The organism is Marinobacter sp. EhC06 (genome assembly GCF_001650915.1).
Classification (GTDB): Bacteria; Pseudomonadota; Gammaproteobacteria; order Pseudomonadales; family Oleiphilaceae; genus Marinobacter.
Genome location: NZ_LXYO01000023.1, coordinates 402,542 through 517,884 on the forward strand (window position 1 = coordinate 402,542; position 115,343 = coordinate 517,884).

Annotated in this window: 103 protein-coding genes and 1 tRNA gene (2 of these 104 running past the window's edge); 54 read left to right on the top strand and 50 right to left on the bottom strand. The window is 58.9% G+C overall.

Annotated elements, in window-relative coordinates:
• A protein-coding gene (locus tag A8B84_RS11830; RefSeq protein WP_064229377.1) for a hypothetical protein crosses the window boundary here: on the top strand, positions 1–930 show its 3' portion. It extends 141 nt beyond the left edge of the window; the window shows 930 of its 1,071 coding nt (coding positions 142–1,071); its start codon lies off the left edge, out of view; it ends in the stop codon at positions 928–930.
• Here A8B84_RS11830 and A8B84_RS11835 read toward each other — a convergent pair.
• A complete protein-coding gene (locus A8B84_RS11835) occupies positions 927–1,178 on the bottom strand; it encodes a hypothetical protein (RefSeq protein WP_064229378.1) in 252 nt (83 codons plus the stop codon). The genes A8B84_RS11830 and A8B84_RS11835 overlap by 4 nt on opposite strands.
• Before the next feature lie 196 nt (positions 1,179–1,374).
• On the opposite strand from A8B84_RS11835, the gene A8B84_RS11840 reads away from it, so the two are divergent.
• The gene (locus A8B84_RS11840) at positions 1,375–1,719 is read left to right on the top strand and encodes a hypothetical protein (protein ID WP_008176786.1); all 345 of its coding nucleotides are present in this window, start codon (positions 1,375–1,377) and stop codon (positions 1,717–1,719) included.
• A gap of 10 nt (positions 1,720–1,729) precedes the next feature.
• Here the strand turns inward: A8B84_RS11840 and A8B84_RS11845 are convergent, their stop codons facing one another.
• Complete coding sequence (locus tag A8B84_RS11845) at positions 1,730–3,016, bottom strand: serine hydrolase domain-containing protein (protein WP_064229379.1); 1,287 nt, start codon at positions 3,014–3,016, stop codon at positions 1,730–1,732.
• Between the two features lie 126 nt (positions 3,017–3,142).
• A complete protein-coding gene (locus A8B84_RS11850) occupies positions 3,143–4,330 on the bottom strand; it encodes a sensor domain-containing diguanylate cyclase (RefSeq protein WP_227512805.1) in 1,188 nt (395 codons plus the stop codon).
• 215 nt (positions 4,331–4,545) lie between these two features.
• On the opposite strand from A8B84_RS11850, the gene ybaK reads away from it, so the two are divergent.
• Together ybaK and A8B84_RS11860 are read left to right on the top strand one after the other, a co-directional pair.
• Positions 4,546–5,016, top strand: coding sequence for a Cys-tRNA(Pro) deacylase (gene ybaK / locus A8B84_RS11855; RefSeq protein WP_064229381.1), 471 nt, complete (start codon positions 4,546–4,548; stop codon positions 5,014–5,016).
• A gap of 3 nt (positions 5,017–5,019) precedes the next feature.
• Positions 5,020–6,213, top strand: a complete 1,194-nt coding sequence (locus tag A8B84_RS11860) for a cation:proton antiporter (RefSeq protein ID WP_064229382.1) — start codon at positions 5,020–5,022, stop codon at positions 6,211–6,213.
• 97 nt (positions 6,214–6,310) lie between these two features.
• Here the strand turns inward: A8B84_RS11860 and A8B84_RS11865 are convergent, their stop codons facing one another.
• The 9 genes from A8B84_RS11865 to A8B84_RS11905 form a co-directional block, all read right to left on the bottom strand.
• On the bottom strand, positions 6,311–8,554 hold the full coding sequence (locus A8B84_RS11865) for an NADP-dependent isocitrate dehydrogenase (RefSeq protein WP_064229383.1): 2,244 nt from the start codon (positions 8,552–8,554) through the stop codon (positions 6,311–6,313).
• 493 nt (positions 8,555–9,047) lie between these two features.
• A complete protein-coding gene (locus A8B84_RS11870; RefSeq protein ID WP_064229384.1) occupies positions 9,048–11,036 on the bottom strand; it encodes an acetoacetate--CoA ligase in 1,989 nt (662 codons plus the stop codon).
• A 16-nt stretch (positions 11,037–11,052) separates the two neighbouring features.
• Entirely contained in the window at positions 11,053–11,832 is a 780-nt protein-coding gene (locus tag A8B84_RS11875; protein ID WP_064229385.1) for a 3-hydroxybutyrate dehydrogenase, read from the bottom strand.
• Positions 11,833–11,845: 13 nt separating this feature from the next.
• Positions 11,846–13,210 carry a TRAP transporter large permease gene (locus A8B84_RS11880; RefSeq protein WP_064229386.1) on the bottom strand — a complete coding sequence of 455 codons (1,365 nt, stop codon included), beginning with the start codon at positions 13,208–13,210 and terminating at the stop codon, positions 11,846–11,848.
• Complete coding sequence (locus A8B84_RS11885) at positions 13,210–13,848, bottom strand: TRAP transporter small permease subunit (RefSeq protein WP_064229387.1); 639 nt, start codon at positions 13,846–13,848, stop codon at positions 13,210–13,212. The genes A8B84_RS11880 and A8B84_RS11885 overlap by 1 nt, the downstream gene beginning before the upstream one ends.
• A gap of 116 nt (positions 13,849–13,964) precedes the next feature.
• On the bottom strand, positions 13,965–15,017 hold the full coding sequence (locus tag A8B84_RS11890; protein ID WP_064229388.1) for a TRAP transporter substrate-binding protein: 1,053 nt from the start codon (positions 15,015–15,017) through the stop codon (positions 13,965–13,967).
• A 323-nt stretch (positions 15,018–15,340) separates the two neighbouring features.
• On the bottom strand, positions 15,341–16,753 hold the full coding sequence (locus A8B84_RS11895; RefSeq protein ID WP_064230076.1) for a sigma-54 interaction domain-containing protein: 1,413 nt from the start codon (positions 16,751–16,753) through the stop codon (positions 15,341–15,343).
• Between the two features lie 142 nt (positions 16,754–16,895).
• Entirely contained in the window at positions 16,896–19,004 is a 2,109-nt protein-coding gene (locus A8B84_RS11900) for a 3-hydroxybutyrate oligomer hydrolase family protein (RefSeq protein ID WP_064230077.1), read from the bottom strand.
• Positions 19,005–19,277: 273 nt separating this feature from the next.
• Positions 19,278–20,351 (bottom strand): GlxA family transcriptional regulator, encoded by a 1,074-nt coding sequence (locus tag A8B84_RS11905; RefSeq protein WP_082905152.1) that lies wholly within the window; start codon positions 20,349–20,351, stop codon positions 19,278–19,280.
• A gap of 133 nt (positions 20,352–20,484) precedes the next feature.
• Here A8B84_RS11905 and A8B84_RS11910 point away from each other — a divergent pair, with 133 nt between their 5' ends.
• The 3 genes from A8B84_RS11910 (at position 20,485) to A8B84_RS11920 (ending at position 23,334) form a co-directional block, all read left to right on the top strand.
• On the top strand, positions 20,485–21,582 hold the full coding sequence (locus tag A8B84_RS11910) for a class I SAM-dependent methyltransferase (protein WP_064229389.1): 1,098 nt from the start codon (positions 20,485–20,487) through the stop codon (positions 21,580–21,582).
• On the top strand, positions 21,579–22,340 hold the full coding sequence (locus tag A8B84_RS11915; protein ID WP_064229390.1) for a methyltransferase family protein: 762 nt from the start codon (positions 21,579–21,581) through the stop codon (positions 22,338–22,340). The genes A8B84_RS11910 and A8B84_RS11915 overlap by 4 nt, the downstream gene beginning before the upstream one ends.
• Before the next feature lie 76 nt (positions 22,341–22,416).
• A complete protein-coding gene (locus A8B84_RS11920; protein ID WP_064229391.1) occupies positions 22,417–23,334 on the top strand; it encodes an alpha/beta hydrolase in 918 nt (305 codons plus the stop codon).
• Between the two features lie 11 nt (positions 23,335–23,345).
• Here A8B84_RS11920 and A8B84_RS11925 read toward each other — a convergent pair whose 3' ends face one another.
• Positions 23,346–23,708, bottom strand: coding sequence for a DUF6164 family protein (locus A8B84_RS11925; protein ID WP_064229392.1), 363 nt, complete (start codon positions 23,706–23,708; stop codon positions 23,346–23,348).
• A gap of 96 nt (positions 23,709–23,804) precedes the next feature.
• On the opposite strand from A8B84_RS11925, the gene A8B84_RS11930 reads away from it, so the two are divergent.
• The 4 genes from A8B84_RS11930 to A8B84_RS11945 are packed head-to-tail and all read left to right on the top strand — an operon-like array spanning position 23,805 to position 28,302.
• Entirely contained in the window at positions 23,805–25,214 is a 1,410-nt protein-coding gene (locus tag A8B84_RS11930) for a DUF2868 domain-containing protein (protein WP_064229393.1), read from the top strand.
• Positions 25,211–26,641 carry a GTPase/DUF3482 domain-containing protein gene (locus tag A8B84_RS11935; RefSeq protein ID WP_064229394.1) on the top strand — a complete coding sequence of 477 codons (1,431 nt, stop codon included), beginning with the start codon at positions 25,211–25,213 and terminating at the stop codon, positions 26,639–26,641. The genes A8B84_RS11930 and A8B84_RS11935 overlap by 4 nt, the downstream gene beginning before the upstream one ends.
• 50 nt (positions 26,642–26,691) lie before the next feature.
• Complete coding sequence (locus tag A8B84_RS11940; protein WP_064229395.1) at positions 26,692–27,087, top strand: ectoine synthase; 396 nt, start codon at positions 26,692–26,694, stop codon at positions 27,085–27,087.
• Positions 27,088–27,099: 12 nt separating this feature from the next.
• Positions 27,100–28,302 carry a CynX/NimT family MFS transporter gene (locus A8B84_RS11945; protein ID WP_064230079.1) on the top strand — a complete coding sequence of 401 codons (1,203 nt, stop codon included), beginning with the start codon at positions 27,100–27,102 and terminating at the stop codon, positions 28,300–28,302.
• A 171-nt stretch (positions 28,303–28,473) separates the two neighbouring features.
• Here the strand turns inward: A8B84_RS11945 and A8B84_RS11950 are convergent, their stop codons facing one another.
• A complete protein-coding gene (locus A8B84_RS11950) occupies positions 28,474–29,649 on the bottom strand; it encodes a type III PLP-dependent enzyme (RefSeq protein ID WP_064229396.1) in 1,176 nt (391 codons plus the stop codon).
• Between the two features lie 225 nt (positions 29,650–29,874).
• Here A8B84_RS11950 and A8B84_RS11955 point away from each other — a divergent pair, with 225 nt between their 5' ends.
• Entirely contained in the window at positions 29,875–30,087 is a 213-nt protein-coding gene (locus tag A8B84_RS11955; protein WP_064229397.1) for a YjfB family protein, read from the top strand.
• Positions 30,088–30,090: 3 nt separating this feature from the next.
• Here the strand turns inward: A8B84_RS11955 and A8B84_RS11960 are convergent, their stop codons facing one another.
• Positions 30,091–30,909 carry an alpha-L-glutamate ligase gene (locus A8B84_RS11960; RefSeq protein ID WP_064229398.1) on the bottom strand — a complete coding sequence of 273 codons (819 nt, stop codon included), beginning with the start codon at positions 30,907–30,909 and terminating at the stop codon, positions 30,091–30,093.
• Positions 30,910–31,052: 143 nt separating this feature from the next.
• On the opposite strand from A8B84_RS11960, the gene A8B84_RS11965 reads away from it, so the two are divergent.
• Entirely contained in the window at positions 31,053–31,907 is an 855-nt protein-coding gene (locus A8B84_RS11965; protein WP_064229399.1) for a translation initiation factor eIF-2B, read from the top strand.
• Here the strand turns inward: A8B84_RS11965 and hrpB are convergent.
• The 6 genes from hrpB to A8B84_RS11995 all read right to left on the bottom strand — a co-directional run bounded on the left by hrpB (position 31,861) and on the right by A8B84_RS11995 (position 38,611).
• Positions 31,861–34,341 carry an ATP-dependent helicase HrpB gene (gene hrpB, locus A8B84_RS11970; RefSeq protein WP_064229400.1) on the bottom strand — a complete coding sequence of 827 codons (2,481 nt, stop codon included), beginning with the start codon at positions 34,339–34,341 and terminating at the stop codon, positions 31,861–31,863. The genes A8B84_RS11965 and hrpB overlap by 47 nt on opposite strands.
• 22 nt (positions 34,342–34,363) lie before the next feature.
• The gene (locus A8B84_RS11975; protein WP_064229401.1) at positions 34,364–35,035 is read right to left on the bottom strand and encodes an SCO family protein; all 672 of its coding nucleotides are present in this window, start codon (positions 35,033–35,035) and stop codon (positions 34,364–34,366) included.
• Positions 35,036–35,183: 148 nt separating this feature from the next.
• Positions 35,184–36,104, bottom strand: coding sequence for a heme o synthase (gene cyoE, locus A8B84_RS11980; RefSeq protein WP_064229402.1), 921 nt, complete (start codon positions 36,102–36,104; stop codon positions 35,184–35,186).
• On the bottom strand, positions 36,101–37,162 hold the full coding sequence (locus A8B84_RS11985; RefSeq protein ID WP_064230080.1) for a COX15/CtaA family protein: 1,062 nt from the start codon (positions 37,160–37,162) through the stop codon (positions 36,101–36,103). Before A8B84_RS11985 ends, cyoE begins: the two co-directional genes overlap by 4 nt.
• A 64-nt stretch (positions 37,163–37,226) precedes the next feature.
• The gene (locus A8B84_RS11990) at positions 37,227–37,865 is read right to left on the bottom strand and encodes a hypothetical protein (protein ID WP_064229403.1); all 639 of its coding nucleotides are present in this window, start codon (positions 37,863–37,865) and stop codon (positions 37,227–37,229) included.
• 11 nt (positions 37,866–37,876) lie between these two features.
• Positions 37,877–38,611 (bottom strand): SURF1 family protein, encoded by a 735-nt coding sequence (locus tag A8B84_RS11995; protein WP_227512809.1) that lies wholly within the window; start codon positions 38,609–38,611, stop codon positions 37,877–37,879.
• An 80-nt stretch (positions 38,612–38,691) separates the two neighbouring features.
• Here A8B84_RS11995 and A8B84_RS12000 point away from each other — a divergent pair, with 80 nt between their 5' ends.
• Positions 38,692–38,895, top strand: a complete 204-nt coding sequence (locus A8B84_RS12000) for a twin transmembrane helix small protein (protein ID WP_064229404.1) — start codon at positions 38,692–38,694, stop codon at positions 38,893–38,895.
• A 10-nt stretch (positions 38,896–38,905) separates the two neighbouring features.
• Here the strand turns inward: A8B84_RS12000 and A8B84_RS12005 are convergent, their stop codons facing one another.
• The 4 genes from A8B84_RS12005 to coxB are packed head-to-tail and all read right to left on the bottom strand — an operon-like array spanning position 38,906 to position 43,193.
• Positions 38,906–39,793, bottom strand: coding sequence for a cytochrome c oxidase subunit 3 (locus A8B84_RS12005; RefSeq protein ID WP_064229405.1), 888 nt, complete (start codon positions 39,791–39,793; stop codon positions 38,906–38,908).
• A 16-nt stretch (positions 39,794–39,809) separates the two neighbouring features.
• Complete coding sequence (locus A8B84_RS12010) at positions 39,810–40,412, bottom strand: cytochrome c oxidase assembly protein (protein ID WP_064229406.1); 603 nt, start codon at positions 40,410–40,412, stop codon at positions 39,810–39,812.
• Between the two features lie 15 nt (positions 40,413–40,427).
• On the bottom strand, positions 40,428–42,011 hold the full coding sequence (gene ctaD / locus A8B84_RS12015; RefSeq protein ID WP_064229407.1) for a cytochrome c oxidase subunit I: 1,584 nt from the start codon (positions 42,009–42,011) through the stop codon (positions 40,428–40,430).
• A gap of 57 nt (positions 42,012–42,068) precedes the next feature.
• Positions 42,069–43,193, bottom strand: a complete 1,125-nt coding sequence (gene coxB / locus A8B84_RS12020) for a cytochrome c oxidase subunit II (protein WP_064229408.1) — start codon at positions 43,191–43,193, stop codon at positions 42,069–42,071.
• A gap of 203 nt (positions 43,194–43,396) precedes the next feature.
• Here coxB and A8B84_RS12025 point away from each other — a divergent pair, with 203 nt between their 5' ends.
• The 7 genes from A8B84_RS12025 to A8B84_RS12055 all read left to right on the top strand — a co-directional run bounded on the left by A8B84_RS12025 (position 43,397) and on the right by A8B84_RS12055 (position 50,346).
• Positions 43,397–44,725, top strand: a complete 1,329-nt coding sequence (locus tag A8B84_RS12025) for an MATE family efflux transporter (protein WP_064229409.1) — start codon at positions 43,397–43,399, stop codon at positions 44,723–44,725.
• A gap of 207 nt (positions 44,726–44,932) precedes the next feature.
• Positions 44,933–45,583 carry a hypothetical protein gene (locus A8B84_RS12030; RefSeq protein ID WP_064229410.1) on the top strand — a complete coding sequence of 217 codons (651 nt, stop codon included), beginning with the start codon at positions 44,933–44,935 and terminating at the stop codon, positions 45,581–45,583.
• 16 nt (positions 45,584–45,599) lie between these two features.
• Positions 45,600–46,265 carry a methylamine utilization protein gene (locus A8B84_RS12035; protein WP_064229411.1) on the top strand — a complete coding sequence of 222 codons (666 nt, stop codon included), beginning with the start codon at positions 45,600–45,602 and terminating at the stop codon, positions 46,263–46,265.
• On the top strand, positions 46,265–48,619 hold the full coding sequence (locus A8B84_RS12040; protein ID WP_064229412.1) for a putative bifunctional diguanylate cyclase/phosphodiesterase: 2,355 nt from the start codon (positions 46,265–46,267) through the stop codon (positions 48,617–48,619). Before A8B84_RS12035 ends, A8B84_RS12040 begins: the two co-directional genes overlap by 1 nt.
• Entirely contained in the window at positions 48,616–49,491 is an 876-nt protein-coding gene (locus A8B84_RS12045; RefSeq protein ID WP_064229413.1) for a DUF3034 family protein, read from the top strand. Before A8B84_RS12040 ends, A8B84_RS12045 begins: the two co-directional genes overlap by 4 nt.
• A gap of 2 nt (positions 49,492–49,493) precedes the next feature.
• Complete coding sequence (locus A8B84_RS12050; RefSeq protein ID WP_082905153.1) at positions 49,494–49,943, top strand: group I truncated hemoglobin; 450 nt, start codon at positions 49,494–49,496, stop codon at positions 49,941–49,943.
• A gap of 16 nt (positions 49,944–49,959) precedes the next feature.
• Positions 49,960–50,346, top strand: coding sequence for a DoxX family protein (locus A8B84_RS12055; RefSeq protein ID WP_064229414.1), 387 nt, complete (start codon positions 49,960–49,962; stop codon positions 50,344–50,346).
• A 6-nt stretch (positions 50,347–50,352) separates the two neighbouring features.
• Here A8B84_RS12055 and A8B84_RS12060 read toward each other — a convergent pair whose 3' ends face one another.
• Positions 50,353–52,149, bottom strand: coding sequence for a diguanylate cyclase (locus A8B84_RS12060; protein WP_227512811.1), 1,797 nt, complete (start codon positions 52,147–52,149; stop codon positions 50,353–50,355).
• 158 nt (positions 52,150–52,307) lie between these two features.
• Between A8B84_RS12060 and A8B84_RS12065 the strand changes: the two genes are divergently transcribed.
• The gene (locus A8B84_RS12065; RefSeq protein ID WP_064229415.1) at positions 52,308–52,538 is read left to right on the top strand and encodes a DUF1653 domain-containing protein; all 231 of its coding nucleotides are present in this window, start codon (positions 52,308–52,310) and stop codon (positions 52,536–52,538) included.
• Between the two features lie 116 nt (positions 52,539–52,654).
• Positions 52,655–53,977 carry a Na+/H+ antiporter family protein gene (locus A8B84_RS12070; protein WP_064229416.1) on the top strand — a complete coding sequence of 441 codons (1,323 nt, stop codon included), beginning with the start codon at positions 52,655–52,657 and terminating at the stop codon, positions 53,975–53,977.
• Positions 53,978–54,296: 319 nt separating this feature from the next.
• Here the strand turns inward: A8B84_RS12070 and A8B84_RS12075 are convergent, their stop codons facing one another.
• Together A8B84_RS12075 and prlC are read right to left on the bottom strand one after the other, a co-directional pair.
• Complete coding sequence (locus A8B84_RS12075; protein ID WP_064229417.1) at positions 54,297–54,554, bottom strand: YheV family putative zinc ribbon protein; 258 nt, start codon at positions 54,552–54,554, stop codon at positions 54,297–54,299.
• A gap of 173 nt (positions 54,555–54,727) precedes the next feature.
• Complete coding sequence (gene prlC / locus A8B84_RS12080) at positions 54,728–56,773, bottom strand: oligopeptidase A (protein WP_064229418.1); 2,046 nt, start codon at positions 56,771–56,773, stop codon at positions 54,728–54,730.
• Positions 56,774–56,996: 223 nt separating this feature from the next.
• Between prlC and A8B84_RS12085 the strand changes: the two genes are divergently transcribed.
• The 5 genes from A8B84_RS12085 (at position 56,997) to A8B84_RS12105 (ending at position 62,138) form a co-directional block, all read left to right on the top strand.
• Complete coding sequence (locus tag A8B84_RS12085; protein WP_064229419.1) at positions 56,997–57,533, top strand: gamma carbonic anhydrase family protein; 537 nt, start codon at positions 56,997–56,999, stop codon at positions 57,531–57,533.
• Between the two features lie 66 nt (positions 57,534–57,599).
• Positions 57,600–57,845, top strand: a complete 246-nt coding sequence (locus A8B84_RS12090) for a hypothetical protein (RefSeq protein ID WP_064229420.1) — start codon at positions 57,600–57,602, stop codon at positions 57,843–57,845.
• Positions 57,838–59,949 (top strand): glucans biosynthesis glucosyltransferase MdoH, encoded by a 2,112-nt coding sequence (mdoH, locus tag A8B84_RS12095; RefSeq protein WP_082905154.1) that lies wholly within the window; start codon positions 57,838–57,840, stop codon positions 59,947–59,949. Before A8B84_RS12090 ends, mdoH begins: the two co-directional genes overlap by 8 nt.
• Complete coding sequence (locus A8B84_RS12100; RefSeq protein WP_064230083.1) at positions 59,928–61,496, top strand: hypothetical protein; 1,569 nt, start codon at positions 59,928–59,930, stop codon at positions 61,494–61,496. The genes mdoH and A8B84_RS12100 overlap by 22 nt, the downstream gene beginning before the upstream one ends.
• 186 nt (positions 61,497–61,682) lie before the next feature.
• A complete protein-coding gene (locus tag A8B84_RS12105; RefSeq protein ID WP_064229421.1) occupies positions 61,683–62,138 on the top strand; it encodes an Hsp20/alpha crystallin family protein in 456 nt (151 codons plus the stop codon).
• Between the two features lie 38 nt (positions 62,139–62,176).
• On the opposite strand, the gene A8B84_RS12110 is transcribed toward A8B84_RS12105, so the two are convergent.
• The 8 genes from A8B84_RS12110 to A8B84_RS12145 all read right to left on the bottom strand — a co-directional run bounded on the left by A8B84_RS12110 (position 62,177) and on the right by A8B84_RS12145 (position 68,875).
• Positions 62,177–62,494, bottom strand: a complete 318-nt coding sequence (locus A8B84_RS12110; protein ID WP_064229422.1) for a PA4642 family protein — start codon at positions 62,492–62,494, stop codon at positions 62,177–62,179.
• Between the two features lie 113 nt (positions 62,495–62,607).
• Positions 62,608–63,441, bottom strand: a complete 834-nt coding sequence (locus A8B84_RS12115; protein WP_064229423.1) for a flagellar motor protein MotB — start codon at positions 63,439–63,441, stop codon at positions 62,608–62,610.
• Between the two features lie 4 nt (positions 63,442–63,445).
• Complete coding sequence (locus tag A8B84_RS12120) at positions 63,446–64,219, bottom strand: motility protein A (protein ID WP_064229424.1); 774 nt, start codon at positions 64,217–64,219, stop codon at positions 63,446–63,448.
• Between the two features lie 55 nt (positions 64,220–64,274).
• Positions 64,275–65,102 (bottom strand): shikimate dehydrogenase, encoded by an 828-nt coding sequence (aroE, locus tag A8B84_RS12125; protein WP_064229425.1) that lies wholly within the window; start codon positions 65,100–65,102, stop codon positions 64,275–64,277.
• The gene (gene hemF, locus A8B84_RS12130) at positions 65,095–66,021 is read right to left on the bottom strand and encodes an oxygen-dependent coproporphyrinogen oxidase (RefSeq protein ID WP_064229426.1); all 927 of its coding nucleotides are present in this window, start codon (positions 66,019–66,021) and stop codon (positions 65,095–65,097) included. The genes aroE and hemF overlap by 8 nt, the downstream gene beginning before the upstream one ends.
• Before the next feature lie 8 nt (positions 66,022–66,029).
• Positions 66,030–66,602, bottom strand: a complete 573-nt coding sequence (locus A8B84_RS12135) for an L-threonylcarbamoyladenylate synthase (RefSeq protein WP_064229427.1) — start codon at positions 66,600–66,602, stop codon at positions 66,030–66,032.
• A gap of 42 nt (positions 66,603–66,644) precedes the next feature.
• Positions 66,645–67,835 (bottom strand): DNA-processing protein DprA, encoded by a 1,191-nt coding sequence (dprA, locus tag A8B84_RS12140; RefSeq protein WP_201257891.1) that lies wholly within the window; start codon positions 67,833–67,835, stop codon positions 66,645–66,647.
• A gap of 23 nt (positions 67,836–67,858) precedes the next feature.
• Positions 67,859–68,875 carry a LysM peptidoglycan-binding domain-containing protein gene (locus A8B84_RS12145; RefSeq protein ID WP_064229428.1) on the bottom strand — a complete coding sequence of 339 codons (1,017 nt, stop codon included), beginning with the start codon at positions 68,873–68,875 and terminating at the stop codon, positions 67,859–67,861.
• A 417-nt stretch (positions 68,876–69,292) separates the two neighbouring features.
• Between A8B84_RS12145 and def the strand changes: the two genes are divergently transcribed.
• The 10 genes from def to A8B84_RS12195 all read left to right on the top strand — a co-directional run bounded on the left by def (position 69,293) and on the right by A8B84_RS12195 (position 78,796).
• Positions 69,293–69,796: a peptide deformylase gene (gene def, locus A8B84_RS12150; RefSeq protein WP_064229429.1), complete on the top strand. Its 504-nt coding sequence runs from the start codon at positions 69,293–69,295 to the stop codon at positions 69,794–69,796.
• A 94-nt stretch (positions 69,797–69,890) separates the two neighbouring features.
• Positions 69,891–70,826: a methionyl-tRNA formyltransferase gene (gene fmt, locus A8B84_RS12155; protein ID WP_064229430.1), complete on the top strand. Its 936-nt coding sequence runs from the start codon at positions 69,891–69,893 to the stop codon at positions 70,824–70,826.
• A 1-nt stretch (position 70,827) separates the two neighbouring features.
• Complete coding sequence (gene rsmB, locus A8B84_RS12160) at positions 70,828–72,129, top strand: 16S rRNA (cytosine(967)-C(5))-methyltransferase RsmB (protein ID WP_064229431.1); 1,302 nt, start codon at positions 70,828–70,830, stop codon at positions 72,127–72,129.
• Positions 72,126–73,529 carry a Trk system potassium transporter TrkA gene (gene trkA, locus A8B84_RS12165; protein WP_064229432.1) on the top strand — a complete coding sequence of 468 codons (1,404 nt, stop codon included), beginning with the start codon at positions 72,126–72,128 and terminating at the stop codon, positions 73,527–73,529. The genes rsmB and trkA overlap by 4 nt, the downstream gene beginning before the upstream one ends.
• A 105-nt stretch (positions 73,530–73,634) precedes the next feature.
• On the top strand, positions 73,635–74,660 hold the full coding sequence (glyQ, locus tag A8B84_RS12170; RefSeq protein WP_064229433.1) for a glycine--tRNA ligase subunit alpha: 1,026 nt from the start codon (positions 73,635–73,637) through the stop codon (positions 74,658–74,660).
• A 2-nt stretch (positions 74,661–74,662) separates the two neighbouring features.
• Positions 74,663–76,744 (top strand): glycine--tRNA ligase subunit beta, encoded by a 2,082-nt coding sequence (glyS, locus tag A8B84_RS12175; RefSeq protein ID WP_064229434.1) that lies wholly within the window; start codon positions 74,663–74,665, stop codon positions 76,742–76,744.
• A 28-nt stretch (positions 76,745–76,772) separates the two neighbouring features.
• A complete protein-coding gene (gene gmhB, locus A8B84_RS12180) occupies positions 76,773–77,330 on the top strand; it encodes a D-glycero-beta-D-manno-heptose 1,7-bisphosphate 7-phosphatase (RefSeq protein ID WP_064229435.1) in 558 nt (185 codons plus the stop codon).
• A gap of 35 nt (positions 77,331–77,365) precedes the next feature.
• Positions 77,366–77,442: transfer RNA gene (locus tag A8B84_RS12185), tRNA-Pro, on the top strand.
• Between the two features lie 272 nt (positions 77,443–77,714).
• Positions 77,715–78,398, top strand: a complete 684-nt coding sequence (locus tag A8B84_RS12190; RefSeq protein WP_161947155.1) for a DUF433 domain-containing protein — start codon at positions 77,715–77,717, stop codon at positions 78,396–78,398.
• A complete protein-coding gene (locus A8B84_RS12195) occupies positions 78,395–78,796 on the top strand; it encodes a hypothetical protein (RefSeq protein ID WP_064229436.1) in 402 nt (133 codons plus the stop codon). Before A8B84_RS12190 ends, A8B84_RS12195 begins: the two co-directional genes overlap by 4 nt.
• 47 nt (positions 78,797–78,843) lie before the next feature.
• Here the strand turns inward: A8B84_RS12195 and A8B84_RS12200 are convergent, their stop codons facing one another.
• The 3 genes from A8B84_RS12200 to A8B84_RS12210 all read right to left on the bottom strand — a co-directional run bounded on the left by A8B84_RS12200 (position 78,844) and on the right by A8B84_RS12210 (position 83,641).
• Positions 78,844–80,376 (bottom strand): phospholipase D family protein, encoded by a 1,533-nt coding sequence (locus A8B84_RS12200; protein ID WP_064230087.1) that lies wholly within the window; start codon positions 80,374–80,376, stop codon positions 78,844–78,846.
• An 80-nt stretch (positions 80,377–80,456) separates the two neighbouring features.
• Positions 80,457–81,323, bottom strand: a complete 867-nt coding sequence (locus A8B84_RS12205) for a phosphate/phosphite/phosphonate ABC transporter substrate-binding protein (protein WP_064229437.1) — start codon at positions 81,321–81,323, stop codon at positions 80,457–80,459.
• Positions 81,323–83,641, bottom strand: a complete 2,319-nt coding sequence (locus tag A8B84_RS12210) for a putative bifunctional diguanylate cyclase/phosphodiesterase (protein WP_064229438.1) — start codon at positions 83,639–83,641, stop codon at positions 81,323–81,325. Before A8B84_RS12210 ends, A8B84_RS12205 begins: the two co-directional genes overlap by 1 nt.
• Positions 83,642–83,946: 305 nt before the next feature.
• Between A8B84_RS12210 and A8B84_RS12215 the strand changes: the two genes are divergently transcribed.
• From A8B84_RS12215 to A8B84_RS12230, 4 genes are all read left to right on the top strand, one after another.
• Positions 83,947–84,573, top strand: coding sequence for a peroxiredoxin (locus A8B84_RS12215; RefSeq protein WP_064229439.1), 627 nt, complete (start codon positions 83,947–83,949; stop codon positions 84,571–84,573).
• A gap of 169 nt (positions 84,574–84,742) precedes the next feature.
• The gene (locus A8B84_RS12220) at positions 84,743–85,288 is read left to right on the top strand and encodes a rhodanese-like domain-containing protein (RefSeq protein ID WP_227512812.1); all 546 of its coding nucleotides are present in this window, start codon (positions 84,743–84,745) and stop codon (positions 85,286–85,288) included.
• Between the two features lie 94 nt (positions 85,289–85,382).
• A complete protein-coding gene (locus A8B84_RS12225; protein ID WP_064230089.1) occupies positions 85,383–87,002 on the top strand; it encodes a tetrathionate reductase family octaheme c-type cytochrome in 1,620 nt (539 codons plus the stop codon).
• Positions 86,999–87,601, top strand: coding sequence for a cytochrome b/b6 domain-containing protein (locus A8B84_RS12230; protein ID WP_064229440.1), 603 nt, complete (start codon positions 86,999–87,001; stop codon positions 87,599–87,601). The genes A8B84_RS12225 and A8B84_RS12230 overlap by 4 nt, the downstream gene beginning before the upstream one ends.
• Positions 87,602–87,649: 48 nt before the next feature.
• Here the strand turns inward: A8B84_RS12230 and A8B84_RS12235 are convergent, their stop codons facing one another.
• A complete protein-coding gene (locus A8B84_RS12235) occupies positions 87,650–88,093 on the bottom strand; it encodes a hypothetical protein (RefSeq protein ID WP_064229441.1) in 444 nt (147 codons plus the stop codon).
• A gap of 166 nt (positions 88,094–88,259) precedes the next feature.
• Entirely contained in the window at positions 88,260–89,168 is a 909-nt protein-coding gene (locus A8B84_RS12240; RefSeq protein WP_064229442.1) for an MBL fold metallo-hydrolase, read from the bottom strand.
• 280 nt (positions 89,169–89,448) lie between these two features.
• On the opposite strand from A8B84_RS12240, the gene A8B84_RS12245 reads away from it, so the two are divergent.
• The 4 genes from A8B84_RS12245 (at position 89,449) to A8B84_RS12260 (ending at position 94,970) form a co-directional block, all read left to right on the top strand.
• Positions 89,449–90,717 (top strand): FAD/NAD(P)-binding oxidoreductase, encoded by a 1,269-nt coding sequence (locus A8B84_RS12245; RefSeq protein ID WP_064229443.1) that lies wholly within the window; start codon positions 89,449–89,451, stop codon positions 90,715–90,717.
• Positions 90,718–90,848: 131 nt separating this feature from the next.
• Complete coding sequence (locus A8B84_RS12250; protein ID WP_064229444.1) at positions 90,849–93,224, top strand: EAL domain-containing protein; 2,376 nt, start codon at positions 90,849–90,851, stop codon at positions 93,222–93,224.
• A gap of 24 nt (positions 93,225–93,248) precedes the next feature.
• Positions 93,249–94,538: a sensor domain-containing diguanylate cyclase gene (locus tag A8B84_RS12255; RefSeq protein ID WP_064229445.1), complete on the top strand. Its 1,290-nt coding sequence runs from the start codon at positions 93,249–93,251 to the stop codon at positions 94,536–94,538.
• Positions 94,539–94,598: 60 nt separating this feature from the next.
• Positions 94,599–94,970 carry a VOC family protein gene (locus A8B84_RS12260; protein WP_064229446.1) on the top strand — a complete coding sequence of 124 codons (372 nt, stop codon included), beginning with the start codon at positions 94,599–94,601 and terminating at the stop codon, positions 94,968–94,970.
• 41 nt (positions 94,971–95,011) lie between these two features.
• On the opposite strand, the gene A8B84_RS12265 is transcribed toward A8B84_RS12260, so the two are convergent.
• The 3 genes from A8B84_RS12265 to ptsP are packed head-to-tail and all read right to left on the bottom strand — an operon-like array spanning position 95,012 to position 100,568.
• Positions 95,012–96,775 carry a PTS fructose-like transporter subunit IIB gene (locus A8B84_RS12265; RefSeq protein WP_064229447.1) on the bottom strand — a complete coding sequence of 588 codons (1,764 nt, stop codon included), beginning with the start codon at positions 96,773–96,775 and terminating at the stop codon, positions 95,012–95,014.
• Positions 96,772–97,737: a 1-phosphofructokinase gene (gene pfkB / locus A8B84_RS12270; protein ID WP_064229448.1), complete on the bottom strand. Its 966-nt coding sequence runs from the start codon at positions 97,735–97,737 to the stop codon at positions 96,772–96,774. Before pfkB ends, A8B84_RS12265 begins: the two co-directional genes overlap by 4 nt.
• Positions 97,737–100,568, bottom strand: a complete 2,832-nt coding sequence (gene ptsP / locus A8B84_RS12275) for a phosphoenolpyruvate--protein phosphotransferase (protein WP_064229449.1) — start codon at positions 100,566–100,568, stop codon at positions 97,737–97,739. Before ptsP ends, pfkB begins: the two co-directional genes overlap by 1 nt.
• 152 nt (positions 100,569–100,720) lie before the next feature.
• Here ptsP and cra point away from each other — a divergent pair, with 152 nt between their 5' ends.
• On the top strand, positions 100,721–101,755 hold the full coding sequence (gene cra / locus A8B84_RS12280) for a catabolite repressor/activator (RefSeq protein ID WP_064230091.1): 1,035 nt from the start codon (positions 100,721–100,723) through the stop codon (positions 101,753–101,755).
• Here the strand turns inward: cra and A8B84_RS12285 are convergent.
• Genes A8B84_RS12285 through A8B84_RS12295 form a run of 3 tightly spaced genes read right to left on the bottom strand, consistent with a single transcriptional unit; the run spans position 101,676 to position 106,577 of the window.
• Entirely contained in the window at positions 101,676–103,973 is a 2,298-nt protein-coding gene (locus tag A8B84_RS12285; protein WP_138103169.1) for an ATP-dependent DNA helicase, read from the bottom strand. The genes cra and A8B84_RS12285 overlap by 80 nt on opposite strands.
• Positions 103,970–105,679, bottom strand: a complete 1,710-nt coding sequence (locus A8B84_RS12290; protein ID WP_064229450.1) for a VRR-NUC domain-containing protein — start codon at positions 105,677–105,679, stop codon at positions 103,970–103,972. Before A8B84_RS12290 ends, A8B84_RS12285 begins: the two co-directional genes overlap by 4 nt.
• A gap of 28 nt (positions 105,680–105,707) precedes the next feature.
• The gene (locus tag A8B84_RS12295; RefSeq protein WP_064229451.1) at positions 105,708–106,577 is read right to left on the bottom strand and encodes a polysaccharide deacetylase family protein; all 870 of its coding nucleotides are present in this window, start codon (positions 106,575–106,577) and stop codon (positions 105,708–105,710) included.
• A gap of 326 nt (positions 106,578–106,903) precedes the next feature.
• Between A8B84_RS12295 and A8B84_RS12300 the strand changes: the two genes are divergently transcribed.
• The 5 genes from A8B84_RS12300 (at position 106,904) to folM (ending at position 111,615) form a co-directional block, all read left to right on the top strand.
• Positions 106,904–107,890, top strand: coding sequence for a TRAP transporter substrate-binding protein (locus A8B84_RS12300; protein WP_064229452.1), 987 nt, complete (start codon positions 106,904–106,906; stop codon positions 107,888–107,890).
• A gap of 58 nt (positions 107,891–107,948) precedes the next feature.
• A complete protein-coding gene (locus A8B84_RS12305; RefSeq protein WP_064229453.1) occupies positions 107,949–108,440 on the top strand; it encodes a TRAP transporter small permease in 492 nt (163 codons plus the stop codon).
• Between the two features lies 1 nt (position 108,441).
• On the top strand, positions 108,442–109,722 hold the full coding sequence (locus tag A8B84_RS12310; RefSeq protein WP_064229454.1) for a TRAP transporter large permease: 1,281 nt from the start codon (positions 108,442–108,444) through the stop codon (positions 109,720–109,722).
• 247 nt (positions 109,723–109,969) lie between these two features.
• A complete protein-coding gene (locus A8B84_RS12315) occupies positions 109,970–110,896 on the top strand; it encodes a LysR family transcriptional regulator (RefSeq protein WP_064229455.1) in 927 nt (308 codons plus the stop codon).
• Positions 110,897–110,907: 11 nt separating this feature from the next.
• Positions 110,908–111,615, top strand: a complete 708-nt coding sequence (gene folM / locus A8B84_RS12320; protein WP_064229456.1) for a dihydromonapterin reductase — start codon at positions 110,908–110,910, stop codon at positions 111,613–111,615.
• Between the two features lie 5 nt (positions 111,616–111,620).
• Here folM and A8B84_RS12325 read toward each other — a convergent pair whose 3' ends face one another.
• Together A8B84_RS12325 and A8B84_RS12330 are read right to left on the bottom strand one after the other, a co-directional pair.
• Positions 111,621–112,061 carry a DUF4864 domain-containing protein gene (locus A8B84_RS12325; protein WP_064229457.1) on the bottom strand — a complete coding sequence of 147 codons (441 nt, stop codon included), beginning with the start codon at positions 112,059–112,061 and terminating at the stop codon, positions 111,621–111,623.
• 83 nt (positions 112,062–112,144) lie between these two features.
• Positions 112,145–112,576 (bottom strand): hypothetical protein, encoded by a 432-nt coding sequence (locus A8B84_RS12330; RefSeq protein WP_064229458.1) that lies wholly within the window; start codon positions 112,574–112,576, stop codon positions 112,145–112,147.
• Between the two features lie 77 nt (positions 112,577–112,653).
• Here A8B84_RS12330 and A8B84_RS12335 point away from each other — a divergent pair, with 77 nt between their 5' ends.
• The gene (locus A8B84_RS12335; protein WP_064229459.1) at positions 112,654–112,944 is read left to right on the top strand and encodes a DUF6482 family protein; all 291 of its coding nucleotides are present in this window, start codon (positions 112,654–112,656) and stop codon (positions 112,942–112,944) included.
• Between the two features lie 57 nt (positions 112,945–113,001).
• Here A8B84_RS12335 and A8B84_RS12340 read toward each other — a convergent pair whose 3' ends face one another.
• Positions 113,002–113,787: an SDR family NAD(P)-dependent oxidoreductase gene (locus A8B84_RS12340; protein WP_064229460.1), complete on the bottom strand. Its 786-nt coding sequence runs from the start codon at positions 113,785–113,787 to the stop codon at positions 113,002–113,004.
• A 155-nt stretch (positions 113,788–113,942) separates the two neighbouring features.
• Here A8B84_RS12340 and recC point away from each other — a divergent pair, with 155 nt between their 5' ends.
• Positions 113,943–115,343: the 5' end (the start) of an exodeoxyribonuclease V subunit gamma gene (gene recC, locus A8B84_RS12345; RefSeq protein WP_064229461.1), read on the top strand. It continues 2,241 nt past the right edge of the window; only the first 1,401 of its 3,642 coding nucleotides appear in the window; its start codon is at positions 113,943–113,945; the stop codon falls past the right edge of the window.

The window sequence follows — 115,343 nt, forward strand, 5'->3', positions numbered from 1 at the left end:
ACTGAGGTGGCCCCGGACAACCTTAGTCACACTCGTTTCTGGGATTTTTACCGTGGCATCCAGCCCGCAGCAGACGATGCCGACGACCTGGAAACCACCGGGGAAATACGCAGTCACATCGAGATTTTCACCCGGGCGACGCCAACGGACGCGGGCACCAGTTATGACAGCGTGCGCAACCCGCTGGACCTGATGAATCAGGTGCTGGCATCCGGTGAAGTCACCAATTTCCAGGAGGGTAAACGATACATCAGCCAGCGCATTGCCGATGGCGTCGCGGGCACCTACAACACTCGGGGCAATGGCGCCCAGATCCGGTTCACAGACCAGTCGGCGGTGATTGCCGATCTGCCGCTGAACGACCAGCTCTGGATCTACCCCACCCTGGACTGGCGTTACCTGCCGGATGGCCCGGAAGGGGCGGATCTCGAGAACAAGGTGTATCGCACCATCCAGTACGTCAGCCGCAGCGTGGAGGAAGAAGACCAGGCGGCCCAGCCGGAACTTGTCAGCGTGCTGGCAGGCAGCCGGTTTGACGCCAACAGCTTCATGACGCTGGGCTACAGCCCCACCGAGTTCGCCACCGCCGACTACCTGAGCCGGAACCATGGCAGCATTGAACTGCGCCAGGATTTCATTGACGAAAACACCGATACGCTGTTTATCAAGAATCAGGAATCCGAAGTCATCAAGCTCGACCGCTATCCGGGGTACACTCGGGAAGACAACCATCCCGACTGCCTCAGAATCGAGCTGGATTACAACATGGAACGGGTCAGGATTTTTGCCTCAGACGGCGAGCCGGCCCGCATTGACGACCCTGACTCAACGAACGAGCAGGACACCATTGCCAATCCGGCCAATTGCACCTATCAGGAAGACGCGGACGCTGTAACCACTTGGGGAACGGTGGCTATCGCCGAGCGCTAGCTGGCGCCTCCGTCCCTGAGATCCCAGTTTTGCAGGAAACCTTTTTTGCGGTCGATCATCCGCTCATAGGTGGAGATCATGATGGCCGCGTGGGGCGCTTTGACCAGACGGAGGGTTTCGATACGGCGTTCGAGCCGCTCAACTTCCGAGCGCACCTGCTGATGCACGTGATTGCGAACGCTGTCGTGATGGTCCAGCTTGACCTCGCGGGAGGCTGACTGGTGGCTGGGGGGTGTGGGCTTGTCCATTCGGCTTCTCGTCCATTGAGTCGTGATAGATCCTTTTCCCATCACGCAAGTCTGCACAACTGTCCGACAAAGTGCAATTAAAATGAATAGAGTTTCATTTTTATTTTCAGCCTTGCCGGTCCTTCTGCCATTCACACGATGGAAGCCCTGCTATAGTTCCCTGTAGATACAACATTGCCCACCGACAGGAGCTCCCATGACCCAGACGTCCGTGGCGGATACCCTCCGCGAATATCTGTCGCTGCTGGAACTGCTGGATGATGCCTACTGGGAAGCCAGCAGCATTCACCACAAGGACATGCTGTACGACATCATCAGCATCTTCAGCCAGGAAGTGGCCGAGATTAACAAGCTCAGTATTCAGGACCACCATTACCCCTACGAAGTGATCACCGAGGGCATTCGGCGGGTGGTCCCGAAACTGGAGCGACTCGATGAAAACCGCGAAGACGTGATCCAGCGCACTCAGACACTGACCGATTTCCGCGACATCCTGTCATCAGTGCTTGGCATCCTGGAAGCCCAGCTCCGGACCCTCTGAAGAAGACGCCTCAAGCGGCGATCAGCGGTCGCCGGTGCTCCGGTATCAGCGGGAAGCGGTTGCCCACGGTATACACGAACTTCGCCAGCGCTGGCAGATGATGGCCGACAATCGGGATGCCCGTGTTAAGCAGACTGACCGAAATATCACGGGCAGCGTCTGCCCAGCACAGCTTGTTGATCAGACCCACGTGGCCAAAGGCAAACCGGCTGTTCTGGCCCCAGAGACCCACCGGGTTGCCACCCAGCATCATGCCGGCACTGAAGCGCATGGGTATCATCATGGTGCGGTCTATCTGCAGGGAGCCGAACTGCTGAATAGCACGGCGGATGGTGATCTCACTGCAGATTCGCCGGCCGTTCCAGAGCCCGCCGTTCAGCATCATCTGGAAGAACCGACTCATTTCCTCTGCGGTCCCGCAAAGGTTTCCCGCCGGGATCACCGCCTCCTGGAACCGTGGATCATTGGTAACCCGTTCAACGGTCCGGATATCCCCTCCCAGAGCACGGTTGACGACCCAGGAAACCGGGAAACGGGGGGTTGGCCCGGTGGCGTAGTTGCAGGCCAGATCATTCAGATGCTCCGGGGCGATACCATAGGTAAACCATTTCATACCCATGGGCCGACGAAGGTGCTTGTCGAGATAATTCTCAATGGTATCGCCGGTCACGCGTTCCAGAACCCGCTGGAGCACAAAGCCGCCGGTGATCGCATGATACGCCACCTTGGCGCCATCGACCTCCACCGGCCGGGCGGCGCAGAGCAGGCGCCAGATTTCGTCGTTGTCCCAAAGTACATCAATCGGCGTTTCCCGCGGAATGGCAGGAATGCCACCCCGGTGGGAGAGAATCTGGTGAACGGTAATGGTGCGTTTGCCGTTAACCCCGAACTCCGGACAGTAGTAGGACACGGGATCCATCAGGTTCACCAAGCCCTGCTCTGCCAGCATGTGCATCAGCAGGGCTGTAACCGCCTTGGAAGCAGAGAAGTAGCAAATCGGGGTATCGGTGGTCATCGGGACTTTAACCGCATCCCTCGGGTCATGGGGGCCATTGCCACTGGCGTGGCCAATGGCCCGGTGCAGCACCTGCTCGCCCTTATGCCGAATGGAGATCTGGATACCCGGATGCACACCAGTCCGGTACAGACTCTGGACGCTGCGCCACAGAGCATCAACCGTCTCCTGACTTACGCCAGCAGCAGCCGGATTTTCACCAGCGGCATCCCTGAAAGTGACGGTTTCGAGATCCTCGGGAATCTGGCTGCTATGAAGGGCACGGCGAGCAAGTCGGTTCATCAGTTCAAACCTTTTTCAGTACGATTGTTGTTTTTCTATTTTCAATAGAACCACCCCGTTGCACATTGGCCGGGCCGCAATCAGGCTGACGTCACCGCCTCCACCTGGCCCGGAACACGGGTCTCTTTACTGATTATGGACCTGGTCGTGCAGGTGCGCCATGGCAACACAGTTTCGCCCGCGCTCCTTGGCCAGATACATGGCCTTGTCGGCCGCAGCACAAAGTGTGGAGGCCGTCTGCCCGTGATCGGGATAGACCGCAACGCCGACACTGATGGTCAGGGGCACCGTCTGGTCATTCCCGAGCGGCTGTGGCTCTTCGGCCACTTTGCGTCGGAGCCGCTCCGCCGTCTCCTGAGCTTCTTCAAGATCCATTTCCGGCAGAACGATAACGAACTCCTCGCCGCCAAACCGACCAATGGAGTCGACGCTGCGCACGCTGCCCAGCAGCAGGCGACTGATGGACCGGAGAACCGAATCGCCGGCGGCATGGCCGAATGTGTCGTTGATATCCTTGAAATGGTCGAAATCAACCCAGAGCACGGCCATGGGCCTCTGATACCGTCTGGCCCGCTCCAGCTCCTCCTCGAGAACCCTGGACATTTCCCGGCGGTTGAACAGGCCGGTCAACGGATCCCGGGTGGCCATTTCCTCCAGCTCGTTTTCAAGGGTCTTGCGATCGGAAATGTCCAGCACGATGCCTTCGAGCACAACCGTACCATCTTCTTCCTCAACACCGCGGCCACGCTCCCACACCCAGATCCGGCTGCCATCCTGTCGGGTAAGGCCGTATTCCAGTGAAAAGGACTCGTCCTTGTCCAGAGCCGCCTGCACCTCCCCCAGGATCCGCTCGTTGTCCTCGTCATCCATCAGGCTGGCGTAACTGGTAACCCGGTTATTGATGAGGTCTTCAGGCTCATAGCCGGTGAGACGGGCACACCCCTGGGAAACGAACAGCATGGTCCAATGCGGATCATAACGGCACCGATACGCCATACCGGGTAGGTTATCCATCAGGACCTGTAGTTGGCGCTCTCGCTTGCGCAGGGCCTGGCGCTGATTGTGCTGCAGGGTGAGCAGGGCCCGATCCTTGGTGAGCTGGCGCAGGAGCGCCACGAACAGCACGAGGCCCGTGGTCAGCACAAACAGGAAACCCTTCCAGGTCTGAACCAGGGAAAAGGTCTGAGGGTCGGGGAACCATGCCTCGGCGGCGGTATCGGAAAACGCAATCCATGCAAAGCCGGCAATCAGATAGACCAGCGCTGCCCAGCCAGCCCGCCGCAGGGGTGTCCGGTTATCATTCAATCTTTTCATTCCTTGAGAGTCTGGCCGCTGAGGCACCATGAACACACAGCCATGGGGGTTTGGACATTCATAATGTACGAAAAATAGTCATAACAGGACGTTAAGTCGAGTGACAAATGTCATGCTCCGTAAAATCGTTCGCTACCCACCGAACCCGGGCAGTTGTTGCAGTGCCGCTTAGCTGCTTTAATTCCCGATCTCTGTCCCCCATTCAGGAGCCGAGCATGACGCCTGGCATAAACGCGGCGCGCAAGGCCGCAGTGCCCCATACCATTCATGAATATGAACACGATCCGGCAAGCGAGAGCTATGGCACCGAGGCCGCAGAGAAAACCGGCGTGGCCCCTGCCCGGGTGTTCAAGACCCTGGTGGTGGCCATCGATGGTAAGGAGCTGGTCGTGGGCATCGTGCCGGTGACAGGGATGCTCAATATGAAACTGATTGCCCGGGCGGCCCGCGGAAAGAAAGCCACCATGGCTGACAAACAGGCGGTCGAGCGCACAACCGGCTATGTTCTGGGTGGTGTAAGCCCCCTGGGACAAAAGAAAAAGCTGAAAACCTTTATCGACGACTCGGCCCTGGGCTTTGATACCATTTTTGTGAGCGCCGGGCGCCGCGGCCTGGAAATTGAGCTTGCACCGCGGGATCTGGCAACACTGGTAAACGGCGGTTTTTTCCCACTCCATCAGGAGTAAGCCTTGAACCACGCAACGGACCTGCTATTGATCGGCGGCACCCTGCTGCTGGCCTTGGCCGCACACGGTATCGGCCAACGCATACATGTGCCCAGGGTCACCCTGTTGCTCTTGCTAGGCGCGCTTGCCGGGCCGGAACTTCTGGATCTTCTGCCAACCGGCGCCGACGCCCACTTCGGATTCATTACCCAACTAACCCTGGCCATGGTCGGCTTCCTGCTGGGTGAGCGCATGGCGGTGAAGAACCTGGCGGAAGGGCGGGAGGCGGTGATCGTGAGCCTTGCCGTCTCCCTTGTAACGGCGGCCTTTGTTGCCGTCGCAGTCTGGCTGGTTACCCGGAACCTTCCTGCTGCGCTGCTCCTGGGCTCCATCGCAACGGCAACAGCACCGGCAGCAACACTGGATACGTTGAAAGAAGCGGGTGCCAACGGCCCGCTGACTCGGCTGGTATTCCAGGTCGTCGCCATCGACGACGCCTGGGGCGCCATTCTGTTCAGTATCTGCCTGGTCGGCGCCCAATTACTGCTGGGCAATGGCGGTACCGGGCTTTCAACCCTCGTGATCGGATTTACGGATGTCGGAGGGGCGGTTCTGCTGGGCATTGTCCTGGGCCTGCCCATGGCCTGGCTCACGGGCCGACTGCGGCCCGGCGAGCCCATGCTGCTGGAATCTGCCGGTTTTGTCTTCGTGGCCGCCGGCATCGCATCGTTTCTTGGCCTCTCCTATCTGCTGACCTGCATGACACTGGGCATCGTAGTTGCCAACCGGGCAAGGCATCATGTGCGCCCATTCCGCTCAATAGAAGGCATTTCCGAGCCGTTCCTGGCCCTGTTCTTTTTCATGGCCGGCTACCAGCTTGAATGGGCCATGCTGCCAGCCCTCGGCGCGCTGGGCCTGGCCTATGTTGCCGCACGGATTGCAGGCAGGTTGGCGGGCGGACGGTTCGGCGGCTATCTGGCCGGTTCCACACAACATACCCGGAAACGGATCGGCGCCTGCCTGATGCCCCAGGCCGGCGTTGCCCTTGGCCTGGCACTGCTGGCGACCGAACGGCTGCCGGAGCTGACGTATATTCTGCCCCTGGTTATTGGCGCAACGGTGATTTTTGAACTGGTGGGGCCGCCGCTCACCCTGATTCAGCTCAGACGAGCCGGCGAAACCGGCAAAGGCTATCAGGACGAACCGGACGAGGACTGATTGCCCTGGACGGACACAAAAAAACCGGAGAACCCGCCAGGGCTGTCCGGTTTTTTGATTGCATCCGGGCGTGCTCCCGGATGCTTTAGCGCTGAACTTACTTCACGGATGCACGAGCATCCTCAAGGATCCTGTTCAGCGTGGCACTGGGCTGCATAACTTCGCAGACCTTCTCCATCGGCGGGTGGTAGTAGCCACCAATATCCGCCGGGTGGCCCTGAACCACAGTCATCTCCTCCAGGATCTTGTCCTTGTTCTCTTCCAGCTGAGAGGACAGCTTGGTGAAGAACTCCTTCAGTTCCTTGTCGCTGTCCTGGTTGGCCAGCTCCTCTGCCCAGTAACGGGCAAGGTGGAAGTGAGAGCCACGGTTGTCCAGCTCACCGGTAACCCGGGACGGAGACTGGTTGTTTTCCAGCAGACGCTCGGTAGCCTTGTCCAGGGTCTGACCCAGCAGGCGCGCGCGCTCGTTGTTCTGCTTCTCGCCCAGCTCGTCCAGGGAGACCGCTGTGGCCAGGAATTCACCCAGGGAATCCCAGCGCAGGTGGTTTTCCTGGATCAGCTGCTGCACGTGCTTTGGCGCGGAACCGCCGGCACCGGTCTCGTACAGACCACCGCCGTTGAGCAGCGGAACGATGGACAGCATCTTGGCGCTGGTACCCAGTTCCAGAATCGGGAACAGGTCAGTGAGGTAGTCACGCAGAACGTTACCGGTGACAGAAATGGTATCCAGACCGCGAATCAGGCGCTCCATGGTCCAGCGGATGGCGCGAACCGGAGACATGATGCGGATATCCAGACCTTCAGTGTCGTGATCCTTCAGATAGGTGTTCACCTTCTTGATCAGCTGGGCATCGTGGGCACGCTCGTCGTCCAGCCAGAACACCGCCGGCATGCCAGTGGCACGGGCACGGTTGACCGCCAGCTTGACCCAGTCGCGGATCGGCAGGTCCTTGGTCTGGCAGGCGCGCCAGATGTCACCTGTCTCGACATTGTGCTCGGTCAGCACGGTGCCGTCGTCGGCAACGATGCGAACAACACCGTCTTCCTTGATCTCAAAGGTCTTGTCGTGGGAGCCGTACTCTTCGGCTTTCTGCGCCATCAGACCAACGTTCGGCACGGTACCCATGGTGGTGGGATCGAAGGCACCGTGGGTCTTACAGAAGTTGATCACTTCCTGGTAGATGGTGGCGTAGGTGGACTCGGGCATAACCGCCTTGGTGTCCTTCAGCTTGTTGTCCCGGGCCCACATCTTGCCGGAGTTACGAATCATGGCCGGCATGGAGGCGTCCACGATGACGTCACTGGGCACGTGCAGGTTGGTGATGCCCTTGACCGAGTCCACCATGGCGATTTCCGGACGGTGCTCGTAACAGGCGTGCAGGTCTTCCTGGATCTGCTCCTGCTTGGATTCCGGCAGCTGCTTGATCTTCTCGACCACGCTGGACAGGCCGTTGTTCGGGTTCACGCCGATCTCGTCGAACAGCTCACCGTACTTGTCGAACAGGTCCTTGTAGAAAACCTTCACCGCGTGACCGAACACGATCGGGTGGGAGATTTTCATCATGGTGGCTTTCACGTGCAGCGAGAACATAACGCCGGTGTTCTCGCAATCAGCAATGGCGTCCTCGAAGAACTTCACCAGGGCCTTCTTGCTCATGAACATGCCGTCCAGCACTTCGCCTTCCTGCAGGGGCAGGTCGGATTTCAGAACGGTCTGCTTACCCTGCTTGTTCTCGAACACGATGTTGGCTTTCGTGGCCTTGTCCAGCGTTACGGACTGCTCACTGGAGTAGAAATCACCACCGCGCATGTGGGCCACGTGGGTACGGGATGCCGGGCTCCACTCACCCATGGTGTGCGGGTATTTGCGGGCAAAGGCTTTTACCGCTGCCGGCGCGCGACGGTCAGAGTTGCCTTCACGGAGCACCGGGTTAACAGCACTACCCAGAACCTTGGCATAGCGGGACTGAATTTCTTTCTCTTCGTCGTTTTCAGGGTGTTCCTTGTATTCCGGAACGTTGTAGCCCTGCTCATTCAGCTCTTTGATAGCCGCCCGCAGCTGCGGAATGGACGCTGAAATGTTTGGCAATTTGATGATGTTGGCGTCCGGATCCTTGGTGTATTCACCCAGTTCGGCCAGAGCATCCGGAACCCGCTGATCTTCTTCCAGATAATCCGGAAAGTTCGCCAGAATACGCGCCGCGAGGGAGATGTCGCTGGTTTCGAATTCAATTCCAGCCGGCTTGGCGTAGGTTTCCAGGATGGGAAGAAGTGACCGTGTCGCGAGGGCTGGCGCCTCGTCGGTCAGTGTGTAGACAATCTTGGCTTTGGATGATGTCATTTTCGTCCTCAGGCTAATGGGTGGGTTCAGGACGGTCATGGCGGGGTCAGGCGTCTTTTGAACGTCCGACCTGAGCAATGACTGATTAGGAACTTTTGATAGACCTACTAAGATACCAGTTTTTCGTTAATTTTGGTTACGATCTTAGTATAAGAACGGACTAAAAATGCCTGATCTTCGGTTACAAGACGATGAAATGGCGGGAATTTACGAAACTTTCTAACATCGACTGGGAGTGGACGCAGGGCGGGTGGAGCCTCCCAAAACACGCTCCTTGCGGCACATCCATGTGGCGCTTGGGCTCCGCCATCCCTGGCTCCGCACAGTTTTGGGAGGCTCCACCCGCCCCGCTATTCAAGCTTTTCAGTTGGGTTCCGCAAGCCGAATCTGGCCAGCCTTCTATGACTGATTGTCAACAAAACGAGCCTCAACCTGACAGTAGGTCGGATTAGCCAACGGCGTAATCCGACAACCACCCTCAGATTTCAGACCTTCAATCGGGCAACAACCCAACCTCGGCCAACCGCTCCCGAATATGATCCAACGCCTCAGGATTCCCCAGAGCATCCCGGTTGTCGGCCTTTTTAGAGCCGTTGATCAACCGGGCCACCGCCAGTTCCACCTTCTTGCCGCTGCGGGTGTACGGGATGTCGTTCACCTGCACGATGTGCTTGGGCACGTGGCGCGGGCTGGCGCCTTCGCGGATTCGGATTTTGAGCTGTTTCAGCAGGTCGTCGGTGATTTCCTGGCCATCGGCCGGGACCACCAGCAGAACCACTTCCACGTCGCCGTCGATCTGGCGTCCCACCACCAGGCTGTCTTTGACCTCGGCCACGGTTTCTACCTGGCGGTAGATTTCCGCGGTACCGATTCGAACGCCGCCCGGGTTCAGGGTGGCGTCGGAGCGGCCGTAGATGATGGCGCCGCCATGCTCGGTGAATTCAATGAAATCGCCGTGGGCCCAAACGCCGGGGAAGGTATTGAAATAGGCATCGCGGTAGCGCTCGCCGTCCGGGTCCTGCCAGAAGCTGACCGGCATGGATGGTAACGGCTGGCGGCAGACCAGTTCCCCGCGGCCTTCGCTGACCGGCTGGCCGTCGTCGCCGTAGGCAACAGCATCAACACCCAGAAAACGGCACTGGATTTCGCCGCGACGAACAGGCAACAGCGGCGTTGAGCCTACGAAGCAACCGCAAATGTCGGTTCCACCGGCAATGGAACCGAGCAGGGCGCCGGGGGCACCGTCGCTGTAGACCCAGTCGTAATCTTCCGGCAGCAGCGGTGAGCCGGTGGAGAACACCACCCTCAGTTTGCTCTGGTCCAAATTTTTCGCGGGCTGGAGTTCGCCTTTCCGGCAGCCGGCGATGAATCTCGCGCTGGTGCCGAAGTGGGTGACTTTCTCTTCCGCCACGGTGTCCCAGAGGAAGTTCAGGCTCGGATAGCCCGGGGAGCCGTCAACGGTGATCACGGCTGCGCCGGTCATCAGGGCGGAAGCCTGCCAGTTCCACATCATCCAACCGCAGGTGGTGAAGTACAGGAACCGGTCTTCGGGGCCAACGTCGCCGTGCAGCATCAGTTCCTTGGCGTGGTTGACCAGCAGGCCGGCGTTGCCGTGAACGATGCACTTGGGTTTGCCCGTGGTACCGGAGGAATACAGGATATAGACCGGGTGGTCCGGGGGCAGCGGCGTGAAGGAAGGCGCATTGCCTTGGCCATAGGCCAGTACGTCTTCCCAGGTGGTAACCAGGTCTCCGGCAATCGGTGGCTCGTCCGGCAATTGCTGAACACTGACAACCGATTTGAGAGTGGGTAGCCCTGCAATCAGCTCTGCAAAGTCCTGCTGGCGGGCGAATACCTTGCCGCCATAGCCGTAACCATTCACCACGATCAGTGCTGAAGGTTCAATCTGGCCAAAGCGGTCGAGAATGGCCCCGATGCCGAAATCCGGGGAGGCGGAACTCCAGATGGCACCCATGCTTGTCGCTGCCAGCATACCAACCAAAGCTTCGTAGCCATTGGTAACAACGCCAGCCACACGATCGCCCTGTTGAATACCCTTGTCACGCAGGAAGGCTTCCAGGGCGCCCGCGTCCGCTTTGAGTTGTGCGTAGGTGCGGCGCAGCACCGGGCGCGTTTCGCAGTATGCTACGACCGCTTCCCGATCAGCGTGTTCGCCATCCGCCAGCCTAAGCAGGTTGGCGGCAAAGTTCAATTTCATGCCCGGGAACCATTCGGCGCCCGGCATTTCACGCTTGCCCAGTACTTTCTCGGCCGGGGTATCGCAGACCAGGCCGCAGTAGTCCCAGACTTTCTGCCAGAAAGTTTCCAGCTCATCAATGGACCACTGGTGCAAGGCGTGGTAATCGGCAAAGGGAACGAAGCCCTGCTGCTCCAGCCAGGCCTTGAACTGGCCCATGCGGGAACTGGCCAGGGTGTCTTCCGACGGAGACCAGACTACCGGTGATTGTTCTTCATTGCTCATCCATATCTCCTGAATGTTACTGCATATGCCAGCCGTGACTGACCACGATGGACTGGCCAGTCAAAGCCGCAGAGGGGAATGCAGCCAGATGAACCGCCAACTCTGCCACGTCTTCCAGGGTGGTGAATTCGCCGTCCACAGTGTTCTTGAGCATAACTTTGCTGATCACTTCCTCTTCGGAAATGCCCAGCTCCTTGGCCTGCTCCGGAATCTGCTTGTCCACCAGAGGGGTGCGCACAAACCCGGGGCAGATGATATTGCTCCGCACCCCATGTTCCGCACCCTCTTTCGCCACCGCCCTGCACAATCCCAGCATGCCGTGTTTGGCAGCCACATACGGGGCTTTCAGGGGAGAGGCCTCCAGAGAGTGCACCGACCCCATGTAGAGCATGGTGCCCCCGCCACTCTCGTACATGTGTTTGAGTGCCGCGCGAGTAACCAGGAATGCGCCATCGAGATGCACATTCATGACTTTGCTCCAATCGGAATAAGCAAGCTTGTGCACCGGGTCGATATGCTGGATGCCGGCGTTCGCGATGGCGATATCCAGACCGCCCCACTGTTTAACCACATAGTTAACGTTTACGTCAACTGCATATTCGTCAGTAACATCCATTTCAAGAGCGATTGCGGTACCGCCGGCCTGTTCGATGGCAGCTACGGTATCCTGTGCCGCCTCGAGCGTGAGATCAGCCACAGCGACCTTGGCTCCCTCGCGGCCATAGGCCTCGGCAATGGCCCGGCCGATGCCGCGACCGGCACCTGTAATCAAGGCAATCCGGTTTTCCAGACGCATTGTTATTGTCTCCTTAGTCGTAAGCCACACTCGGCAGCCAGGTCGCGATCTCCGGAACCACGAACACAATGGCCAGAGCTACCAGCTGGATAATGATGAACGGTATAACGCCACGATAAATATCGGTGACCTTGATCTCCGGCGGGGCGACACCCTTGATGTAGAAGAGCGCGAATCCGACCGGCGGTGTCAGGAATGATGTCTGCAGGCACATGGCAAAAAGGATGGTGAACCACACCAGATCAAAACCAAGCTGCTGCACCACCGGCGCCACCAGCGGCAGGATGATCAAGGTGATCTCGACCCAGTCCAGGAAGAAGCCCAGCAGGAAAACACCCAACAGGATGGTGAGAACCACGCCGTAGGGTCCGAAAGGCAGACCCAACAGGGCGTCTTCAATTACCTGATCGCCACCCAGACCGCGCAGAACGACAGAGAACGCGGTTGCGCCCAGGAAGATGGCAAAGATGAACGCAGCGGTTCGGGTGGTCTGCTGCATGGAAGAGTTGAGCACTTTCAGATTCAGTCGACCAGACATCAGGGCCAACAGCAGAGCGCCCAGCGCACCGACACCGGATGCTTCCGTTGGCGTTGCAATGCCAGCGAAGATAGAACCGAGAACGCCCAGGATCAGCGCGGCCGTTGGCACAACGGCTTTCGCCACTTCCCAGACGATACCCCAGGTCACTTTCTCGGTGCCCGCCGGTACCGGCGCAATGTGGGGTTGGAGCATGGGGCGAATGATGGCGTATGCCACGTACATGGCACCCAGCATGAGGCCGGGGAAGAAGGCGCCCATGAACAGATCGCCGACGGATGCCTCAGGAACGGCCAGCCGGTCCGCCATCAGCACCAGCATGATGGACGGGGGGATCAGGATACCCAGGGTCCCGGTGGCACAGGCAGTACCCACCGCAAATCCCTTGTCGTACTTGTTCTCCATCATTACCGGCAGGGACAACATGCCGAGGAGCACCACGGAAGCACCGATGATACCGGTGGTCGCGGCCAACAGAACGCCGATCACGATTACGGTAACCGCATAGCCGCCACGAACGGCGCCAAACAGTTTGACCATGCTGTTCATCAGCCGCTCGGCAACGCCGGACTGGTCAAGCATGATGCCCATGAAGATAAACATGGGCAGGGCCACAAGGGTTTCACTGCTTACCACCTTCCAGATTCGTTCGGGGACGAGCCCCATGGAGGAGGAGTAGTCGAACCACAGGTTGGCACCAAAATTCTCAACGGCGACGACACCGACAACGGTCCAGATAACCGCGGTGCCGCCCAGTACCCACGCAACCGGATAGCCGGTCATCAGCAGTGCCCCGAAGGTGAGGAACATGCCGATTACAAAAAGGGTTTCAAGCTCCATCAGGACGCATCCTCTTTCTTGTTCTCACCGGATTCGACCCGGACTGGCTTCGGAAAGCCGAAAAGCAGGGCAGTAACTTTCAGCAGACGGGACAGGGCAGCGATAATCAGCAGCACAAAAGACAGCGCCAGAACGCCCTTGAGGATCCAGCGGTAAGGAAGGCCCGCCGGTGCCTGGCTGGTCTCTCCCTGCTCCCAGGAACTCACGGCGTAGGGAATCATCTCGTAGACAGCCAATCCCAGAAACGGCAACAACAGGAACACCAGGCCAAACAGTTCAATCCAGGCCTGGCCCTTGAGCGACAGGCGCTCATGGATGACATCCACCCTGACGTGATCATCAGTTACCAGGGTATAGCCCAGCCCCAACAACCAACCGGCGCCGGCGAGGTGCCACTGGACTTCTTCCAGAGTGACCGACCCCATACCAAAGGCATAGCGACCGACCACGGCGTAAATGATCACTCCGGTGACCACGAACCAGAGCCAGGACGCACTCTTGCCTATTGCAGAGATCACACCGTCCAAAACCTCGCTCAGTCGGGTGGTTGGAAACTCGGTGTGATGATGAATAAATTGACCGGCGTCCGACGCCGATGCATGTACATCGGGCGGTGAGCCTTTATCAGACACTGTCATACAACAGTTCCTCGTTCAGAAAGCCTGCCGTGAAACAAGGATGGCCCCGCAGGGCCATCCAGACTAAATCGATGAGCACCGGAATTGCGTCCGGTGCTCAGGGTCAGCCCCGAACCTTACAGGTCCGCCGGAACATAGGCGCGGGTATCCCACACCTTGTAGGATTCCATGAACTCCTGCTGGCTTTCGTAAACACGCTTGAAGTCAGCATCCTTGGACGCTTCTTCTTCAAGTACTTCCTGTGTTACTTCTTTCAGCTTCAGCAGAACGTCGCGGGGGATCTGGTCGGCCTGAACGCCCTTATCCTGGAACTCAGCCAGAACCTTGCCGTTCTTGTACTCGCCTTCGGCCAAACCACGGGTGGTTGCCGCAGTACAGGAAGCCTCAACCAGCGCCTTCTGTGCCTCGGTGGCACGTGCCCACTCGTCCTTGTTGATCAGCATGTACTGGGCTGTGAACTGCTGGTGCCAGCCCGGGAACAGGTTGTACTTGACGACCTGGTTAAAGCCAAGGATCTGATCGATAGCTGGCATGGAGAATTCGGTGGCATCGATGGTGCCCTTCTCCAGTGCCTGGTAAAGCTCGCCGCCAGGCATCATGGTGACAGAGGCGCCCAGTTTTTCGAGAACCTTGCCGCCGAGGCCGGCGAAGCGGATCTTCAGGCCTTTGTAGTCTTCCAGAGTTTCGATGGGCTCGGAATACCAACCTGCTGTTTCAGGCCCAATGATGCCGCACAGCTGTGCGTGAACGTTGAAGCCTTTATTGGCATAGGTTTCCTGCAGCATTTCATGACCGCCACCGAAGTAATACCAGCCGATGTAGGCAGGTGGCTTCATGCCGAAGGGAACAGCTGCAAACAGAGGAATCGCAGGCACCTTGCCCTGATCGTAGCCGATCCAGGTGTAACCAGCAGAAACCTTGCCGTCTGAGACGGACTGCAGGATATCGAACGGCGGAACCAGCTTGCCGGGCTCATAGACACGGACCTGGATGCTGCCATCGGAAGCGGTGGTGAGGTTATCTGCAACCCAGGCAGCGGGAGAACCGAGGCCCGGAAGGTTGGTAGCGAAGGCTACGGGCATTTTCCAGCGCAGATCGTCAGCAAACGCAGAGCCCGTGGTGAGAGCGATCGCACCGGCCACACCGGTGAGAGCCTTGAGAAGTTTCATTGGCAAGTCTCCTAACATTGTTATTGTATCTGGCCTGGCGCGGATAGCCGGGGCCTGATCTGAGTATAGTCAGAGAATGCAGGAACAGACGGACAGGGTTAATCTTGGGGTCCAACAGTTTGCGTCAGTCTTGTTCTCTGCATTGTTCTGACGTCCTGCGTCCCGGAGATTGCAGGCACTGTGCCAGATTACTTTTTATCTTTTATTTCAATAGATTGGAGAGAATGGAAGAAGACTGGGCACACTTAAATGTCCGATAATCAGGACATATTAAGACCTCAGTCGTAGGTAATTGTACGGACAACAGGACATGCGTCCGGGTTTCAGGACAGTCTGGCCAGTTTTTCGTAGAGAACAGACCTTGAGATGCCCAGCAGCTTAGCCGCGCGGGTGCGATTGCCCCGGCTGGCAACGAGGGCTTCCTCAATGGCATGGGCTTCGGCTTCTGCCAGAGTCTGCGACAGCGGCCGGACCGGTTGAGGGGTCAGGGAAGACACCGGGCGGTTACCATTGCGCGGCAATACCTTGAAAATAGCGTCTGCATCGAGCAGGCCTCCTTCCTCCCCCATGGTCAGGGCTCGCTCAAGTACGTTCCGAAGCTCCCGGATATTGCCGGGCCAGTCATAACTGCCCAGGGCCGAGACTCCCGCGTCGGTGATTTCACCGCGCAGCTCAAGGCCTTCACAGATCTCTTCCAGCAACGCTTCACACAGTACGCCAAGATCTGCCAGGCGATCCCTCAGCGGTGGTATCGGAATTTCGAGAACATTAAGGCGGTAATAGAGATCCGACCGGAACTCACCCTCGGCGATCATGACCTCAAGATTTCGACTGGTGGCCGCAATAACCCGGACATCCACCGGAACCACCTTGTTGGAGCCCAGCGGTTCAATCTCGCCTTCCTGAAGCGCACGTAACAGCTTCGCCTGCAGCGGCAGAGGCATATCACCCACTTCGTCGAGGAACAGCGTGCCGCCATTGGCCAGCTGGAACTTGCCGTCCCGGGTACGACGGTCAGCACCGGTGTAAGCCCCCGGAGCGACCCCGAAAAACTCTGCTTCCAGGAGGTTATCCGGAATAGCCGCGACGTTGACACCTACGAATGGTTTCTCCGCCCGGGCCGATACCGTATGAATGGCCTGGGCCAGGACCTCTTTGCCGGTGCCGGTTTCGCCCAGCAGAAGCACCGGCATGTCTCGCCCGGCCGCCAGACGGGCCCTCCGCTTGACTTCCAGGGCCGCCGGGCTGGCCCCGACAAAATCGCCAAGGCTGTACCGGGTGCCGCGAGATTTCTTGGCCAGCGCCTTACGGGCCGCCGCCAGATCCTGATGCAGACGCCGGTACTTGGAAACCAGCGGGGTCAGAGGTTGCAGGTCGTCGTAAAGGACGAACGCAACCCCGCCCACGATCTCGCCGTCATCGTCAAAATAGGGCAGTCGAGTTACAACCAGCTGTTGCTGATTGTGCTCCATGATATCCAACAACAGGGGCTTGCCGGTTTCAACGACCTCAGGCATTCGCGTCTGGGGAATCACCTGACGCACCGGTTTGCCAATGACCTTTGACGGATCGCCCAGGCCAAGCAGATGGGAATAGCTACTGTTGATCCAGGTAATCCGGGCATTCCGGTCGACAGCAATCGCGCCGGCACTGGCTTCCTCAAACATCGGAAACAGGGCTTCGATCAGGTCCCGGGTCAGGCCACTCTTGTTCTTGTCAGAAAACAGCTCTGTCATGTACCGCGCACCAACGGGTCGAATGTCATTCATGGTATTAACCCTGGCACCCGGCAGGCCGGGTGCAGTCACGGAAGTATATGGGGCCCCCGGACCGGGGGCAAACGAAGCCGGCCCGATAGCAGGCCGGCCGGTGGCACGTTTATTCCGGAATCCGGACCTGGTTGTCTTCAAAGACAATCTGGTCTGCGGCATCCGGCTCGGGATTGATCGCCGGCAGGTTGGCTTCCGCCAGTGGTGTCGTGATGTCGCCCCGGGGTACAGTGCGAACCACCTGGCTGGGCGGCAATGCCTGCTTTTCGGTCAGCTTGGCCCAGACCAGATCCAGCGCCTGGAAATAATAGTGGTGCAGCGGCACATACCGGTCAGCAACGCCCGGGAAACCATTAAGTACGTCCAGGTGATGCGCGTTCAGGATTTCGTAGTACCGCAGGTTACTTTTCTCCCCCTCCACTCGCTGGTTCAGGCCAAAATAGGGCCGGGAGGTGTGGTTGATGGGTAGAATCGCATCGGCACGGCCGGTCACGAAAACCGTCGGCTTGCCCTGCAGATCACCCGAGGCACGGACTTCGGCGATACCCTCGGCAATAGCCGTTGCCAGCTCGGCGTCAGAGCCCTGCAGATCAGCTCCGCTGACGGCGTCGCTGCCCTGGGCAAGGCTACGAAGGCACAACAGTGCATCCAGGCCATAGTCCAATTGGTTGGTACTTGGTGAAGCACTGGCAGGCAGATTGGTGGGCTGACCATCGGCACCATCGTAGACGATGTTCACCCCGGCCGACGGCGGAATGCCATTGCTGATAGAGAACAGAGCGGCCTCTACCCCCGGCGCTATCGGAGCCACTGCCCCGGCGCCATCCACGGCCGCCAGGCTGAGATCACAGACACGATCCTCGACACCGGCGCGACTATAAGCATTGGCATAGGTCATGGAAATACTCTGGGCTACGGCGAGCCCGAAGTGCACCGGCGCCAACAGATTCTGCTCCGGCTGAATACCAAAGTCCTCGTTCAGGATGCGCAGCGCTTCGGTAGCCCGGTCATCCAGCGTGGCACCACTTACCAGACCCTTGTTGGCAAGGGAGTTACAGATATTCTCGCCGATTGCGGGGGGATTGAAGGTGGCATTCAATGGCGCATCGTCCCGGATCGCCGGTGCCTGGTTGGCACAACCCTGATAGACGGCAAGGGCCGTGGTGTAATCCAGCAGGCTCCGGCTGTGCTCGGTAATAACCGGGCCTTCGCCCTGGCGAATGGTAAAGCTCCGGTCCACTTCCGGATTCACGTTGGGCTCGGACACCGCAACACCGTCAATCAGGCCGCGAGTGTCCTGCTCGGCAGCACGAACTGAAGAACCACCGCCGTTGGAGACACTGGAAGCAATAACCACGGTGTTCTTGGGATTGATGGTCAGCAGCGTTTCGCCGTTGCCCAGTTCCCGGCCAAACTTTTCGTTCAGCACATAAAAGCCGAATTCAATGGACTGCAACACGTGCAGGCCCCAGTCGGCTTCCGGGTTGGCTTTCGAGTGTGCGTGTTTGTAGGCAAAACGATCCGGCCAGGCACTGTCGAAGTCTGCTCGCTGTTCATCGGTCAGATCCGCCCGGAACTGCACTGGCTCATCGGCAGAGGTAAGCGTGCCATCAATGCGCTGGGCAGTGTTGGTGGCCAGGTTATGGGAGCCGGTCCCGGTACCCTTGTCAGTGTAGACAACGGCGCACCCTTTTTTCAGACCCCATTCGCCGGCGGTACCGATGGCGCCATAGATGCCACGGGAGCCCGAGGACGGCGCAGTGACCATGCAGGGGCGATCAGGATCAAAGCTATCGGGCACCTGGGCCATGACCGTCACCGGCACGTCGGTACCCGGCACCGCCATGTAAGCAAGGTATTCGTCGCCCGGAATCAGGCCTTCACCGCTGGCGTCTACCTGCGGGCCGAAGAAGGTGCCGTAACCACCGCCGGGAGCGGTGTCCACCAACGCGCGGTAATTGTTATAGATCGCCAGGCGACGGAGTTCGGCGGCTGTAGGATTAAGAGGGTCGGCAAACGCAGGCGCGGGCGTAGTGGCCAGACCGCTGGCACCCAGGCCTGCAGTTAACAGGTCATCGGTAACACCGTCGTAGCTGGTCTGGTTTACGTCGCCCTGGATAAAGTCAGGGATCTCGTTGAAGGGTGGTTTTCCATCCTTGCAGGCAGTCAGGGTCATCCCCGTGGCGCCGATCAGGGCGCAGAGCATTATTCGTTTCATGATCGTTCCTTGTTTGTTGTTGTAAACGAACAGACCAGGCCTCAAGCCGGGCCCCGGGAACGCCATGCGGATCCTGTGCCAACCAGGTATCCTTTTGATTTATATAATCTTAATCCACCTTTTGGTTTCGAGGAAAGTAATTGTTCCGGATTTCCGGACAGTCAATAGCGAATCAATAAACGAGAAATGGCGCAGTAGAGGGCCTGGAGCAATCTGTCCCGAAACTCGGACACTGTATGGAATGTCGGACAATCAGGCTCTTAACCCCAACGTTCAGTGAGGTGATAACCGCCCGATACCACCGAATTTCCGTCGATACTGCGCCGGTGTCAGGCCAACACGCTGCTGGAACTTCCGACTGAAAAAGGCGGCGTCCTGATATCCCACCATCTCTGCCACCGCTTCCACCGAAACCTTGCTGGTTTCCAGAATCTGCTTGGCCTCCTCCAGCCTGAGCGTCAGGACGTATTCAATCGGCGTCATTCCGGTCGCCTGCCGGAACCGGCGATTGAAAGAACGCTCGCTCAGACCACTGAGTGACATCATGCCAGCGACCGGAGAAGGTTGATCGTAGTGATAGGCCAGCCATTGCTGGCATTGGGCGATGATCGCATCGTCCGACTGGCGCTGATGGCTGACAGATGCGAAGGGCTGCTGTCCGGTTTCGTGCCACTCGATCAGGTGCACCTTGGCAACGCGGATTGCTTCCGCCTGGCTGCAGAACCGGGCGATCAGGTACAGCCCCAGATCCATCCACGACGTCCCGCCGCCTGACATGATCAGTCGCTGACCGGAACCGGAGGCCACCAGTGCCCGCTCCGGATGCATCCGGACCCCCGGGTAACGCTTTGCCATGAAATCGCAGAAGCCCCAGTGTGTGGTCGCGTCCTCACCCGACAGCAAACCGGCCTCGCCCAGAAGCACGGCCCCGGTACAGGCGGTGGCAATAAGTCCGCCCCGGTGCCAATAGTCATTCAGCCATTGAGTTTCGCGGAGAAACAGATCGCCGGGACCGGCAGCAGGGTCGAACACCACTTCGAGAATACAGAGCGCATCGGGACAGTAATCATCATCCAGGCGCTTTGCTGGCTTGACCCAGCCCCCACTGGCAAGCTCCATTGGCGCCCCGTCCAACGACACAATAGAAGCGTTGATCAGGCCGGCCCCGGGCGTTCCCTGCATCAGGAAATCCCAGTCACGTCCCGCAGAAGTAAGAAGTTCCTGCATACCGTAAATCGGCGACGCTGTTGCCTGGGGAACGGCAAGTATACCGACCTCCAGAGGACGTCCGGGTGACCCCGGCTTGTTCGATTCCAATGTCTTGCCCTCCTGTTCAGCCACGATCATAAAACCATCCAGATGCGATGACCACCTGGCCGATTTGACCAGTAATTGACCGATTTCGCTGAAGGGCGCCCGCGCCGATATGTTCAGTATGGACGCGCACCAACCAGACTACGTCAATCAAGGAGAACGCGTCATGAATGCACCACTTTCAGTTTCTGCACCTACACGTACACCCGAACAGTTTGGAGACCGTTTCGCCAGTATGGTAAATCACGCCGCAATCGTGGCGATGAGCTCACTGGGGCACCGGCTCGGGCTGTTCGATACCCTGGCCAGCCTACCTGCGGCCACATGCGGTCAGATCGCGGAAGCCGCTGGGCTGGCCGAGCGATATGTCAGGGAATGGCTGTCGGTGATGGTTACAGGCGACATCGTGGACTATCACCCGGTTGATAAAACCTTCGCCCTGGATCCAGCCCACGCCGCCTGCCTGACCCGCAGCGCCACCCCCAATAACCTGGCAGTGACCGCCAGGTTCATTCCACTGATCAGCAGCATGGAAACAGACCTGCTCGATTGTTTCCGGACCGGTCGCGGGCTGCCCTACGATGCTTACCCCTGCTTCCACGACGTTATGGCGGAAGACAGCCATCAGACCGTCGTCAGCGCTCTGTTCGATCACATCCTGCCCCTGGTTCCGGGATTATCAGATCGATTGGCGAATGGCATTTCTGTGCTGGATGCCGGCTGCGGAAGAGGTCTGGCGCTTCTGAGCCTCGCCCGGGCTTTCCCCGACAGCCGGTTCACCGGCTTCGATCTGTGTGAGGAGGCGTTCCTACCCACCCGGGAAAAAGCCCGTTCCCTGGGGCTGACCAATCTGACGTTTGAAGCCAGGGATCTTCGGGACTTCCGCGCCCCTGCCGGGTATGACCTGATCACCACCTTTGATGCTGTTCATGACCAGGCAGACCCGGCGGCCCTGCTTAGCGGCATCTCCGGAGCCCTTCGGCCCGGCGGGGTCTACCTGATGCAGGATATCGCCGGCTCCAGCTTTCTGGAGAAAAACCTTGAGCATCCCCTTGGCCCGCTGCTGTACACCATATCCTGCGCCCACTGTACGCCGGTTTCACTCGCCCAGGGCGGACCCGGACTGGGCACACTCTGGGGTGAAGAGAAGGCGGAACTGATGCTTCGCCAGGCCGGTTTTCGCCACATAGTCTCCAGGCGCCTGGACCACGATCCGTTCAACGTCTATTTCATCGCCCGCAACGAGGAGGAAAGCGGATCATGAAAAAATGTTTCTTCGGGCTCTATGCACTGCTCGCCTATGGCGTGGGTTTTTCCTCATTACTGGCGTTGATGGCCTTCCTGCTCAATCTGATGCCTCTGGGCATCGACAAGGGCACAGCGGGCAACGAAATGTTTGCCACATTCGCAAACACCCTGCTTTTGATGGCCTATTTCGCGTTGCACTCGGTAATGGCGCGTCCGGCCTTCAAGGCACGTTGGACACGTCTGATTCCGCCGGTTCTGGAGCGGAGTACCTATGTACTGGTCTCGGGCCTGACCCTCGTAGGTGTGATCGCACTGTGGCAGCCGTTGCCGCTGATGCTATGGCAGGCGGAAGCGGGGTGGCTGAGGGGACTGCTTTATGGTCTGCACGGGGCCGGCTGGGTGATCATGGTGTTGGCCACATTCCACATCAATCACCTCGATTTCTTCGGCCTCGGCCCGGTCTGGCGGCATCTTCGCCGCCAGCCGCCCAGGCAAGCACCATTTTCGGCCAGGTACCTGTACGGACTGGTTCGCCATCCCATCAGTCTTGGCTGGATGGTCGTATTCTGGGCAACTCCGGACGTGACTCTCGGCCATGCCCTGATGGCGACCCTGGCAACAGCCTACATCCTGGTCATCACGCCGGTGGAAGAAAGGGATCTCAAGCAAGCGATTGGGCCGGCCTATCACACCTATCGGGAACGGGTGCCGGCTTTCATTCCTTCATTTCGACTTCCGCGGGGCAAAACAGAGTCACGCCAGACACAAATCTGACCGTTCCGCATCCACGAGCCCTGAGCGGTCGTAGAATCTGGATACGAATCTGCGACCGCTTCGGGAGAGAAACAAGATGCGCGTATCAAACCACCGCGAAAATGTAAGAACTGGCGTGGTGACAGCGTTGATCGGGAGCCTGTTGGTACTGGCAGGGTGTGCCACCCATCATAACGGGCCTGCCTCGGCTGGCGTCCCGGACGAGGTCGCTTTCCGAGTAGAGAAGGACTTGCGGTTTTCGCCCGGTGATTGGCCAGAAGCGCTCTTCGCCGACCTCTACCTTCCGACCGGGCAAGTCTCACAGCGGCGCTATCCGGTTGTCCTGATGGTTCATGGGGGCGGCTGGCAACGCCGATCCCGGGAGGACATGGCCTGGATCGCCGAAGAGGTGGCCAGTCACGGTTTCGCGGTAATGAACATCGATTACCGGTTCGCGCCGGAATACATCTTCCCGGCCCAGCTGCACGACCTGCAACTGGCCCGACAGTGGCTGAACCGGCACGCCGATGAGTATCATCTGAACGCCACCCGAGTGAGCGGTTTCGGTTTCTCCTCCGGCGCCCATCTGATTGCGCTACTGGCTCTGGTGGCAAGCTCCGACAGCGATCTGAACCAGCCCTACGGTGTACCGGAAACCCGATTGAATGCGGTTGTCACCGGTGGCCTGCCTTCCGACCTCATGGCTTTTGGTTCAGGCAAACTGATCCGGCAGTTCCTTGGTGGAGAACAGCACGAGATGCCGGAAACCTATCGCAAGGCGTCCCCGATCAGCCATGTAACCGCCAACGCGCCGCCCTTTTTCCTGTTTCACGGTGCCATGGATATGCTGGTGCCTTTCAGTCAGGCAGAACGTTTCCGGGCAGCTCTTGAGGATCAAAAGATCTACAGCGAACTCTACGAGATGCACCTGCGGGGGCATGTCACCAGCTTCCTGACTGCAGGCGATGCGGTAGACGAGGCGATAGGGTTCCTCGCCCGCCAACAAGAGGGGTGACGCCCGCGCCGCTAACCGATCCGGATAAACGGCAGCAGGCTCAGGCCCATGATCACCAGAATGGCAATGCAGGCCGCCAGAGTCCGGATTGGCCGCTGCCTGAGCATGAACCAGAAACCGCCGGATTCGCCCCTGGCCAGGTGCTCCTCGTAGGCCCGCCGCTGGGTTTCATAGCGTTGCCGCTGATACTCGTCCAGTAGCGCCCTGGCCCGGGCCGCCTCATCGTCATCGTGCACCCAGAAACCGCCCATGCTGATACCCCAGCGGCTTGGCGGCGTTTCGTAATAGGCCACCTCGTGGGCATCGAACAGAGCACGAATTTCATCGGCCTCGTCATCGGGTACATGGCGCAGGTTCATCAGATGGTGGGGCATGGACTCTCGTTGTCTGGTATCGGGTGCGGGTATCCCTATATCCTAGCACTAAAGCCCGACGGGCCCGACAGACCGAATTCGACACCGGAACCCTGAATGACCGACAGCCCCCTCCGATTGTTGCTGGAGTTTGACAGCCAGGCGCAACGGGACCGATCACAGCCTCCCACCTTCCTGCATCGGCGGGACCGCAAGTTCGCACTGGTGTGTGAAGAGCAGGGCATGGCCCCGGACGCCGCCCGCTGGCTGGCCCACCTGAACCGGCTCAGCGGACCCCGGGCAACCCCGGCATCCACCGACCGAACCCTGGCAACCTGGCGCCGGATTACCGCTGGCTTTTCAGCGGTGGGGTTGATTGCAGGCATGCTTACCATGGCCGGCCTGCTGTTTTACGATGGAGGCCAACGCATCAACATCACGGTTTTTCTGGCCTTCATAGTTCTGCACCTGGTTCTTGCCCTGTTTACCACCCTGCAATCCCTGACCGGATGGCAGCCCTGGCGCTGGCTGGCGCGGCGGCTCGGGGCCGATCCTGGCCACGGAATGTTCAGCAAGCTCCAGCCACTGCTGATGGCCAGGGCCGCTCACCTGGGCGGTAGTGCTTTCGCCACCGCCGGTTTGATCACCCTGCTGGCTATGGTCGTCGTTCAGGATCTTGCCTTCGGCTGGAGCACTACACTGGACACCGCTGCCGCGAGCTATCACGGATTAATAAGCACTGTCGCCACGCCCTGGGCCTGGGCCTGGCCGGCAGCCGCCCCGGATCTTGCCCTGGTCGAAGCGACGCGCTTTTTCCGGGCCGGCGACCCAATGGCAAATCCTGATCCGGCCCTGTGGGGCCAATGGTGGCCATTTGTCACCATGCTGTGGACAATTTGGGTTCTGTTGCCACGTCTCATTCTCTGGAGCTTGGCCGCCGTGCAGACACGACAAAAGGCCCGTCGCCTGCTCGCCAGCCACCCGGCCATGCACGCCCTGATGTATCGTATGGAAACACCCGCCCTGGACACTGGCAACAGCCACCATGATGCCGACGACCTGCCGGACACCAGTGCTCGAAGCAATTTGCTGCCGCTGCCTGACAGCGACATCCTGCTGTGCTGGGCGGGCGCCGGGGAGCCTGAATTGCCAGACGGGCTTCGCTCGGGCAAGGAGCTCGTGCTTCGGGCGGGCGGCAGCGCCAGCCTCTCGGACGATGACCAGACCCTGAACCGGATCTCTGAGCACCTGAAAAACCGTTCCAAGGCCGTCATTCTGCTGGTGCGCTGCTGGCAGCCCCCCACTGGTGAACTGCAGGATTTCCTGGAGACAGCCCGTGGCACCTGGCCTCGTGGCTCCCGGGTCGCACTGGTTCCCCTGGCCGCGGACAGCAACCAGGAACCCGATGCCCACCAGGTTCAGCCCTGGCTCCGGTTTGCCGAGCGGGTTGGCAGCGAGTTCGTTCAGGTTTCGCTGCCCTCCTTCCAGATGCGAGATCCCTATTCAGCAGTTGGGGAGCGGCCATGATTCAAGCGCCTACGTTTGCCGTGGTCGGGCACCCGAACAAGGGCAAGTCCAGTGTGGTGGCCACCCTGTCCCAGAACGATGCCATTGCCATTGCCCTGGAACCCGGCACCACCCGCAAGCACCAGGCCTATCCACTGAAAGTGGATGGGCAGACCCTCTACACCCTGGTCGATACACCCGGTTTCCAGCGCCCACGCCGGGTTTTGGAATGGCTGGAAGCCCACAGTGTCTCCGCCTCTGACCACGCTGACACCGTCAGAGCCTTTGTCACTCAGCATCAGGACGATGGCCGGTTCACCGACGAATGCGAGCTTCTGATGCCTCTGATCGAGGGTGCCGGGATCATTTACGTGGTGGACGGCTCGGTACCCTACAGCGCCGAGCACGAGGCGGAAATGACCATCCTGCGCTGGACCGGCCGTCCGAGTCTGGCATTGATAAACAGCATCGGCGCCGACGATTACAGTGATACCTGGCAGGCTGCTCTAGGCCAGTTCTTCCAGGTTGTTCGCCGATTCGACGCCGTTCGCGCCCCGTTCGAGCAACATCTTGGCCTGTTAAGGGCATTCGGACAGCTGGAACCAGACTGGGAAAGGCCACTGGAACAGGCCACTCACTACCTCTCCGCCCAGCGTCAGCAGCGCCGCCAACAGGCCGCGGCACTGATTGCCAGGGCACTCGAGGACATGATGTCGTTCCAGGAGAAACGAACCCTGACCGCTGGCCAGGCTGCCGGAACCAGTGACGGTTCGCTGGCCGACCAGCTACGCCAGGATTGGTACCGCCATCAGCGGAAGCGGGAACAGACCCTCCGCGTGGATATCGAACACCTGTACCAGCACCAGCGCATCCGACGCCAGGAAGCCGAACTGGAGTGGCACAGTGAGCACGACCTGTTCTCGGAAGACAGCCGCAAAGCCTGGGCCGTCAGCAAGCGCTACCTGGCCACTGCCGGCTTCGGCGCGGGCGCCGTCAGCGGTGCCGGGATCGACGCACTGACCTTCGGCTCCTCCCTTGGAACCGGCGCTCTGGTGGGCGGCCTGCTCGGTGCCGCCGGCAGTTATTTCTATGGCGACCGGCTGGCCCTGCCAGCTCTGAACATCGGCGTACTTCGGGACGGATTGAAAACCGCCACCTTCGGCCCTGTACAGGACAGCCAGTTCGGCTATGTTGTATTGGGGCGTGCCGTGGATCACTGGTGGCACATAAGCCACCGGAATCACGCCGGACGGGAACTGCTGGATCTGGAACCGGCGGACCATCACTGGCTGGAAAACCTCGGGAAAACCAGCCGACAGGACATCCAGAGGGCCTTCGACAAGTGTCGTAAACAGCGCCCCCTCGACGAACGCCAACGGGAGAAGTTCACCTCGGCCATTGAGCGGGCCATGGCTGTTTACGACGATTGGCGGTTGAACCGTACCTGAAAGGGATGTTTATACTAAAAGGCTATTCCATCACAAAATGAGGAATGCGAATGAAAATCGTACGAGTGCAAGACATCATCGGTACCGAGCGCGAAGTACACGGACCGGGCTGGACCAGCCGCCGTATGCTGTTGAAAAAGGACGGCATGGGTTTCTCCTTCCATGAAACCATCATCCCGGCCGGTGCCGAACTGAACCTCTGGTACAAACACCACCTGGAAGCTGTCTACTGTGTTGCCGGTAACGGCAAAATCCTGGACAAAGCGACCGGTGAAACCCACGAGATCACCGACGGAACCCTGTACGCACTCGACAAGCATGACCAGCACACCCTTTACGGTGGCACAGAGGACATGCGACTGATCTGTGCCTTCAACCCCCCGGTCACTGGCCGTGAAGTCCATGACGAAGACGGCGCTTACCTGCCGGATACCAGCGAAGACTGATTCGTTTTGACCGTGGCTGAACATCAGGCCGCAACCGCACCGCCACCGCCAGCCAGACTGCTGCCGGTGGCGGTGTTGCTTTGGCTGGCCGGCGTTTATCTGCGGATCCCCGTACTGGTAGCACCACCCCTGGCGCCGTTCATCAGTGACGAACTGGCGCTGACCCAGGCACTGACCGGCGCCCTGACAACCCTGCCCATTCTGATGCTGGCCATCGGCTCCATGCCCGGTTCACTGGCCATCGCCCGGATCGGCCCCCGCAATACCCTGGCGCTTGCCATGGTCATCATGGTCATCGGCTCCGCCGGCCGCGGCTTGGTACCCGACACTTTCACATTGATGCTGGCCAGCGCCGTCATGGGGCTGGGTGTTGCCATGATGCAGCCCGCTCTGCCGGCACTGCTGCCACGATGGCTCGAACCCCATCACCTGGCCCTGGGATCCGCCATCTACATGAACGGCATGCTCATGGGCGAATTCATCGGCGCCGGCATCACCCTGCCAATACTCATGCCCTTGCTGGACAACAGCTGGCGGGCCACCCTCCTGGCCTGGTCCCTGCCGGCCCTGCTGGTTGCCGCCGCGCTTTATCTGCCCAGACGCGACCGGGCGAAACCCGTCGGTAAAGTTTCCTGGCTGCCCGATTGGAGCAACCCCCTGACCCTCAAAATCGGCCTGCTCCTGGGTCTCTCCGGCTCCATGTTCTTCGGCCTCAATGCCTACATGGGCAACCTTCTGGAACAGCAGGGCCAGTTCGACAAACTCTCCGATGCCCTGTTCTGGTACAACATCGCCCAGGTCTTCGCCTCCCTGACCATGCTGAAAATGGCCCGTTACTGGGTCGGCCGCCGCTCAGTCATCATCGTTACCGCAGGCATCAGCATCATAGGCACCCTCGGTGCCATCACCTTCACCGGCTGGTGGTCTATCGCCAGCGCCACGCTGATGAGTCTTACTGCCGGCATCCTCCTGATCCTGTTGGTCGCCGTACCGCCCCTGGTGACCACCTCCAGAGAAACCGGACGCCTGTCTGCCGGCACCTTCCTGGTAGGCTACACCATGGCGTTTTCCATACCCATGGCCGGCGGCTTTATCGCCGACTGGACCGGCGACGCCCGACACGCCATCCTCACCATCATCGCCTACAGCGTCCTGGTCCTCCCCCTGGCCTTCACCCTCGACCTGAAACGAAAAAAGGACCAACCCGAAAGCTGATCCTTTTCCAAAAAACCAAGTTGTCCCTCGCGGACTCCCCGAGTAAAGCCCGAGCGGCCGTGGGGTGGGGGAGCTTTTTCTGGCGGGAAAAAATGTCTGAGCAAAGCGAGTTGTTTTTCCCAGAAGAAAAAGCTCCCCCGCCCCGCGGCCAGACTCCAAGCTAAAACAGGGTCAGATGTAGTAGTCCTTCAACGGAGGAAACCCGTTAAACTCAATGGCGCTATAAGTCGTGGTATAAGCCCCCGTAGACAGCCAGTACATCCGATCCCCAATCGCCAGGTTCAACGGCAGCGGATACTTGTGATGCTCATACATGATATCGGCACTGTCACAGGTCGGCCCGGCAATCACACAATCCTCGCCTTCGCCCACCTTCTCCGTCCAGATCGGAAACTTGATCGCCTCATCCAGCGTCTCGATCAGCCCCGAAAACTTGCCCACATCGGTGAACACCCAGCGGTGCAGGGCGGTGCGGGATTTCCGGGAAATCAGCACCACTTCACTCACCAGCACACCGGCATTGGAAATCAGCGAACGGCCCGGCTCGATGATAATCTCCGGCAGCTCGGCGCCAAAATCCTCGTGCAGGAACCGGGCGATCTCCTCCGCATACACCTTCAGCTCGTTGGTGCGGGTGATGTAATTGGCCGGAAAACCGCCGCCCATGTTGATCATCTTCAGCTCGATGCCGTCTTCTTCCTTCAGACGCTCGAAAATCACCTTCACCTTGTTCAGGGCCGCATCCCAGGCGCCGATTTCCCGCTGTTGGGAACCGACGTGGAAAGACACGCCATAGGGCACCAGGCCCAGGTCACGGGCCAGGATCAACAGGTCCATGGCCATGTCGGTCTGACAACCGAACTTGCGGGACAGCGGCCAGTCGGCAGTCAGGGTGCCCTCGGTCAGGATGCGTACGTACACCTTCGAACCCGGAGCCGCCTTGGCGATGTTGCGCAGGTCCGCTTCGGAGTCAGTGGCAAACATACGCACGCCCTTCTCGTAGAAGGAGCGAATGTCCTTCGCCTTCTTGATGGTGTTGCCGTAGCTGATGCGCTCACCGGTCACACCCAGGGCCATCACCTTGTCCAGCTCATATACCGACGCGATATCGAAACAGGCACCCTTGTCACGCAGCATGGTCAGGACCTGCGGGGCCGGGTTGGCTTTCACCGCGTAGTAAACCTTGGCGTAGGGGAAGCCTTCCACCAGCTCATCGTACTGGCGATCAATCGTGGCGGTATCAATCACCACAAACGGGGTTTCCTTGCCGTCGGCAAAGTCCTTGATGCGTTTGAAAGTCTCGGTGCTGTAGTAATCAGCAATATTGGCGTTGGCGGCTTCGGTCATGGGTGGTGTGTCCCTCCACAGGGCAAACAGGCATAAAAAAAGGCGCCACAGCAAGGCTGCAGCACCCGTTAGATAGCGCGATCATCGGGCTTTTTTCAGGGCCCGGATATGAGCACTTTTACCCATAAAAAGAAGAGAATTTGTTACCGAATGAAAAGGAGCGTTGAGGGCTATTCTACTCATGTTAGGATGAACATAATTTGATCAGAACTGTATGGTTTTTTTATGTCGGACATCAGCTCAATCGCCGCCGCCAGCACTCAGCTGAATCAGCAGCGCGTGCAGGAGCAGGCAAAGCTTTCTGTCCTGAAAGCCTCCCTCGATATGGCCCAGCAGGGCGCCCTCCAGCTGCTTGAAGGCGTGACGGAAACGGCAGTAGCGACCGCCGGCGCTAATCCGTCTGACAGCGTCGGCAGTCTGATCGACGTCCGCGCTTAGCCTTCAGACCGCCACCGGCCATATCGGCGGTGGTTCGGTGGGGCCGTCCGGGTCTTCCGGTTCGGTCTGTTCCCGGAGATAGCCGAGAATCGCCTCCTGGAGCTCCGTGCCCTGGCCCAATCCCTTGTTTCCGAACAGCCGGTTGAATTCCAGTACGTAAGGGTGGCCATCCACCAGCGCAATATCAAAGCCCGCGTGATCAACACCCAGATCCCTGGCCAGCCGCAACGCCAGGTCCGTCATCACCGGGGGAACCGGACTGTTGTCAATGCGGCCACCCCGGGCCACATTGTTGTAGAAGCCCTGATCGGCCTGGGTTCGCCAGTAAGCCGTCAGCACCCGATCGCCAACCACCACAACTCGCGCATCCCGGTCCAGAGGGAGGTATTCCTGGGCGTAGAGCACGTCGGTGCGTTCGCAGTAGCGGCGCCAGTCCTCACGGGATTCAATCAGCCAGACGCCTTCGCCCATGCTGGCCTTGGGGAGCTTTGCCACGAACGGATGCACCATGGCATCCCAGATCATGTCACGTTCCACCGGGCCGTTGGCCTCAATCATGGTCCAGGGCGTGTGTTCCGGGGCCACCGCCTGGAATGCACGGGTCATCTCCACCTTGTCGTGGCCGATGCGATAGCTGGCTTCGCTGGGAAACACCCGGCACTTGAGACCATGAACCAGGGCATTCAGCTGCCAGTATTCCGGGAACAGGACCCACTCTGCGTCCCGCAACAGTTCTTTATGGCGCAGAAACTGATCAGGCTTGAGAACCGTGGTGTTGGGGAAGCCAAGGGTCCGGAAAATATCGAAAGAGACAAGGTGCATGGATACAGCGCACTCGGGGGGTTGAATTGCGCGTATTTTATACAGGGTTTCCGCTCAGGCAAGTGGTATTTTCACTATTCAGGAATCAGGAAATGCCTTACTGCTGCTACCCTTGGGTCAGGCGATGTAAGGAGGCAGAAATAATGCAAGGACTGGATTTCAGGGCACGGACTATTTTGGCCGGCGTGCGAGAAGACTTGCAGTCCGGCGCCACGCAGCTGGCTCTGAATACCCTCGACGAGTTGTTATCCTACCTGGACGACACCAAGCCTGGGGTTGAAGCCCTTTACCGGCTGCTGGCAGAGCTCCGGGCCGCCCGCCCGAGTATGATCGTGATTGGCAATGCCCTGGGCATGATCGAACAGCGGTTGGCCAGTGATCCGCATGCCGCACGACAGGCTGTCCTGGACACGCGGGATCAGTTACAAAACGCCACCACCAGCATTTCCCGACACGCCCGCGAGCATTTGCCGAAAGCCCCCGTAATCATGACCCACAGTGCCAGCTCTGTGGTCCTGGCGCTGTTCCGGAGCATGGCCGAGAACCAACAGTCCTTTTCCGTCATCTGCACCCAGAGCAGCCCGGGGTTTGAGGGTCACTCCCTGGCCCGTGCCCTGGATAACCTCTCCGTACCCGTCACGCTGATTACCGATGCCCAGATGGGGCTGTTTATCTCCGGGGCCGATGTGGTGATCACCGGGTGCGATACCTGGCTCGACGATGGATATTTCATTAATAAAAGCGGGACCCTCCTTCTGGCCCTGGCAGCCAAGGCCGCCAACAAGCCCTTCTGGGTTCTGGCGGACAGCTTCCGCCAGAGCGACGCGGACTCCGCATCGGTTGAGCTTGAGGAAATGCCGGTAAACGAACTCAACGCGCCTGAAGGAGAGTGGATAACCCCCCGGAACGTCTACTTTGAGCTGGTGCCACACTCCCTGGTCAGCCAGCGGATCAGCGAGCAGGGCGTTTTTTCGTGCCCTGCTGGGCCTCGGCGGTAAAGGGATCTTCCGGCCAGGGGTGCTTGGGGTATCGGCCGCGCATGTCCTTGCGCACCTCGGGGTAGGCGTTGCGCCAGAAACTGGCCAGATCGGCGGTGACCGCCAACGGACGCTGGGCCGGTGAGAGCAAATGGATCACCACCGGTACGCGCCCGCCGGCAACGGCCGGGGTTTCTGTCCAGCCGAACAGGGCCTGAAGCTTGGCCGCCAGAACCGGGCCATTGTCCGCGGTATAGTCCAGGCGCACCCGCTGGCCGGTGGGGATGCTCAAGTGCGTTGGCGCCAGGGCCTGAAGCTGCTGTTGTGCCGGGTAATCAAGCTGGTTGTTCAGGGCCGCTAGCAGGTCGACCCGGGCCAGATCCGACCAGCGGCCCATGCCAGCCAGAAACGGTCCAAGCCAATCCTCCAGATTTTCCAGCAAGGCCGCATCGCTTGTGTCCGGCCAGCCATCATTGGGGAAGGTGTCGGCGAGCAACCGCACACGAGCACGCCACTGGCGGCTGTCGTCGGTCCAGGGCAGGCTTTCCAGGCCCTTTTTCCGGATGGCGTTGATCAGGCCCTGCTGAACCAGCTCCGGATCCACCCGGGTAATCGGTTTCTCCTGCAGCACCAGTTCGCCCAGTTTACGTACCTGTCTTGCCAGGATCTTGCCCTGGCTGTCGTCCCAAAGCGCCTCTTCGGTCTCGTGGATGTGGTCAGCCAGATCCAACTCCAGATCCGGAGTGTCCACCGGAGCCGCCAGGTAGATGGTTGCTTCCCGGGCCCGGCCATCCAGTTCGGCGGCCACCAGCCAGTTGTGCCGGGCCAGGGGATCCTCCTCTCTCAGTGCTGCGCCTTTGCCGTTACTGAGTTGGTACCTTGGCGCCTTGCCCGCACGCCGGCGGGCGATACGATCCGGATAGGCCAGAGCCAGCAATCGTCCTACCTCCGTCTCGGACGGCATTGGCGCATCAGCAGGAGCCGGCCCGGAAAGCCTTCGGGCCGACTGACGCACGGCCTTGAGGCGGGCCGCATCCAGCGTGCGGTCACGTCGCTCGCCGTAAAACACACGAATCCGCTCGTGCATATCCGCTCCGGCGCCGGGGCCCAGAAGATCCCGTTCTCCAAGCAGGGCGGCCAGTGCCGCGGCAGGCCCTTCAAGCCCCATGGTGCGGCCCCTCAGGACCATATGGGCCAGGCGCGGGTGGATTCCCAGGTCACGGGCCGCTTTGCCGTGATCCGTTATAGCCCCGTCTGAATCCAGCATATCCAGCCACTGCAACAAGGCCACCGCCTGTTGCCAGTGGGCTGCCGGCGGCTCATCAATCCAGGAGACAGCGGCGGCAGCCCGGGCGCCCCATTGGGCCAACTCCAGAACCAGGGGCGCCAGATCGGCCTCCAGAATTTCCGGAGGCGTATAGTCCGCCAGTCCGAACTGTTCCGATTCGCTCCACAGGCGATAACAGATGCCCGGCTCAACCCGGCCGGCCCGGCCCTTGCGCTGTTCCGCCGAGGCCCTGGAGACCCGACCGGTAACCAGTCGCGTCATGCCACTATTTGGGTCAAATACCGCCCGGCGCTGCTGGCCGCTGTCGATGACAACCCGTATGCCTTCAATGGTCAGACTGGTTTCGGCAATGGCCGTGGCCAGCACCACCTTGCGTTGGCCTTCAGGCGCCGGTGAGATGGCCTGATCCTGCTGTTCCGATTTCAGGTTGCCGTAAAGCGGTGCAACCATCACATGGTCCGGCAGGTTTCCCCGCAGTTGCTGCTCCACCCGGCGTATTTCGCCGGCGCCGGGCAGGAACACCAGCAGGGAGCCGGTTTGATCCCGCAGTGCCTCCTGAATCACCGACGTGACCTGATCCACCATCCGTCCATTGCGGGGCAACGGCCGGTAGTGAATAGCCACCGGGAATGCCCGCCCCTCGCTGGTAATTACCGGGACGTCTCCAAGCACCCTGGCAATGGGTGCGGTATCCAGGGTTGCCGACATCACCAGCAGCCGCAGATCCTCCCGCAACGCCTGCTGGGATTCCCGAACCAGGGCAAGGCCAAGATCCGCCTGAAGGGAACGTTCATGGAACTCATCAAAGATGACTGCGGCGTAGTCCTCCAGCATCGGATCGGCCTGGATCAGCCGGGTCAGAATACCCTCGGTCACTACTTCAATGCGGGTTGCGCCAGACACCCGGGTATCCAGCCTTGTGCGGTAACCCACCGTCTGGCCGGGCTGTTCATTGAGCTGCCTGGCCATATACCGGGCCGCGGACCGGGCCGCCAGGCGACGAGGTTCCAGCATCAGGATCTTGCCGTCACCGCGCCAGGGCGCCTCAAGCAGAGCGAGGGGAACACGGGTAGTTTTACCGGCACCCGGCGGGGCCTGCAGGAGTATGGTACTGGTCTGCTCTAGAGCCGCTTGCAGCTCTGGAAGAATGGCGTCGATAGGGAGCATCGGGTTCCTGGTTTTCAGGGCCTCAGGAGCTTACCCGGTCACGATTGGCCTTCGCCCACTGGTAGATCCGCTCGAAGGCCTCGGCCAGGTTGTGCGGATTATGGGGTGGCTGGATCACAGCAGCAAGTTCGCCATCGGGGTTCAGCAGGGCAAAATGGCCGCTGTGATCCACCAACAGCTCGCCGTCCACCTCCCGGTGCACAAACACCGCGCTGAGGCTCTTGGCCAGTTCCCTCAGGGTATCGAGATCGCCGGTCAGGCCATGGAAGTTCTCTCCGAAGAAATCGGTGTAGGCTTTGAGTTTTTCCGGCGTGTCGTGCTCCGGATCGGCGCTCACCAGCAGATAGTCCGGCTGGGGCAATTCCTTAGAAAGCAGCTTGTCGGTCTGGCGCAAATTGGCCATGGCCGCCGGGCAGATATCCGGGCAATTGGTGTAGCCCACAAAGGCAAAGGTCCAGCGACCCCTCAGGCTTTCCCGGGTGACCGTTTCACCGTTCTCGTCCGTCAGCGTGAATTCCGCTAGCTGCCTGGGCTGGTCATACACATAGGTATTGAACTCCGTCAGCTCCGGCGCCGGAATCGGTTCCTGGTTACCTACCAGAAACACCTGTCTGCCAACGACCAGTCCAAAGATCAGAACGACGATTAACAGCAGGAAAAACAGGGTAAGGCGGATAGAGCTCGAAGTTTTCATGGATCGTCCAATTCGATGGTCAGACAAGCAGGCGGGGATGGCTTTCCGAAACCGTGCGGAGCCATGGATGGCGGAGCCGAACGTACACGGACGTATTTACAGCGTGTTTCGGAAAGCCATCCCCGCCTGCGTCAGCACAATGTCTGACTCAGAAGAATACAAAATGATCCACAAGCAATACCACAAACAGCGCCATGAGGTAAGTGATGGAATACTTGAAGGTATTCAGTGCCACGCGCCGGTCGTCCCCCTTCAACAGCCGCACCGCGTACTGCAGGAAGCGCAGGCCAAGGGCCAGGGCGCCAACCAGGTAAATACCGCCGGACATGCCTGTGACAAAAGGTAGCAGGCTGACCGCCAGCAACATCAGGGTGTAGAGCAGGATATGCAGCTCGGTGAACTTGTTGCCATGAGTGACCGGCAGCATGGGAATGCCCGCCTTGGCATACTCTTCCTTGCGGTGGATGGCCAGGGCCCAGAAATGCGGCGGGGTCCAGGCGAAGATGATCAGCACCAGCAGCAGGGCATGGCCCTCAACCTGTCCGGTTACGGCGGTCCAGCCCAGCAGCGGTGGCATAGCACCGGCGAGGCCGCCGATGGTGATGTTCTGGGGCGTGGCCCGCTTGAGGAACAGGGTATAGACACCGGCATAGCCCACCAGGGAGGCCAGGGTCAGCCAGGCAGTAAGATGATTCACCTGCCACATCAGCACGGCCATCCCAATACACGCCAGGATGGCCGCAAACAGCACCGCATCCAGGGGCGAAATCTTGCCTGTGGCTACCGGGCGCTTGCGGGTGCGGGCCATGACCGTGTCGATTTTCTGGTCCACCACATGGTTAACCACCGCTGCAGCACCCGCTAACAGGGCAATACCAAGATTACCCCACACCAGAACGCCCCAGCCGGGCACCCCAGGCGCCGCCAACAGCATGCCGATTACCGAGGTGAGGATCATCAGCGCAACCACCCGGGGCTTGGTCAGCTCCAGATAGTCACGCCAGGAAATGGTTGTTCTGGAGTCGCTCGCAATTGCCTGGGCCGGCAGTGCTTCCACTTGCTCGCTCATGCCGTAACCTCCTGGTTCATTGTTGTTGTATGTGTTTCTGTGGCGGTGTGTGGCTTCGGTAACAATTGATGCTGCCAGATCAAATGGATTACTGAAAGCAGGAGCCCCGCACCCATGGCGTTATGGGCCACGGCGATGGACAGGGGGATATGGAAAATCACATTGGCCAACCCCAGCAGGATCTGGATACCCAATAAGACCGACACCAGCTTGATAGCGTTGTTGAGTCCGGAGTCGCCACGACGCCGCCACATCAACGCCAGCAAAGCGGTGAAATACACCAGCACCACCATGGCGCCCACCCTGTGGGTAACATGGATGGCGACCCGTCCATCAGCCGTGAGCTGGCCACCGAGATAGTTGGGGCCCACGTGCTGGGTTACGTCAAACCCATGCCGGAAATCCATGCCCTCAGGCCACCACTGCCCCTGGCAGGTGGGCAGGTCGGTACAGGCAACGGCCGCGTAATTGGCCGCTGTCCAGGCCCCGAGGGCAATCTGCATCACCACCAGAAGAAGCCCGCCATACAGCCAGGGACGGAAACCCGCCAATGCAGTCGTTGGCGGTGGCGCCTGATCCGGTTTTTGCCTGGCTTGCCGACGCAAACGAAAGGTCAACAGCGTCAGCAAACTCAGCGTCGTAAAGCCACCCAGAAGATGCAGTGCCACAATCTGTGGCCACAATTTCAGGGTTACCGTCCACATGCCGAAGGCGCCCTGAAGGAGGATAAATCCGGCAATAAACAGCGGCAGCTTCACCGGAACACCTTCGCGCCGGTGGCGAACGGCATATCCCGCCAGCCCGAAGACCACCAGCCCGAGGGTTCCGGCGGCGTATCGATGGATCATTTCAGGCCAGCCCTTCTCCACGTCCACCGGCGTATCCGGGAAGCGGGCGTTTGCGATGGCAATGCTGGATTCGCTCTGGGGCACCGTCAGAAAGCCATAGCAGCCGGGCCAGTCAGGACAACCCAGCCCGGCGTGCACGAGACGGGTCCAGGCACCCAGCATGATGACGATAACCGCCAGCAGAACGGCGAACGTGGCCCATCTGGCCATCTTCCGGGCCGGCAGGGAGGATGAAGGAAACGACTGGTTCAAGGCTGACTCTCCGCTCCGACCATTAACCGATCTGCGACAGTTTGAGCAGATGCTTGAGATCCTCCAGCATATCCTTGCCGGTATGTTCGGAACCGTAATGCATCATCACGTTGCCGAAGGGATCGACCAGCAGGATGCGGGGCTCGGCTTCCGGATTGATGCCGGATGGCCAGTTTGGCTGGGCGCCTTCCGCAGGCACAAGACGTTCCATGGAGCTGTATTCGGAGGACCACCGCGCCTGCAGATCGGAAGGCACACTCCCCAGTGCGGCTGCCCGCGAAACGCGATTGGCGTTCTTGCCGAGGGCAATATTCACCTGTCTGGCCAGATAGAGCAGTTCCTCACACTGGCTGCCGCACTGGCCGGCAGCCACAATCATCAACCAGTCCGGGTCAGTCTTGTCCGGGCCAAAGCGTTCCGCCAGGGGAGTGCCGGAAGTGGTTTCAAGGTTAAGCGACGAGACCGAAGCCACTGGCTGAAACAGAACGCCGTTGTTGGTGTGGCCAGCAGGGTTCAGCCAGCCGGTATAAAACATGATGGTTGCGACAATCATCGGGCCAAAGCCCAGCGCAAACAGAAGGAACGCCGTGCGGCGACCGCGACGGGCCTGTTCCGGGGTTGGCCCTTCGTTCTGTTCCTGGTCGGATATCCGGTTAGCCATTGTCATTGTCATTATTGGTTCCTGTCTTTCGATGACTCGCTCTTTCTATAACTCGCCACTACCGTCAATATAGTCAGTGCCACGGCCAGCGCAAACCATTGTGTGGCGTATCCGTAGTGGGTTTGTGGCCCCATCAGGTCCGGTTCCCAGTCTGCCCGGTAGGCACCCGCCTGGCGCGCCCCGGAAAGTCGTACGATTTGGCCGGGAAGTTCAGGAATCTCCTGCCGGGCTGCCTGTTCTGAGAGGCTTTGCACTCGCCGGGGCCATTGCCCATCTGCCGCTGGCTGATCCATCAGCACCGGAGGCACCGGATAATCGCTGATCCTTCCCTCCAGGATGAAAATCCCCTCTGGCGTATTAACATCCGGTAGCTGATCCCGTGTCCTCGGTGCTTGCACCCAGCCACGATTAACCACTACCGGCGGACCTTCAAGGGGGCGAAACTCGGTAAGCACTTCATAGCCTGGAATCCCATCCCGCGTCCGGTTATCCAGAAGCCAGGTCCGGCTTCCATAAAGGCCGGTCAATGTCACCGGCCGACCGGCAGTCAGGTCCCGAGCCACGATATCCTGCCATGCCAGGTTTTCCGCCTCCTGCTGCCATTGGTCCAGCAGAAGCTGTTTTTCCGCAGCCCGATTCAACTGCCAGATACCCAGGCTGATAAGGATCGGCAAGAACACGCCACTGAAGACCAGCAACCGCCAGTCGAACTGCCATTGGCGGCGTTTGCGCTGCGTATCAGACATGCTCTGCTATAGTGACCTCAGCGAGTCCGGAACAGGTTCCGGGCCGTAAATTCATGACACCTACAAAAACAGGAAGTCCCATGCTAAAGGCCGTAATCGTTTTTCTGATGCTTGCCGTTCTGGTGAGCCTGTTCAGTGGCCTGTTCTTTCTCATAAAGGATGGCGGCAAGACCCATCGTGTCGTGAACTCCCTGGCGGTACGGGTCGCGCTCAGCATACTGCTCCTGGCGGTGATTCTGATTGCTCTGTGGCAGGGCGCCCTGACCTTGAATCCGACGCCCTGACAGATGTTCATCAAAGGATATAGACAAAGACAAACAGGCCCAGCCAGACCACATCCACGAAATGCCAGTACCAGGCCGCAGCTTCAAAGCCGAAGTGATTATCGGCGGTGAAGTGACCCTTGGTTATTCGGACCAGCATGATGATCAGCATCAGTGATCCCAAGATCACATGAGCCCCGTGAAAGCCGGTCAGCATGAAGAAGGTACTGCCGTAGATGCCGGACTGCAGAGTCAGGTCCAGATCCTGGTAGGCGTGCATGTACTCGTAGCCCTGAACAAACACAAATACGATGGCCAGCGCGATGGTCAGAGCCAGCCAGAGCTTGGTTTTCGCCCGATTGCCAGCCTTCAGCGCATGGTGAGCAACGGTTACGGTGAAGGATGATGTCACCAGAAGAATCGTGTTGATAAGCGGCAGCCCCCAGGGACCGATCACCTCTTTGGGGCCGGGATAGGCCTCCGGATTCGGGTTGCTGACCAGGGGCCAGCTGGACTGGAAGCCCTCCCACAACATGTTGGAGCTTCCCCGGTCGCCTTCACCTCCCAGCCAGGGCACAGCGAAGACCCGAACGTAGAACAAGGCACCGAAAAATGCCGCAAAGAACATCACTTCCGAAAAGATAAACCAGCTCATCCCCCAACGGAAAGAGCGGTCCATCTGCGGGCTATATAACCCCTGGCGACTCTCCTGAATGACATTGCCGAACCAGCCAAACAGCATGTACGCCATGATGATGGCGCCGATCATGAACATGATCCAGGCACCTGTCGTACTCTCGCCCTGCTTGCCATTGACCATAATGGCCGCAACCCCGTACAGGGTTACGCCAAGGCCAACGGTCGCGATGATGGGCCACTTGCTTTGTTCCGGAACGTAATAGGTCTGGTTTTCCGCCATGACAGTCTCCGATGGCTTATCCGTTATCGTTTGTTGTTGTGTCTTTCCGGGAAGTTTGCGTTACCGCCGGCTGCTTGCCCTGATCGTAGAGCGTATAAGACAGCGTGAGCTTGGTGATGTGTTTCGGCAGGTCCTTGTCGACGATGAAAATGAGCGGCATTTCGGTGCTTTCACCAGCTTCAAGCGGTTGCTGGTTGAAGCAGAAGCATTCGGTCTTGTGGAAGTAAAGTGTGCCTTCTGAAGGTGCAAGGCTTGGGACCGCCTGCCCGACCATGGCCTCGGTTGTCGGGTTCTCCGCATAGAAGTTAACCGTGGTCGGCTCCCCGGGATGCACATCCACGGAACGCACAACCGGACGAAACTTCCAGGTCATCCCCGGGCCATTGGAGGCGAGAAACTGCACTTTCACCGTCCGGCTCATGTCCGCTTCGGCCACCTCGGTGGACTCGTACCGGCCACCGGTCTTGCCGTTGATCCCGGTAATTTCGCAGAACACGTCGTACAGGGGCACCATGGCAAACCCAAAGGCAAACATGCCGACCACGCTGGCCATGCACCAGCCCACGACCCGGGTGTTGCTCCGGGGCGCGCCTGCCTTGTTTGCCTGCTGATCTGCCATGGCCTCGCGCTCCGGTTACTTCACTTCCGGTGGTGTTGCAAAGGTGTGGTAAGGCGCCGGTGAGGGCACGGTCCACTCCAGGCCTTCAGCACCATCCCAGGGCTGGGCAGCAGCCTTTTTGCCACCCTTGATGCATTTGATCACGATCAGCAGGAACAACAGCTGCGTGGCGCCGAACATGAAGGCGCCTACGCTGGAAACCATGTTGAAGTCCGCAAACTGCAATGCATAGTCCGGAATCCGGCGCGGCATGCCAGCCAGGCCCAGGAAGTGCATCGGGAAGAACGCCAGGTTCATGCCGATAAAGGACAGCCAGAAATGGGTCTTGGCCAGTGTTTCGTCGTACATGTGACCGGTCCATTTGGGCAGCCAGAAGTAGGCCGAAGCAAAGATCCCGAAGATGGCACCCGGTACCAGCACGTAGTGGAAGTGGGCAACCACGAAGTAGGTATCGTGGTACTGGAAGTCGGCCGGGGCGATGGCCAGCATCAGACCGGAGAAACCGCCGATGGTGAACAGGATCACGAACGCCACGGCAAACAGCATCGGAGCTTCAAAGGTGAGGGAACCCCGGAACATGGTAGCCACCCAGTTGAACACCTTCACCCCGGTGGGTACCGCAATCAGCATGGTGGCATACATGAAGAACAGCTGGCCGACTATGGGAATACCCACGGTGAACATATGGTGCGCCCAGACCACGAACGACAGCAGGGCAATGGCGCCGACCGCATAGACCATGGAGGCGTAGCCAAATAGCGGTTTGCGAGAGAACGCCGGAATGATGTGCGAGACCGCGCCGAAAGCCGGCAGGATCATGATGTACACCTCGGGATGCCCGAAGAACCAGAACACATGCTGGAACAGCACCGGATCACCACCGCCGGAGGCATCAAAGAAGCTTGTGCCGAAGTTGATGTCCATCAGCATCATGGTGACCACACCGGCCAGCACCGGCATTACTGCAATCAACAGGAACGCGGTGATCAGCCAGGTCCAGACGAACAGGGGCATTTTCATCAGGGTCATGCCCGGCGCCCGCAGGTTCAGGATGGTGGCGATCACGTTGATGGCGCCCATGATCGAGGAGATGCCCATGATATGGACAGCAAAGATGAAGAAGGTGGTGCTGGGTGGCCCGTATGTCGTCGACAGGGGCGCGTAGAACGTCCAGCCGAAGTTGGGCGCGCCACCTTCCATGAACAGCGTGGAGACCAGGATCAGGAAGGCACAGGGCAGCAGCCAGAAGCTCCAGTTATTCATCCGTGGAAGTGCCATGTCCGGCGCGCCGATCATCAGCGGAATCATCCAGTTGGCCAGGCCGACAAAAGCCGGCATGACCGCACCAAAGACCATGATCAGGCCATGCATGGTGGTCATCTGATTGAAGAATTCCGGCTGCACAATCTGCAGCCCGGGCTGGAACAGTTCCGCCCGGATCACCATGGCCATGGTTCCACCCAGCAGGAACATGGCGAAACTGAATATCAGGTACATTGTCCCGATATCCTTGTGGTTCGTGGTCAGCAGCCATCGGCTGATGCCTTTTGCCGGGCCGTGATGATGATCCTGGGCGTGGGTATCTGCAACCGCACTCATGAAAACCCCCGTTACCGCCATTTATTGTGGCTGGTGATATCTGTTATCTGGCGTTGATTACTGCTGATTCTTGTAATCAAAAATTTCTTTCGGAGTGACCATTTCACCCGTGTTGTTACCCCAGGCATTCCGCTCGTAGGTAATCACCGCGGCGAGGTCCACTTCGCTCAGCTGATTGCCGAACGCTTGCATAGAGGTGCCGGCCTTGCCATTCACGACAATATCGATGTGCGCTGCCATATCCTGGGTCGCAATCGGACTGCCCTTCAGCGCCGGAAACGCCGGTGGCGCACCGCTGCCATCTGGCTGGTGACAGGCAGCACATGCGGTCTGGTAGGCTTTCTCGCCCCGCTCCATCAACTCGGCCATGGTCCAGTCTTTTTGGGTCAATTGGCGTTCACGCTCGGCAGCCTCTTTCTTTTCGGCGACCCAGGCGTTGTATTCCTCTTCGGGAACCGCCTCGACAACGACCGGCATGAAGCCATGATCCTTGCCACATAGCTCAGTACACTGACCACGGTATATGCCGGGCTTGTCGACCCGGGTCCAGGTCTCGTTGATAAAGCCCGGAATAGCATCTTTCTTGACGCCAAAGTCCGGCACCCACCAGGAGTGGATGACATCGTTGGCCGTCAGCAGGAAGCGAACCTTCTTGCCTACCGGAATCACCAACGGGTTATCCACCTCAAGAAGGTAATTCTCGCCCTTGGCCTGGCGGTTCTCGATCTGATCCCGTGGCGTGGAAAGGTTGGAGAAGTAGCCAAAGTCCTCATTGATGTATTCGTATTGCCACTTCCACTGGTAGCCAGTGACCTTGATGTCCACTTCCGATTCGGTGGTGTCATACATGTCGACCAACGTCGCCGTGGCAGGAATCGCCATAACAACCAGGATGACAAAAGGTATGATGGTCCAGAGAATCTCGACCAGGGTGTTTTCGTGAAAGTTTGCCGGTTTGGCGCCCTGGGATTTCCGGTGGGCAAAAATAGACCAGAACATGACTCCGAAGACCACGACGCCAATGACGACGCAGATCCAGAGTATGGTCATGTGAAGGCTGAAAATTTCATTACTGGTGCCGGTCACCCCCGGGGTCATGTTCAGTGTCCAGTCCGCCATGGACCAGGCGGGGAACATCAGACCGCCTAAAAGGGCACCTGCCCGCTGAGCGTGCACGCGCATACTGTGTCTCCACAGAGTGTTATTCTTGTCGGATTTTGCGTTATCCCACCGGTCTCACTGGCGCTCGCATACACCGGAAAGACCAGAGTGGAAGCCTGCTTACGGATACCTCAGATTCGAGTATAGACACAGATCAAAAAAAGACTAAAAAATCGGCTAAATCCAAAAAAGCTAACCACAGAATTTTAAGACTTAAAAAGAATATGACTTTTAACCTTCCGGCAACCGACCGGCGTCTTTGGGCCCTGGCCTGGCCGTTGATGCTCACCAATCTCACGGTTCCTCTGCTGGGGCTGGTGGATACTGCCGTGCTCGGGCATCTGGAAAGCCCCGAATATCTGGGGGCCGTCGCCGTTGGTGCCAATTTGTTCAGCATCCTGTACTGGACCTTCGGCTTCATGCGTATGGGCACGACCGGCCTGGCGGCCCAGGCCTGGGGCAAGCGTGACAGTTTCAGCCAGGTGGCATTACTGCTGCGGTCGGTGCTGCTGGCAACCGGTATCGGTGTGCTACTGATTCTGTTTCACCAGCCGCTGATCCATACAGGGCTGACCCTGATGAATCCAAGTGAGGGCGTTACTGAACTGGCCGCCGAGTATGCTGCTATCCGAATCTGGAGCGCGCCGGCGGTTCTCTGCCAGTACACGCTGGTTGGCTGGCTCATTGGCACCCAGTTTCCGCGGGGCCCGATGATCATGCTGATCGCGGCGAACGGCCTGAACATCGTGCTGGATATCCTCTTTGTCACCGTGTTGGGCTGGAACAGCCGCGGCGTGGCCATCGCCACGGTAATTGCCGAGTACGGTGCGGCCACTATCGGTTTCCTGATCGTGTTAAGGCGGATGCCCGAAGGTCAAACACTCACCCGGGCCTTGTTCGGCAAACTGGAGGATTACCTGAAGATCCTCCGGGTGAACCGCTACATCATGGTTCGCACCATCGCCCTGTTGCTGGTGCTGGCGTTCTTCACTGCCCAGGGTGCCCGTCAGGGAGACACCATCCTGGCGGCCAACGCGGTTCTGATCACCTTTCTGCTGCTCATTTCCAACGCCCTGGACGGTTTTGCCAATGCGGCAGAGGCGCTGATTGGCGAAGCCGTCGGTAAAGGCAGCCGGCGCCGGTTCCGGGTGGTTTTTCGCAGTGCCCTGAGGTGGTCTCTCTGGGGCGCCCTGTTGCTCACCATTGTTTTTGTTGCCGGCGGGCACTGGCTGATTGCTTTGCTGACCGGTATCGAAGAAGTGAGAGCCACCGCCTGGCGCTACCTGCCCTGGCTCTGGCTGCTACCATTTGCCGCAGTCTGGGGTTTCCTCCTGGATGGCATCTTCATCGGAGCCACCCGAACCCGGGACATGCAGAACACCATGCTGTTCTCGGCCCTGGGCGTTTTCGCTCCGGTATGGTGGCTGACCACGGGTTGGGGAAATCACGGGCTCTGGTTCGCGCTGATCTGCCTGATGGTGGCACGGGCGGTAAGCATGGGCTGGCTCTGCTGGTCCCACACCCGTCATGGCCGGTGGTTCCAGAGCCAGTGACGGAGATGCAATCTGTAACATTACGGCCGGGTATTTTCACAATAGCGGAAAAGCAGGTGGAAAAATCTCGGCTACACTTGTGTGAACAGGCAGGCACGTTGTGGTAGCCAGCCCTCCTCATCCTGCCCGGGAACTCGTTGCTATCAGTTGCTAACAACGGGAGGCGCCTTGCGACCTCAATTCGTTCAGACATCGGCATCTCCTGAAATGACACCACAGGTAGTCCTAGAGATTATTGACCAGGCGCGGCGCAAGGAGGCCCGCTCCGGGACCTTCCTCCGGCAGCTTCATGAAAAGGTTGCTGCGTTGCCGTCTGCCGTCACAATCGAGGGTTACCAGCCCGCCACGTGCCTGTTCCAGTTTGTGGTTGAGTACATTGAAATGGCACCACGCCTTATCGAGTGCGTCGAAGCCTGTGCCCGTGAGGCGGGCAAAGCCGATCTCTTTGAGCCATTCGTGAATGCCGCCATCCGCTATTTCACGCAGCCGTCGGCACTTCTGGTGCGCTATGACGGTCTCGATGGCCTGCTGATTCGTGCCTATCTCTGCCATCGGCTGATGGAAGAGATGTATGAAAATAACCGGTGTACCAGAGCCAGCGAAATCGTGGATATAGAAGCAACTCGTGCTAACCTGCTCGCCCACCAGTTGATTGGCGAGCCCTTTGCCAACGAGCTGGATGATTCCATCACCGTGACCGTGTTGCAGATAGCAGGCACGCCGGACTATTACGAGCTGAACCTCGACCCCTTTGTCGAGCAGGTGAACAATGCCGCCTGGGACTGGATGCGGCACTACTGGGAAAATCTGTTGGTAAGGAACCACATTCGATTTTCCCTCGGTTCCGGTCTGGCCTGACAGGTTCAGAGGATTAATGAGAGTATCAGCGATTGCAGTACTGGCGGGCCTGTTGATGTCTGCCATGGCAGTGACAGCTAACGCGTACGAGCTGTCTGTAACCGTTAGCCTGGATGGCAGCAACGAGCCCGTGGCCAATGCCGTGGTTTCCGTGGACAGCGCCCGTCCCGGTACCCCGGTTTCTGCCGAAATCTATCAGAAGGATCGTGCCTTCCATCCACATGTGCTGGTGGTTCCCGTTGGCTCGAGCGTGGATTTCCCGAACCGCGACAATACCCAGCACCACGTGTACTCCTTCTCGCCGGCAAAAACCTTCAACATTGAACTGTACGCTGACCGCCCGGCTGCTCCGATTGTGTTCGACAAACCAGGTATCGTTGAGCTGGGCTGCAACATACACGATCACATGCAGGGCTTTGTGGTGGTCACCGATACCGCCTCAGTTGGCCAGACAGATGCCTCTGGACAGGTCACTTTGTCTATCGCACCTCAGGGTACCGAAAGCAGCCAGGACAAGGTGACAATTGAGATCTGGCACCCACGACTGCCAGACAACACACGCCCGGTCACCCGTGAAATCGAACGCGGCAGTGAGCCGGCAATCGTAGCCCTCAATCTTGAGCCCGAGCCTTCCGCAGAAGGCTCGCTGGACCGACTCCAGCAACGCTTTCGGGAGCTTTGATGGGTTTAGCGTCTCGTCTCGGATTCCGTGGCCGACTCATTGCCGCCATGATCTCGCTGGTGGCCCTGGTCAGTCTGGTGATCGTCGCCCTGTTGATGGTTTACCTGTTCGAGGATGAAAAAAGCCGGGCACTTGAACAGCTGGCCATCGGGGAGCGGTTGACCAACGAGGTCATTGACCGTCGCACCGATCTGGAGCTGTCCCGGCTCAGCGTCGTGGTGCAGGATTTCGGCTTCCGCTCGGCCATTGCCAGCCGCGACCCGGCAACCATCGACAGCGCCCTGGAAAACCACAGTGGCAGGGTTGGTGCCGACTTTGCGCTCTTGCTGGACAGCCAGGGGGAGCCCCTGGCCTCCACCCTGCAACGCTCCTTTCCTGCCATCACCCAGGAACAGCTGACACGCTCTCGCCGCAACGGATTTACCCGGTCACTGCGAGCCATAGACGGCAGGGGCTACGAGATTCTCATCATCCCGATAGAAGCGCCCGGGCTGCGGGCCTGGTTGGTTACCGGTTTTGCCATGGACCAGTCCCTGGCGGAGGTCATCGCCCGACTCAGTGGCACCTCGGTGATCTTCCGGGCGCGATCGGGCCAAAGCGATAGCCTGAGCAGTTTTGCCGCCACCACCAGCATCGACGACAAGCTGGAACAGGAGCTTGCAGGCGCATCCGACAACGCCAAGTTCATCGAAAGTGCCGGTTATTTCACCCGGATAATCAACCTGGGCGAATCAGACCCCGCCGCCGTCCAGGCCGTGCTGCTGATCAGCCGTGATGCCACACTCCAGAACTATTACCGAAGGTCCGTGGAAATAGCCCTGTTGGTGACCGCCATCCTGATTTTCGCCATTCTGCTGGCGCTGGTCATTGCCCGCAACCTCGGGCGCCCGGTGTTGCAGCTGGCAAGCTACGCGCGGGCTATCGGTGAGGGCACCACACCCGAGGCACCGGCCATCCGGGCCGGCGGCGAACTGACCCAGCTCCGCAACGCCCTCCGGGACATGCTGTCGGGCCTGCGGGAACGGGAAGCCCAGATCCGCTATGCAGCGACCCACGATGACGTCACCGGTTTGAAAAACCGGAACGCTCTGATGCAGGAGGCCGCCGAGCTGTTTGATAACCGAGGCCGGGCCACACTGGTGGGGATCCGACTGAACGACCTCTCCGACATCAACGATACTCTGGGTCTGGAATTCGGCGACAAGGTCCTGATTGGCATTGCCAAGCGGCTGCAGCAGGAACTGCAGGATGCACGAATCCTTGCCCGCACCGGCGGAGGGGAGTTCCTGGCCCTGATTCCTTCATTGCCGCCAGAAACCGGCGACCAGAGGGTCCGGGCACTGCACGAGGTCATCGAATCCCCGTTGCAGGTAGACCAGACCCCCTTCTCCTTGCGAGTTACCATCGTCACCATGGAACTGCCAGAGGACGCCGCCGATACCGATGCCCTGCGTCGCAGGCTCAATCTCACCTTCGAGCAGGCGGAGGCCCACCCCGAAGCCTTCACCCGCTACAAGCCCGGACAGGATGAAAGCCATCTACGGGAACTGAAGCTGGTTACCGATCTGCACGCCGCAATCCTGCATAACGGTTTGCACATGAACTACCAGCCGAAACTTAACAGCCAGACCGGCGAGCTGGTGCAGGTAGAGGCCCTGGTGCGATGGATTCACCCGGAGCTGGGTTTTATATCGCCGGAAGAGTTCATCTTTCTTGCCGAACAATCAGGGCAGATCCACGATCTGACAGCCCATATCCTGCAACGGGTGGCCAGCGATGCCCGACGTTGGTATGAACAGGGTGTTGACGCGGGCGTGGCTATTAACCTGTCCGCTATGGACCTCACCTGGCCCGCGCTGACCCGGCACATCGCGGAAACCTTTCACGGCTGGCACCACGGCCTGGAGCGGGTCACCCTGGAAGTCACTGAAAGTGCCCTCATGGAGGACCCGGAAGAGGCCATGGCCACCCTGAATCAGCTCCGGGAGCTGGGCGTGACGCTGTCAGTGGACGACTTTGGCACCGGCTACTCCTCTTTGTCTCAGCTGCGCAAGCTTCCGGTACAGGAGCTGAAAATCGACAAGTCATTCGTGCTGAAGCTGGATTCCGAGCCCCAGGACCAGCTGATTGTGCGGTCCACCATTGATATGGCCCACGGCCTCGGGCTGAAGGTGGTGGCAGAAGGCATAGAAAACCTGGAAGCCTGGCAGCTGCTGCAACACTGGGGCTGCAACCTCGGCCAGGGTTTTTACCTGAGCCGCCCGGTTGCCCCCGAGGATCTGCCGGAGACTGCCCGGTCTCTGGCTACCCGCAAAGGGGAACTAAGCCAACCCAACCCGGAGTATTCAGAATGACAGCAAGACGTCTGGTGACACTGACCATCGCGCTCCTGGTAGTACCGGCCGCCATGGCCGACATCGGCAGCCGGATCTGGGCGACCGGAGGCGTCACCACCATTGAGGGCAGTGCCGGCGGGGGGCTGGTACCCTGGGCGCTGCTGGGCAGTTACGCCAGCGACGAGGAGTGGGGCGGCACCGTGGCACTGGGCCGGGCTGAAGTGGACGATTACTCTCTCTCGGTGACCGGCGCCGGGCTGAACTGGAATAACCGCCTGGAGATCACCGTGGCCCAGCAGACCCTGGATCTGGACAGCCTGGTGTTTACCCTCAAAGACGGCTTCGGCCTTGAACAGGACGAGCTGAACCAGGATATTTTCGGCGCCAAGATCCGGCTCGTTGGCGATGTGCTTTACAGTCCCTGGGGCCAGTGGTCCGCCGGCGTGCAGTACAAGCGGCAGCGGGATTTCACCGTACCCTCGGCGATCGGCGCCCGGGATGACAGTGGCACCGATGTCTATGTCAGCGGCAGCAAGCTGTTCTTCGCCGCGGTGATGGAACGAAACCTACTGGTAAACCTGACAGCGCGGGCAACCCGGGCCAACCAGGGCGGGCTACTTGGTTTTGGCGGTGACCGTAACAACAGCCACGAACTGATGATGGAGGGCAGCGTCGGGCTTTTCCTCAACCGCCAGTGGCTGGTGGGCGCGGAATATCGGCAAAAACCGGACAACCTGGGGTTTGCCACCGAAGATGACTGGTGGGACCTGTTCGTGGCCTGGGTGCCGGACCGTCGTCTGGCGGTCACGGGCGCCCTGGTCAACCTGGGCGACGTTGCCACACTGGAAGACCAGCAAGGTCTGTATCTGTCGCTGCAGGGGAGTTTCTGAACATGGGCCTTACCAATCGCTACGCCACACTTTCCGCCCTGTTGATGATGCTGACACTGCTGCTCGGTGGCTGCCAGAGCCTGAATACCGAACCCGAAAACAGTCTTTATCAGCAGCTGGGTGAGCGGGAAGGCATCGCAAACGTGGTGGAAGACCTGCTTTACCTGATCGTCGAGGATGAGCGCATCAACCAGCAGTTCAAAGGCATGGATGTCGCCCAGTTCCACCGCAACCTCACGGATCAGCTGTGCGAGCTCAGTGGCGGGCCGTGCGCCTATAGCGGACGCGAGATGCGCGAACTTCATGCCGATATGGCGATTACCGACACGCAGTTCAACGCCCTGGCCGAGAACCTGATCCTGGCCATGGAACAGAACGACATCCCAACCGGCGCCCAGAACCGGCTGATCAAACAGCTGCTGCCGCTGTACCCTGACATTCGCAATCTGTAAAACGGAGACCTGTACCTTGCTCGAAAACGCTGATCTGGGAAAACTGATTATTCGCCTGACTCTGGGCGGCCTGATGCTGTTCCACGGCATTGCCAAACTGCTCAACGGCGTCGGCTTCATTGAAGGCGAACTGGCCAGCCACGGCCTACCAACCATCCTCGCCTACGGAGTGTACGTGGGTGAGATCATCGCGCCTTTGATGGTCATCCTTGGCTATCAGACCCGGATCGGTGCGCTACTGATTATTTTCAACATGCTGTTTGCCATTATTCTGGTTCACGGCAACGAGCTGCTAAGCCTTGGACGCAGCGGCGGCTGGGCACTGGAACTGCAGGGCTTCTTCCTGTTCACGGCAGTGGCGTTGATTTTCCTCGGACCGGGGCGGTACAAACTGAAGAACTGAGGCGCCTCAGGCGCCGGGCACGCTTGCCGCCCTGAAATCACGGGCCACCATGACCCGATTACGGCCAGACTCCTTGGCCGCATACAGTGCCTCATCGGCCTGACGGATCAGCTCCTGGGGCTCCATTTCTGACCCGGGCACGAGGCAAGCAACACCAACACTGATGGTAAGGCTGACCGGAGCCACCCGTTCGCCGGAATGCACCGGGGAACGGGCCACCGCCTGACGCACCCTCTCGGCAACCCGAACCGCTCCCTCTTCCGGGGTCGCCGGTAGCAGGATGCTGAATTCCTCGCCGCCGTAGCGGGCCAACAGATCCCCGGAACGTTGGACTTCTGCGGAGCACAGGGCGGCCACCTCGGTCAGGCAATCGTCGCCAACCAGGTGGCCCAGCTCATCGTTTACCCGCTTGAAGTGATCAATATCCAGCAGTAGCAGGCTCAACGGGTGACCGTGTCGCTGGGCCCGTCTCCACTCATCCTGGAGTTTTTCATCAAAACGTCGCCGGTTGGCCACATGAGTCAGCCCGTCAGTGAGGCTGATCGCCTTGAGCCGCTCATTGGCCCGTTCGAGCTCATCGGTACGCTCCTGAACCCGCATTTCAAGCGTCAGGTTGGCCTGCTGCTGGATTTCCAGTGCCTGTTCCTGGGCTTTATGGCGTTTGTGTCGTTCCAGGTTGATTCGGTAGGCGAGGGCAAAGGACAGCAGGACCACCTCCAGAGCAACGCCGATTTGGGGCATGAACTCAGTGAGGAAACTGCGCGGCATCATACCGAGCTTGCTGACGGCAAGAATCAGGTGACCGATCAGCAATGGCGTCCAGGCCAGTACATAGAAGCCGCCAAGGACCTGGCCCTTGCGCCAGACCAGAAAACCGATGAGCCAGGCCGCTGGTGTGACCACGGCCGCAATACCGCTAACCAATACGATGCCCGTCTGGTACCTGCCGAAGAGAGTGAAGACGAAGCAGGCAAAAATAGCGGTCAGAATCCACTGCAGAAACCGGTAGCTTCTGAGGCTGTATGACCGGACATTGAGGAACCGGATTGTAAAAATTATGGCGGAGAACAAGGCGACACAGATAACCGGAATGGTGAAATACCGGTTGATACCGGGGGCGTTCGGCCACAGCCACTGAAACAGCAGACCATTGAAATTGAGCTGAACCAGCCCGGTAAATACAACGGTCAGCACGTACCAGAGGTAGGTGGAATGGCGCACGATCACGTACAGAAAGAGATTGTAGAGCGCCATCGCAATAATGATGCCCAGAAACATCGTCTGCCAACCGTAAGAAAACTGCTCATTGGCGAGAAATTCCGCCGAGGGAGTAGCCTCGACTGGAATCTGGACAGATCCGAGCGTTTTTACCCGAACGAACGCCGTGACCGGCTCGGTGTTCGACGGCACCAGGAATACAAAATTACGATGGTGGATCGGGCGACTGCTGAATGGCAGAGTATCGCCCGTGTGATGGGTCTGGATCAGCTCACCGTTGAGCACCCAGTGCACAGAGACCTCATCCAGCAACGGATAGCCGATTTCCAGAACCCGATTCGCAGGCTCCGGCGGAATCCCGATCTTCAACCAGAAACTGCCGTCACTGAATCCCCGGTTAAACACCTCGCTGGCGCCGAATGCCTGCCAGGCTCCCGGGGACAGGCCGCGCACGTCGTCCAATGCCAGCTCATCCGCGGGCGCTTCCAGCCATTCGAAGGCCACTGGAGCGGCCTGAACAGGTGCACCGGCCAGACAGGCCAGCGACAATAAAAGCAGGAGGATGCAGGGAACCTGCCGCATCATAGCTGTTTCCGGTTTTCGGGCCCGTCCTGGTGTTCTACACTTTCAGGCCCTGACTGAGTCGTACGCATCCTTGCAATTGTTTCCAGTTTAGACGGTTGCGCGTGCTACGTCCTCCGTACCGACAGGGCCAGCATAGCCCGAATCCATTGAGGCCAATAATGACCGAGCGCAAGAACGAGATACGTCCGGGTAAATACCGACACTACAAGGGCAAGGATTATGAAGTCATCGGCGTTGCCCGGCACAGTGAAACCGAAGAGCAGATGGTGGTCTACCGCTGCCTCTACGGCGACTACAGCCTCTGGGTGCGCCCGCTGACCATGTTCCGGGAAACCGTTGAGGTCGCTGGAGAGCAGGTGCCTCGCTTTGCCCGCCTCGACGAAGCCTGACCGTTACACAACCGCTTTGACTACCGCGATCATTTCCTGCACATTACCGCGCTTTTCATGATGCCGGTCCCCACAAGGGGCCGGACAAACCATTAATTCCTACCCGGAGTTTTGCCATGAATGCCGTTGTTGCTGCGGTTGCCATCATGCTCGTCCTGAGTTTGTGCCGCATTCACGTTGTTGTTGCCCTCATCATCGGTGCCGTATCCGGCGGCCTGATTGCAGGAATGTCCCTGGAAGCCACCATCGAAGCCTTCAATAGCGGCCTGGGCGGCGGTGCCACCGTGGCACTGTCCTATGCCACCCTCGGTGCTTTCGCCGTTGCCATCGGCAAGTCCGGCCTGGCCCACGCCCTTGCCGACAAGGCCCTGGCCCTGGTCGGTCGCCAGGAAGAAGGCGCGGCCGTTAACGGCATCCGCTTCCTGATCATTGGCCTGCTGCTGGCCATTGCCATCTCGTCCCAGAATATCCTGCCGATCCACATTGCCTTCATACCGTTGGTAGTACCGCCGCTGCTGTACGTGATGGCAAAACTGAACATGGATCGCCGCCTGGTAGCCTGCGTGCTGACCTTCGGCCTGATTACACCCTACATGTTTTTGCCCGTGGGCTTTGGCGGCATTTACCTGAACGAGATCCTGATCGCCAAGATCAACGCCAACGGCGTCGATGCCTCCGGCCTGAGCGTCATGAAAGCCATGGCCCTGCCGGCACTGGGCATGCTGTGCGGCTTGCTGATCGCGGTCTTTTTCAGCTACCGCAGTGGCCGCACCTACAACCTGGAAACCATCACCAAAGCCGAGCGGGTAGACACCAGCTACAGCCCGCGCACCCTGGTTATGGCTCTGTTGGCCATCGTCACCGCCTTTGTGGTGCAGCTCTGGCTGGGCTCGATGATCCTGGGCGCCCTGGCAGGTTTCGTGCTCTTCAACCTGTCGGGTGTGGTGCGCTGGAAGGAGGCCGATGACCTGTTCACCGAAGGCATGAAGATGCTGGCCATGATCGGCTTCATCATGATCGCCGCGTCGGGTTTTGCCGAAGTGATGCGGGAAACCGGGGAAATCGCCAGCCTGGTGGACAGCTCCGTGGGCGTGATCGGTGAGAACAAGGCCATGGCCGCACTGCTGATGCTGGTGGTGGGTCTGCTGATCACCATGGGTATCGGTTCGTCCTTTTCCACCATCCCCATTATCGCGGCCCTGTACGTGCCTCTGGCCCTGCAACTGGGTTTCAGCCCGCTGGCCATCGTGGCCCTCGTTGGCACCGCCGGCGCCCTGGGCGATGCCGGCTCCCCGGCCTCTGATTCCACCCTCGGCCCCACCGCCGGCCTGAACGCCGACGGCCAGCACAACCACATCTGGGATACCGTGGTGCCGACGTTCCTGCACTACAACCTGCCGCTGCTTGGCTTTGGGTGGTTGGCGGCTATGGTTCTTTAAGTTCGGAAGTAGCTTTGTAGCCTTCGTGTTGAGGGGAGTTGCGAGGGGGCCGGGGTATTTTGCCCTTGGAAATGGCAACTCGCTGCGCTCAGACATCAATTTCCGGCGGGAAAAATACCCCGGCCCCCTCACATAGAAACCATCAGATATCGCTGAAAAGATTCTGTCTTAAAGAGATATCTTTTGAGTAAAACCGAGAGGGTGTGGGTGTGCTTTTCTGCCGGGAAAAAGATGTCTGAGCGAAGCGAGTTGTTTTTCCCAGAAGAAAAGCATTCCCATGGCCTCTCAGCCCCTCAACGAGAAGGCTGGGAGATAAGAATTAATCCTCGTCGTCAGCGGAAGACTTAAAAAACACCACCTGCTTGACCGTGTGATCGTCCTCGTTCTTGCGCTTGTTCACCCGGGTCTCGAGCTCGGGGTTGGACGGCTGTTCGGCGTCAGACACCGCGTCGGTGAAGCCACAGGCCACGCACTCGCGCACCTGGTCATCGTCGTCAGTGGTGAACATCATGATTTTGTCCATCTCCGCGCAGCGGGGACAGACGGCGCCGGCGATAAAACGTTTTGGACTCGCCATTTTAAAACTCCCGTATATTTGGGCAGTGGTTGTCGGGTTACGGCCGTTGGCCTAACCCGACCTACTTACTCCCGCCATGCCTGGATCGAAACGTCATGTAGGTCGGATTAGCAAAGCGTAATCCGACATCAGCCGGATCCGCTCCAAAGGCTGCCAAACAACCCTCGCTATCGTCAGGCAGCTTCGTCAGCGATGCCGGTTTGTTTCAGTAGCGCATCCACCTGCGGTTCGCGACCCCGGAAGGCCTTGAACAGTTCCATCGGCTCCTGTGAGCCGCCTTTCTCCAGGATATTGTGGAGGAAGGCCTTCCCGGTTTCCGGGTCGAAGATGCCTTTCTCCTCGAACAGGGAGAAGGCATCGGCCGCCAGCACTTCCGCCCACTTGTAGCTGTAGTAGCCAGCCGCATAGCCACCGGCAAAGATGTGCGAGAAGGAGTTGGGGAAGCGGTTGAATTCCGGGGCTTCCACCACGGCAATCTCGCTGCGCACCTTGCGATGCATATCCAGCGGGTTGGTGGGCGATTCGTCGGTGAATTCCGCGTGCAGGCGGAAGTCGAACAGTGAGAATTCGAGCTGGCGCACCATGCCCATGCCAGACTGGAAGTTCTTGGCCGCCAGCAGTTTCTGCAGCAGGTCTTCCGGCAGCGGTTCACCGGTTTCGTGGTGCGAAGCGATCAGGCCCAGGGATTCCGGATTCCAGCACCAGTTTTCCAGGAACTGGCTGGGCAGCTCGACGGCGTCCCAGGCGACACCGTTGATGCCGGACACATCCAGCACGTCCACCTGAGTCAGCATGTGATGCAGGCCATGGCCAAATTCGTGGAACAGGGTGGTGACCTCATCGTGGGTCAGCAGTGACGGCTTGCCGTTGACCGGCGGGGTGAAATTGCAGGTCAGGAAGGCCACCGGCAGCTGGAGCTGGCCACGGAGGTTGCGCCAGCGCACGCGGCAATCGGCCATCCAGGCGCCACCACGCTTGCCCTGGCGGGCGTACAGGTCAAGATAGAACCAGGCCAGGGGCTCGCCATTGCGGCTGATGCAGTAGGCGGTGGCATCCTCGTGCCAGGTTTCGACTTCCGGCTTCGCTTCGATCTGCACGTCGAACAGTTTCTCGGCCACCCGGAACAGTCCAGGTACCACCTTGTTTACCGGGAACCAGGGTCGCAGGGTTTCCGGAGAGATGTCGTAGCGCTTCTGGCGAAGCTTTTCACTGTAATAGCCGATGTCCCAGGCCTGCAGTTCCTCGGCGCCGTGTTCGTCTTTTGCGAACGCCTTCAGCTCGGCAAATTCTTTCTCGGCCTGGGGCTTGGACTTGGCCGCCAGCTGGTTCAGGAAGCCAAGCACCTCGTCGCTGCTGCGGGCCATCTTGGTGGCCAGGGAGCGCTCGGCGTAGTTGTCAAAGCCCAGCAGTTTGGCCTGGGCGTGGCGGCGCTTGAGGATCTCCGCCATCACCGGGGTGTTGTCCCACTGGCCTGCATCGGGGCCCTGGTCGGAGGCGCGGGTCACAAAGGCTTCATAGACTTCCCGGCGCAGATCCCGGTTGTCACAGTAGGTCATGACCGGATAGAAACTGGGGAAATCCAGGGTGATCACATAGCCTTCCAGCTCTTTCTGGCGGGCAGCCTGCTTGGCGCTCTCAATGGCGGTTTCGGGAACCCCGGCCAGCTCATCTACATCGGTAATGTGCTTGAACCAGTGCTGGGTAGCATCCAGCACGTTGTCGCTGAACTTGTTGGACAGCTCGGACAGCTCCCGGGACAACTCGGCATACTGCTTTTTCTTGTCTTCCGGCAGGTCGACACCACCCAGATGGAAATCCCGGAGGGTGTTTTCCACAGACTTGCGCTGGGCTTCGCTCAGGTTCTTGAAGTCGTCTAGCTCGGCCAGCTTCTTGTAGGCGTTGCAGAGAGCCGCGTTCTGGCTCACCTCGGTGCTGTACTCGGTGAGCTTCTCCAGGCAGTTCTTGTACACCTTGCGCAGCTCGTCGTTGTTCATCACGCCGTTCAGGTGTGAAATCACCGACCAGGCATTGCTCAGCTTGTCGTCCAGCGCCTGCATCGGCTGCGCCAGGGTCTCCCAGGTGGGATCCTCCTGCTCGGCCAGCTGGCTGATTTTCATCCGGTTTTCACTGAGAATCTGGTCAATTGCCGTTTCCATATGTTCGGTGCGAACATGGTCGAACTTCGGCAACAGGTCGTCAGTCAGTAACGGGTTATTCATAGGTCCCCTTCTCAGCTAGTCGAATCTTGGGTAGTTTGGTTTCTTCAGGTTATGGGGCTGGCACCTGTGGGAGAGGCCTTTCCAAAACACGCTCCTTGCGGCACGTCCCTGTGACGCTTGGCTCTCGCCATCCTTGGCGAGAGACAGTTTTGGAAAGGCCTCTCCCACAGCCGCCTCCGGCCTCGGGGTAAACCTGAACATTCTAGAACACAGGTACTATGTAATGACGAATATACGTTCACACAAGGGTATCACGCCATATTTTGGGGAACGGGCGTGGGTAGATCCAAGTGCGGTGGTGATTGGCGATGTTGAAACCGGCGATGACGTTTCCATCTGGCCGATGACCGTGGTGCGTGGCGATATGCACAAAATCCGTATCGGGCATCGATGCAGCATCCAGGATGGGTCGGTTCTGCATATCACCCACGCCAGTGACTATAACCCCGGTGGTTATCCGCTCACACTGGGCGACGATGTGACTGTGGGCCACAAGGCGCTGCTGCATGGCTGCACCATTGGCAGTCGGGTTCTGGTGGGCATGGGCTGCATCATTATGGATGGCGCCGTGGTGGAGGACGAGGTGATTGTTGCCGCGGGCTGTCTGGTGCCACCGGGAAAAACCCTGGAATCCGGGCATCTGTATGTGGGATCGCCCTGCAAAAAAGCCCGGGCGCTGACCGAGAAGGAGCGGGGGTTCTTCAAATACACCGCCGCCAACTACGTCCGCCTGAAGGATGAGTACCTTAACGATCAGTAAGCCAGTGGTCTGAACTCAAGGCCGTAGCCGTATGTTTCGGGGTAACCTTGGATCCCGGAGACCCTTGTGGATACATCGGACGAACCGTTTGATCGAGCATTGCTGTACCTGCGTGCTGCAGGCCACGATACCGGCCCGGAAACCCGGGCACAGTTGTACAGCATGTTGCAGGCGCGCGGGGCTGAGAAACCGGCCTTGAGTCCCGGGCAATTACTGGAGCATATGCCCCTGTGGTTTGCGCTGCCCGAGCCGCGTGTGGGTCGTCATCTGCCACCGATAACGCGGGCCAGTATCGGGTATCCCCGTGAATAATGCTGGCTCCTGGCGCCCGATTGCCTTCCGGCGGCGCTTCCTGCTTGTCCTCCTTGTCGCCGCTCAGACCCTGGCCGGCATATTTCTGTTTGCCCAGACTGTCCCGGACCAGGCCGGCTCCGGAACAATCGCCCTATTGCTGATAGTATTCGGGGTGTTGTTTGCCTGGATTGGCGTGGGTTTCTGGACGGCGGTTTTCGGATTCGTTGTCCTTCGTTTCGGTGGCGACCCCTGGAGCCTTTCCAGCCGTGTAAGGCCCAATGGGGCCCCGGAGCCGCTCTCTGCCCCAACCGCTGTCGTGATGCCCATCTGCCATGAACCGGTACAGCATACCCTCGGTGGCTTGAAAGCGATCATTCAGGATCTCGAGCAACAGGGGCAGGCCGGGGCTGTGGATTTCTACGTGCTTTCGGACAGTCGTGACCCGGACATCTGGCTGGAGGAACAGGCGACCTGCGAGCAAATACGTCGGGAGCTGGGTCCTGGTCAGCAGCTGTTCTACCGGCGACGCAACATCAACCTGAACTACAAGAGCGGCAATATCGCCGATTTCCTGCGTCGATGGGGTCGCCGCTACCGCTATATGGTGGTGCTGGATGCCGACAGTCTGCTCAGTGCCCACTGCATTACCCGGCTTATACAGCTCATGGAAGCCCGGCCCGAGGCGGGGATCATCCAGACCACACCCCGCCTGGCCCGGGCAGAAACCCGGTTTGCCCGCCTGCAACAATTTGCCAACCGCTGTTATGGCAGGCTCTACAGTGCCGGACTGGCAGCCATCCAACTGGGGGAAGCCACTTACTGGGGCCACAATGCGATCATCCGGGTAGCCCCGTTTATGGCCCATTGTGGACTACGCAAGCTTCGGGGTCCCGGCCTGTTCCGGGGGCCTGTGCTCAGCCATGACTTCATCGAGGCTGCACTGATGGGCCGGGCAGGCTACGAAGTGTGGCTGGAACCGGCCATCGCCGGCAGTTTCGAGGAATCACCGCCGACACTCGAAGATGACCTGATCCGCGACCGGCGCTGGTGTCGGGGCAATCTCCAGCACCTGTGGCTATTGGTAACCATGGGCAAGATCCGAATGGCCCACCGAATGGCCCTGTTGACCGGTATTCTCTCCTATCTGGCTTCTCCGCTCTGGCTGCTTTTCCTGGGCTTATCGGGCTATGTGGCGTTGGCCGGACCGACGCCAGAGCCAGCGCTACCCGGCGTGATGGCCGCAAACGAAGCCGGCTCTGGTGCTGGCAGCCTGCTGGTTGCCGTAACTGCACTGCTACTCTTCGGCCCGCGGCTTCTTGCCGTGGCGGACCACGGGCTGGCCAGGCGAACCCTCGCGTTTGGCGGATTGTTCAGGCTCTATGGCAACACCCTCATTGAAACACTGGCGGCGCTGGCGCTTGCCCCGATCCGGATGCTGATTCACACCCTTCATGTGGTCCGGGCTCTGCTGAACCTAAAAGTGGGCTGGCAGGGGCAGAACAGAGCCGGCGGCCTCAGTCCGGACCTCAGCCTCCATAACTTTGGCCTGCTTCTGTTTTCAGCAGCCGCAGGCCTTGCACTGATTCACTGGCAGGCACCAACCCTGACGCCCTGGGCCCTGCCGGTATTGGCACCGGTGTTTCTGGCACCGGCCCTGGCCTGTTGGCTGGGCCGAAAGCCCGGCACAGATACCTGGCTGCAAGTGCCGGAGGATGGTCAGATCACAAGAGTGATTGAACTCGCCGATTCCACATCCCCACTTCACCATGATCCAGGCAGGTTGAGCTGGTTCGAACAGATGGTTCTGTCGCCAGTCTTTGCCCGGGCTTCCCAATCTGGTGCTCAGCCGGCCACCGGTAAAAAAGCACGGGCACTGGAACGCCTGGTCGATCGCTGTGCCACAGAAGGCAAACAGGCCCTGACTCACCGGGAACTCACCCTGATCTGCAATCATCCGGAGGCCCTGGAAGCTCTGCATTGGCGGGCCTGGCATGCCACTCCAGAATCGCCCTGGCGGGCCGTGCTTGGCTGCATGGCGCAATCGGTTGAAAGTGCTTCCCCGGCAGCGGTGTCCTTGCCCCGTCGCCGAGAGGAACTGGCATGGGTGGAGGTAGCGTCTTGATACTGGTCTGGCTGCTCATCCTGAACGGGTTATTGCTGCTGCCCGCCCTGGCATTGCCCGGGGACAATCCCTGGTTTTCCCTGGAAGCCCTGATCATCTGGGCCGTCGTTTGCGGGCTCAGGGTGCCGGAACAGCGGTATCGCGTCACCCAAATGCTGGCCGTTCTGTTTGGGCTGCTGGTGCTTCTTGTTCTGGCAGATGCCCTGGTTCGGGAAAGTCTTGGCCGCGGGCTGAACCTTTATCTGGAACTTGGCCTGCTGGATGCGGCCTGGAACCTGCTGGATACCAACCTGGGAGGCGTTCTGGCGTTGCTGGCTCTCGTCGCCCTGGCTGCGGTGGTGGCCGGGACAGGCTGGGTATTTCAACATGGACTGCAACGGCTGGCGCATCATTCTCCGGCTCGCCTGGGGAACCCCCTCTGGCTGGTGTCAGGCCTGTTCCTGGCCGGGGCCGTGACCCCGTGGATCGGTAGCCCGGCGCTGGCCTTTGTTGCCAATCAGGCCTCCCTGATCAATCACACTCATCAGACAACCCGGAGCTTTGCCAAAGAGCTGAGCGCTCGACCGGGGCGGGAAAACCAGCCGACGCCGTTGCCTGGACTGGCGCGAACCGATGTGATTCTGGGGTTTATTGAATCCTACGGCGTCTCCACGGTCACTGACGAGCGCTACCGTTCCATAGTCGGCCCAGGCCTTGAAGCCATGGGCCGGTCACTCAACGCGGCGGGGCTGACGGTCGCCACCGGCAGGCTGCAGTCGCCGATCCAGGGTGGCCAGTCCTGGCTGGGCCACCTGTCAGTACTCAGTGGCCAGTGGATTCACAACCAGCTTGCCTACGAAACACTACTCAGCAGCGGCTACGCGACTCTGATCGATGATTTCCGCAGCACCGGGCACAAAGCCGTGGCCGTAATGCCAGCTATCACCCAGGCTTGGCCTGAGGGCCGACTGTTCCGATACGACCAGATCTACGATCACGATGATCTGGATTACCAGGGGCCGCCATTTAACTGGGTCACCATGCCCGACCAGTACACCTGGCACCGGTTTCAGGCTATCCGCGAAGCTCACCAGGGGCCGCTGTTCGCCGAACTGGCCTTGATCAGCAGCCACGCACCCTGGGTTCCGATCCTGCCGGTGCTTGATGACTGGCAAAGCATCGGCAACGGAGAGGTGTTCCGGAACTGGGAGGGTGCTGGCGAGGCACCGGTTTCGTTATGGCGGGAACCGGATCGGGTCCGCCAGCATTATGGGCAGGCAATTGCCTATGCCCTGGAAGTTGCCGGAGGTTTCGCCGCTCACCATCTAAGGCAGGACGCCCTGATGATCATTCTGGGTGACCATCAGCCGGCACCACTGATTACGGGTGAGGACGCCAGTCGGGATGTCATTGTCCATGTCATAAGCGCTGATCCGTCGCTGGTAGCTCCCTTCCTTTCCGGCGAATTGCCGGGATTTCGACCGGGTATCCGGCCCGATCCGGAAACAGCGGGAGCCACCATGAGCCGATTCCGCCCGTTTTTACACCGCCATTTCGGCGAACTCTGAACCCTATTTGACCCTGATCAAAATTCCATCAACCCCGCCCTTGAAAACATCCGCGCTGAACCTACATTGGGTACTAGCAGAAGTTCACGGATAACCATCCGGCTGGCGCCACCGGCATGGAGCTGTTCCGCGATCGAAGCTGATGTCAAACATCCAGATTCGTTCCGTTAAAAGGAGGAGTTCCTTATGAGCAATCTTACCCGCTGGAATCCGGTCAATGAATTCGAAGACCTGATAAACCGCTATAATCGCATGTTCGGCCTGGCACGCTCGGGAAGCGAGCGCGAAGGCAAAGACCTGTTCAGCCGCAGCGACTGGGCTCCGGCTGTGGACATCAAGGAAACCCCGGAGGCCTTTACCATCGAGGCCGAATTGCCGGGCATGTCAAAGGAAGACGTAAAGGTGACAGTACACGAGGGCGTTCTGAGCATTCAGGGTGAACGCAAGAGTGAGAACGAGACCGACGACAAGAAGCACCACCGGATAGAGCGTTTTTACGGCAGCTTCCTGCGCCGCTTCACGCTGCCAGAGAATGTCGATGAGAATAGCGTGAAGGCGAACTTCAAGGACGGCATGCTGACCCTGACGCTCCAGAAAGCCGAACCAAAAGAGCCCAAAGCCATTGAAGTCGACGTGCAGTAAACGCCGACAACCTCAGGCAACACACGACTGCACCGGGATCAGATTCCGGCTGCGGTCGTTTTTTTGGCACCGGCCTTTTCCAGCGCCCGGGCATAATCCACACTGCGGCGATGCCGGGAAATCAGGTCCAGAATGGTTTCCCCGTCCGGGCCGGTGGCATTCAGATCCCGTCCTTCGGCAACGAAAAATCCGATAAAGCGTTCGAAATCTTCCGCCCGCATGGCCTGGTAGGCTTTCAACAGAGCGTTATAGTCGGCATTTTCAGCGGCATCCCAGGGGCGGATATCCAGAAAACTCCTGACCCGCTCATCGCTCCATTCTTCGCCAATCACTTTCGGCTTGTCCGGTCCACTCATGGTTGCTCTCTCGCTTCGCTGTGCCAGTCAATTATCGGGCGCACAGTATAAAGCCCTGAAAGCTGGACAGTTATATGGATTGCGAATGAGAAGCTACGCCTCAGATATAAGGCTCAGGGCATGATTTCGACGGGCAGGTCGCCGGTGGACACCTCGTCGTTGCATTCGGGATTGCGAATGGCAATTTCCACCCGGCGGTTCAGAGCCCGGTTCTCCGGGGTGTCGTTCGGCGCAAGCGGGTTGGTCTCGGCACGCCCGGCCGCAACCACCCGTTCGGCCGGTACCTGGCGGTTCATCACCAGCTCGTGCACCACGGACACTGCACGGGCCGCCGAAAGATCCCAGTTAGAGCGGTAGCGGTCACTGGAAATGGGCCGGTCATCGGTGTAGCCGGACACCAACACATCGCCGGTACAGGCGGACAGCACGTTGACCACCCGTTCGATGATCGGGATCATCTCGGGCTTGATGGCGGCCTCACCGGATCGGAAGGTAGCTTCCTCGGAGAAGCGGATCACAACCTGGTTCTGATCGTAATTGACACTCAGGGCTTCCGAAGCCACCTCCGATTCCAGTTCCCGGATCATCCGGCTGGCCAGATCAATCACACCACCCGGAATCTGGGTGGGCGCGACACCCTCTGCGCGTTCATCAATAAACTCCGGCTCCCTCGTCTGGGATTCCGTTGGCTCGGGGAGGGATACCGTCTCGGATTCAATCATGGTCAGCGGGGAACCACCGATATCCTCGGCCAGGACATTGCTGGAGCCAAAAGCGACCGCCATGGAATTGGCCATGGCCCGGTACTTCTCAACGTCCATTTCGGCAAACGACAACAGCAGTATGAAAAAGGTCAGCAGCAGGGTGGCCAGATCGGCAAAGGTAACGATCCAGGCCGGCGTCTGGTTCTGCAGACGCTTCCTGTTTTTCTTCTGGACCAGTTCCAAACCCTCAGGCCTCCCGCTCCGGCGCCAGGCCGGTGCGCTGCGCCGGGTGGACAAACGAAGACAGCAGTTCGGTCATTACCCGGGGATTCTCGCCGCGCATGATGTTCTTGATGGATGTAATGATCAGCATCTGGTTCCGGGCCTCATCCTCGGCTTTCAGCTGCAGCTTGTCGGCCAGGGGCAGGGCAATCAGCTGGGCAATAAACGCACCGTACAAGGTGGTGAGCAGGGCAATCGCCATGGCCGGGCCAATGGAGGACGGATCATCCAGGGTGTTGAGCATCTGTACCAGACCCACCAGGGTGCCCAGCATGCCAATGGCCGGGGCCGATTCGCCGATGCCACGGAACACTCGCTCGGCCACTTCGTATCGCTCGGCGGTCTGCTGGGTTTCCTGGGCCAGTGCCTCCTCCACCAGTTCCGGCGGGTGGCCGTCGACACACAGATTGATCGCCTTCTGGAGAAACTCATTATCCGTCTGGTGGTTCTCCAAGCCCAGAATGCCCTCTTTGCGCACCACCATGGCCAGCGAGCCCACTTCCCGGATCAGCTCCGCCGGCCGCGCCATGCGGTCGGTAAACGCGGCAGACATGGCCAGGCGGAAGGCGCTCATCACCGACGCCATGCGGAACTTGATCAGGGTTACAGCAAAGGTCCCGCCCACCACAATGGCAAGCCCCGGAAGGTTCAGGAAGGTCAGGAAGGAGGCATTGGCCAGCATCGCCAGAATGACGATCAGGACACCAGCCACGAGCCCTACAAGGGTAAGAATATCCATCAAAAATCCCTACGGAATGTTGACTCTGAGCATAGCCCAATCCGGGGGCAGCGGCTCAGTCGTTACGCAATTCCTCAATGACAGGGCGGGTGGCAGGGCTGATGCCGCGCCAGATCCGGAACGATTCCGCTGCCTGTTCTACCAGCATACCAAGCCCGTCATGAACGATCTGTGCGCCCTGTTCAAGTGCCCACTGATTGAAGGTGGTGGTCTGCAGGGAATACATCATGTCGTAGACCACGGTTTTCTCCGCAATCACCTTCGGTGACAGTGGGGGCAAATCGCCCTGGAGGCTCGCACTGGTGCCATTGATGATCAGGTCATACGGCTCAGAGGGCTGTTCGAAGCCGCAGGCGGAAAGCGCGGTCTCACCCGCCACCGGTGTAAACAGTTCGACCAGGGCTTCAGCCTTGGTGACCGTCCGGTTGGCAATGGTTATTGAGGCAGGATGCTCCGCCAGGATCGGACCAAGAACACCACGAACCGCACCGCCGGCACCCAGCACCAGAATGTGCGCCGCCTTCAGAGTAACACCATGGTTGCTGACAAGATCCCGGACAATACCGCAACCGTCGGTGTTGTCAGCGGTGAGCCGGCCATCGTCATCTAGGTACAGGGTATTGGCTGCCCCGGCATTTTCGGCCCGTTCGGTACGGCGATCGGCCAGCTTCCAGGCTTCTTCCTTGAAAGGTACGGTCACATTCAGGCCCTTTCCGCCCCGCTCAAAGAATTGCTTCACGGTGCCAGCGAAATCATCCAGCGGAGCCTGGATGGCGGTATACTCAACCGGCTCGCCGGTCTCGCTGGCGAACAGGCTGTGAATCCTCGGCGATTTGCTGTGGCTGATGGGGTTGCCAACAACCGCATAGAGATCGTTACTCATCTTTGCTCTCCAGCCAGTTGCGACCGGTCAGAAAATAGTCGGTAAGCCGGGCTTCTTCTGAGCCGGGCTCGGCGGTCCGGTTGTAGTCCCAGCGCACCAGGGGCGGCAGAGACATCAGTATGGATTCTGTTCGACCACCGGATTGCAGGCCAAACAGAGTGCCACGGTCATAGACCAGATTGAATTCCACGTAACGCCCGCGCCGGTAGAGCTGGAAATCCCGCTCTCGGTCACCGAAAGGGTGATCCATGCGGCGCCGGACAATGGGTTCGTAGGCATCAATATAGCTGTCACCCACGGCTTTCATCAGGCCGAAATCCTGCTCGAAGTCGCCGGTGTTGTGATCATCAAAGAACAGACCACCGACACCCCGGGGTTCGTCCCGGTGTTTCAGGTAAAAGTAGTCGTCGCACCAGTCCTTGAAGCGTTTATAGATGCCCTCTCCAAACGGTTCACAGGCGGCGCGGGCTGTCCTGTGCCAGTGCACACAGTCTTCCTCGAAACCGTAGTAGGGCGTGAGGTCGTAGCCACCACCAAACCAGTACACCGGCTCACTGTCCTTCGGCGTGGCAATAAAGAACCGGACATTGGCGTGAGAGGTCGGCACATAGGGATTGTTTGGGTGGATAACCAGCGACACGCCCATGGCCTGCCAGGGAGCACCGGCCAGGTGCGGACGATGGGCCGTGGCCGAGGCCGGCATGGTGTCACCCATCACATGGGAGAAATTGACCCCGCCTTTCTCGAACACCCTGCCTTCGGTGATCACGCGGCTGACACCGCCGCCGCCTTCCGGCCGGTCCCAGGCATCCCGGATAAACGATGCACCGTTTTCGACAGCCTCCAGCCGGCTACAGATAGACTCCTGCAGTCCCAGCAGATACTGCTTTACCGCCTGGCTATCGGGTTGCTGTGCCATAAACGCTCCTAACGAAGTTGCTGACCGCTGACAATATCAATAATACGGCTGGGTTTGCGATTGCCACCCAGTGCCCCAGGCACGATCCAGTCAAGCTGATCACCAAAGTAGCCCCTGACCTGCCAGATATGCCGGGCTGGCTGACGCCCGGCCGGATTGCAGGAGGTGGAAACCAGGGGCATTCCGGTGGCTTCACAGAGGGCACGTACCACAGGGTGCTGGCTGACCCGGACTGCAATGGAGCTATGTTTTCCACGAACCCATTCTGGAATCTGCCGCTCTATGTCTGGCAACAGACAGGTCACGGGGCCGGGCCAGTGACGCTCTGCCTCGGCTTGCAGCGCTCGAGGCAGTGGGTCCAACAGGAAGCGGATCTGGTCAACGGTCGAAGCCACCAGAATCACGCCTTTTTCGACCGGGCGCTGCTTCAGCTCCAGAATCCGCTCCACGGCCTCCTCGTCCCAGGGATCACAACCCAGGCCCCAGACAGCTTCGGTGGGATAGGCGATAACACCGCCACTGAAAACCGTGCGGCGGGCACAATGCAATTGCCAGTCAGAAAGAGGATGGGAATTGGGCATACAGCTCTGTCGGAATGATCAGGGTAGATGTTCACACCAGGTTCAGGCGATTTTCTGGAAGCCTCCCGGTGCCGAACTTACCAGGCCCTGCAACTCAAGAAGCAGCAGGGACTGCATGAGCTGATCGGCGGGAAGACCGGTTGCTGAACTCAGTGCATCGGTTGATTGTGGATCATACCCTAAAGCCTCAAATACCGCGATTTCGCGGCTGTCCAGACCGGCCAGGGGTTCGTTGCCCTGCCCCTTTGGCTCCGGCGCAGAGGCAGAATCAGCCGTTAGCGGCGGTGACCACCAGGCACCCAGCTCCTCGAGAATATCGTCTACCGTCTCCACCAGGCGGGCACCCTGCTTGATCAGATGATGGCAGCCCCGGGCGACCGGGCTATGCACCGAGCCGGGAATGGCGAATACTTCCCGCCCCTGTTCCAGCGCCATTCGCGCGGTGATCAGGGAGCCACTGCGCAGACCCGCCTCCACCACCAGCACCCCGCGGCTCAGGCCGCTGATAATCCGGTTGCGCTGAGGAAAGTGCGCGGCTCTTGCCGGCGTACCAGGGGGATACTCGGAAATCATCAACCCGTGGGTAATCACCCGACCACCCAGGCGCCGATGCTGGTGAGGGTAGATGCGGTCCAGGCCGCAGCCAATCACCGCTATGGTCGGAAACCCGGCATCCAACGCACCGGCATGGGCAGCGCCGTCGACACCCAGCGCCAGACCACTGGTCACCAGTAACTCCCGGGCACTGAGTTCCCCAGCAAAACGTCGGGCATGGTCCAGACCGGCGGGAGTTGCCTTGCGGCTGCCGATAATGCCGATCTGGTCCCTGGCCAGAAGCTCCGTATCACCCAGGGTATAAAGTACCAGGGGTGCATCGTGAATGTGCCGGAGCTGCTCCGGGTAATGGGTATCCTGCCAGGTCAGAATACCGATGCCATGTTTGCGACAATCGCGCGAAATGGTCCGTACCTCCCGAACCGCCGGATGAGCATCATCCTGCTGTTGCCAGGCCTGGATTGCGGTTATGGCATCCGCAGTCATGCCCATGGCCCGCAAGGTTGCGGCATTCATTGAGAGCAGTCGGGGCAGGTCAGGGAGTTCTGTCAGCAGTTCACGCCGACGGGTGCGACCAAGGTTTGGCAGGCAAGTCAGAAACAGCCATTGGGCTGAGGAACAGGAAAACACGGCATCGTCCTTGAAAACAGCGAGGCCGGACCTTCCTGGTCCGGCCATTGCGTCTATCGGTATTCAGTCAATCAGGGGTTGGTAACCTTGTCACCCACCGTCAACACGCGGTTGGCCTGCAGCACCAGCCCATAACTCATTTTTTCATAAGCCTGGAACACCATCAGCAACCCGGCACGCTCGGAGGGCAGCTCGATGGTTTCTCCGGTCACCGGATCGCGAACCAGATTGCCGCTTTTCAGCACGGCCATCACGTTGCCAGCTTCCAGACCTTCCCGGGTACCGCGGTTAATGGCAACCACATCGAACTGACCGATCTGGCTCACACCGCCATCAACCGAGATCATCTCCCCTTCAATTTCCTGGCTGGGCGCGCTGGGCACAAAGCTGGTGGTCAGCCGACGATCTTCGCTCACCAGAAGCCGGTCGCCAATGCGAACTTCTTCGTTGGAACTGGTCAGGTTTACGGTCAGCACATCGCCGTTTTCCCGGGCTACATCCCCACGGGCAATGCTGCGGGCTTCAAGACCGAGGAATTCGCCAGTGTCCGGATCCCGGAACTCCTTGCTGCGACGGAAGATACCTACCTTGTCCGCAGGCTTCTCGCCGCGAGCATAGAGCTTGTCGCCGGCACCGGTGATAATCCGGCCGTCTTCACCCTCCAGAACGTAGGGAGCGCCACTGATCTCTTCCGGGCTGACAATTCGGGTGTCAGTGAGGAAGCTGCCGATGGCGTCCAGAGGAATGGCGGGGATCGGCGTATCGATCGGCTCGGAACGTACCTTCGGCGACAGCTTTACCACATCACTGCTGGCTACCTTGGTGATACGCGGTTTGCCGTCAATATAAACCAGGGCAAGGCGATCACCGGGGTAAATCAGGTGAGGGTTGGCGACCTGCGGGTTCACATGCCATATTTCCGGCCAGTACCAGGGGTTATTCAGAAAACGGGCCGAAATGTCCCAGAGTGTGTCACCTTTCACAACGGTGTAACGCTCGGGATGATCGGACCGCAGCTCCGGTGCAGCATGGGCCCAGGAGGTTATAAGCAGCGTAGTTGCTGCCAGAGCGTACAGCAGTTTCCTCATTGTGTAAGTCCTTGATCGCGTGCCTTGATTCTTTGCATTCTGTTGGGATGCAGTCAGTTTCCTGCAGCTTATTACGTTGTTATTCCAGTTACTATAGAAGAAGTCTCGCAAATTGTGATGTTATCTTTTGTTCTTCCAGTAAATTCTATCCCGCCGTTGAAAGATTTTAACTATTAACTGATCAGTTTGTACTCAATCGACGAATTGTTGGATAATAGTCGTATAAAGCTTGATAACCCCTCCAGCCGTTGAAAGCTGGGGCCTTGCCCCGATAATAGTAGAGGCAGGGCGAAAATTTGCGCAGTACGCTGTCGCATTTCGGAGATCAGTTTCACACTGTTACAAAGAGCAGCAAAGTCAAAAGAGATGCCGGCATAATTTTGCGGGCGTCCCGACATACAGGCGAAAGACCGACCTATGATACTAGAGATTCTCGAATACCCGGATCCCCGTTTGCGCACCATTGCCAAGCCGGTAGAAGAGGTGACAGACACCGACCGCAAGCTGATCGACGACATGTTCGAGACCATGTACGATGCGCCCGGCATTGGCCTTGCGGCCACCCAGGTGAATGTTCACAAGCAGATCATTGTCATGGATCTGTCCGAGGACAAGAGCGAGCCGCGGGTGTTCATCAACCCCGAGGTAGAAGTGCTGGACGGTGAACGGGAAGCCATGCAGGAAGGCTGCCTGTCGGTACCCGGATTCTACGAAGATGTCGAAAGGATCGAGCACTGTATGATCCGGGCGTTGGACCGGGATGGAAAACCGTTCGAACTGGAAGCGAAAGGCCTGCTGGCCGTCTGTATCCAGCATGAGATGGACCACCTTAACGGCAAACTGTTCGTCGACTATCTCAGCTCGCTAAAGCGCAACCGGATTCGCAAGAAGCTGGAGAAGCAGCACAAGAAGAGCGCCTGATAAGGCTACAGGCAAGAGAAAACCAGACGCTATCTTCCGGACCGGGTCATGACCCGGTCTTTTCGTATTACAACGGAACAGAGACCCAGACACCGTGCGACTTGTTTTTGCTGGCACCCCGGATTTCGCGGCAACCGCGCTCAAAGCACTGATTGCCGCCGGCCACACCATCGTTGGCGTTTATTCCCAGCCGGACCGGCCCGCCGGTCGCGGCCGGAAACTGCAGCCCAGCCCGGTCAAGCAGGTGGCTCTGGACCACGAGATCCCGGTTTTTCAGCCCGAAACCCTGAAAACACCCGAAGCCCAGAAGCAACTGGCCGACCTGAACCCGGACGTGATGATCGTCGCCGCCTATGGCCTGATTCTGCCGAAGGCGGTGCTCGACATTCCCACCCACGGCTGCCTGAACATCCATGCCTCGCTGCTGCCCCGCTGGCGCGGCGCCGCACCTATCCAGCGGGCCATCGCCGCTGGCGATGCCGAGACCGGCATCACCATCATGCAGATGGACGAAGGCCTGGATACCGGGGCCATGCTGTTGAAATCCCTCACCACTATCGATGACAGCGACACCGGCGGCAGCCTGCATGACCGCCTGGCAGAGCTCGGTGGCAAGGCCATCATCAAGGCCCTGGAGTTGCTTCAGAAAGGTGAACTCACCGGAGAGCCGCAGAACGACGACCTGGCCTGCTACGCCAGCAAACTGAGCAAAACCGAAGGGCATATTGACTGGGCAACAGACGCCACGGCCATTGAACGACTGGTTCGCGCCTTCAATCCCTGGCCCGGAACCTACACTGATCTGGGTGATCAACGCATCCGGATTCACGAGGCCCGGGCTCTGGTTACCACCAGCGATGGCCCGCCCGGAACCGTCGTCCAACGGGATCGGGAGGGAATCGATATTGCCTGTGGCAGCGGAACCCTGCGTATCACCCGCCTGCAACTGCCGGGCTCCCGCGCCCAGAGCGTGAACGACCTGATCAACGGTGGCAAGGAACTGCTCATGCCCGGCCAGGAGCTGCGCTGACATGGGGGACCGACAACAGCCCATGCGCGCCATCGCCGCCGGCGTGATGCTGGCCGTAGAAAACGGCCAGTCCCTTTCCCAATGCCTGCCGCCGGCCCTGAACCGACTGCCCGCAAACGAGCGCCCCGAACTCCAGGCCCTCTGCTATGGCACCTGCCGCTGGTTCCACCGCCTCGACGGCGAGCTCAACGGCCGGCTGAAAAAACCCCTGCGCAAGCCCGACCGCATCATCCATCACCTGATGCTGGTTGCCCTGTTCCAGTTGCGCTTCAGCCAACAGGCCACGTACGCCGTACTCAATGAAACCGTCGAAGCCTGCCGGGCCCTGGAAAAGCCCCATCTGACCGGGTTGGTGAACGGTGTTCTCAGGGCCGCGGAGCGGGACGGCGCGCCGGAACCGGCAGACGATTCGGCCCGCTTCAGTCACCCTGTGTGGATGGTGGAAAAGCTCCGTCACAACTGGCCGGATGACTGGCAACAGATTCTGGGCGCCAACAATGCCCAGGCGCCCATGACCCTGCGGGTCAACGCCCTGCGGTTTGATCGGGATGAGTATCTCGATCTGCTGAAAGAGGCTGGCATCGAGGCCAACCCGACCCGTTTCGCACCCCATGGCATTCAACTGGCCAATCCTGTTCCCGTCGACCGCCTGCCCTGGTTCGCCGATGGTGCCGTCAGCGTTCAGGATGAAGCAGCGCAGCTGTGCACAACCCTGCTGGATCTCGCCCCGGGCCAGAGAGTCCTGGATGCCTGCGCTGCTCCGGGGGGCAAAACCTGCGCAATTCTGGAAAGCTGTGGTGAGCTGGCAGAGGTAGTCGCCATTGACGAATCCGAGCAGCGCCTGCCCCGGGTTCAGGAGAATCTGGATCGACTCGACCTCAACGCCACGCTGAAACAGGCGGATGCCGCCGCCACCGACCAATGGTGGGATGGCGAGACATTCGATCGCATCCTCCTGGACGTGCCTTGCAGCGCCAGCGGCGTGATTCGCCGCCATCCGGACATCAAACTGTTACGCAGAGAATCCGACATAACCCCGCTGGCCGCCATACAGCTCGGGTTGCTCGACGCCATGTGGGCTATCCTGAAACCCGGAGGCCGGCTGGTGTATGCCACCTGCTCGGTGTTCCCCCAGGAAAACCACCGTATAATTCAGCGGTTCTGCAAGCAGCAGACCGATGCCATCCTCGTTGAGCCAGACGCTCAGTGGGGGCGCGATATGGGTGCGGGGCGGCAACTGCTCCCCGATCCGGACAGCCATGACGGCTTCTTCTATGCCGTGCTGGAGAAACCCGAACCATGAAAATCCTGATTCTCGGTGCCGGCCAGGTCGGCGGAACACTCGCCGAAAACCTTGCCAACGAAGCCAACGACATCACCATCATCGACAGCGATGGTGCCCGATTGCGCGAGTTGCAGGACCGGCTCGACATCCGCACCGTCCAGGGCGCGGCGTCTTATCCCACGGCCCTGCGACAGGCCGGGGCGGAAGACGCCGACATGCTGATTGCGGTCACCAACAGCGACGAAACCAACATGGTGGCCTGCCAGGTAGCCAAACTGCTGTACAAGACCCCAACCACCATCTGCCGGGTACGCGCCAATGCCTACCTGGCAAAATCCGAGCTTTTCTATCAGCGCGACCAGACCAAGGATCTCGACAGTCTGCGGGGCTTCCCCATTGACGTTCTGATCAGCCCGGAACACCTGGTGACCAAGCATATTACCCGCCTGATCGAGAATCCCGGGGCCCTGCAGGTACTGGAGTTCTCCAAGGGCCTGACCCGCCTCGTGGCCATCCGTGCCACCCGGGGCGGCCCCCTGGTGGGCCACGAGCTGTCCTACCTGCGCACCCACATGCCCAAAATCGATACCCGGGTGGCGGCCATCTTCCGGAAAGACCGGGCGATCATGCCCGAGGGCAACACCGTGATTGAAGACGGCGATGAGGTGTTCTTTATTGCCGCCGGCGACCACATCAAGTCGGTCATGAGCGAACTGCAACCGCTGGTAAAACCCTACAAGCGCATCTTTATCTGCGGGGGTGGCAATATCGGTCAGCGGCTGGCCCATACCCTGGAAAACCGTTACCAGGTCAAGCTGCTGGAGCGGGACCACGAACGCTGCGTGATGCTCTCAGAGAACCTGCGGAAAACCGTGGTGCTGGAGGGCAACGCCGCCAACAAGGACATCCTGCTCGAAGAAAACATCGAGAATACCGACGTGTTCTGTGCAGTGACCAACGACGATGAAGCGAACATCATGGCGTCCCTGCTGGCCAAGCGCCTGGGAGCCCGCAAAGTACTGACACTGATCAACAACCCGGACTACGTGGACCTGATCCAAGGGGGCGATATCGACGTGGCCATCTCGCCTCAGCAAACCACCATCGGCAGTCTGCTGACCCACGTCCGCCGGGGCGATGTTGTAAACGTTCACTCACTGCGCAGGGGAGCTGCCGAAGCCATCGAAGCAATTGCCCACGGCGACCACCGGTCCTCGAAGGTGGTCGGCAAGCGGCTGGATGAGATCAATCTTCCGGAAGGCACCACCATCGGGGCCATCGTTCGGCGCAATGAGGTACTGATCGCCCACGATCATCTCCGGATCCAGCCGGATGACCACGTCATCCTGTTCCTTGTGGACAAAACCCGCATCCGGGATGTGGAAAAACTGTTCCAGGTGGGTCTCACCTTCTTCTGACTTAGAAATACACAGCCAGCACGCGTATAATGCGCCTTTCTTTTTTCGGAGTGCCCCGAAGGACAACCGGGGCGCCACACACAGACTGATCAGCAGGCAACCGTCGTGACAGACAAGGCAACGAAACAGACAACTCCGGATATCGGGACCTTTCAGGGCCTGATCCTGGCTCTGCAGAATTTCTGGGCGCAGCATGGCTGCGTGGTCCTCCAGCCACTGGACATGGAAGTGGGTGCGGGCACGTTCCACCCGGCCACCTTCCTGCGTGCCATCGGGCCGGAAACCTGGAACGCCGCCTACGTTCAGCCCAGCCGCCGCCCCACTGACGGCCGTTACGGTGAGAACCCCAACCGCCTGCAGCATTACTACCAGTTCCAGGTGGTTCTGAAGCCGTCACCGGACAACATTCAGGAGCTGTACCTGGATTCCCTGAAGGCCCTCGGCCTGGACCCATTGGTACACGACATCCGGTTTGTGGAAGACAACTGGGAGTCGCCGACGCTCGGCGCCTGGGGCCTGGGTTGGGAAATCTGGCTGAACGGCATGGAAGTCACCCAGTTCACCTACTTCCAGCAGGTGGGTGGCCTGGAATGCTTCCCCGTCACCGGCGAGCTCACCTATGGTCTTGAGCGTATCGCCATGTACCTGCAGGGCGTCGACAGCGTGTACGACCTGGTCTGGACCGAAGGCCCGGACGGTGTGGTCACCTACGGTGACGTGTTCCACCAGCAGGAAGTGGAGATGTCCACCTACAACTTCGAGCACGCCGACACCGAATTCCTGTTCCACAGCTTCGACGTTCACGAGCGGGAAAGCGCCCGGCTGATCGAAGCCGGCCTGGCCCTGCCAGCCTACGAACAGGTTCTCAAGGCCTCCCATACTTTCAACCTGCTGGACGCCCGCCACGCCATCTCGGTTACCGAGCGTCAGCGCTTCATCCTGCGGGTTCGCACCCTGGCTCGTGCCGTCGCCCAGGCGTACTTCGACAGCCGTCGCTCACTCGGCTTCCCGCTCGCCCCCGAGGCGTTGCGCAAGGAAGTCCTTGCTGCCGCTGAGGCCGCCGACGACAAGGCGAAAAGCAAGAAGGGCAAGAAAGCGAAGAAGGCACAGCAGGAACAGGGGAACGCATAACCATGGCTACACAGGATTTTCTGGTTGAACTGGGCACTGAAGAGCTGCCACCCAAGGCCCTCAAGCCGCTGTCTGACGCCTTCACCCAGGGCATTGCCCGGGGGCTGGAAGAAGCAGGCATCGAATTCGGCAAGGTCGAAGCCTTTGCCGCTCCGCGCCGTCTTGCTGTCCGTATCCGAAATCTGGCTGACGCCCAGCCGGACAAGTCGGTGGAAAAACGTGGCCCTGCCGTCAAGGCTGCATTTGACGATGCTGGCAACCCGACCCGCGCGCTGACCGGCTTTGCCACGTCTCTGGGTGTTACCCCGGACCAGCTCGACACCCTGGAAACCGACAAGGGTGCCTGGGTGGTCTACCGCACGGTAGAGCAGGGCAAGCCCACGGTGGAGCTGATGCCGGAGCTGGTGGAGCAATCCCTGGCAGGCCTGCCGATCCCCAAGCGCATGCGCTGGGGTGCCCACCGCACCGAATTTGTACGTCCGGTCCACTGGGTAGTGATGCTGTTTGGCAACAAGGTGATCGAGGCGCCGATCATGGGCCTGAATCCGGGCAACAAGACCCGAGGCCATCGCTTCCATTGCCCGAAATCCCTGATCGTACCCACACCGAACGATTACGAAGTCGTCCTCAAGCAGGAAGGCTATGTCATTGCCGACTTTGCCGAGCGTCGAGAACAGATCCGTGCCGGCGTGAACGAGCTTGCCGAGAAGGAAGCCGGGGGCAAAGCGGTGATTGATGAAGACCTGCTGGACGAGGTCACCGCGCTGAACGAATGGCCGGTCCCCCTGATGGGTCGCTTCGAGGAGCGGTTCCTTGAGGTTCCGGCAGAAGCCCTGATTTCCTCCATGAAGGAACACCAGAAGTACTTCCACGTGGTGGCCGCCGACGGGGAAATGCTGCCGCTGTTCATCACCGTTGCGAACATCGAGAGCAAGGATCCTTCACAGGTTGTTTCCGGTAACGAGAAAGTGATCCGGCCCCGCCTGTCCGACGCCGCCTTCTTCTACGAAACCGACCGGAAGACCAGGCTCGAAGATCGTGTTGACGCGCTCAAGCCCATCGTGTTCCAGGAGAAGCTGGGCAGCATCTACGACAAGTCCGTACGCGTCGCTGCGCTGGCAAAGAAAATTGCCGACGCCATCGGCAGTGATCCGGCCCTGGCCGAGCGCGCGGCCATGCTGGCAAAGACTGACCTGGTCACCGAAATGGTGCTGGAGTTCACCGATCTGCAGGGCATCATGGGTCAGTACTACGCCGCTAACGACGGCGAACCGGAAGACGTGGCCAAGGCATTGAATGAGCAGTACATGCCCCGGTTCGCCGGCGACGACCTGCCGACAACCCTCACCGGCTGTGCCATTGCCATCGCTGACCGGCTGGATTCCCTGGTGGGCCTGTTCGGCATCAACCAACCACCGTCCGGTACCCGGGATCCGTTCGCTCTGCGCCGGGCCTCCCTGGGGGTGTTGCGCATTATCATCGAGCGTGAGCTGCCGCTGGACCTGCAGACCTGCTGCCAGTGGGCGGAAGAGAACTTCACGGTTCTGACCGAGCAAAATACCGCCAGCACCGTGGTGGACTACATGCTGGAGCGTTTCCGCGCCCACTACGATGAGCAGGGCATCGGCGCCGAGGTCTACCTGGCCGTTCATGCCCGCCGTCCAACTCGCCCGCTTGATTTCGACCGCCGGGTGAAAGCGGTGGAAGCTTTCCGCCAGCTGCCCGAAGCGCAGGCCCTGGCCGGCGCCAACAAGCGGGTGTCGAACATCCTGACCAAGCAGGGTGGTGACAGCATCGGTGAAACCGTCGACGCCAGCCTGCTGCAAGACAGCGCGGAAAAAGCGCTGGCCGAGCAGGTTGACCAACAGGCCGCCAAGGTCATGCCACTGTTCGAGAACGGCGACTACTCCAGCGCCCTGAGTTCCCTGGCCAGCCTGCGGGAACCGGTGGATAACTTCTTTGATGAGGTGATGGTGATGGCCGACGACGACGCCATCCGGAACAACCGGCTGGCCCTGCTGAACCGTCTGCGCAACCTGTTCCTGCGCGTCGCGGATATCAGCCTGCTGCCCACAGCAGGCTGATATCCGCCGAAGGAACGCGCACGCAGCGATGCTGATCATTCTCGATCGGGACGGGGTCATCAATGAGTACGATGGCAATTACATCTGCTCAGCGGATGAATGGCACCCCATTCCCGGCAGCGTAGAAGCGGTGGCCCGGCTTTGTAATGCCGGCCACCGCATCGCCATCGCCACCAACCAGTCCGGCATCGGCCGAGGTTACTACGACACCGATGCACTGGACGCCATGCATGAAAAGCTGGAGCGACTGGTGGAGGCCGAGGGTGGCTGCATCGATTTCATCGCCTACTGTCCTCACCATCCCGACGACCAATGCAGGTGCCGCAAGCCACTGACCGGCCTGCTGGAGCAGATCCGCCAGCACTTCCGCCTGACGAGCCTTGAAGGGGCCATCATGGTCGGCGATAGCCGAAAAGACCTGGAAGCCGGCCACGCTGAAGGATGCCACCCGGTACTGGTACGAACCGGCAATGGCGAGGAAACCGAACGCCACCTCGACGCCAGACCCATACCCGGCGCCGATGTCAGTATCTACGATAATCTCAGCAAATTTACGGATGCCCTTTTATCCGCCGAGGGCTGGTAAAACCAAAGCGAATCCGTATAATACCGGCCGTTGATCGGCGTGTGGCGCAGCTTGGTAGCGCACTTCGTTCGGGACGAAGGGGTCGCAGGTTCGAATCCTGCCACGCCGACCACTTTCCCGCTTTACGTCGTATTATTACCTCTTTTATTCGTTTACTAACACCGCCCTAACTGACATCAAGTCATTTTATCGTTCAGATATCTGCTGATACTCGGACCTATGGCTGTTGTCGGATAACAGATATAGCAGTTCGATGGGATTCAAACACCGCAATTTCTCATTTCTGTGGCTGTAGCCAACTCCGATGGAATCGCAATGTGCTAATATTCTAGAGTTACATCCGGTTCTGTTATATACAGGTGATTTGTGGGAAGCCATCTCGATATCAATAATTTAGAAGCAGGTCTCCTTGGGGTTGGTTTGTACACCCCAGCCGAGGCAGCTGCTTATACCGGGATTCCCGCACCCCAGATTCGTCGATGGCTGTTTGGATACACTTCCGGCGGAACGCATTATTCTGGCCTTTGGCACCCCCAACTCGAAGGAAAGGCGGAGAAGGCACTAGGCTTCCACGACTTGCTGGAAATTCGCTTCGTGCATGCCTTCCGGCATCATGGCGTGAGTTTACAAGCCATTCGCCTTGCGTCCATGCATGCCCGGGAAATGTTCAATCAGGCCTACCCGTTCACTTGCAAGCGTTTCCAGACAGATGGAAAGGCGATTTTTGCCATCGTGCTGGAAGAGACCGGAGACGAGAGCCTACTTGATCTGGCAAAGAAGCAGTACGCTTTCAAGCAAGTGATCACTTCCTCCCTATACCGGGGCATCGAATACTCCAACAACGAAGCCCAGCGCTGGTTTCCACTGGCCCGAAGCCGCCGGGTGGTTCTTGACCCGGCCCGGAACTTTGGCAAGCCCGTTCTGACCGAGACTGGCATGACAGTGGAGGCCATTGTCAGTGCCTGGCATGCAGAAGAGAAGAATGCCAAGCGCGTAGCCGCACTGTACGAAGTGAATGTGGCTGATGTGGAGGCAGCCATTCAGTTTGAGCGAAGGACCGCTGCTTGAATTTCTTGCTGGATAACAACCTTCCTCCGCCATTAGCGAGGGCTCTCAATGAGTTGTCCAAACGTGAAGGCCATACCGTTATTCATTTAAGTGACAAGTTCCCTCCCTCCACGCCGGATATTGAGTGGGTAAAAGCCCTGAAAGACGAGGGAGATTGGGTCGTGGTTTCTCAGGATCAGTTCAAGAAAAGCGATCTGGAAAAGCAGGCGTTTCGCCAAGCGGGCTTGACTGTGTTTTGTCTCGCAAAGCATTGGAGTAAAGCGCGATACTGGGACAAAGCACACCAAATCGTTCGATGGTGGCCAGATATTATCGAGCAGTCTGAACGATTGATGGGAGGCGCTGCACTGCGCGTTCCATGGCAATACCGTGGGCGGTTTGAGCAAATAAAGGGCTGAATTGCAGATTTGTGCAAGATTCTAGGCTTTGCTTCCAAGCTCTTAAATCAAAGCAAAGGCTCCACCGGCAACAACGAGAACAGAAACACCAGCGCACGCTTGAAAGCCCCGGTATTGGGCTCATGACGGTGCTCGACAGTCTCCACCCCGTTGAATTCCAGCCAACGCAGTTCACCCTCCTCGTTCAGGATAACCTCGTAGGCCGCCAGCCGTACCTTCCCGGGGAAGGCCGACTCCAGGGCGTTGGCCAGTTCCGGGCTCTGGATCAAGAATCCCAGCTCGGTGTTCAGGTTCGCTGAACGCGGGTCAAAATTGAACGAACCAACAAAAAGCGTCTCGCCATCCACTGCGAAGGTTTTGGCGTGAAGGCTGGCCGCGGAGCTGCCGACAATACCGCCCGAGCTACGGCGCTCGTCTTCATTCTCCGACCTGAATTTACGCAGCTCGAACAACTCGACACCCGCCTCTAATAAAGCCTCCCGGTATTTCGCATAGCCTGAATGCACCAGGGCGACGTCGTTGGCTTCAAGGGAGTTGGTGAGAATCCGCACCTCCACACCGGCGTTTTCAAGGTCGCGGAACAGCTCAACGCCAGGGTTACCGGGAACGAAGTAGGGCGAAACCAGGGTCACTGTCTTCCGGGGTTCACCCAGTGCCAGGGCGAGCTGTTGGCTCAGTAGACCCTGCTCTTCTTCGAGCCCCTGGGCTTTCGCCGGATCATCGCTGACCATCTCCACCGGCGCCCAGACAAACGAGACCTCCCGGTCCAATAACTCTTTGAGAAAATCCGAATTGTGCAAAGCAGCCACAAAACGTTGGGCCTCGGCATTCTGTTCAACCGCCGCGAGACCGGTTTCCAATTCATCCAGATCCTCATCGCCGGCGGCGGACAACAACCGATCCACCGGATATGAGGACTGACTTGCCCAGTAACGGTCGAAATCCTGCGAGACACGATCCACGACAGGTCCGATCGCAAGGACATCCAGGTCCGAGAACAGGGCACCGCTACCAACGCCGAAATACTCATCGGCAATATTACGGCCGCCAATGATGGTGGCCTGGTTGTCAGCAGTGAATGACTTGTTGTGCATCCGGTGGTTCAGGCGGCCAAAGTCGGTCAGGAAGCCCAGGGCCCGGGAACTGCGAATCACAAACGGATTGAACAGCCGAACCTCAACGTTATCATGGTGATGCAGCGCCGCCAGCCAGTCGTCCAGGCCGGCGATACCATTGTCATCCAGAAGCAGTCGAACCCGAACGCCACGCTCGGCCGCCCGATACAGCGAGTACAGAAGCAACTTACCGGTAATATCATCCCGCCAGATGTAGTACTGAACATCCAGGGAGTTGTCGCTGGCCTCGGCGAGCAACGCGCGGGCCACAAAGGCATCCAGCGGATTCTCCAGGGTAGCAATGCCGCTGAGGTCAGGGTGGTTTTCGATTTCTTTGCCAACTGTCCGGCCAAGGCGGGTGTCTGCCGTATACTCCTGAGAGAAAGCTTCAGACTGTGATCGGTTTTTCAGCGAGGGCAGTGCACAGCCTGTCTGGACAAACACAAGTGTGATGAGTGCAAACATAGCCCAGTTTTGCGGGGCACTGTGGTTTGGCAAAACACCCTCTCTTATTGGCAAACGCCAACTCCTGCAAGAACTCGAATCTACATCAAACTCTCAAGCGCCTGATAATCCTCATGCCTCACTGGGGTAATCCGGGTGGCGTGCTGGCTGTCGAGGAAGTCCCTCAGGCGTGGTGATGGCGTAGTCATCAACTCAAGTAACTTCTGACGAACAGAATGGCACAAGTCATTGCGGAAAACGAAAGGATCATAATGCAAGGGCGGTGACCGCCACAGCACCCGGAACGAATCCGTGCCAATCATTCCCCGTTTGAGATATTCATCTGCGCGGGCGCTGGAGACGAAAGCAGCATCTACCTGACGGTCGATCAGAGCGTTCATCGCTTTATCATGTCCGCCGGCGTATACCAGGGCGCCAAATAATCGATCGAAAGGCATCCCAACGACATCCGGGAAAATAGCTTTCGGAACCACAGCTCCTGAGGTGCTGGAAGGATCGCCAAGCGCAACACGAGCACCCTTGAGGTCTTCGAGTTCCGAGACGGCACTATCACTATCAACAACCAGGATAGAATTGTAGAAGCTGCCCTCTGGCGTAAAATGCCCTCCCTCCACAGCCAGGGACGCAAAGGGCTCAATGCCGGAGTTACGTCGGCGTGCAATCATGTAGGCGGCGGGCCCCAAAACGGCTACATCAACGCCGCCAGAGACAATTGAGTCGATCACGCTTTCATAAGAGCTTGCACGAACCATCTCAACAGGCACCCCAAGCGTGTCACTGATCAGGGTTATCAGCGGCCCATACTCCCGAAGCTGCTCGTCGATGTTCTTCTTCGGGATCATGGTAAAGGTAAGTTCGACAACATCGCATTCTGCAGGAATGGTCTCCTCCGCCATCACCATGAGAGGGGCTAGAAATCCGACCAGAAAACCAACGAACCTGAACATCAGACAACGGCCTCCGCCTCGGCGAACGTCCGGAGAAAACCCGGAACATCCTCAGGCGGCATAGGGCGACTCAGGTGATAACCCTGCGCAATATCGCACCCGGCCACTTTGAGGTGTACCACCTGTTCCCGGGTTTCGACCCCTTCCGCCACGACTTTCAGATCCATTCGCTTTGCAAGAATAATGGTGGACGAGACGATAGGACTGTCGTCATGGCTGTTACAGATTTTGGCAATGAGGCTCCGGTCAATCTTGAGCTTGTCCACCGGCACGGCTTCCAGGTGAGCAAAACCGGAATAGCCGGTGCCAAAGTCATCAAGGCTGAGTTTTACACCCGCTGCTTTCAGAGAATGCAGGCTGTCGACGGCCTTGGCATCCAACATCGCCGTTTCAGTGATTTCCAGTTCCAGGTGACAGGTTTTGAGACCATGCTCATGGATCATATTGATCACATCCCGGCAAAACTCTTGCTGAGCCAACTGGATTGGAGAGACATTGACGGCAACCGGCCGTACCGGAACATTATCAACTTTCCATTGAGCAATCTGGGCGCAAGCCAGACGCAGAACTTCCATCCCGAGAGGAATCACGAACCCACTGTTCTCTGCCATGGGAATGAATCGGTCCGGGAAGAGCAGACCGAATTCCGGATGATGCCAACGAACAAGCGCTTCGTACCCGATCACTTCCATGGAATCCAGGCAAACCTGAGGCTGGTAATGCAGGACAAACTCGCGATTTCGCAACGCTTCGGCGAACGATTGTTCCAGGTGAAACTCCTCAACGTCCTTCAGGTTGAGCGACTGGTCGAAGAACCGGTACTGCCCGCGGCCTGCCTTCTTGGCCGAGTACATGGCTGCATCAGCGCAGCGAAGCAGATTCTCAACGGTCTGGCCATCTCTGGGGCAAATTGCGATGCCTATACTGGGGCTGCTGTTCAATTCCGTGCCATTGAGCTCGTATGTAGCGGACAAATGGCTGGTGAGTCCCGAAGCCCAAGTTTCGATATCGCTCTCCGAGCGATCTTCCGCCAGCAACACCACAAACTCATCCCCACCAAACCGGGCAGCCACGTCTGCAGGCCCGAGCATTCGCCTTATCCGGCCGGCAACGGCCTGAAGCAAGAGATCCCCCACCTGGTGCCCAAGCGAGTCATTTATCGATTTGAATCGGTCAAGATCAATGAACAGCAGCGCCGACAAACGGCGATTCCTTCGCTGCTCGTTCAGCGTTTGCGATGCGATATCGAGAAATTGACGACGGTTGTAAAGACCACTGAGATGGTCAATCGATGCCGCCCGACTGCTTCGGGCGTGTTCCCCTTCCAGGCGTTCGATGAGTTGCTGGTTCCTTTGCTCGGATAACTGCAACGCCTGCAACACGGATTGCTGTTGTTTCAGGGCACGCACCAACCAGAACACAATGCCTCCAACCAGGAGCGTCATCAGTATATTCAGCAGCAGTTGTTTGTGCTGATCGCTGCGAAGCGGGGCCAGGATCTCATCAAAGGGCTGCGTAACACTGACCGTGAAGCCATGGATGGCGCGGGTGACAAAGACATATTGATAACGCTGACCGTTCTGCTCGAATGTTCGCTGCCCGCTGCTTACCCGGCCACTCAAGGCTGGCTCAATACGTGGCACCTGAAGCCCGCCAACAATCACACCACTGGTATCGGCGCGCATCCACTCGGCGCCCTCCGCATCCAGAACCTGGATAAACCCCCTTGGCCCAAGCTCCACATGCTGGAGCAAGCCCGCGAGATAACCGATATCGAGCTCAATCAGCACCACTCTCGTCAAACCGAGACTATCCGGTTCACCAGCGGGCACCAGAAAAGGCAGGCGCCAGCCCGGCTCTGCGCCACCAGGTCCCTGACGCAGAGGCAACAAGGGAACCACCCCGTACTGTTTCATGTGGCTTTCCAACTGCCCGTAGCGGTGGGAAAGGTCCGGCCGGGCAGAATCCGGGTGACTGGCATAAAGAAGATCACCATTGCCATCGTATACGCTGAGGCGATTGAACACGGGGTCCTCCGCCAGAAGTTCGAGCAGACGTTCGAACCCATCCCCTTCCTGTTCTGGATCCTCCATTACCAGACTGCCCATCGCTTTGGCTCGATCCGTCATCTGCTTGAGACTTTCAGAAACGATCAACGCGAGATTGCGGTGCTCAGACTGTCGTGCCTGGAGCGCCTCCGTTCGGGACGTAATGGTCTGATAGCCGAACAGGGCCCAGATAAAGACAACCATCAGGGCGCCCAGAACCAGCATGGCGATCTGAACAGCGCTGAGAGAGGAGGCGGGCTTTCGCTGCATTAAAGTTACCTTGGCGGAATGGCGTTTGACTGGCAGTTGAACAGGCCTTCCGTTGGCAACTCTTCGATCCTGAAACAGAGGGAGGGCATGCAGGACCACGCCCGTTGGATCGCTACGGTATCAGCAGCTTGTGGCATTTCCGTGACAAGTACTGGCCTTGCAACTCTCGTCTGCCCTTCAATTCGTTAAACCTATTTGTTCTATAGATATAACTATATTGGCTAACGACCTCCGAACGGGTTATTGTTAATCCGACATCAAGAGGCAATCCGCCTCCACCAGCAAAACCCGACAGGAGATTCATCATGAGTTTATTGCTTGGCTCTACCGCCCCGAACTTCACCATCGACAGCACCGCCGGCCAGATCAACTTCCACGACTGGGCAGGCGATTCCTGGGTATTCTTCTTCAGCCACCCGGCCGACTTCACCCCGGTCTGCACCACCGAGATGGGCCGCACGGCTCAGCTGGCGAAAGAATTTGAAGCCCGCAACGTGAAACCCCTGGGTCTGTCCACCGATACCGTGGAAGAGCACGTAAAGTGGATTGAAGACGTCAACGACACCCAGAACTGCAACCTGCAGTTCCCGATCGTTGCTGACGCTGACCACAAAGTGGCCGAGCTGTACGAAATGATCCACGCCGGCGAGAGCGAAACTGCCGCTGTACGCAGTGTGTTCATCATCGACCCGAACAAGAAGATCCGCCTGACCATGACCTACCCGATGGCGGTGGGCCGTAACTTCGACGAGATCCTCCGGGTTATCGATGCTCTGCAAACCGGTGATGCCAATAAAGTTGCCCTGCCGGCAGACTGGCGCAAAGGAGACGACGTGATCATTCCGCCCTCCATTTCCAACGAGGAAGCCAAAGGCCTGTTCCCACAGGGCTGGAATGAAATCCGTCCGTACCTCCGCACCACCAAGTTGTAATCCGGTTCGCAGGTAGAAAAAGGGGGCTTGCCGTTTGGCGGCCCCTTTTTGCGTTTTGATCTCGATCAAGCCAACGCTTATATGCTTATAACTCTTATTGAGAGTTTCGGTCATACAGGCGTATGTTGAAGTGAGAACAGGGGACACCCGAATTCAGGAGGAAACCATCATGAAACAGATAGTCACAGCTCTTCTTGCCACTTTCGCCATTGCCTTCAGCGCCCAGGCGGAAGAAGCACTTTCCCTGACCCCACAGGAAACCTATGACATGGTTCAGAAGCAGGGGGATCAGCTGCTGTTTGTGGATGTCCGGGATCCGGTGGAAATCATGTTTATCGGATTCACCGATGCCGTAGACAAAAACATTCCGTTCAAGTTGGTGGACCGCTCGGAATTTCTGGCTGATAAAGGCCGGTTTGCCATGAACACCAATCCGGAGTTCGCGGCAGATGTGGAAAAAGCCCTTAAAGAAAAAGGCCTTAGCAAGGATGACCTGGTCATTACCATGTGCCGTTCCGGCTCAACCCGGGGCAAGCCCAGCGCGGAATACCTGCTGGAACGGGGCTTCACCAATGTGAAATACATTGACCACGGCTTTCAGGGCAGTGGCGCCAAAGAAGGCAAGAAGAAAGGCATGAGAATTGTGAATGGCTGGCAGAATGACGGCCTGCCATGGTCCATGACGCTCAACCCCGAGAAGATCTATCGTCCGTAATCCGGATCGTCGGCCTTACCGACTCTGAAGTCGCGTTTGCAGGGAGTCTTTGTATATTGATACGGCCCTTGAACAGGGCCAGGGAGTCAGAGACGTGAAGATTTTTGCATGGAACCGCTTCATCAAGCGTTTTGGCAGGCTCTCCGCTTATGTGGTTCTGGCCGGAGCATTGGTTTGCTCCGGCTTTTCTGTTTATGGGGCCCAGCGCCCACCCGCCACTGCCGATCACAGCAAATTCGAGGCACTTCAGGGCCCTTTCGAGAATGCGCAGGAGGTGACCGAAGCCTGCCTGGGCTGCCATACCGAGGCGGGCGAACAGATCCGTGCAACCACCCACTGGACCTGGACCTACAAGCATCCGGAAACTGGCCAGACCCTGGGCAAGAGCAAGGTTATCAACAGTTTTTGCGGCATGGCCATCACCAACGAGCCCCGTTGTACCTCCTGCCATGTGGGCTACGGCTGGGAAGACATGGGGCAACCACCACCCACCGCGGATAACGCCGTTGATTGCCTGGTGTGTCACGACACCACCGGTGACTACTGGAAGTTTCCCACCCTGGCCGGGCACCCCACCTATACACCCCGGGAATGGCCGAAAGGCAGCGGCAACATGGTCCAGCCGCCGGATCTTGAACTGATTGCCCAGAATGTCGGCGCCAGCGGTCGGGCCAACTGTGGTAGCTGCCACTTCTATGGTGGTGGCGCAGACGGCGTGAAACACGGCGATCTGGATTCCTCTCTGGTGGGTCCACCCCGGTCTCTGGATGTGCACATGTCCCCGGATGGGCTCGATTTCGCCTGCGCCGATTGCCATACCAGTTGGGGGCATGAGGTGGCCGGCAGCCGCTACCAGGTCAATGCCGCCGACACCCAGGGTATCGATGTCCCCGGCCACACCGATCTCAGCCGTGCAAGCTGCCAGTCCTGCCACGGCGATTCACCGCACCCGCAGCAGAAGCTGAACGACCATGTGGACACCCTGGCGTGCCAGACTTGCCATGTGCCCGAATTCGCCCGGGGCGGCGTCCCCACCAAAGTGTGGTGGGACTGGTCCACTGCCGGCCGGCTGGATGATGACGGTCAGCCAATCACCGAATACGACGAGCATGGTCATCCCAGCTATCTGAGCGAGAAAGGGGACTTCCGCCACGGCGAAAATGTCGTGCCAACCTACGCCTGGTTTGACGGCACGGTGAAATACACCCTGGTGGATGAAAAACTCGACGTGGCCCATCCTCCGGTTGAAATCAACCGCATTGAGGGCAGTCCGGAGGATCCTGGCTCCCGCATCTGGCCGTTCAAAGTCATGCACGGCAAGCAGCCTTACGACACCGAACGTAAAACCCTGCTGGCCACCCACGTGTTTGGTGCCGATGACAGTTCTTTGTGGAGCAATTTCAGCTGGCCCAGGGCGCTCAAGGCCGGCAGCGAGATGTCCGGAATGCCCTTCAGCGGCAGCTACGACTTCATCGAAACCACCATGCACTGGCCCATTACCCACATGGTGCCACCGGCTGAAATGGCACTGGATTGCGCTTCCTGCCACGCTCAGAACAGCCGTCTCGCAGGTCTTCCAGGCATCTATATGCCTGGTCATAGCGGCAACATCTGGCTGGATCGTATTGGCTGGTTGTTGGTGGCCCTGACCTTGATCGGCGTTGTGCTGCATGGTCTGGCAAGAATTCTTCTGAAGGGGAGGAAACAGCCATGAGCCGGGTAATGATCTACAAGCGTTTCGAACGGTTCTGGCACTGGTTCCAGGCCCTGCTGATCTTCACGCTGCTGTTTACCGGATTCGAGATTCACGGAAGCTATTCCGTGATTGGTTTCGGCGAGGCGGCGCGGCTGCATACCCTGGCCGCCTGGTCATTGATCATCCTGTGGCTGTTCGCCATTTTCTGGCATGTCACCACGGGTGAATGGCGGCAATACATTCCAACCCGGAACAAACTGTTCGCGGTGATACGCTACTACCTGATCGGGACTTTTACTGGTGAGCCGCATCCGTACCGGAAAACCACCCGGGCCAAACACAATCCGCTCCAGCGTTTGGCCTATCTGTTTTTCAAACTGATGATTACACCGGTCATCTGGCTCAGTGGCCTGCTCTATCTGTTCTACAACGACTGGCCCGCAACGCTATCCAATGCCCTGGAACTGGAGACGGTGGCACTGGTTCATACCGCAGCGGCCTTTGCCATGCTGGTCTTCATTATTGCCCATGTGTACATGGCAACCATGGGCCCCAGGCTCACCAGCCTGATCAAGCCCATGGTTACCGGTTACGAAGATCTGGAAGAAAACCGATAATGGTCAGTGCTAATGGCCCGACACCTCTGGTTTGCCGGGCCATTCCGCTCAGAAGGTGAATGTACGCATCTTCGGGTTCAGCATCTGGCCGGCCATTTCCGGCGGCATGGCAACGCCTACACCGTCAATCAGGTCGTCCTGGCTGTAGTCGCTATTAGGTAGGTACAGCGCACAGACCTTCGCCTCGCCACCCTGCTTGAGCAGGCCACGCAGCATCTGCCCCGGAGTAACATCCTTGGGCTTTAGTGCCGGAGCTTCGTAGGATTTCAGGGCAAGATCACCAGCTTTGTCGCACAACAGCACGTTCACCTTGGTTCCTTGCTGGGCCATGGTGTTAGACAGGACCATCGCCATGCCCTGAGTCTGCAAGGAATCACTGGAAAGAATCACCAGCACTTCCTCAACGGCGCCTTTGTGGCTGTCAGCCTGAACGCTGAATGGTGCAACCGCTATAAGCGCAGCAACGGCAAGGGCTTTGAATGATTTGATCATGGGGAAACTCCTTTTTGGTTGATCGAAAGACTTCGGATCTAACGTAGCTCATCGGAATATGGCCTTCAGTGACAAAGTCACTTAACTCCGCCAATACGCCTCCCACCCATAAAAAAAGCCGGGCACGTCAGGCCCGGCAAAGGGGTTGTGTGTCTCATCAAAGGGCCTATTCCCATGCCGCTCCCTCGAGCGCGTCCAACGGGATCTTCAGATACCGTTTGCCGTTGGCCTCCGGCTCAGGAAGACGCCCACCGCGGGTGTTGACCTGCAGCGCATGCAGAATCAATTTCGGCATCGGCAGCTCGCTGTCACGACTGTTTCGAAGCTCCACATACTCTGATTCGGATGTCTCAGCCAGATGCTTGTTGGCCTGCTTCTGCTCGGCAACGCTGCTCTCCCATTCCGGCTCGCGGCCGCCGGGCATGTAATCGTGCCCTGTGAACAGCCGGGTTTCGTTCGGCAGGGCCAGAATGGCCTGGATGGAATCCCACAGCTGATGGGCATCGCCCCCAGGGAAATCCGCGCGGGCAGTGCCGAAATCCGGTTGGAAAATGGTGTCATGCACGAACGCCGCGTCGCCGATCACATAAGTGACAGAGGCCAGAGTGTGGCCGGGCGAAAACATCACACGCCCATCAAGATTGCCGATCCGGAACTCGTCGCCAGCCCGGAACAGATGGTCCCACTGTGAACCGTCGGCCGGAAAATCAGGCCAGTTGTAAATGCCTTTCCACAGCTCCTGGACCCCGGTGACATAGCCACCGATGGCAGTAGGAGCGCCGGTCTTTTCCTTAAGATACTGGGCTGCCGAAAAGTGGTCGGCGTGGGGGTGCGTATCCAGGATCCATTGCACTTCAAAGCCCTGTTCGCGCACGTAATCCAGAAGTTCGTCGGCATGATGGGTCGCCGTCGCGCCGGACTTTTCATCGTAATCCAGCACCGGATCAATAATGGCACACTGCTTCGTCTCGGGATCGCTGACCACGTACTGCACACTGAAGGTACGAGGATCGAAAAAGCCCGCGACATCCGGAGTGCCTGGGTGCTTTGCGGGTGATTGCTGGAAAGTTCTCATAATTGCGTCCTCCTCAAGATTGAAAACGCCTGTTGATCAACTTGGTTATTAGCATATAGCTATAAGATTTACACCTCCAATTGAGGTGCTTCATGGAAGTAATACCTAAAAACTACCAAAACAGAATTTTTGATTTATATTCTCTAATTTTATAGCTCCGCTCTAGAGCTTCCACCTGTTATATTTCGATTTAATCTAACGATAGAACCTATTGTTTGGTAGGCTTTGATATATCTCAAGCTCACTCGCGCGAAGCAAACAAAGACAAGAGGTTCGAGGCATGACCAGCAACACAACCACCACAGGCAGCATCAAAAATCATACCGTCGTGATTGTAGGCGGCGGGGCAGCCGGTATATCGGTGGCATCCAGCATTCACAAACGGGACAGCAATATCGACATTGCCATCGTCGAGCCCGCTACCCGGCATCACTACCAGCCCGGCTGGACCATGGTAGGCGGAGGCGTGTTCCGGCCCGAGGTCACCTCCAAGCCCATGTCGGAGGTCATGCCAAAGTTCGTGTCCTGGTATCAACAACCGGTAACCGCCATCGACCAGGACAACAACCAGGTAACGCTTGGTGATGGTTCTTCAGTGGCGTACAACGCCCTGGTGCTCGCTCCCGGCCTGGAGCTGAATTGGGGCGGCATCGAAGGCCTCGAAGAAGCACTCGGTTCCAACGGGGTCACCTCCAATTATCGGGAAGGCATGGCCAGCTACACCTGGGACATGGTCCAAAGCCTCAAGAAGGGCCGGGCCCTATTCAGCCAGCCGCCAATGCCGATCAAATGTGCCGGTGCCCCCCAGAAAGCCATGTATCTGTCTGCCGATTACTGGCTCAAACACGGCGTGTTGAGCAATCTGGACATCCAGTTCCATAACGCCGGAGCCGTTCTGTTCGGTGTGGCCGACTACGTCCCGGCCCTGGAAGCGTACATCGAAAAATACGGCATTGACCTGAATTTCCAGAGCACACTGGTTGCTGTGAACGGGCCTGCGAAAACAGCCGTTTTCCGCTCGACGGATGGCGAGGGCAACAGCCGGGAGCGCGAAGTGAGCTTTGATATGCTGCATGCCGTGCCACCCCAGCGGGCACCGAAGCTGATCCGGGAATCAGCCCTGGCCAATGAGGGCGGCTGGCTGGATCTTGAGGACGACACCCTGCGACACAAAACCTACGCCAACATCTTTGGCCTTGGCGACGTGAGCGGAACCGGCAACGCCAAAACCGCCGCTGCGGTGCGAAAACAGGCGCCAGTGGTAGCTGATAACCTGGTGGCCACGCTCCGTAACCAGCCGCTTGAAGCCGCCTATCTGGGCTATGGCTCCTGCCCGCTGACGGTGGAGAACGGCAAGATCGTATTGGCGGAATTCGGCTATGGAGGAGTGCTCCAGCCTAGCTTTCCGAAATGGATCAACGATGGCACCAAGGCTACCCGGGCGGCCTGGTGGTTGAAGGCCAAGCAACTGCCAACGCTCTATTGGTACGGGATGTTGAAGGGACACGAATGGCTCGCCAAGCCGGCGCCGCGCTCAACCGGGAACTAGTCGCTTAGAAAGACTGGCGAAAGTCGATGAATCCACCCATAGTGTGAGGGAGATGGAGCAGATCAAGAGCGAGCTCCACGAACTGGTGGTAAGGTTCAAATAACGGCTGGACCTTGTTCGGAGACTGGTCGATGGTAAACCCGGGGATCGAGAAACGCAGACTGGCGGCGCTTGAGCGGCTCGGTATTCTCGATACACCTCCAGAAGAGCGCTTCGAGCGGTTGACCCGGATTGCGAAGCACTACTACGGGGTAAAAACCGCGCTCTTCTCGGTTCTGGATGCTGAACGACAGTGGTTCAAATCCCGGCAGGGACTGGACGAATCCGAGACACCTCGTTCCGTCGCCTTCTGTGACTATGCTATCCAGCAGGACAAAATCCTGCTAGTGGAGGATGCTGCCAAAGATCCCCGTTTCCGGAACAATCCTCTGGTTACCGGTAAACCCCACATCCGTTTCTACGCCGGCATGCCGGTACGCGAACCCAGCGGTTTCAAGATCGGCACGCTCTGCATTATTGATGACAAGCCGAGGAAATTCACCGAGATCGAGCTGGACGTACTGCGCAGCCTCGCAAGTATTGTAGAGGACGAACTGGAGCGGGCTTTTCTTTCCACGACGACGGGCGAGTATGTCAAAGTCTCTCATCTGAGCCGTGCCATTCACCGGGCTCAGAATGTCTTTCTGACCAGCGATAACGAACACGCGGCCTTTGAGCTGATGCTCAATGATCTGCTGGCACTTACCGGGAGTCAGTTCGGATTCATTGGCGAGGTACTCCAACGGAACGACGACTCTCCGTTCCTGAAAATCGGTGCGATTACCAATATTGCCTGGAGCCCGGAAACCCAGGCGCTTTATCAGGAAGTTGAGCGCAGGGGCATGATTTTCGACCGCCTCGACAATATCCTCGGCCTGCCCATGACCACTGGCGAAGTCATCGTTTCTGACTCGGTAGCCTCAGACAGCCGAGCGAAAGGCCTGCCAGAAGGCCACCCCCACATCACGGCTTACATCGGTATACCGGTCTTTTCCGGGGATCGGCAAATCGGTCTGATTGGCCTGGCCAATCGCCTGGGCGGTTACACCGCCAGACTGGCCGAGGAACTGGAACCTCTGATGCAGACTGTGGGCAACCTGATCGAGCGAAAGCGCCTGTACCAGGAGAAGCGGGAACACCAGAAGCATCTCGAACAGGCCGCCAATTACGACGCACTCACCGGCCTGCCGAATCGGCGCCGGATGACCGAACTGTTTGAACAGGAACTGTTTGAAGCCAATCAGCGCCAAGGCCTGGTGTCGGTGTGCTTTATTGATCTCGATGGCTTCAAGGACATCAACGACCTGCATGGCCATGCCGTCGGCGACGCGGTACTGAAATCGGTCGCCGATCGACTGCTTGCGAGTGTCAGAGCTCATGATGTGGTTGCCCGCCTCGGCGGCGACGAATTCGTGGCCATTTTGAGAGATGTCAACGACGAACGGGTCTATGCCAGGCTCCTGGAAGCCATCAGCCAGCCAATAAATTACAAGCGCAATGTGTTGCATCTGTCCGGCAGCATGGGTGTTACGGTTTACCCTGAGGACGACTCGGACACCGACCAGCTGCTTCGGCACGCGGACCAGGCCATGTACGCGGCCAAAGAGGCGGGTAAAAATAATTACGTGCTCTTTGATCTGGATTCTCACTACTCCCGGAAAGAACGAATCAAAGTGATTGAGCAGATGGGCACTGCTCTCGAGCTTGGCCAGCTGGAACTTTACTATCAACCGAAGATTCACTTCGGCAAACAAAGGGTGGAGGGCTTTGAGGCACTTATCCGCTGGAATCATCCCGAGGATGGCCTGCTGGGCCCTGGCCATTTCCTGGACCACATTGAATACACCGAATATGCCCGCAAGGTCGGCAACTTCGTGCTGGGTGAAGCCATCAAACGACTCCAGGAGTTCCAAAGCAATGGGCTGCCCTACACCATCAGCGTAAACCTGAGCCCGTCGCACTTTCTGGGTCCGGGCTTCCGGGACGATCTGGAGGCCGCCCTGTGCGATTGTCCGGTAGCGATACGTTCGCACCTGATACTCGAGGTTCTGGAAACGACCGCGCTGGACGATACCGACCGCGTTCTCGAGAACGTCAGCGCCTGCCGTGAGCTGGGCGTTGACGTCTCGCTCGACGACTTTGGAACCGGCTACTCTTCCCTGGACCTGTTCCGCCGGCTGGCTGCCCAGGAAATCAAGATCGATCGTTCGTTCGTATTCGATATGCTCGACAATCCAGACAGTGACATGATTGTCAGTGCCATCATCAGTTTGTCGAAAAGTTTCCGGCGTCGTCTGGTGGCCGAGGGCATTGAGTCAGCAGAGGTAGAGGCTAAACTGATTGAACTGGGATGTGAGCTGGGCCAGGGTTTTTTCTACAGCAAACCACTGCCATTGAAACAGGCCCTGGATTGGGCACAGCGTTTTGACTGGCAAAACCGGGACACGCGGAACGACTGGGTGATCTGAACGTCGTACTCAGAGTAAAGGCACATGGAACTGACACCGGAAATCCGGCTGAAAGCAATTCTGGAAGGCACAGGCGCGGGCACCTGGGAATGGAACCTTGATACCGGGGAGGTCATCTATAATTCCCGCTGGGCAGAGCTTGTCGGTTATCAGCTCGAAGAACTCCAACCCGTCACCTTCAAGACCTGGGAAAATCTTTGTCATCCGAGAGACCTCCAGGAGGCCCGGGAAGCCCTGGCCCGCTATCTGGATGGTGACACCCCCCAATTCGATTGCGTGGTCCGCATGCTCCACAAATGCGGGGACTGGCGCTACATCCACACCCGCGGCACGCTGCTAACCGACGATCAGGGCCTGGATACCCGCTGGCTGATGGGAACCCACCTGGATGTCACCCGGGAGAAGCTGAGCCAACACCAGATGGAGCAACTCGCCAAATCCCTGCCGGGTATCATCTACACCTTTGTGCTGGAGCCGGACGGTCGCTACTACTTTTCCTACCTCAGCGAAAAAACCTGGGATTTTTACGGATTAACGGCAGAAGACTGTCTATCTGATCCCGACAAGATCTTCAACCTGATCCATCCGGATGATCTCCCCAGGGTGCACGAGAGCATCGCCGTTTCTGCCGAGACCCTGGAGGAGTGGGTTTGCGAATACCGTGTCCTGACCAAATCCGGGAGCTACTGGCTCAAAGGTGTATCACGGCCCGAGAAAGACCCTGATGGCTGGATCAGCTGGCACGGCATGACCATCAATATCGACACCCAGAAGAACCTAGAACTGGAGCTGGAACAGCTCTCGATTACCGATGAACTGACCGGGCTATACAACCGACGCTATATGCTGCGGAAATTGCAGGAATCCGTCGTGCAGGGAGAGAGGTACGGAGATACTTTCTCGCTGATTTCTCTGGATATCGATTTCTTCAAGATCATCAATGATTCCTATGGGCACCCAACCGGCGATGCGGTGCTAAAGCGCTTCGCCGATATCATCGAGTCCAGCACCCGAAAATCCGATATCGTAGCCCGCACGGGGGGTGAGGAATTTATTATCTTCATGCCCAATACCGGGCTGTCCGAAGCCGGCCAGGTGGCGGAATCCCTGCGGATGGCCCTGCAAACAGAAAGCTTTATCAGTGATGAAGGAGAAATCTTCAGCATCACGTTCAGTGCCGGGGTAGTTAACTGGTCCGGGTCAGATACCCAGAGCACTTCGGTTCGGGATTTACTATCGGCCTGCGACCAGTCACTGTATGCCGCCAAGCGATCCGGGCGTAACCGGATAGTGGCCGATGGCGACGAAGAATGATCCCGGCCCGGGATTCCACGTATTTATTACGCCCAAAACAACCATCAACGGAGAACGAATATGATCGGATACGTCACCCTTGGCGTCAGTGATATGGAACGAGCAAAGGCATTCTATGCCGAACTGCTGAGCGACCAGGGGGCCAAGCTGCTTCTGGACATGGGCCGTATCGCCTTTATCGGCAAGCGCATGAGCGAGCCCATGATCGCCGTTTGCGTTCCCTTCAATGAAGAACCCAACCATCCCGGCAACGGCAATATGGTCGCCCTTCCTGCGGGTTCCAAAGAAGGCGTGAATGCCATGTACAAGAAAGCGATCGAGCTTGGTGCTACCTGCGACGGTGAGCCCGGACAGCGAATTCCGGACCAGTTCTATGGCGCCTATGTAAAAGACCCGGACGGCAACAAGCTGGCATTTTTTGTATTCGGTTGATTAATTGCGGCCCTCAGACGAGGGCCGCAGCTTTTTCATTTTCAGCTTACCGCTGTCGCCACTTCCGCCTTGCCGGTTTTCAGCAACGCATAACCGAAACCAATCACCAGTGATCCCACCGCAATCGCAATCAGGTAGGGCAATACCGCACTAACCGCATTCGGAATGGCAAGCACAAACAGCCCGCCATGGGGTGCCATCAGCTTGACGGTGAACAGCATCGACAGGGCACCGGTTATTGCGCCACCGATCATACACACCGGGATAACCCGCAACGGATCCTTTGCCATAAAGGGTATCGCGCCTTCCGAGATAAAGCACAATCCCAGAACAAAGGATGCCCGTCCGGCCTGGCGTTCCGCCTCTGCGAACTTGCGCCGGGCGATGAAAGACGCCACACCCATGCCGATAGCCGGTACCATTCCTGCCGCCATGATGGCCGCCATGGGTGCCGAGCCGCCGCTGCCCTCGGACAGCAGGCCCACGCCGAAGGTATAGGCGGCCTTGTTGACAGGCCCTCCCAGATCAAAGCACATCATCGCGCCCAGGATGCCACCAAGCAGGATCGCATTGGTCGTTCCCATACTTTCGAGGAAACCGGTCAGGGCGCCCATGATGGCGGCCATGGGCTCTCCGATCACATAGATCATCCCCAGCCCCGTCACCAGACTGGCCAGCAAGGGAATAATAAGGATTGGCTTCAGCGATTCGATGCTCTCTGGCATCGGCAGTTTCTGGCTGATAAAACGCGCCACATAGCCAGCCAGGAAACCCGCCACAATACCGCCGAGGAACCCGGCTCCCAGTTCACCGGCCAGGAAGCCGCCAATCATACCCGGTGCCAGGCCGGGGCGGTCTGCAATCGACCAGGCGATGTAACCGGCTAACAATGGAATCATCAGCTTGAACGCGGTACCGCCACCAATCTGCATCAGCGCAGCCGCCAGCGTACCTTCCTCCTGAAACGCTTCAATCCCGAATACGAAGGACAGGGCGATCAGCAAACCGCCCGCAACCACCATGGGAAGCATGAAGGACACACCGGTGAGCAGGTGCTTGTAAGGCCCCCGTTTCTCACCACTTCCGGAAGCACCCGATGATTTCTTCTGGCCAGCGTCCAGAACCGCGGCTTGGGCAAGAGCATCACGGATGGTATCCGCAGGTTTCTTCAGGGCAGCACCGGTGGAGGTTCGCCACACGCGCTTGCCGGCAAAGCGTCCCGGGTCCACCTCAATGTCACAGGCCAGGACAACCACATCGGCAGCCGCAATCTCCTCGTCTGTCAGGGGATCCTGGGCGCCAACCGAACCCTGGGTTTCTACACGGATCTGGTGGCCAGCGGATTCCGCCGCGGCGGTCAGTGCCTCCGCCGCCATAAAGGTATGGGCGACGCCAGTGGGACAGGCAGTAACGGCAACGATCCGCTTACCGGCAGAGGTACTGCCAACAGCGGTACTGGTTGCTATAGATTCCTGGCTGGCTATTGCCGGGTCCCAGGGTGTGGCTTCTGCTTGTGCCCTGGTCAGAATGGCGTCGGGATCTGGCAGGGCGGCGGTGACCGGAATCTGCAGCAGCCGTTTGCCGGTATAGGCGTCCAGATCTACCGGGACACCGACCGCGGCAATAACAAGATCCGCCTGTCGGATAGCCTCTTCGCTGGGTTTGTTGTCCGGTTTACCATCCGGGCCTCGGGTGTCAGTCGTAACAGTCCAGCCGCGCCGGTTCGCGGCCCGCTCAAGAGCCCGGGCGGCCAGAAAACGAGTTGCCACGCCCTGAGGGCAGGCAGTCACAATGATCAAATTCATAACCGTATCTCTCCGGTGTTGTTTTCCCCGGGCCATGGCTGCACCCGGGTTTGTTGGAGAAGGGAGGGAAAGTCCGGAGCCTCGGGATCTCCGACACCAATGTGTTGCACACATTCGGCGGACAAAGCGGTGGCAAACTTCAATATTGCCTCGTCAGGCTGGCCCAGGAGCACACCATGAAGCATGCCCGCCAGCAGGGTATCGCCGGCGCACACTGTGCTGACCACCGAGACCGGAGGTACCTGCGATCTCAAGGTGCCGGCCGGCGACGACCACAATACGCCGTCCGCCCCCATGGACACCACCACGTGGGACACGCCGCCAGCACGAATGCCGTCAATCGTAGCTGCCACTGTGGCCAAATCCCTCAGGGGCATGCCGGCCCAGTCAGACAGTTCATCCGTGTTGGGTTTGATGGCGTAGGGTCCAGCTTTGATGCCGGCCTTGAGGCTCTCGCCACTGGTATCCAGCCAAACGGCTTTGCCGGCCCTGGAGGCCTGCTGCACCAGAGCTGCCAATCCGGACGGCGGAAAACCATCGGGCAGACTGCCAGCAATCACCACCACATCACATTCCGGCAACAGCGGCGCCAGCCGGAATTCCAGGCGCTGGAGGGCATCTTCCGGCATCCGGAAACCCGGCCCATTCAGGTCAGTCACCCGGCCACCAGCCTCGGCAATTTTGATATTGATGCGGTTCTGGCCCGGGACGCGCACAAAGCTGTCCTGAAGACCTTCCGCTTCGAACAGGCGCTCAAAGGACGTGGCATTGGCTTCGCCCATCAGGCCGGTCACCGTGACCGAATGGCCCAGTCGCGCCAGTACACGGGCCACGTTGATGCCCTTGCCCGCCGGTTCCAGCCGGGTATTGCCGGTACGATTGACTTCACCGACGGCAAGGGTCGGAGTTTCAACGCTGAGATCCAGGGCCGGGTTCAGAGTGATTGTGAGAATACTGGCCATCACCAGGCCTCCAGGGCATCGCGTACCTCGGTCGCCGTTGCCAGAGACAGGGCCTTTTCAGCCTGCCGACGAGCGGTTTCAAGGCTGAGGCCACGAATGCAGGCCTTGACCAGAGGCACCCGGCGGCTGGTCACAGACAGCTCGTCCACCTCCAGCCCGACCAGTACCGGAATGGCCTGGGGGTCGGACGCCAGCTCACCGCATACCCCGACCCAACGATTGTGGGCATGAGCGGCTTCCACGGTCATCCGGATCAGCTGCAATACCGAGGGGTGCAGTCCATCCGATTCCGCCGACAGCTGTCCGTGGCCACGGTCGATGGCCAGGGTGTACTGGGTCAGGTCATTGGTGCCAACCGAGAAGAAATCCACCTCAGGCGCCAGGGTCGACGCCAGCAATGCGCAGGAGGGCACTTCAATCATCACACCAACTTGAACATCACTGGCGGCCACCTCCGCCTGCACCTGGGAAACAATTGCCCTGGCAGCCCGGAACTCTTCCACATCCTTGACCATGGGGAACATGATGCGCAGGGGCCGGTCGCCGGCGGCAGTCAGCAGCGCCCGCACCTGGGTTTCCAGAATGTCCGGACGGGTCAGTGACAGACGGATGCCACGCATGCCCAGAAACGGGTTGTCTTCCTGGGGCAACGGCCAGTAATCCAGGGGCTTGTCGCCACCCACATCCAGGGTACGGGCTACCAGGGGCAAACCGTTCAGGGCATCGAACGCGTGTTGGTATTCACTGACCTGGGTGGCCAGATCCGGCGCTTCCGGATGGGCCATGAAAATGAACTCGGTACGGAGCAGGCCAACTCCGTCGGCGCCCCGTTCCACAGCATCGGGGGTATGGGCGGTATTGCCGAGATTGGCGCACACCTCGATGGTATGGCCATCTTCGGTGGTAGCGGGCTGATTGCGGTTTTCATGGGCTTCGGCCTGCAACGCTTCCAGTTGTTGCAAGCGGCGACGGATCTTCTCGCAGCGTTCGGCCCCGGGGTTCGGCACCAGGCAGCCTCGTTCGCCATCCACCACCAGATCAGAGCCATTCAGGATAGTCAGTATTCGCTCACCGGCACCCACTACCGCTGGCAGACCCAGAGCACGGGCCAGTATGGCGCTATGGGAGGTAGCACCGCCGCGGGCGGTGACCAGGCCGCGCACCCGGGTGGTATCCAGCCGAGCCACATCCGAGGGCCCGAGATCGTCAGCCACCAGGATATAAGGGGTGTCCGGCGGCGTCGGCATGCCCACGCCACAGAGGTTGGCCAGGACCCGGCGCCCGACGTCCCGCAGATCCGCGGCACGTTCGGCCAGCAAACGGTCCGCCAGCGCTTCCTGGGCCCGGGCCGCGGTATCTATGGCTTTCCACCAGCCTGCCTCGGCGGACGCCCCTTCGTTGATCGCTTCCAGCGTCGCCTGGTAGAGATCTTCGTCCTGTAGCATCTCCACATGCACCGAAAGAATTGGCGCAGCCTCACCACCTTCAGCTTGCCGGATCAGGGTCCGGAGCTGACCATCGGCCTCATCCATGGCCTGGTTAAGGCGCTGGATCTGCTGCTCACTGTCCGCGGCGGACTCCGGATACTCCAGCTCCGGCTGGCGCATCACGAACGCGGGCGCCAGCGCCAGCCCCGGTGACGCAGCCACGGCTTTCACCGGCTGGTCATCAGCCAACGGCTCTGGAGGCTGAACGTTGGGCTCCGCTGTTTGCTGCTCCGCCGAGCGCAACGGCGCGACCTTTTCGCCCAGACCCTCTTCGATGGCTTTGGTCAGGGCGTTAATGGCCTGCTCGGCCTCGTCCCCGGTTGCCGACAGCAGAAGCGTCTGGCCCCGACGAGCGCCCAGGCCAATCACCCGGGTCAGGCTGGTGGCGGACACCGCACTGCCGTCACCCTCCAGAAGACGAATCCGGATGCCGGCATTGTGTCGGCGGGCCTCCTGGACCAGTTGCTTCGCTGGCCTCGCATGCAGCCCGTGGGTATTAAGCAGGGTCACTTTGGCGGTGACCGCATCAGCAGCCTCACCGGACAGCCGGGCCAGCACAGCCTCGGCGCTCAGGCCATCAATGGGTTCATTACGAGCCAGGAAGTTATCAATGCGATCGAGCAGGTCATGACATTCGTCACCGGGACCGGCCAGGCAGAACACGCCCCGCAGTTCCGGCGTCGCCCGCTTGGGTGTCGCCAGGGACAGGGTCGGGCGTCTGGCACCAACGGTATGATGGGTCAGCCAAAAACCCTGGCCGAGGGCCACTGGCGGCTGACCGATAATGCTGGCCAGAAACTCTGTGTCCACACAGCGCAGGCTCTGCAGGCGCGCGGCGGCAATCAGGGACAGCTCATTCGGAGTGGAAGCATCGATGCCCAGGCACAGGGTTTCGGTGTCGCATTTGGCCACCGCCGGAGCTTTGGAGAGCAGGGCAACCAGCTCGGCGGCATCCGTGGCCCGGCCCAATTTTTCCGCCAGCCCGGGCTTGTCCAGCACGCGGGTCAGGTGGCGGAGAATATCCAGGTGTTCGTCAGACTGGGCCGCAATAGCCACCAGCACATGAACCCGTGCATTGTCGTGCCAGGTGATGCCTTCCGGGAACTGAAGAATGCGGATACCGGTTTCGAGAACGGCATCCCGGCTTTCCGGTGTACCGTGGGGAATGGCAATGCCGTTACCCAGTACCGTGGACGATTGCTGTTCACGGGCAGTCATTCCGGCCAGGTAATCGGGGGATGTTCGGCCAGCGGCCTCGAGATCCCGGGCTGCCTGTTGCAGTGCGTCTTGCCAGTCAGTGGCAGTGGCACCCAGTCGAACGTCATTGGCGGTCAGCGTCAGCATGATGGTTGCCTCGCTTTTTGTTTTGATACTGCGTCTTTGTTTCGATACCGCGTATCGGTTTTTGTTTGCTGAATCGTGTCAGCATGCTTAAAATCGATAATGAAACAGATATGATCAGAAATCAAGCAATCTTTGAATCGGAGCTGTCGCCCATGACCCTTGCGGAACTTGCCCGGCTTGCCGGCGTTTCAAGAACCACGGCCAGCTATGTCATCAACGGCCAGGGCGCTGCACGGCGCATCAAACCGGACACGATCGAGAAAGTGCTGGCGGTGGCCAAGGCCCATGACTTTCAGGTAGATACCCAGGCGGCAGCGCTGCGGGGTGGCGCCAGCCGGACCCTCGGTTTTATCCTGCCGGATCTGGAGAACACCAGTTATGCCCGGCTGGCCAAGCTGCTTGAGCAGGGCGCGAGGGCGAGAGGCTATCAGCTCCTGATTGCCGGCTCTGATGACGACCCCGAGACCGAAAAATCCCTGGCCCGAGCCTTGAAAGCGAGGCGCTGCGACGCGCTGATTGTCGCCAGTGCCCTAGCCCTGGACGACCCCTTCTATCCCGAACTGCAGAAAGAGGGTCTACCGGTAATTGCCGTTGATCGCGCCCAGTCTCCGGATCAGATCCGATGCGTGGTCAGCGACAACCGCGCAGCGGCCAGAATCCTGACCCGTTCCGTGCTTGATGCGGAAACCGCCAGCATCGCCTGGCTGGACGCGGTGCCGGAGATTGCCATGACCCAGGAGCGCCGGGAAGGGTTTCTGGCCGCAGCAGGTGAGGCCGGCGTCTCTTCCATGGTGGAGAGCGGCCCACATTACGATCGTGCCTCGGGTGCCGCAATGATGCGTCGGATCCTGACTGACCATGGCCTTCCGGATGCCCTGGTTACCGCCTCTTACACGCTGCTTCAAGGGGTTCTGGATGCCCTGCTCGAACAGCCGGGCCGGCTTCCGGAGACTCTGAAAATTGCGACCTTCGGCGATGACCGACTGCTGGACTTTCTTCCACTGGCGGTGAACTCTTTGCCCCAGAATCATGAGGCCATCGCCAATGCGACGCTCGAACAGGCCCTGTCGGCTATCGCACAGAAAGGCTCCGTCGACACCATCGTGATTAACCGGTCTCTGAAGATTCGCGCCGCGGATCGTCAGAGTGGCTCTCTGCAAGCCACCAGCGAGGAAAAAACCTGTTGATGGCCGGCTGCAGAAACCGGTCATCAATCAGCCAGATTACGCCCCGGTCTTCCGGAGTACGAATAACCCGCCCGGCCGCCTGGGCCACTTTCTGCAAGCCCGGAATCAGATAGGTGTAGTCGTAACCGGCGCCGAAGCGCTGTTCCAGGCGAACCTTCAGGATTTCATGCCAGGCATCAAACGGCGGCAAACCAAGGGTTGCAACAAAGGCCCCGATCAACTGATCTCCGGGCAGGTCAATCCCCTCACTGAAGACCCCACCCAGAACGGCAAACGCTACACTGCCTTCCGGTTCCCTGAACCCAGCCAGAAAGTCCGCCCGTTGCTGGGGCGACATACCCGGCGCCTGCGCACGCTGGGGGACACCGGGAGCCTGCTCGGCCAGGGCCTCACTGACCAGTTTCGCGTACTTGAAGCTGCTGAAAAACGCCAGGTAATGCCCGGGCCGGTCCCGGAACTGGCGGGCAATCAGCTCGGCGATGGGCCGGAGGGACGCTTCCCGGTGAACCTGCCGGGTACTGATGCCGGGCGTGAAATGCACCTGTAGCTGATCGGCGCTGAATGGGCTGGGCAAGGAGGTAAAGCGCGAATCCTCGGGCAGCCCCAGCAGATCCCGGTAGTAGACACCCGGGCTTAGGGTGGCGGAGAACAGCAGCACCGAATGCGCGGCTTCAAACCGCTCTCGCAGGAAATCCGCCGGGATCAGGTTCTGGATGGTCAGACTGGCCCGCCCCCGACCGGCCCGCTGGAATTCACACAGGGAGTGATCGCCGAACGTGTCCGCGAGCTTCATGAAGGCGACGCTTTCAAACAACAGTTCCTGCAGGGCCAGATCCGGTGGATGGTCGGCCAGATAATCGGTCAGATTGGAAACCATGGCCTGCAGCGCACCCAGCAATTGCGTGGGCAGTGTCTCCAGGAAGTCCGGGCTCTCTGTATCAGTCTGGTGATCCCGGATCAGGCTCTGCCACGCCCGGGCTGTCCGGTCGATGGCGGATTTCAGCGGCTTCGGTGCGGTTTTTTTGATCCTCAGCAAACGCTGCTGATCCAGCCGAACCGAATACATGCCCCGGCCACGGTCCACCAGGTTATGGGCCTCATCCACCAGCACGCTGGTCTTCCAGTTGTTCTGGCAAATCAGGCCATGGAGCAGGGCAGATTGATCGAACAGCCGGTTCACATCACCGATCACCACATCGCTCCAGCGGGCCATTTCCTGAGCCAGAAAATAGGGGCAAATCTCGTGACCGGCGGCGATCTTCGCCAATGTGGGTTGATCCAGCGTGCCTTCGGTCCGGGCGGCTTCCGCCCGGGCATCGGGCAGCCGGTCAAAAAACCCTTTGGCCAGGGGGCAGGAGTCACCATGGCAGGCTTTGTCCGGGTGCTCGCAGGCGTCGTCTTTCGACACCAGTTCCAGGGTTCGCAGGGGCCAGTTCGGGGCCGCTTGGGCCGAACGCAGGCGCGCCACGGCATCCATGGCCAACTGACGGGCGGTATTGCGACAGGTGAGGTAGAACAGCCGGTCCTGCCCGGCCGCTGGCATGGCCATCAACGCCGGGAACAGAGTGCCCAGGGTCTTGCCCAGACCGGTGGGGGCTTCCAGCAGCAGGGTGTCGGACTTTACCGCGTTCTTGTACACCGTCTCCGCCAGCTGGCGCTGCCGGGGGCGAAACGCTGGGAAAGGAAAAGTAAGGCCGGAGAGCAGGGCGTTGCGCTGCTCGCTGTGATGCTCTTCCTGTTCGGCCCAGGCCTTGTAATGACTACACAGGGTTTCCAGTTCCTGCCAGAGCTCTTCGGCACTGGCGGTCTCCACCACTGGCGTTTCCTTGTCCCTGCCAGTGTCGTAATAGATCAGTGCCAGCTCCAGGGTTTTCCGGTTTTCCTGCCGGCACAACAGCGCGCCGTAGGCTCTCAGCTGAGCGCGATGGAGTGCCCGCTGATGCTCACGGATCCGGGACAGGTCCCCCCGATGGGTTTTGATCTCTTCCAGCCGGCCACGGTGCGGGTTATAAATATCCGCACGCCCGGAAAGCAACAGTCCCAAGCACTCACCGGTCAGTAAATACTCGCTTTTGTAGCCATAACCGCGCCTGGACTGGATTGCCTGGTGCCCGGCGATGCCTTCCTCGGCACTGGGGGCCGGGGTGTAGCGGAAGTCCAGATCACCCTTGCGGGCGGCAAATTCGCAAAGGGTTCGGACGGCAACCTTCACCGTCATCCCATCACCCCATCGCCTTGCCAACGCACGTAGCAGACACTGGCGGGGATACCTTCACCGGCAAAAAATTCGAGCCAACGGATCTGGTGATCCTGCAGCCGGTCACCCGGCCCCTTCACCTCGATCATTTCATAGCGCTTTGCCGTGTCGGTGGCACCAGGAAAAAAGCGAATCAAATCCGGGAAGCCACTGCGATGCTCCCGGATATTCAACAACAGGCGACGGAACAGCTTGTCCAGATCCTCCGGCGGAATGCAATCCAGCGCCAAGCTGAGCAGTTCCTCGGTGATGACCGGCCAGATCACGAAAGGGTTGGTGGTGCCCTGCTTGGCCCGATAATTCTCCAGAATCCGGTTCCGGTAACTGCCCTCCGCCAGCAACCCAAAGCATTGGTTAAAGGATGCCTGGCGACGGCTTACAAAATCCTCCCGGGTCAGGTCCGCGGGGCCCACATGGAATGGATGGAAAAACGCCCCCGGCACCGGTGCAAAGATGGTTTGCCAGCAGAGCAGACCGAACAGTCCGTTGATCAGGGTGTTTTCCACATAGAATACGGGTGCATCGTCCTGATACAGATGGTGCTGGACGGCGTACTCCACGGATCCGATTTCCGGTTTGGGCAGGGTCAGGGTGATGTCCCGGATTGGCGGCTGCATCGGCAGTCGGGGTGGTGTCTCACCCAGCCGGCCCGCCAGGCGTTTCAGAATTCGCCCAAGGCCCTGGGCCTCGGCATCGCTCAGTTCCTGGCTCTGCCACTCGGAGGCAATGGCCCAGGCTTCCCGGTGCCGCTTCATCCGCTCCAGCAACCGCAGCTGTTTCAACCTTGCTTCCCGATGGCCACTGCTGGCGAAGGCCTCAACGGCCAGTTCCCGCTCGCCCTGACGCTCCGCCTGGCGGCCCAACTCCAGCAACAACCGGTCCCGGCGGCTGGTCAGCCAGGCGTTCTCCGAAGGACCGAGCACTTCGCGCCATACCTCGCTGGCAGGTACCCCTTCATCCAGCCATTCCCGGCACTGGTGCATGGCAAGGTACAGATCCACCTCTGAACGGTGCTGGAACGCCCGGGAATCCGGTGTGAAAGTGACCGGCTCGTATTGCTGATGACCCAGTTCCACCAGTACAAAATCGGACCAGCTCTGGCGAAGGTTGCCGAAAAACATCAGGCGAACCCGGTCAAACAACGCCATGGTTTTGAGCCTGACCACCGGCCTGGCGTGCTGACCGAGCCAGTCGGCGACGGTAAGAGGGTCGGGAAACTCCGGAAGCAGGGCGTCGCGCATCTGGCCTTTGGGCAGGTTGGCAGGCTCTCCGGCCGCCATTAGCAGAGGCCCCAGAGCCGGACGCAGTTCTCCCAGCGTGAACAGGCGAAACAGCTCGTCCAGGCTGAGCAGGGGATCGGTGTCGAGCCAGCCCGCGTCAGTCAGTTCCGCCAGGGCCCTGTGCTCTGGTACGCCAAGCTCCGGGTACTTGAGTTTGTCCGACCGAAATAGATCGCCCGTACGCATCACCATGCGGGTCAGCAAGGCCCGGGCCGGCAGAGAAAGGGTATGAAAGCTGGCCAGTCGATCCAGCTCTTCTGCCGTCAGCAAGTCGCCGTGATGGCTCTGCACCCAGCCAAGGACGGTTTCCATGTTTTCGAGATAGTACAGCGGATTGTTCAGATCTGCGGTACCCGGTTGCGGGCTTATCGGGTTCCGTACTGCCATAGTTGCTGTGGGCGTTTTGCCTCCGGTATCAATCGTCGAAAAATGGTCTCACATAATCAAAGATCTGTCCTCTGGTGGTTAGCCACAGTTCGCTTTGCTGGGCACATCGCTTAACGATTTCTTCAAATGCCCAGGCGCCCGCAGGCCTGCCATAGCAGTGGCCGTGAACAATCACATCCAGAATCAGGGTTTCGCGATTGCTCGCCAAAAGCCTGTCCAACGTCGCTGTGAACATCTCGACAAACTGCTCGGGCGTTCTGCCAAATCGCATGGCGTGTGGCAGATCATTGAAATCGATGGTTACCGGGATCGCCATGATCGTACTATCGGAAAACCGCTGAAGGTACGGTCGATCATCATCCAGTGCATCGCCGTGCCACTTGTAGCCATGCAGGGATAGCCTGCGCTGAACGTCCAGATCGGAGGTGATTCTGGGACTGATCCAGCCGCCAGGCTTCTGACCGGTTGCTTGCTGAATCAGCGCAGTTGATTTTTTTATATTGTCTTCGATCTGCTGTTCATTCAGATACGGGAAAAGCATGTTCTGGCCATAGCTGTGGCCGATGATCTCATGCCCATAGTCAAAGCGTTTTTTGAGCTCAGCCGAACAGTGTTCTGCAACCAGACCGGAGGTAAATACACTGGTGGCCACGCCGTAGCTTTCCGCGATATCAAACAACCTTTTCGCGCCCACATTGGCGTTATAACGACCATAACTGTCGGCGTTTGGGTCTACCGTATCACCGTCCAGAACATTGCCCATGGGATTCACACTGGAACACGAATCCGGTGTCCACATTTCAAAAGCGATATTAAAATTGATCGCCAATCGTTTGTTTTCGGGCCATAAAAAATCTTTTTCCAGGCGCTCTATTTCACACGACACTTCCTGGCTCATTGCTTTTTCCTTTTATTAATTAATAACGAACCCCATTAAATAAATAATCAGATCACAAATAAATAATATGATTTATCAGTTTTTGCAAATTCAATTATATTCAGGTTGTTATGAATGGAATTCAGGAAGGTGGCTTTTTAATTTAATTCACAAATGACTGAATAATATTAAATTTGCGCTTTTGTTTTTCTTACCCTAGATTATTTTTTACCGATCAAAATCGGAGCAAATAAACACAAATAAATTTGGCACAACCTGCCTGACTGGAAAGCGGATACCATCAAGACAAAACACCTTCCCAGTTTGATTTACATCGGAGAACAACAATGAAACTCATGAATCGTAAATTGATCGCCGCCGCCCTCCTGGCCAGCGCCGCCACGTTGAGCCAGGCCCAGACAACCATCAAGCTCGGCTGGACCACGGCTGACAGTAAAGTCGACCCCTACGCAATCGCCGCCCACTACTTTGCGGAAGAGCTCGAGGCCGCCGCACCGGGCGAATTCAACGTTCAGTTCTACCCCAACCACCAACTCGGCAACGACACCGCGATGCTGCAAGCCATGCAGTTCGGAACCATGGACGCAGGTGTGATTACCGGAACCCAGGTCGGTACTCTGGAGTCCGCGTTCCAGCTCAACGATCTGCCCTTTCTGTATGCCAACAACCAGCAGGCACACAAAGTCCTGGATGGCGAAGTCGGCCAGACACTGCTTGCCAAGCTGGACGCCAAAGGCATTATCGGGCTTGGTTTTCCGGAAGCCGGCTTCCGGCACACCATTAACAACGAGCGCCCAATCCGCACACCGGAGGATTTCAACGGCGTGAAGTTGCGGGTTCAGCCCAGCGATCTGTTCATTGCCAGCTTCCGCGCCATAGGTGCAAACCCGGTACCCATGGCCTGGAGTGATGTCTTTACCGCGGTACAACAGGGCACGGTCGACGGGCTGGAAATCCCGCTGCCTGTTATCTTTGCCAACAAGTACCCGGAAGTAACTGACTATCTTTCCCTGACAAGTCATACCTACAACGCCCTGGCCCTGCTGATGTCCAAGCAGACCTTCAACAAGCTTTCTCCGGAAACCCAGGAACTGGTTCATCAGGCCGCCAAGCGGGCCATTGATCGCCAGCGCGAGACCGTTGCGTCCAATAACGGTGCGGTTCTTGACCAGATCGAGGCGGCGGGTATGACGGTCAATGAAGTCGACGATGTGGAGGCGTTCCGGAGCAAGGTTGCCAACGTCTACGACGAATACCGCAGCAAGATTGGCGCGGATATTCTCGACATGGCCCTGGAGCAGGTGGCCGAGTAACGCCACCTGTCCTGGAACACCCCGAATCTATCGGGACTTCTGACCGGGAACCGTTTGGATGTATCAGTACCTGGATAAATTTGGAAACGCCCTGGCCCTGGGATCCCAGGCTGTCGGAGTGGTGACTGCTCTGGCCATGATCGGCAGCCTGCTACTTGGTGTGTTCTACCGTTACGTACTCGGTGATGCGCTGGTGTGGAGCGATGAAGTCGCAGCCCTGGCATTTACCTGGACGGTCTTCCTGTTTGCCAGCGCGCTGGTCCGCACCGGGGGCCATGTTCGGGTAACCCTGCTGGTCGACTCGCTGCCGGCACTTCTCGGTGAACTGGTGGAACGAAGCATCATGGTGCTGATCATCGGCTTCGGGCTGGTAATGCTCTGGACCGGCTGGAACTTCGCGGAGTTCACCGCCGGCCAGGTATCGCCCGCTATCCGCTATCCAGTCTGGGTCAAGAATGCAGCGGTTCCCGTCGGAGGCGCGCTGATCAGTATTCATGCCCTGATTCTTCTTGTCCGGCCACGGCCGATCCACAAATCCTCGGAGCATTAACATGGGTGAGATTGGCCTGGTCATGATAATTGGCCTGATTGTTCTCCTGGCCCTCGGTGTACCCATTGCGTTCACAATCGGCTTGCTGGCGGCTGTGGGCATCTGGATGGCCGATGTGAATCCGATGATTCTGCCCCAGCAATTTATTGCCGGAAGCAGCGTCACGAGCCTGCTCGCCATTCCCGGCTTTATCCTGGCAGGTGAGGTGATGAGCGCAGGCGGCCTGTCCCGGCGGCTGGTGCGTGTCGCTGAAACCTTCTTCGGGCATCTGACTGGCGGCCTCTCGATGTCGACAGTGGCTGCCGGAACCTTCTTTGGCGCAATCTCCGGGTCCGCCCCCGCCACCACAGCGGCCGTCGGCTCAATCATGATCGATGAGCTGGAAGACCGGGGCTACCAGCGCGGTTATGCCGCGGCACTTGCGACCGCAGTGGGACCGCTGGGACAAATGATTCCGCCTTCTATCCCGATGGTCATCTGGGGTGTACTGGCGGAGGAATCCATCGCCAAGCTGTTCCTTGCTGGCATCATTCCCGGTCTTATTGCCGCCGCCGGTTTCTGTGTAGTAAGTGTCCTTTACGCCCGGCATCACGGTGTCGCAAAGGAAAAGCGTGCCACCGGCAAAGAATTCCTGTTCGCTCTGAAGGATGGCATCTGGGCCCTGCTTGCCCCGGTTGTCATACTTGGCGGTATCTACAGCGGCATGTTCACTCCCACCGAAGCCGCTATGGTCGGTGTCCTATACAGCGCCATTGTCGGCCTGTTTCTGTACCGCGATCTGGACTGGAGGAAAATGCCCTCTATCCTGATGAGCTCCATGAGAACGACCGCCGTTATCATGTTCATCGTTGCGGTGGCGTACGGGTTCGCCTGGGTCATGGCCAGTGAACAGATTCCGGCCCAGCTCACCCAGGCGCTGCTTGCGCTCACGGACAACCCGATCATCCTGCTACTGATCGTCAATATCATGTTGTTGCTGCTGGGCGCCGTGATGGACAACATCTCCGCTATGGTCATTCTCAGTGGCGTCCTTATAGGGCTGGGCCAGCAGATCGGTCTGGATCCGATCCAGTTGGGGGCCATGGTGGTGATCAACTTTGCCGTTGGCATGGTGACGCCACCGGTGGGCTATTCCATTTTTGTCGCCTCCAGCATCAGCGGGCTGCGCGTGGAGACTGTCGCGCGCCATATCTGGCCCTTCATGCTGGTTCTGCTTGGCGTGGTGGCACTGGTGGCCTATGTGCCGGCCATTACCCTCTGGCTGCCTGCAACCTTCGGCTGAGCCAGAGCCATTGTGGTGGTCTGCTTCCGGAATCTCTCCACGTAACCGCTCCCCTCAACCCGGTGCCTGGTAACAGGGCACCGGCTTCCCTCTGATTGCCAACACCTCTGAATCTGGCGCAAATTTGCCGGGTCTGCGAGACTTGTCAGATGCCTCTGGCAATCAACGGCCGGCCTGAAGCGCGACAGCGCTGCCAGGAGGACGTTGCGATAACAATAATGACGGCAAGCTGCGAGAATTAATAAATATGGTGAATTTACGCGATTTTGATCTTAATTTGCTGGTAATTTTCACCAACATCATGGAACAACGCTCGATATCAAAAGTGGCCAATGAGCTTGGGCTCTCCCCCTCGGCCGTCAGCCACGCACTCGCGCGATTGCGCCTGATGCTCAACGATCAGTTGTTTTACCGCACCGCCAAGGGGCTGGAACCCACCGAAAGAGCCAAAGAACTCATTGTTCAGGTGGAAGACGGCCTGTCGTACCTTTCCAGCGCGATCAGTGCCCAGCAGCAGTTCGTGCCTGCCGAATCAAAGCGCGTGTTCAGCATGCAGGTGGCCAATTATATCTCCGGCTTTTTCCTGCCAAGTTTTTCCCGGCGGATTCGCGAAGAAGCGCCGAATATCACCATCGATATCCTGCCATTCTCCATTTCCACCGAGAGCTCCGAGTGGGACCGGGTAGACGCACAGATCCGTTTGACTCCGGGCCGTTTGAAGCCCAAGGCTGTGCGAAGTAAGCGGCTGATGGCCGATGACGTTGTGGTGCTGATGCGACCAGACCATCCCAGTGCGTCGGAGCCGATGACTCCGGAGCTGTATGCCAGGTTGCCCCATGTAAAACTCTCCCAGGCGTCCACAGGTACAACGGTGATCGATGACGCCCTCGCCGGCCGCGGTTTTGAACGACATTCTGCGTTGATTGTGTCCAGCTGGGACGCCATTCCCGATATCCTGCTGAAGACAGATCTGATTGCCATAGCGCCACAGCGCCTGCTGGCCCTGGATCCGCGCCTCAAACATCTCAAAGCCGCCCCGCTGCCACTGGAGGAGGTCGTGTTCTCCTTTGACCTGTGCTGGGACCAGAACTCCGAGAAAGAATCCGGTCACAAATGGCTCTGCGAGACGATTATTGACGTATTCAATTCGGAGATTAAGCAGATTGAACCCTGATTGGAGATGTCATGACCGCACCCATTCTGATCACCGGCGCCGGCCAACGCATTGGTCTGGCCTTCGCCAGAGCCTGCCTTGATCGTGGCCAGCCCATCATCGTTACCTACCGCACCTATCGCCCGGCCATCGATGCACTGCAGAAAGCGGGTGCCGAATGTCTCCACGCCGATTTTGCCACCGACGAAGGCATTGATGGCTTCATCCAGGCCCTGAAATCCCGGACGGACACGCTACGTGCCATTATCCACAATGCGTCGGACTGGCTACCGGAGAGCGAAGACTCCGACCCGGCAGACGTGATGAACGCCATGATGCAGATTCACGTGATGACACCGTACCGGATCAACCTCGCGTGCCAGTCGATGCTGGAGCAGGAGGGTTCGACAACCGACATTATCCACATGACCGACTACGTGGTGGAGAAGGGCAGCGCGAAGCATATCGCCTATGCCGCCAGCAAGGCAGCGCTTACCAACATGACCCTGTCGTTCGCCCGGTTACTGGCGCCCAGGGTCAAGGTGAATGCGCTTGCACCGTCCCTGATCATGTTTAACCAGGGCGATAGCGAGGCTTATCGGGAAAAAACCCTGAAAAAGTCACTGATGGGCATAGAACCGGGAGCTGAAGTCGCCGTCGCCACTTTGCAGTTCCTGCTGGACAATCCCTACATCACGGGCAGGACCCTGCCCCTGGACGGCGGGCGGCACCTGGCCTGAGCCCGTTAAATGCCCAGCTCGGCCGGCTGGAGTCTCACGCCGGCCACCTTCCAGGCGCCTTCCGTCAACACCATCCGGTAATAGGCGTCCCACCGCTTGCCTTCCGGTCCCTGCAAGCGCACCACCTGGATTTCAAAGGCGCCATGGGGCACGCGCTGAGTAAATTCGATGGCCGTGGCGTTGTGCACGGCAGGGTAGGCTTCGCGAACCATATCAACAAACACCTGGGACGACCCGAATCGACGCTTTATGCCCTCGGAGGCGTGGGCCCAGGCCTGCTCCTCGTCGTTGTTGGCAAAGGCTTCGATCTGGCGAAGGATAGTGTCGCGGATGTCCGCATCTTTGTCGCTGGCTACAGACTGTGAGGACCCGAGGATAGCCAGCCCCATAAAAGCGAGAAGAACGGGAATCAGCCACTTTCCGAATATGATGTTTTGGTGACCCATGATGGCACCTCTCTATTGTTCATCTTTTAAACAATACGGCCAGAACAGGGCTCCGGATTCGCGTTTCGGCAGGGGGATTCATCTTACCGGCTGCCCTTCTCCGGCCAGATGATCTTCATCAGTGCCCGTCGCTTCGGATTGGGAAAGGCAATGGCATTGTCAGACCTGGCAATGGCAAGCACTTCTCCGAGCATGCGGAACAGGTCAATGTTCTCGTGAACACAGCGGGGAATGGCCTGCTGCCGAAGAAAGCTCAGATACCGATCCAGATTGTCTTCATCCGACCGCCAGTGATCGCCAAAGGCATTCCGGAACAACGCACGGGTGGCAATGGCACGCCACTCATCCCGATACCCCGTCTTTAGCCGTTCCGGGTATACATACAGGTCCTTGATTTCCTGATTGATTTCTACTGCCGGGCGATCCGGGGGGAAAAGTATTCTCATGGCCAAAAGGTCGTAGTTGTCATCCAACTGCTCGTCCACGGCGGCTTTGACCAAATCAATCCTGCTCATGATTGCTCGTTTATTGACCTGTTTGGCTGTGTGTTCCGTAACCTTCATTACGACAACGAGCGCGCGGGAGACTTCCGATGCACATGGATACTGGCGAACTGAAAAGCCACAAACACGACACCATTTCCTTGCTGGAGATCGTCTCCATGGAGGGGCGCTATTACATGGCGCGGTTCTATCTGGATGGCCAGGGCTATGTTCTGACCGATCCCCACGACAAGCCGGTTCTGTTTTCAGGTGCCTGCGCGGTACGGGAATACTTTCACGATTATCAGGTTGCCAGCACCGAAGTGATTCCGCCTACCGGTACCGACGAAATGATCGGTATGCCGGACAGCAGCGGCGAAACCATGAGGGTTCCCCTTTAAGCATGCGGGTTACCCTTCAAGATAGGGGTTTAAGGCAAGGATCCAATTCGCCAGCCGTCAGCTTCCGGCAAACGACAAGGAATCCACCAGATCGGCGCCGTTGAAAACGGCACCGTGAAAATCACTCTCCGGAACCTGGTTCAGCGTGAACGCCAACGCACTGGCGGCTTGTTCGGCGGTCAGGCAGTCGCCGGACGCCAGGCGCCTGTTCAGCCATTCCGCATGGGGAAGGTTCATTTCACCAGCCTTATGGATATGACTCCTGATTCCGGGAGTATCCACCAGCCCCGGCTGGAACAGACTCACCACCGGTCCGTCCGACATGGTGTCGAATTCCACGGACATCTGGCGCACCAGCCGACGCAACGCCATTTTGCTGATCCCGTAACTGCCGGTTCCCGGCTGGGCGTGCTTGTCCATACCCGCACCAATCATGACAATCCTCGACGCGGGATCGCCGCCTTTGAGCACCGGCAGCAACGACTGGGTGAGCAGCATCGGGGCAGACACGTTCACGGCCAGCGCTTCCTGAAAATCAATCAGGCCAAGGCTGGCGAAATCCGCCGCCGGTTCACCCACGCCGGCACAATAGACAAAGGCTGAAAGGTGATCGACCGCATCACTCACCTGGTGGGCCAGATCGCGGGTACTGCCCGGATCCGCCAGATCGACGCCCAGTGTCATCACTTCACAGTCAGGTGCCTCGGCGCGAAGTGTTTCCGCCACCTCCTCCAGCTTCGCCAGGGTCCGGCCGGCAAGAATCAGGTTATGGCCCCGGGCGGCAAGCTCCAGAGCGAGGGCCCGGCCAATGCCCGAACCGGCGCCGGTGATCAGTGTCCACATAATGCGTCTCTCCTGCGCAGATAGTTCACGACACCGCCTGTCGCAACGGGCCGCCATGATTTCCGGTGTTCAGACGTTTCAGACTGTCCGCATCTGTGGTCACATACGGTAACCTGTGGCAACAGGATTGAACTGCAAACCAGACAAGGAAACCCATGGCCGCACTCTCCACCGAGTCCACCGGACAACCCGCCAACATCGAGCCCGGGTTTCACGCGATCCACGCCAATCATCTGGAAGATCTGCGCCGGGCCGTTGTGTACATCTGCCGGCATAACCCCATGCCCCCGCTGCAGAGCGAGACCTTCCTGGTACAGAGCAACGGCATTGCCCAGTGGCTGAAGCTGGCACTGGCGGAGAAGCGAACCGAGGATGGCATGGAAGGCGGCCTGGGAATTGCCGCCGGCATGGACTTTCTGTTCCCGGCCCGGTTTATCTGGCAGGCCTACCGCGCGGTGCTTCCGGACGGCGAGGTGCCGGAACAGTCGCCCTTCGACAAGCGTCGCCTGGTGTGGCGGCTGTACCGGTTGCTTCCGGAATTGGTGGGGCAGGACGAAGCCTTTACCCCACTGGCCCGGTTTCTGGAGGGCCACGATCCGGAGCTGCGCAATTTCCAGCTCGCTGAGAAAGTGGCGGATCTGTTCGACCAGTACCAGGTGTTCCGGGCCGATTGGCTGGCGGCCTGGGAGCAGGGCAAAGACGTGATAATCACGGCCCGGGCAGAGGAAAAGCCGCTGGATGCGGAAACCCGCTGGCAGCCCCTGCTCTGGCGCCGGCTGGTTGAGGACGTGGGCGCGGAAGCCCATACCAGCCGCTCGCAGATCCACACCCGGTTCATGGAACAGGGCCAGCGCATTCCGGCGCCCGCCAATCCGTCACGGCTGCCGACCCGCATTGTCGTGTTTGGCGTCTCCTCGCTGCCGCGGCAAGCGCTGGAAGCCCTGTATGTCCTGAGCCGGTTCAGCCAGGTGGTACTGTGTGTTCACAACCCCTGCCAGTTTTACTGGGCCGATATCATCAGCGACCGGGAGCTGCTCACCGCCGAACGTAAACGGGGCAAAACCCATCCCGCGCTATCATCCGTTGAAGATCCAGACCAGCTGCACCAGCACGCCAATCCGCTGCTGGCCGCCTGGGGCAAGCAGGGCCGCGACTACATCCGGCTGCTGGACGAGTTCGACAACCCGGAGGAATACCGGGGCAGCTTCCAGACCCCGGACCAGAAAATCGATATCTTCTCGAACCATGGCAACGAGGACACACCGCGCCTGCTGCACCAGCTGCAGAACGATATCCACAATCTGACGCCCCTGCAGGAAATCCGCCAGCGACAGCGACAACTGGATTTGCAGCAGGATCATTCCCTGGCGTTCCATCAGGCCCACAGCCCCCAACGGGAAGTGGAAATCCTGCACGATCAGTTGCTGGCGTCTTTCAACGCGGACCCCACGCTGCGGCCCCGGGATGTCATCGTGATGGTGCCGGATATCAACGTGTACGCGCCGCACATCCAGGCCGTGTTCGGCCGTTACCAGCCCGGCCGGAAGCGCCACATT

What these genes read in the sequence shown, in the direction of transcription:
- A8B84_RS11835 (WP_064229378.1), bottom strand. Translation starts at nt 1,178, where the DNA reads ATGGACAAGCCCACACCCCCCAGCCACCAGTCAGCCTCCCGCGAGGTC.
- A8B84_RS11840 (WP_008176786.1), top strand. Translation starts at nt 1,375, where the DNA reads ATGACCCAGACGTCCGTGGCGGATACCCTCCGCGAATATCTGTCGCTG.
- A8B84_RS11845 (WP_064229379.1), bottom strand. Translation starts at nt 3,016, where the DNA reads ATGAACCGACTTGCTCGCCGTGCCCTTCATAGCAGCCAGATTCCCGAG.
- A8B84_RS11850 (WP_227512805.1), bottom strand. Translation starts at nt 4,330, where the DNA reads ATGAAAAGATTGAATGATAACCGGACACCCCTGCGGCGGGCTGGCTGG.
- ybaK (WP_064229381.1), top strand. Translation starts at nt 4,546, where the DNA reads ATGACGCCTGGCATAAACGCGGCGCGCAAGGCCGCAGTGCCCCATACC.
- A8B84_RS11865 (WP_064229383.1), bottom strand. Translation starts at nt 8,554, where the DNA reads ATGACATCATCCAAAGCCAAGATTGTCTACACACTGACCGACGAGGCG.
- A8B84_RS11870 (WP_064229384.1), bottom strand. Translation starts at nt 11,036, where the DNA reads ATGAGCAATGAAGAACAATCACCGGTAGTCTGGTCTCCGTCGGAAGAC.
- A8B84_RS11875 (WP_064229385.1), bottom strand. Translation starts at nt 11,832, where the DNA reads ATGCGTCTGGAAAACCGGATTGCCTTGATTACAGGTGCCGGTCGCGGC.
- A8B84_RS11880 (WP_064229386.1), bottom strand. Translation starts at nt 13,210, where the DNA reads ATGGAGCTTGAAACCCTTTTTGTAATCGGCATGTTCCTCACCTTCGGG.
- A8B84_RS11885 (WP_064229387.1), bottom strand. Translation starts at nt 13,848, where the DNA reads ATGACAGTGTCTGATAAAGGCTCACCGCCCGATGTACATGCATCGGCG.
- A8B84_RS11890 (WP_064229388.1), bottom strand. Translation starts at nt 15,017, where the DNA reads ATGAAACTTCTCAAGGCTCTCACCGGTGTGGCCGGTGCGATCGCTCTC.
- A8B84_RS11895 (WP_064230076.1), bottom strand. Translation starts at nt 16,753, where the DNA reads ATGACAGAGCTGTTTTCTGACAAGAACAAGAGTGGCCTGACCCGGGAC.
- A8B84_RS11900 (WP_064230077.1), bottom strand. Translation starts at nt 19,004, where the DNA reads ATGAAACGAATAATGCTCTGCGCCCTGATCGGCGCCACGGGGATGACC.
- A8B84_RS11905 (WP_082905152.1), bottom strand. Translation starts at nt 20,351, where the DNA reads ATGATCGTGGCTGAACAGGAGGGCAAGACATTGGAATCGAACAAGCCG.
- A8B84_RS11910 (WP_064229389.1), top strand. Translation starts at nt 20,485, where the DNA reads ATGAATGCACCACTTTCAGTTTCTGCACCTACACGTACACCCGAACAG.
- A8B84_RS11915 (WP_064229390.1), top strand. Translation starts at nt 21,579, where the DNA reads ATGAAAAAATGTTTCTTCGGGCTCTATGCACTGCTCGCCTATGGCGTG.
- A8B84_RS11920 (WP_064229391.1), top strand. Translation starts at nt 22,417, where the DNA reads ATGCGCGTATCAAACCACCGCGAAAATGTAAGAACTGGCGTGGTGACA.
- A8B84_RS11925 (WP_064229392.1), bottom strand. Translation starts at nt 23,708, where the DNA reads ATGCCCCACCATCTGATGAACCTGCGCCATGTACCCGATGACGAGGCC.
- A8B84_RS11930 (WP_064229393.1), top strand. Translation starts at nt 23,805, where the DNA reads ATGACCGACAGCCCCCTCCGATTGTTGCTGGAGTTTGACAGCCAGGCG.
- A8B84_RS11935 (WP_064229394.1), top strand. Translation starts at nt 25,211, where the DNA reads ATGATTCAAGCGCCTACGTTTGCCGTGGTCGGGCACCCGAACAAGGGC.
- A8B84_RS11940 (WP_064229395.1), top strand. Translation starts at nt 26,692, where the DNA reads ATGAAAATCGTACGAGTGCAAGACATCATCGGTACCGAGCGCGAAGTA.
- A8B84_RS11950 (WP_064229396.1), bottom strand. Translation starts at nt 29,649, where the DNA reads ATGACCGAAGCCGCCAACGCCAATATTGCTGATTACTACAGCACCGAG.
- A8B84_RS11955 (WP_064229397.1), top strand. Translation starts at nt 29,875, where the DNA reads ATGTCGGACATCAGCTCAATCGCCGCCGCCAGCACTCAGCTGAATCAG.
- A8B84_RS11960 (WP_064229398.1), bottom strand. Translation starts at nt 30,909, where the DNA reads ATGCACCTTGTCTCTTTCGATATTTTCCGGACCCTTGGCTTCCCCAAC.
- A8B84_RS11965 (WP_064229399.1), top strand. Translation starts at nt 31,053, where the DNA reads ATGCAAGGACTGGATTTCAGGGCACGGACTATTTTGGCCGGCGTGCGA.
- hrpB (WP_064229400.1), bottom strand. Translation starts at nt 34,341, where the DNA reads ATGCTCCCTATCGACGCCATTCTTCCAGAGCTGCAAGCGGCTCTAGAG.
- A8B84_RS11975 (WP_064229401.1), bottom strand. Translation starts at nt 35,035, where the DNA reads ATGAAAACTTCGAGCTCTATCCGCCTTACCCTGTTTTTCCTGCTGTTA.
- cyoE (WP_064229402.1), bottom strand. Translation starts at nt 36,104, where the DNA reads ATGAGCGAGCAAGTGGAAGCACTGCCGGCCCAGGCAATTGCGAGCGAC.
- A8B84_RS11985 (WP_064230080.1), bottom strand. Translation starts at nt 37,162, where the DNA reads ATGGCCAGATGGGCCACGTTCGCCGTTCTGCTGGCGGTTATCGTCATC.
- A8B84_RS11990 (WP_064229403.1), bottom strand. Translation starts at nt 37,865, where the DNA reads ATGGCTAACCGGATATCCGACCAGGAACAGAACGAAGGGCCAACCCCG.
- A8B84_RS11995 (WP_227512809.1), bottom strand. Translation starts at nt 38,611, where the DNA reads ATGTCTGATACGCAGCGCAAACGCCGCCAATGGCAGTTCGACTGGCGG.
- A8B84_RS12000 (WP_064229404.1), top strand. Translation starts at nt 38,692, where the DNA reads ATGCTAAAGGCCGTAATCGTTTTTCTGATGCTTGCCGTTCTGGTGAGC.
- A8B84_RS12005 (WP_064229405.1), bottom strand. Translation starts at nt 39,793, where the DNA reads ATGGCGGAAAACCAGACCTATTACGTTCCGGAACAAAGCAAGTGGCCC.
- A8B84_RS12010 (WP_064229406.1), bottom strand. Translation starts at nt 40,412, where the DNA reads ATGGCAGATCAGCAGGCAAACAAGGCAGGCGCGCCCCGGAGCAACACC.
- ctaD (WP_064229407.1), bottom strand. Translation starts at nt 42,011, where the DNA reads ATGAGTGCGGTTGCAGATACCCACGCCCAGGATCATCATCACGGCCCG.
- coxB (WP_064229408.1), bottom strand. Translation starts at nt 43,193, where the DNA reads ATGCGCGTGCACGCTCAGCGGGCAGGTGCCCTTTTAGGCGGTCTGATG.
- A8B84_RS12025 (WP_064229409.1), top strand. Translation starts at nt 43,397, where the DNA reads ATGACTTTTAACCTTCCGGCAACCGACCGGCGTCTTTGGGCCCTGGCC.
- A8B84_RS12030 (WP_064229410.1), top strand. Translation starts at nt 44,933, where the DNA reads ATGACACCACAGGTAGTCCTAGAGATTATTGACCAGGCGCGGCGCAAG.
- A8B84_RS12035 (WP_064229411.1), top strand. Translation starts at nt 45,600, where the DNA reads ATGAGAGTATCAGCGATTGCAGTACTGGCGGGCCTGTTGATGTCTGCC.
- A8B84_RS12040 (WP_064229412.1), top strand. Translation starts at nt 46,265, where the DNA reads ATGGGTTTAGCGTCTCGTCTCGGATTCCGTGGCCGACTCATTGCCGCC.
- A8B84_RS12045 (WP_064229413.1), top strand. Translation starts at nt 48,616, where the DNA reads ATGACAGCAAGACGTCTGGTGACACTGACCATCGCGCTCCTGGTAGTA.
- A8B84_RS12050 (WP_082905153.1), top strand. Translation starts at nt 49,494, where the DNA reads ATGGGCCTTACCAATCGCTACGCCACACTTTCCGCCCTGTTGATGATG.
- A8B84_RS12060 (WP_227512811.1), bottom strand. Translation starts at nt 52,149, where the DNA reads ATGATGCGGCAGGTTCCCTGCATCCTCCTGCTTTTATTGTCGCTGGCC.
- A8B84_RS12065 (WP_064229415.1), top strand. Translation starts at nt 52,308, where the DNA reads ATGACCGAGCGCAAGAACGAGATACGTCCGGGTAAATACCGACACTAC.
- A8B84_RS12070 (WP_064229416.1), top strand. Translation starts at nt 52,655, where the DNA reads ATGAATGCCGTTGTTGCTGCGGTTGCCATCATGCTCGTCCTGAGTTTG.
- A8B84_RS12075 (WP_064229417.1), bottom strand. Translation starts at nt 54,554, where the DNA reads ATGGCGAGTCCAAAACGTTTTATCGCCGGCGCCGTCTGTCCCCGCTGC.
- prlC (WP_064229418.1), bottom strand. Translation starts at nt 56,773, where the DNA reads ATGAATAACCCGTTACTGACTGACGACCTGTTGCCGAAGTTCGACCAT.
- A8B84_RS12085 (WP_064229419.1), top strand. Translation starts at nt 56,997, where the DNA reads ATGACGAATATACGTTCACACAAGGGTATCACGCCATATTTTGGGGAA.
- A8B84_RS12100 (WP_064230083.1), top strand. Translation starts at nt 59,928, where the DNA reads ATGGGTGGAGGTAGCGTCTTGATACTGGTCTGGCTGCTCATCCTGAAC.
- A8B84_RS12105 (WP_064229421.1), top strand. Translation starts at nt 61,683, where the DNA reads ATGAGCAATCTTACCCGCTGGAATCCGGTCAATGAATTCGAAGACCTG.
- A8B84_RS12110 (WP_064229422.1), bottom strand. Translation starts at nt 62,494, where the DNA reads ATGAGTGGACCGGACAAGCCGAAAGTGATTGGCGAAGAATGGAGCGAT.
- A8B84_RS12120 (WP_064229424.1), bottom strand. Translation starts at nt 64,219, where the DNA reads ATGGATATTCTTACCCTTGTAGGGCTCGTGGCTGGTGTCCTGATCGTC.
- aroE (WP_064229425.1), bottom strand. Translation starts at nt 65,102, where the DNA reads ATGAGTAACGATCTCTATGCGGTTGTTGGCAACCCCATCAGCCACAGC.
- hemF (WP_064229426.1), bottom strand. Translation starts at nt 66,021, where the DNA reads ATGGCACAGCAACCCGATAGCCAGGCGGTAAAGCAGTATCTGCTGGGA.
- A8B84_RS12135 (WP_064229427.1), bottom strand. Translation starts at nt 66,602, where the DNA reads ATGCCCAATTCCCATCCTCTTTCTGACTGGCAATTGCATTGTGCCCGC.
- dprA (WP_201257891.1), bottom strand. Translation starts at nt 67,835, where the DNA reads ATGGCCGGACCAGGAAGGTCCGGCCTCGCTGTTTTCAAGGACGATGCC.
- A8B84_RS12145 (WP_064229428.1), bottom strand. Translation starts at nt 68,875, where the DNA reads ATGAGGAAACTGCTGTACGCTCTGGCAGCAACTACGCTGCTTATAACC.
- def (WP_064229429.1), top strand. Translation starts at nt 69,293, where the DNA reads ATGATACTAGAGATTCTCGAATACCCGGATCCCCGTTTGCGCACCATT.
- rsmB (WP_064229431.1), top strand. Translation starts at nt 70,828, where the DNA reads ATGGGGGACCGACAACAGCCCATGCGCGCCATCGCCGCCGGCGTGATG.
- trkA (WP_064229432.1), top strand. Translation starts at nt 72,126, where the DNA reads ATGAAAATCCTGATTCTCGGTGCCGGCCAGGTCGGCGGAACACTCGCC.
- glyS (WP_064229434.1), top strand. Translation starts at nt 74,663, where the DNA reads ATGGCTACACAGGATTTTCTGGTTGAACTGGGCACTGAAGAGCTGCCA.
- gmhB (WP_064229435.1), top strand. Translation starts at nt 76,773, where the DNA reads ATGCTGATCATTCTCGATCGGGACGGGGTCATCAATGAGTACGATGGC.
- A8B84_RS12200 (WP_064230087.1), bottom strand. Translation starts at nt 80,376, where the DNA reads ATGTTTGCACTCATCACACTTGTGTTTGTCCAGACAGGCTGTGCACTG.
- A8B84_RS12205 (WP_064229437.1), bottom strand. Translation starts at nt 81,323, where the DNA reads ATGTTCAGGTTCGTTGGTTTTCTGGTCGGATTTCTAGCCCCTCTCATG.
- A8B84_RS12210 (WP_064229438.1), bottom strand. Translation starts at nt 83,641, where the DNA reads ATGCAGCGAAAGCCCGCCTCCTCTCTCAGCGCTGTTCAGATCGCCATG.
- A8B84_RS12215 (WP_064229439.1), top strand. Translation starts at nt 83,947, where the DNA reads ATGAGTTTATTGCTTGGCTCTACCGCCCCGAACTTCACCATCGACAGC.
- A8B84_RS12220 (WP_227512812.1), top strand. Translation starts at nt 84,743, where the DNA reads ATGAAACAGATAGTCACAGCTCTTCTTGCCACTTTCGCCATTGCCTTC.
- A8B84_RS12230 (WP_064229440.1), top strand. Translation starts at nt 86,999, where the DNA reads ATGAGCCGGGTAATGATCTACAAGCGTTTCGAACGGTTCTGGCACTGG.
- A8B84_RS12235 (WP_064229441.1), bottom strand. Translation starts at nt 88,093, where the DNA reads ATGATCAAATCATTCAAAGCCCTTGCCGTTGCTGCGCTTATAGCGGTT.
- A8B84_RS12240 (WP_064229442.1), bottom strand. Translation starts at nt 89,168, where the DNA reads ATGAGAACTTTCCAGCAATCACCCGCAAAGCACCCAGGCACTCCGGAT.
- A8B84_RS12245 (WP_064229443.1), top strand. Translation starts at nt 89,449, where the DNA reads ATGACCAGCAACACAACCACCACAGGCAGCATCAAAAATCATACCGTC.
- A8B84_RS12250 (WP_064229444.1), top strand. Translation starts at nt 90,849, where the DNA reads ATGGTAAACCCGGGGATCGAGAAACGCAGACTGGCGGCGCTTGAGCGG.
- A8B84_RS12255 (WP_064229445.1), top strand. Translation starts at nt 93,249, where the DNA reads ATGGAACTGACACCGGAAATCCGGCTGAAAGCAATTCTGGAAGGCACA.
- A8B84_RS12260 (WP_064229446.1), top strand. Translation starts at nt 94,599, where the DNA reads ATGATCGGATACGTCACCCTTGGCGTCAGTGATATGGAACGAGCAAAG.
- A8B84_RS12265 (WP_064229447.1), bottom strand. Translation starts at nt 96,775, where the DNA reads ATGAATTTGATCATTGTGACTGCCTGCCCTCAGGGCGTGGCAACTCGT.
- pfkB (WP_064229448.1), bottom strand. Translation starts at nt 97,737, where the DNA reads ATGGCCAGTATTCTCACAATCACTCTGAACCCGGCCCTGGATCTCAGC.
- ptsP (WP_064229449.1), bottom strand. Translation starts at nt 100,568, where the DNA reads ATGCTGACGCTGACCGCCAATGACGTTCGACTGGGTGCCACTGCCACT.
- cra (WP_064230091.1), top strand. Translation starts at nt 100,721, where the DNA reads ATGACCCTTGCGGAACTTGCCCGGCTTGCCGGCGTTTCAAGAACCACG.
- A8B84_RS12285 (WP_138103169.1), bottom strand. Translation starts at nt 103,973, where the DNA reads ATGACGGTGAAGGTTGCCGTCCGAACCCTTTGCGAATTTGCCGCCCGC.
- A8B84_RS12290 (WP_064229450.1), bottom strand. Translation starts at nt 105,679, where the DNA reads ATGGCAGTACGGAACCCGATAAGCCCGCAACCGGGTACCGCAGATCTG.
- A8B84_RS12295 (WP_064229451.1), bottom strand. Translation starts at nt 106,577, where the DNA reads ATGAGCCAGGAAGTGTCGTGTGAAATAGAGCGCCTGGAAAAAGATTTT.
- A8B84_RS12300 (WP_064229452.1), top strand. Translation starts at nt 106,904, where the DNA reads ATGAAACTCATGAATCGTAAATTGATCGCCGCCGCCCTCCTGGCCAGC.
- A8B84_RS12305 (WP_064229453.1), top strand. Translation starts at nt 107,949, where the DNA reads ATGTATCAGTACCTGGATAAATTTGGAAACGCCCTGGCCCTGGGATCC.
- A8B84_RS12310 (WP_064229454.1), top strand. Translation starts at nt 108,442, where the DNA reads ATGGGTGAGATTGGCCTGGTCATGATAATTGGCCTGATTGTTCTCCTG.
- A8B84_RS12315 (WP_064229455.1), top strand. Translation starts at nt 109,970, where the DNA reads ATGGTGAATTTACGCGATTTTGATCTTAATTTGCTGGTAATTTTCACC.
- folM (WP_064229456.1), top strand. Translation starts at nt 110,908, where the DNA reads ATGACCGCACCCATTCTGATCACCGGCGCCGGCCAACGCATTGGTCTG.
- A8B84_RS12325 (WP_064229457.1), bottom strand. Translation starts at nt 112,061, where the DNA reads ATGGGTCACCAAAACATCATATTCGGAAAGTGGCTGATTCCCGTTCTT.
- A8B84_RS12330 (WP_064229458.1), bottom strand. Translation starts at nt 112,576, where the DNA reads ATGAGCAGGATTGATTTGGTCAAAGCCGCCGTGGACGAGCAGTTGGAT.
- A8B84_RS12335 (WP_064229459.1), top strand. Translation starts at nt 112,654, where the DNA reads ATGCACATGGATACTGGCGAACTGAAAAGCCACAAACACGACACCATT.
- A8B84_RS12340 (WP_064229460.1), bottom strand. Translation starts at nt 113,787, where the DNA reads ATGTGGACACTGATCACCGGCGCCGGTTCGGGCATTGGCCGGGCCCTC.